Source organism: Neisseria sp. P0009.S008 (genome assembly GCF_051958615.1).
In the GTDB taxonomy this organism is placed as follows: domain Bacteria; phylum Pseudomonadota; class Gammaproteobacteria; order Burkholderiales; family Neisseriaceae; genus Neisseria; species Neisseria subflava.
The window spans coordinates 140,849-249,765 of record NZ_JBQCVG010000001.1 but is presented as its reverse complement, the minus strand read 5'-3'; the positions used below and the strand labels follow the sequence as shown (position 1 = coordinate 249,765).

Annotated in this window: 101 protein-coding genes, 1 tRNA gene, 2 pseudogenes and 1 CRISPR repeat array; of the genes and pseudogenes, 68 read left to right on the top strand and 36 right to left on the bottom strand. The window is 49.6% G+C overall.

The genetic code is table 11. From position 1 onward, the window contains the following. Position 1 precedes the first annotated feature (1 nt). The 4 genes from ACTHSQ_RS01190 to ACTHSQ_RS01175 all read right to left on the bottom strand — a co-directional run bounded on the left by ACTHSQ_RS01190 (position 2) and on the right by ACTHSQ_RS01175 (position 3,443). Positions 2-77 (bottom strand) — tRNA-Gln (locus tag ACTHSQ_RS01190). Positions 78-82: 5 nt separating this feature from the next. After that, the gene (gene ispE, locus ACTHSQ_RS01185; RefSeq protein WP_314058927.1) at positions 83-931 is read right to left on the bottom strand and encodes a 4-(cytidine 5'-diphospho)-2-C-methyl-D-erythritol kinase; all 849 of its coding nucleotides are present in this window, start codon (positions 929-931) and stop codon (positions 83-85) included. Between the two features lie 8 nt (positions 932-939). Beyond that, positions 940-1,524, bottom strand: coding sequence for a lipoprotein insertase outer membrane protein LolB (lolB, locus tag ACTHSQ_RS01180; protein WP_440370982.1), 585 nt, complete (start codon positions 1,522-1,524; stop codon positions 940-942). 56 nt (positions 1,525-1,580) lie between these two features. Next, the gene (locus tag ACTHSQ_RS01175; protein ID WP_440370981.1) at positions 1,581-3,443 is read right to left on the bottom strand and encodes a tetratricopeptide repeat protein; all 1,863 of its coding nucleotides are present in this window, start codon (positions 3,441-3,443) and stop codon (positions 1,581-1,583) included. A 175-nt stretch (positions 3,444-3,618) separates the two neighbouring features. Between ACTHSQ_RS01175 and ACTHSQ_RS01170 the strand changes: the two genes are divergently transcribed. The 3 genes from ACTHSQ_RS01170 (at position 3,619) to recA (ending at position 6,972) form a co-directional block, all read left to right on the top strand. Continuing rightward, positions 3,619-4,224 (top strand): CoA pyrophosphatase, encoded by a 606-nt coding sequence (locus ACTHSQ_RS01170; RefSeq protein WP_440370980.1) that lies wholly within the window; start codon positions 3,619-3,621, stop codon positions 4,222-4,224. Positions 4,225-4,485: 261 nt separating this feature from the next. Then, complete coding sequence (gene aroA, locus ACTHSQ_RS01165) at positions 4,486-5,778, top strand: 3-phosphoshikimate 1-carboxyvinyltransferase (protein WP_440370979.1); 1,293 nt, start codon at positions 4,486-4,488, stop codon at positions 5,776-5,778. 147 nt (positions 5,779-5,925) lie between these two features. Next, positions 5,926-6,972 carry a recombinase RecA gene (gene recA / locus ACTHSQ_RS01160; RefSeq protein WP_003680794.1) on the top strand — a complete coding sequence of 349 codons (1,047 nt, stop codon included), beginning with the start codon at positions 5,926-5,928 and terminating at the stop codon, positions 6,970-6,972. A gap of 94 nt (positions 6,973-7,066) precedes the next feature. Here the strand turns inward: recA and fghA (ACTHSQ_RS01155) are convergent, their stop codons facing one another. After that, entirely contained in the window at positions 7,067-7,915 is an 849-nt protein-coding gene (fghA, locus tag ACTHSQ_RS01155; protein WP_440370978.1) for an S-formylglutathione hydrolase, read from the bottom strand. A 500-nt stretch (positions 7,916-8,415) separates the two neighbouring features. Between fghA (ACTHSQ_RS01155) and ACTHSQ_RS01150 the strand changes: the two genes are divergently transcribed. Beyond that, positions 8,416-10,128: a proline--tRNA ligase gene (locus tag ACTHSQ_RS01150; RefSeq protein ID WP_036473039.1), complete on the top strand. Its 1,713-nt coding sequence runs from the start codon at positions 8,416-8,418 to the stop codon at positions 10,126-10,128. 66 nt (positions 10,129-10,194) lie between these two features. Here ACTHSQ_RS01150 and pflA read toward each other — a convergent pair whose 3' ends face one another. The 5 genes from pflA to ACTHSQ_RS01125 form a co-directional block, all read right to left on the bottom strand. Further along, entirely contained in the window at positions 10,195-11,001 is an 807-nt protein-coding gene (gene pflA, locus ACTHSQ_RS01145) for a pyruvate formate lyase 1-activating protein (protein WP_036472999.1), read from the bottom strand. Between the two features lie 138 nt (positions 11,002-11,139). Next, positions 11,140-13,425, bottom strand: a complete 2,286-nt coding sequence (pflB, locus tag ACTHSQ_RS01140; protein WP_440370977.1) for a formate C-acetyltransferase — start codon at positions 13,423-13,425, stop codon at positions 11,140-11,142. A 303-nt stretch (positions 13,426-13,728) separates the two neighbouring features. Then, complete coding sequence (locus ACTHSQ_RS01135) at positions 13,729-15,027, bottom strand: adenylosuccinate synthase (protein ID WP_440370976.1); 1,299 nt, start codon at positions 15,025-15,027, stop codon at positions 13,729-13,731. A gap of 43 nt (positions 15,028-15,070) precedes the next feature. After that, complete coding sequence (locus ACTHSQ_RS01130) at positions 15,071-16,228, bottom strand: ATP phosphoribosyltransferase regulatory subunit (RefSeq protein ID WP_003685526.1); 1,158 nt, start codon at positions 16,226-16,228, stop codon at positions 15,071-15,073. A 321-nt stretch (positions 16,229-16,549) separates the two neighbouring features. Beyond that, the gene (locus tag ACTHSQ_RS01125; protein ID WP_003685748.1) at positions 16,550-17,353 is read right to left on the bottom strand and encodes an outer membrane protein assembly factor BamD; all 804 of its coding nucleotides are present in this window, start codon (positions 17,351-17,353) and stop codon (positions 16,550-16,552) included. Between ACTHSQ_RS01125 and rluD the strand changes: the two genes are divergently transcribed. From rluD to ACTHSQ_RS01095, 6 genes are all read left to right on the top strand, one after another. Continuing rightward, positions 17,352-18,476, top strand: coding sequence for a 23S rRNA pseudouridine(1911/1915/1917) synthase RluD (gene rluD / locus ACTHSQ_RS01120; RefSeq protein WP_440370975.1), 1,125 nt, complete (start codon positions 17,352-17,354; stop codon positions 18,474-18,476). The two genes, ACTHSQ_RS01125 and rluD, sit on opposite strands and share 2 nt — an antisense overlap. An 80-nt stretch (positions 18,477-18,556) precedes the next feature. Continuing rightward, positions 18,557-19,327 carry a peptidoglycan editing factor PgeF gene (gene pgeF / locus ACTHSQ_RS01115; RefSeq protein ID WP_036473006.1) on the top strand — a complete coding sequence of 257 codons (771 nt, stop codon included), beginning with the start codon at positions 18,557-18,559 and terminating at the stop codon, positions 19,325-19,327. Between the two features lie 120 nt (positions 19,328-19,447). Continuing rightward, positions 19,448-19,927 (top strand): LPS-assembly lipoprotein LptE, encoded by a 480-nt coding sequence (locus tag ACTHSQ_RS01110; RefSeq protein WP_003685752.1) that lies wholly within the window; start codon positions 19,448-19,450, stop codon positions 19,925-19,927. After that, the gene (gene holA, locus ACTHSQ_RS01105; protein ID WP_440370974.1) at positions 19,927-20,928 is read left to right on the top strand and encodes a DNA polymerase III subunit delta; all 1,002 of its coding nucleotides are present in this window, start codon (positions 19,927-19,929) and stop codon (positions 20,926-20,928) included. Before ACTHSQ_RS01110 ends, holA begins: the two co-directional genes overlap by 1 nt. Before the next feature lie 146 nt (positions 20,929-21,074). Then, the gene (locus tag ACTHSQ_RS01100) at positions 21,075-21,494 is read left to right on the top strand and encodes a hypothetical protein (protein ID WP_003746427.1); all 420 of its coding nucleotides are present in this window, start codon (positions 21,075-21,077) and stop codon (positions 21,492-21,494) included. Positions 21,495-21,585: 91 nt separating this feature from the next. Then, the gene (locus tag ACTHSQ_RS01095) at positions 21,586-22,110 is read left to right on the top strand and encodes an RDD family protein (protein ID WP_440370973.1); all 525 of its coding nucleotides are present in this window, start codon (positions 21,586-21,588) and stop codon (positions 22,108-22,110) included. 94 nt (positions 22,111-22,204) lie between these two features. Here the strand turns inward: ACTHSQ_RS01095 and ACTHSQ_RS01090 are convergent, their stop codons facing one another. The 3 genes from ACTHSQ_RS01090 to ACTHSQ_RS01080 all read right to left on the bottom strand — a co-directional run bounded on the left by ACTHSQ_RS01090 (position 22,205) and on the right by ACTHSQ_RS01080 (position 24,716). Then, entirely contained in the window at positions 22,205-23,440 is a 1,236-nt protein-coding gene (locus ACTHSQ_RS01090; protein WP_440370972.1) for a beta-ketoacyl-ACP synthase, read from the bottom strand. Then, the gene (gene fabG / locus ACTHSQ_RS01085) at positions 23,434-24,162 is read right to left on the bottom strand and encodes a 3-oxoacyl-ACP reductase FabG (RefSeq protein WP_070633570.1); all 729 of its coding nucleotides are present in this window, start codon (positions 24,160-24,162) and stop codon (positions 23,434-23,436) included. The genes ACTHSQ_RS01090 and fabG overlap by 7 nt, the downstream gene beginning before the upstream one ends. Positions 24,163-24,227: 65 nt before the next feature. After that, the gene (locus ACTHSQ_RS01080) at positions 24,228-24,716 is read right to left on the bottom strand and encodes an ApeP family dehydratase (protein WP_440370971.1); all 489 of its coding nucleotides are present in this window, start codon (positions 24,714-24,716) and stop codon (positions 24,228-24,230) included. A 110-nt stretch (positions 24,717-24,826) separates the two neighbouring features. Between ACTHSQ_RS01080 and ACTHSQ_RS01075 the strand changes: the two genes are divergently transcribed. The 8 genes from ACTHSQ_RS01075 (at position 24,827) to ACTHSQ_RS01040 (ending at position 30,935) form a co-directional block, all read left to right on the top strand. Further along, on the top strand, positions 24,827-25,588 hold the full coding sequence (locus ACTHSQ_RS01075; protein WP_440370970.1) for a beta-ketoacyl synthase chain length factor: 762 nt from the start codon (positions 24,827-24,829) through the stop codon (positions 25,586-25,588). Then, complete coding sequence (locus ACTHSQ_RS01070; RefSeq protein ID WP_440370969.1) at positions 25,585-26,343, top strand: lysophospholipid acyltransferase family protein; 759 nt, start codon at positions 25,585-25,587, stop codon at positions 26,341-26,343. The genes ACTHSQ_RS01075 and ACTHSQ_RS01070 overlap by 4 nt, the downstream gene beginning before the upstream one ends. Beyond that, positions 26,340-26,600, top strand: coding sequence for a phosphopantetheine-binding protein (locus ACTHSQ_RS01065; protein ID WP_003685586.1), 261 nt, complete (start codon positions 26,340-26,342; stop codon positions 26,598-26,600). Before ACTHSQ_RS01070 ends, ACTHSQ_RS01065 begins: the two co-directional genes overlap by 4 nt. 12 nt (positions 26,601-26,612) lie before the next feature. After that, positions 26,613-26,864: an acyl carrier protein gene (locus ACTHSQ_RS01060; protein WP_003685738.1), complete on the top strand. Its 252-nt coding sequence runs from the start codon at positions 26,613-26,615 to the stop codon at positions 26,862-26,864. A gap of 72 nt (positions 26,865-26,936) precedes the next feature. Then, the gene (locus ACTHSQ_RS01055) at positions 26,937-27,476 is read left to right on the top strand and encodes a hypothetical protein (RefSeq protein WP_440370968.1); all 540 of its coding nucleotides are present in this window, start codon (positions 26,937-26,939) and stop codon (positions 27,474-27,476) included. A 312-nt stretch (positions 27,477-27,788) separates the two neighbouring features. Continuing rightward, entirely contained in the window at positions 27,789-28,094 is a 306-nt protein-coding gene (locus ACTHSQ_RS01050; RefSeq protein ID WP_440370967.1) for a hypothetical protein, read from the top strand. Between the two features lie 12 nt (positions 28,095-28,106). After that, on the top strand, positions 28,107-29,810 hold the full coding sequence (locus ACTHSQ_RS01045) for an AMP-binding protein (RefSeq protein ID WP_440370966.1): 1,704 nt from the start codon (positions 28,107-28,109) through the stop codon (positions 29,808-29,810). Between the two features lie 36 nt (positions 29,811-29,846). Continuing rightward, a complete protein-coding gene (locus ACTHSQ_RS01040) occupies positions 29,847-30,935 on the top strand; it encodes a methyltransferase (protein WP_440370965.1) in 1,089 nt (362 codons plus the stop codon). A gap of 91 nt (positions 30,936-31,026) precedes the next feature. Here the strand turns inward: ACTHSQ_RS01040 and ACTHSQ_RS01035 are convergent, their stop codons facing one another. Continuing rightward, complete coding sequence (locus ACTHSQ_RS01035) at positions 31,027-31,683, bottom strand: cytochrome b/b6 domain-containing protein (RefSeq protein ID WP_440370964.1); 657 nt, start codon at positions 31,681-31,683, stop codon at positions 31,027-31,029. 53 nt (positions 31,684-31,736) lie between these two features. Here ACTHSQ_RS01035 and ACTHSQ_RS01030 point away from each other — a divergent pair, with 53 nt between their 5' ends. Together ACTHSQ_RS01030 and ACTHSQ_RS01025 are read left to right on the top strand one after the other, a co-directional pair. Continuing rightward, complete coding sequence (locus tag ACTHSQ_RS01030) at positions 31,737-32,618, top strand: NAD(P)H-hydrate dehydratase (protein ID WP_440370963.1); 882 nt, start codon at positions 31,737-31,739, stop codon at positions 32,616-32,618. Positions 32,619-32,767: 149 nt separating this feature from the next. Next, positions 32,768-33,715, top strand: coding sequence for a bile acid:sodium symporter family protein (locus ACTHSQ_RS01025; protein ID WP_440370962.1), 948 nt, complete (start codon positions 32,768-32,770; stop codon positions 33,713-33,715). Between the two features lie 69 nt (positions 33,716-33,784). Here the strand turns inward: ACTHSQ_RS01025 and ACTHSQ_RS01020 are convergent, their stop codons facing one another. Next, positions 33,785-34,348 carry a YceI family protein gene (locus ACTHSQ_RS01020; RefSeq protein WP_440370961.1) on the bottom strand — a complete coding sequence of 188 codons (564 nt, stop codon included), beginning with the start codon at positions 34,346-34,348 and terminating at the stop codon, positions 33,785-33,787. Positions 34,349-34,626: 278 nt separating this feature from the next. On the opposite strand from ACTHSQ_RS01020, the gene ilvD reads away from it, so the two are divergent. The 7 genes from ilvD to ubiE all read left to right on the top strand — a co-directional run bounded on the left by ilvD (position 34,627) and on the right by ubiE (position 39,942). After that, entirely contained in the window at positions 34,627-36,486 is a 1,860-nt protein-coding gene (ilvD, locus tag ACTHSQ_RS01015) for a dihydroxy-acid dehydratase (RefSeq protein WP_440370960.1), read from the top strand. 68 nt (positions 36,487-36,554) lie between these two features. Next, positions 36,555-36,686, top strand: a complete 132-nt coding sequence (locus ACTHSQ_RS01010; RefSeq protein ID WP_256388404.1) for a hypothetical protein — start codon at positions 36,555-36,557, stop codon at positions 36,684-36,686. 68 nt (positions 36,687-36,754) lie between these two features. Further along, a complete protein-coding gene (locus tag ACTHSQ_RS01005; RefSeq protein WP_440370959.1) occupies positions 36,755-38,044 on the top strand; it encodes a CAP domain-containing protein in 1,290 nt (429 codons plus the stop codon). Between the two features lie 76 nt (positions 38,045-38,120). Further along, on the top strand, positions 38,121-38,354 hold the full coding sequence (locus ACTHSQ_RS01000) for a hypothetical protein (protein ID WP_003679719.1): 234 nt from the start codon (positions 38,121-38,123) through the stop codon (positions 38,352-38,354). A gap of 1 nt (position 38,355) precedes the next feature. Beyond that, positions 38,356-38,787, top strand: a complete 432-nt coding sequence (locus ACTHSQ_RS00995) for a gamma-butyrobetaine hydroxylase-like domain-containing protein (protein WP_440370958.1) — start codon at positions 38,356-38,358, stop codon at positions 38,785-38,787. 202 nt (positions 38,788-38,989) lie between these two features. Next, entirely contained in the window at positions 38,990-39,175 is a 186-nt protein-coding gene (locus tag ACTHSQ_RS00990) for a hypothetical protein (RefSeq protein WP_440370957.1), read from the top strand. Positions 39,176-39,204: 29 nt separating this feature from the next. Further along, on the top strand, positions 39,205-39,942 hold the full coding sequence (gene ubiE / locus ACTHSQ_RS00985) for a bifunctional demethylmenaquinone methyltransferase/2-methoxy-6-polyprenyl-1,4-benzoquinol methylase UbiE (protein ID WP_003746386.1): 738 nt from the start codon (positions 39,205-39,207) through the stop codon (positions 39,940-39,942). Positions 39,943-40,110: 168 nt separating this feature from the next. Here the strand turns inward: ubiE and ACTHSQ_RS00980 are convergent, their stop codons facing one another. After that, positions 40,111-41,238, bottom strand: a complete 1,128-nt coding sequence (locus ACTHSQ_RS00980) for a polyamine ABC transporter substrate-binding protein (RefSeq protein WP_107791830.1) — start codon at positions 41,236-41,238, stop codon at positions 40,111-40,113. Between the two features lie 251 nt (positions 41,239-41,489). On the opposite strand from ACTHSQ_RS00980, the gene alaS reads away from it, so the two are divergent. From alaS to ACTHSQ_RS00965, 3 genes are all read left to right on the top strand, one after another. Then, a complete protein-coding gene (gene alaS / locus ACTHSQ_RS00975; RefSeq protein ID WP_440370956.1) occupies positions 41,490-44,384 on the top strand; it encodes an alanine--tRNA ligase in 2,895 nt (964 codons plus the stop codon). Between the two features lie 67 nt (positions 44,385-44,451). Continuing rightward, on the top strand, positions 44,452-45,003 hold the full coding sequence (locus tag ACTHSQ_RS00970; RefSeq protein ID WP_440370955.1) for a hypothetical protein: 552 nt from the start codon (positions 44,452-44,454) through the stop codon (positions 45,001-45,003). A gap of 4 nt (positions 45,004-45,007) precedes the next feature. Continuing rightward, the gene (locus ACTHSQ_RS00965; RefSeq protein ID WP_440370954.1) at positions 45,008-45,613 is read left to right on the top strand and encodes a hypothetical protein; all 606 of its coding nucleotides are present in this window, start codon (positions 45,008-45,010) and stop codon (positions 45,611-45,613) included. A gap of 440 nt (positions 45,614-46,053) precedes the next feature. On the opposite strand, the gene ygfZ is transcribed toward ACTHSQ_RS00965, so the two are convergent. From ygfZ to ACTHSQ_RS00950, 3 genes are all read right to left on the bottom strand, one after another. Then, the gene (gene ygfZ, locus ACTHSQ_RS00960; RefSeq protein WP_440370953.1) at positions 46,054-46,911 is read right to left on the bottom strand and encodes a CAF17-like 4Fe-4S cluster assembly/insertion protein YgfZ; all 858 of its coding nucleotides are present in this window, start codon (positions 46,909-46,911) and stop codon (positions 46,054-46,056) included. Positions 46,912-47,033: 122 nt separating this feature from the next. Continuing rightward, the gene (locus ACTHSQ_RS00955) at positions 47,034-47,597 is read right to left on the bottom strand and encodes a peptidylprolyl isomerase (RefSeq protein WP_070629721.1); all 564 of its coding nucleotides are present in this window, start codon (positions 47,595-47,597) and stop codon (positions 47,034-47,036) included. A gap of 199 nt (positions 47,598-47,796) precedes the next feature. After that, positions 47,797-50,055 carry a TonB-dependent siderophore receptor gene (locus ACTHSQ_RS00950; RefSeq protein ID WP_440370952.1) on the bottom strand — a complete coding sequence of 753 codons (2,259 nt, stop codon included), beginning with the start codon at positions 50,053-50,055 and terminating at the stop codon, positions 47,797-47,799. 232 nt (positions 50,056-50,287) lie between these two features. Between ACTHSQ_RS00950 and ACTHSQ_RS00945 the strand changes: the two genes are divergently transcribed. The 12 genes from ACTHSQ_RS00945 to ACTHSQ_RS00890 all read left to right on the top strand — a co-directional run bounded on the left by ACTHSQ_RS00945 (position 50,288) and on the right by ACTHSQ_RS00890 (position 63,044). Further along, positions 50,288-52,054 (top strand): ABC transporter ATP-binding protein/permease, encoded by a 1,767-nt coding sequence (locus tag ACTHSQ_RS00945; protein WP_440370951.1) that lies wholly within the window; start codon positions 50,288-50,290, stop codon positions 52,052-52,054. 146 nt (positions 52,055-52,200) lie between these two features. After that, complete coding sequence (locus ACTHSQ_RS00940; protein ID WP_440370950.1) at positions 52,201-52,926, top strand: glycosyltransferase family 2 protein; 726 nt, start codon at positions 52,201-52,203, stop codon at positions 52,924-52,926. Positions 52,927-52,930: 4 nt separating this feature from the next. Continuing rightward, positions 52,931-53,860: an LpxL/LpxP family acyltransferase gene (locus ACTHSQ_RS00935; protein WP_440370949.1), complete on the top strand. Its 930-nt coding sequence runs from the start codon at positions 52,931-52,933 to the stop codon at positions 53,858-53,860. A gap of 26 nt (positions 53,861-53,886) precedes the next feature. Continuing rightward, positions 53,887-54,324 (top strand): acyl-CoA thioesterase, encoded by a 438-nt coding sequence (locus ACTHSQ_RS00930; protein ID WP_004519960.1) that lies wholly within the window; start codon positions 53,887-53,889, stop codon positions 54,322-54,324. 103 nt (positions 54,325-54,427) lie between these two features. Further along, positions 54,428-55,807 (top strand): MATE family efflux transporter, encoded by a 1,380-nt coding sequence (locus ACTHSQ_RS00925; RefSeq protein ID WP_440370948.1) that lies wholly within the window; start codon positions 54,428-54,430, stop codon positions 55,805-55,807. 70 nt (positions 55,808-55,877) lie between these two features. Continuing rightward, positions 55,878-56,918 (top strand): UDP-N-acetylmuramate dehydrogenase, encoded by a 1,041-nt coding sequence (gene murB / locus ACTHSQ_RS00920; protein ID WP_440370947.1) that lies wholly within the window; start codon positions 55,878-55,880, stop codon positions 56,916-56,918. A gap of 18 nt (positions 56,919-56,936) precedes the next feature. After that, a complete protein-coding gene (locus tag ACTHSQ_RS00915; RefSeq protein WP_036491149.1) occupies positions 56,937-57,578 on the top strand; it encodes a TetR/AcrR family transcriptional regulator in 642 nt (213 codons plus the stop codon). A gap of 89 nt (positions 57,579-57,667) precedes the next feature. After that, positions 57,668-58,441, top strand: coding sequence for an SDR family NAD(P)-dependent oxidoreductase (locus ACTHSQ_RS00910; protein WP_440370946.1), 774 nt, complete (start codon positions 57,668-57,670; stop codon positions 58,439-58,441). 50 nt (positions 58,442-58,491) lie between these two features. After that, positions 58,492-59,064 carry a ubiquinone biosynthesis accessory factor UbiJ gene (locus ACTHSQ_RS00905; RefSeq protein ID WP_440370945.1) on the top strand — a complete coding sequence of 191 codons (573 nt, stop codon included), beginning with the start codon at positions 58,492-58,494 and terminating at the stop codon, positions 59,062-59,064. Between the two features lie 27 nt (positions 59,065-59,091). Beyond that, on the top strand, positions 59,092-59,982 hold the full coding sequence (locus tag ACTHSQ_RS00900; RefSeq protein ID WP_440370944.1) for an NAD(+) kinase: 891 nt from the start codon (positions 59,092-59,094) through the stop codon (positions 59,980-59,982). 26 nt (positions 59,983-60,008) lie between these two features. Then, a complete protein-coding gene (locus ACTHSQ_RS00895; RefSeq protein ID WP_049332487.1) occupies positions 60,009-60,314 on the top strand; it encodes a hypothetical protein in 306 nt (101 codons plus the stop codon). A 285-nt stretch (positions 60,315-60,599) separates the two neighbouring features. Further along, the gene (locus ACTHSQ_RS00890; RefSeq protein ID WP_440375938.1) at positions 60,600-63,044 is read left to right on the top strand and encodes a TonB-dependent receptor; all 2,445 of its coding nucleotides are present in this window, start codon (positions 60,600-60,602) and stop codon (positions 63,042-63,044) included. Between the two features lie 172 nt (positions 63,045-63,216). On the opposite strand, the gene ACTHSQ_RS00885 is transcribed toward ACTHSQ_RS00890, so the two are convergent. Together ACTHSQ_RS00885 and ACTHSQ_RS00880 are read right to left on the bottom strand one after the other, a co-directional pair. Beyond that, on the bottom strand, positions 63,217-64,518 hold the full coding sequence (locus ACTHSQ_RS00885) for a hemolysin family protein (RefSeq protein WP_003679774.1): 1,302 nt from the start codon (positions 64,516-64,518) through the stop codon (positions 63,217-63,219). Between the two features lie 101 nt (positions 64,519-64,619). Then, a complete protein-coding gene (locus ACTHSQ_RS00880) occupies positions 64,620-65,927 on the bottom strand; it encodes a replication-associated recombination protein A (protein ID WP_440370942.1) in 1,308 nt (435 codons plus the stop codon). Between the two features lie 151 nt (positions 65,928-66,078). On the opposite strand from ACTHSQ_RS00880, the gene ACTHSQ_RS00875 reads away from it, so the two are divergent. The 12 genes and pseudogenes from ACTHSQ_RS00875 (at position 66,079) to ACTHSQ_RS00820 (ending at position 78,431) form a co-directional block, all read left to right on the top strand. Next, positions 66,079-66,453 carry a hypothetical protein gene (locus ACTHSQ_RS00875; RefSeq protein ID WP_440370941.1) on the top strand — a complete coding sequence of 125 codons (375 nt, stop codon included), beginning with the start codon at positions 66,079-66,081 and terminating at the stop codon, positions 66,451-66,453. A gap of 86 nt (positions 66,454-66,539) precedes the next feature. Continuing rightward, on the top strand, positions 66,540-67,949 hold the full coding sequence (gene thrC, locus ACTHSQ_RS00870) for a threonine synthase (protein WP_440370940.1): 1,410 nt from the start codon (positions 66,540-66,542) through the stop codon (positions 67,947-67,949). Between the two features lie 228 nt (positions 67,950-68,177). Then, positions 68,178-69,944 (top strand): lipid A export permease/ATP-binding protein MsbA, encoded by a 1,767-nt coding sequence (msbA, locus tag ACTHSQ_RS00865; RefSeq protein WP_003685634.1) that lies wholly within the window; start codon positions 68,178-68,180, stop codon positions 69,942-69,944. Positions 69,945-70,029: 85 nt separating this feature from the next. After that, positions 70,030-70,806 carry a ferredoxin--NADP reductase gene (locus ACTHSQ_RS00860; protein ID WP_003685780.1) on the top strand — a complete coding sequence of 259 codons (777 nt, stop codon included), beginning with the start codon at positions 70,030-70,032 and terminating at the stop codon, positions 70,804-70,806. A gap of 71 nt (positions 70,807-70,877) precedes the next feature. Further along, positions 70,878-71,620: pseudogene (locus ACTHSQ_RS00855) on the top strand (uroporphyrinogen-III synthase). Positions 71,621-71,729: 109 nt separating this feature from the next. Beyond that, positions 71,730-73,001, top strand: a complete 1,272-nt coding sequence (locus ACTHSQ_RS00850; protein WP_440371055.1) for a uroporphyrinogen-III C-methyltransferase — start codon at positions 71,730-71,732, stop codon at positions 72,999-73,001. Continuing rightward, the gene (locus ACTHSQ_RS00845) at positions 72,998-74,221 is read left to right on the top strand and encodes a heme biosynthesis protein HemY (protein WP_003685410.1); all 1,224 of its coding nucleotides are present in this window, start codon (positions 72,998-73,000) and stop codon (positions 74,219-74,221) included. Before ACTHSQ_RS00850 ends, ACTHSQ_RS00845 begins: the two co-directional genes overlap by 4 nt. 135 nt (positions 74,222-74,356) lie before the next feature. After that, entirely contained in the window at positions 74,357-75,418 is a 1,062-nt protein-coding gene (gene hemE / locus ACTHSQ_RS00840; RefSeq protein ID WP_440370939.1) for a uroporphyrinogen decarboxylase, read from the top strand. Positions 75,419-75,563: 145 nt separating this feature from the next. Next, positions 75,564-77,057, top strand: a complete 1,494-nt coding sequence (cls, locus tag ACTHSQ_RS00835; RefSeq protein WP_440370938.1) for a cardiolipin synthase — start codon at positions 75,564-75,566, stop codon at positions 77,055-77,057. A gap of 263 nt (positions 77,058-77,320) precedes the next feature. Further along, complete coding sequence (locus tag ACTHSQ_RS00830; RefSeq protein WP_003685761.1) at positions 77,321-77,515, top strand: YgaP family membrane protein; 195 nt, start codon at positions 77,321-77,323, stop codon at positions 77,513-77,515. Positions 77,516-77,527: 12 nt separating this feature from the next. Beyond that, complete coding sequence (locus tag ACTHSQ_RS00825; RefSeq protein WP_440370937.1) at positions 77,528-78,049, top strand: rhodanese-like domain-containing protein; 522 nt, start codon at positions 77,528-77,530, stop codon at positions 78,047-78,049. 79 nt (positions 78,050-78,128) lie between these two features. Then, entirely contained in the window at positions 78,129-78,431 is a 303-nt protein-coding gene (locus ACTHSQ_RS00820) for an ArsR/SmtB family transcription factor (RefSeq protein ID WP_440370936.1), read from the top strand. Positions 78,432-78,522: 91 nt separating this feature from the next. Here the strand turns inward: ACTHSQ_RS00820 and ACTHSQ_RS00815 are convergent, their stop codons facing one another. The 3 genes from ACTHSQ_RS00815 to ACTHSQ_RS00805 form a co-directional block, all read right to left on the bottom strand. Continuing rightward, the gene (locus tag ACTHSQ_RS00815) at positions 78,523-78,864 is read right to left on the bottom strand and encodes a hypothetical protein (RefSeq protein WP_154953430.1); all 342 of its coding nucleotides are present in this window, start codon (positions 78,862-78,864) and stop codon (positions 78,523-78,525) included. Positions 78,865-78,939: 75 nt separating this feature from the next. Beyond that, a complete protein-coding gene (gene mfd, locus ACTHSQ_RS00810; protein WP_440370935.1) occupies positions 78,940-82,344 on the bottom strand; it encodes a transcription-repair coupling factor in 3,405 nt (1,134 codons plus the stop codon). Between the two features lie 130 nt (positions 82,345-82,474). Continuing rightward, positions 82,475-83,167: a VIT1/CCC1 transporter family protein gene (locus tag ACTHSQ_RS00805; protein ID WP_049328983.1), complete on the bottom strand. Its 693-nt coding sequence runs from the start codon at positions 83,165-83,167 to the stop codon at positions 82,475-82,477. A 297-nt stretch (positions 83,168-83,464) separates the two neighbouring features. Here ACTHSQ_RS00805 and ACTHSQ_RS00800 point away from each other — a divergent pair, with 297 nt between their 5' ends. The 4 genes from ACTHSQ_RS00800 to ACTHSQ_RS00785 all read left to right on the top strand — a co-directional run bounded on the left by ACTHSQ_RS00800 (position 83,465) and on the right by ACTHSQ_RS00785 (position 86,398). Further along, on the top strand, positions 83,465-83,611 hold the full coding sequence (locus ACTHSQ_RS00800) for a hypothetical protein (protein ID WP_003685706.1): 147 nt from the start codon (positions 83,465-83,467) through the stop codon (positions 83,609-83,611). Between the two features lie 190 nt (positions 83,612-83,801). After that, positions 83,802-84,002 (top strand): hypothetical protein, encoded by a 201-nt coding sequence (locus tag ACTHSQ_RS00795; protein ID WP_003685538.1) that lies wholly within the window; start codon positions 83,802-83,804, stop codon positions 84,000-84,002. A gap of 89 nt (positions 84,003-84,091) precedes the next feature. Next, complete coding sequence (gene aspA / locus ACTHSQ_RS00790) at positions 84,092-85,489, top strand: aspartate ammonia-lyase (RefSeq protein WP_440370934.1); 1,398 nt, start codon at positions 84,092-84,094, stop codon at positions 85,487-85,489. Positions 85,490-85,735: 246 nt separating this feature from the next. Then, on the top strand, positions 85,736-86,398 hold the full coding sequence (locus ACTHSQ_RS00785) for an NAD(P)H-dependent oxidoreductase (protein WP_440370933.1): 663 nt from the start codon (positions 85,736-85,738) through the stop codon (positions 86,396-86,398). 179 nt (positions 86,399-86,577) lie between these two features. On the opposite strand, the gene ACTHSQ_RS00780 is transcribed toward ACTHSQ_RS00785, so the two are convergent. After that, positions 86,578-88,779, bottom strand: coding sequence for a FepA family TonB-dependent siderophore receptor (locus tag ACTHSQ_RS00780; protein ID WP_440370932.1), 2,202 nt, complete (start codon positions 88,777-88,779; stop codon positions 86,578-86,580). A gap of 232 nt (positions 88,780-89,011) precedes the next feature. Beyond that, positions 89,012-89,230 carry a YdcH family protein gene (locus ACTHSQ_RS00775; protein ID WP_003685475.1) on the bottom strand — a complete coding sequence of 73 codons (219 nt, stop codon included), beginning with the start codon at positions 89,228-89,230 and terminating at the stop codon, positions 89,012-89,014. Positions 89,231-89,453: 223 nt separating this feature from the next. Between ACTHSQ_RS00775 and ACTHSQ_RS00770 the strand changes: the two genes are divergently transcribed. From ACTHSQ_RS00770 to ACTHSQ_RS00760, 3 genes are all read left to right on the top strand, one after another. Then, entirely contained in the window at positions 89,454-89,825 is a 372-nt protein-coding gene (locus ACTHSQ_RS00770; RefSeq protein WP_036473017.1) for a hypothetical protein, read from the top strand. Between the two features lie 133 nt (positions 89,826-89,958). Next, on the top strand, positions 89,959-91,209 hold the full coding sequence (gene glyA / locus ACTHSQ_RS00765; protein ID WP_107768970.1) for a serine hydroxymethyltransferase: 1,251 nt from the start codon (positions 89,959-89,961) through the stop codon (positions 91,207-91,209). A gap of 112 nt (positions 91,210-91,321) precedes the next feature. Next, positions 91,322-91,456, top strand: coding sequence for a hypothetical protein (locus tag ACTHSQ_RS00760; RefSeq protein ID WP_283122182.1), 135 nt, complete (start codon positions 91,322-91,324; stop codon positions 91,454-91,456). A gap of 110 nt (positions 91,457-91,566) precedes the next feature. On the opposite strand, the gene yddG is transcribed toward ACTHSQ_RS00760, so the two are convergent. Then, positions 91,567-92,481: an aromatic amino acid DMT transporter YddG gene (gene yddG, locus ACTHSQ_RS00755; protein ID WP_440370931.1), complete on the bottom strand. Its 915-nt coding sequence runs from the start codon at positions 92,479-92,481 to the stop codon at positions 91,567-91,569. 183 nt (positions 92,482-92,664) lie between these two features. Here yddG and ACTHSQ_RS00750 point away from each other — a divergent pair, with 183 nt between their 5' ends. From ACTHSQ_RS00750 to ACTHSQ_RS00730, 5 genes are all read left to right on the top strand, one after another. Beyond that, complete coding sequence (locus tag ACTHSQ_RS00750) at positions 92,665-93,090, top strand: MarR family winged helix-turn-helix transcriptional regulator (protein WP_250590117.1); 426 nt, start codon at positions 92,665-92,667, stop codon at positions 93,088-93,090. 11 nt (positions 93,091-93,101) lie between these two features. After that, positions 93,102-93,971 (top strand): ABC transporter six-transmembrane domain-containing protein, encoded by an 870-nt coding sequence (locus tag ACTHSQ_RS00745; protein ID WP_440370930.1) that lies wholly within the window; start codon positions 93,102-93,104, stop codon positions 93,969-93,971. Positions 93,972-93,998: 27 nt separating this feature from the next. Beyond that, positions 93,999-94,322 carry a DMT family transporter gene (locus tag ACTHSQ_RS00740; protein WP_003685754.1) on the top strand — a complete coding sequence of 108 codons (324 nt, stop codon included), beginning with the start codon at positions 93,999-94,001 and terminating at the stop codon, positions 94,320-94,322. A gap of 525 nt (positions 94,323-94,847) precedes the next feature. Further along, positions 94,848-95,354: a hypothetical protein gene (locus tag ACTHSQ_RS00735; protein WP_003685697.1), complete on the top strand. Its 507-nt coding sequence runs from the start codon at positions 94,848-94,850 to the stop codon at positions 95,352-95,354. A 90-nt stretch (positions 95,355-95,444) separates the two neighbouring features. After that, positions 95,445-96,032: a hypothetical protein gene (locus ACTHSQ_RS00730; protein WP_003685740.1), complete on the top strand. Its 588-nt coding sequence runs from the start codon at positions 95,445-95,447 to the stop codon at positions 96,030-96,032. Between the two features lie 127 nt (positions 96,033-96,159). Here the strand turns inward: ACTHSQ_RS00730 and ACTHSQ_RS00725 are convergent. From ACTHSQ_RS00725 to ACTHSQ_RS00710, 4 genes and pseudogenes are all read right to left on the bottom strand, one after another. After that, positions 96,160-96,477, bottom strand: a pseudogene (locus tag ACTHSQ_RS00725) (sulfite reductase subunit beta); the annotation flags it as partial. A 77-nt stretch (positions 96,478-96,554) separates the two neighbouring features. Next, positions 96,555-97,088: an inorganic diphosphatase gene (locus ACTHSQ_RS00720; protein ID WP_003678634.1), complete on the bottom strand. Its 534-nt coding sequence runs from the start codon at positions 97,086-97,088 to the stop codon at positions 96,555-96,557. A gap of 84 nt (positions 97,089-97,172) precedes the next feature. Next, the gene (nudB, locus tag ACTHSQ_RS00715; protein ID WP_003685636.1) at positions 97,173-97,637 is read right to left on the bottom strand and encodes a dihydroneopterin triphosphate diphosphatase; all 465 of its coding nucleotides are present in this window, start codon (positions 97,635-97,637) and stop codon (positions 97,173-97,175) included. Positions 97,638-97,774: 137 nt separating this feature from the next. Next, positions 97,775-98,428, bottom strand: a complete 654-nt coding sequence (locus ACTHSQ_RS00710) for a hypothetical protein (RefSeq protein ID WP_003685565.1) — start codon at positions 98,426-98,428, stop codon at positions 97,775-97,777. A 119-nt stretch (positions 98,429-98,547) separates the two neighbouring features. Between ACTHSQ_RS00710 and ACTHSQ_RS00705 the strand changes: the two genes are divergently transcribed. Continuing rightward, positions 98,548-98,988 carry an RpiB/LacA/LacB family sugar-phosphate isomerase gene (locus tag ACTHSQ_RS00705; RefSeq protein ID WP_003685702.1) on the top strand — a complete coding sequence of 147 codons (441 nt, stop codon included), beginning with the start codon at positions 98,548-98,550 and terminating at the stop codon, positions 98,986-98,988. Between the two features lie 76 nt (positions 98,989-99,064). On the opposite strand, the gene ACTHSQ_RS00700 is transcribed toward ACTHSQ_RS00705, so the two are convergent. From ACTHSQ_RS00700 to ACTHSQ_RS00690, 3 genes are all read right to left on the bottom strand, one after another. Then, positions 99,065-99,712, bottom strand: coding sequence for a hypothetical protein (locus tag ACTHSQ_RS00700; RefSeq protein ID WP_003685626.1), 648 nt, complete (start codon positions 99,710-99,712; stop codon positions 99,065-99,067). Continuing rightward, a complete protein-coding gene (locus ACTHSQ_RS00695) occupies positions 99,709-101,187 on the bottom strand; it encodes an RNA ligase (protein WP_440370929.1) in 1,479 nt (492 codons plus the stop codon). The genes ACTHSQ_RS00700 and ACTHSQ_RS00695 overlap by 4 nt, the downstream gene beginning before the upstream one ends. A 90-nt stretch (positions 101,188-101,277) precedes the next feature. Further along, on the bottom strand, positions 101,278-102,852 hold the full coding sequence (locus ACTHSQ_RS00690; protein WP_440370928.1) for a vWA domain-containing protein: 1,575 nt from the start codon (positions 102,850-102,852) through the stop codon (positions 101,278-101,280). Positions 102,853-103,970: 1,118 nt separating this feature from the next. Here ACTHSQ_RS00690 and rtcR point away from each other — a divergent pair. Beyond that, a complete protein-coding gene (gene rtcR, locus ACTHSQ_RS00685) occupies positions 103,971-105,599 on the top strand; it encodes an RNA repair transcriptional activator RtcR (RefSeq protein ID WP_440370927.1) in 1,629 nt (542 codons plus the stop codon). 154 nt (positions 105,600-105,753) lie between these two features. Here the strand turns inward: rtcR and fghA (ACTHSQ_RS00680) are convergent, their stop codons facing one another. Further along, a complete protein-coding gene (gene fghA, locus ACTHSQ_RS00680; protein ID WP_440370926.1) occupies positions 105,754-106,581 on the bottom strand; it encodes an S-formylglutathione hydrolase in 828 nt (275 codons plus the stop codon). Positions 106,582-106,589: 8 nt separating this feature from the next. Continuing rightward, the gene (locus ACTHSQ_RS00675) at positions 106,590-107,726 is read right to left on the bottom strand and encodes an S-(hydroxymethyl)glutathione dehydrogenase/class III alcohol dehydrogenase (RefSeq protein ID WP_313971467.1); all 1,137 of its coding nucleotides are present in this window, start codon (positions 107,724-107,726) and stop codon (positions 106,590-106,592) included. 313 nt (positions 107,727-108,039) lie between these two features. Further along, positions 108,040-108,872: a CRISPR direct-repeat array (repeat unit 32 nt; unit sequence GTTTCAACACACAGCCGCCTGAAGGCGGCTGG). Positions 108,873-108,917 lie beyond the last annotated feature (45 nt).

The following is a 108,917-nucleotide window of genomic DNA, read 5'->3' as shown; positions in this document are numbered from 1 at the left end:
TTGGCTGGGGAGGAAGGATTCGAACCTTCGCATGCTGGAATCAAAATCCAGTGTCTTAACCGCTTGACGACTCCCCAACTTACTAAATCATATAAAACAGCGGATGAATATCTAATCCTTCCACACAATAAGCTTCATATGATTGAGAAACCTGTTGGTAAATTGTATTTGCTTCTTGATGAGATTCACATGCTATAAATAAGCATGCTCCGGAACCGGTCATTAATGCATGACCATATTGGGATAACTCAACATAAGCCTTCCAAACTTCAGGATATTCCTGAAATACAACCGCCTGCATATCATTTTGAAACGGCTGTAACGATTGGAAAGTCGGCATTATGCTGGGTTTGGAATCCCGTGTCAAGCCTTCATGTGCAAAAATTTTAGCGGTTGCCACATGGACGGGGGGTTTAACGATAACATACCATTGTTTAGGAACATCTATTTCAGCCAGTTTCTCGCCCACGCCTTTGGCAAAAGCACTTCTTCCAAAAATAAAAAAAGGAACATCCGCACCAAGGCTTACACCTAAATCAATCAGTTGCTGTCTGCTCAAGCCGCATTGCCACCATTGGTTTAAAACCATTAAAACTGTGGCTGCATCGGAGCTGCCGCCGCCTAAACCTCCACCGGTCGGAACCACTTTATCCAACCAAATTTCAATGCCGTGCGGCACGTTTGCATAGGGCAGTAATAATTTAGCCGCCCGATAAGTCAAGTCTTGCTCAGGCTCAAGCCCTTCAACCGGCGTATGCAGAATAATTTGCCCATCGGTACGCATTTTCAGATGAACGGTATCGTATAAGCCGATCAAACAGAAAATACTTTCCAAATTATGATAACCATCGCTCCTGCGACCGGTAATCCTCAAATCCAAATTTAATTTGGCCGGTGCAGGAAAGGCTTGGATTTCCGCTGAAACAAACATGTTATCCTCTATTTGCGTGCTGCGCATCGGGTTTGTCCATTTTTATCCAAAGAGTGGTTTACCGTATCGAACACCAAGCGGATATTAAACTTGGCATTTTCAAGTTGTAGCGTTTTGGGCTGTCCCGAACTATTTAAAGTGCGCGATATCGTCCAGTCAAACTGCTCCAGTCGGCTGTCAGGCAGGATTTTGTATGGCGCATTGGCAACGCGTTTGCCATCTGCCCAAATATGCAGATATTGAACCGGCAAAGCAAAACCCAAAAGCTGTCTGCTCAATTCTTCAGCCGTTTCCGCCTGATAAACCTTACCCTTACTGTCTACTGCCAATACGCCTTCACTGTCTTGACACAGCTGGCCAACGGTATTGCCCAATGGTGTATTCACATCAATGGTTTGAACCGCATTCTGATAAGTCCAGTCAAAATTGGCATAAGAGCCTTTTCCTTCCACTTTAACAGCCAATCGACCGTCTGCACTAAAATCCTGCACCTGCTCTGCTGCTTGCCAACTGTTTTGCTGAGGTAAGTTTGGCTGCGCACAAGCAGCTAAAAACAACAAGGCAGCAACCGATGATAATTGTTTTAAATTCATGGATATTCCTTCATAGGCCGTCTGAAATCAAACGCTTTTCAGACGGCCTTTTGGTTTTATTTGTGTTTTTGAGCATGCGGTTTACTGGACGTTATACCGAATTTGGACATTGTCTCTTTTAATACTCGGAGATTGCTTCCGTGCTTCAAACCGTCATTCCAGATTTCTTTGGCCTTGTCTTGGTCTCCAAGCGTCCATAGGACTTCGCCCAAATGCGCGGCGACTTCGGCTTCAGGTTCTTTTTCATAGGCATATTGGATATATGGAAGCGCCATTTGCGCATCGCCTTTAAGATAATACGCCCAGCCTACACTGTCATTAATTGCTGCGCTTTCCGGCTCCATTTGATAGGCCGTCTGAACCATTTTAAACGCTTCCTCCAAATCCTTGCCGTTGGACAGCAAGGTATAGCCCAAAGCATTCCAACCGTGTGGATTATCCGGATACAACTCAACAACTCGGCGCAAATCGGCAATCGCCTTGCCTGGCTGATTCAGCTTCTCATACACCATCGAACGCTGATACAGCACATTGGCAAACAGCTCGGGAGAAGCTTGGGTCTTCAAGGATTTTTCGGTAGAATTTACCAAGCTGTTCAAAGCGTTCAACGATTCTTGAAGATTGTTATTTTTAGACAATACAAACAAAGCCGTATTCAGCAAATCACTGGCTTCAAAATAACGTCCTCTTTGCTCGGGCATTTTTTGTGCGCGTTGCACCAAAGCCCAAGCCTCTTTATGGTTGCCCTGTTTGGCTTCGATGGAAGCAGCCAAAATGGTTTTATCAAACGTATAAGCCGTAGCCGTTACTTTGTCCAGCCATTGTTTGGCTTTCGCAAATTCTTCAGCATCATTATAAGAAACCGCACCAATCAATGCCGCACGGCTGCGCTGCTCTTCCGTACCGGCTTTATAAGCCTTTTCCAGATAGCTGTTTACCGCAGAAATATTTTCCGTCTTGCTGGCGGACAATAAGGCGGCCTGAATATACAAATCAGGGTTTGGATTTTCTTCCAACAAAGTCTGCAAACGCTTAAAGGCCTGATCATTTTGACCATGAGCGATCAAATTGGCGATGTCCAACTCCTGCCAAATCGGAGATAAGGTTTTGGTGTCTGTATCTTTGAAGAAGCCGTCCAGAATATCAGGATGCCGTTGCGCCATCAGTCGCAACGTAACAAAAGTCGGCGGCAAAATTTCGTTATCCAACTTGGCCAATCGCTGCAATGCCGCAATGGCGTGTTTCTTTTGACCGTCTTTTGCACTAAAAATTGCATCCGCAATCGCCGCTTCTGGAAAGTCTTTATAATTCAGTGCCGTTTTATGCACTTGTTTGACCGCATCGCTGGTCAGATTCGGCTGTTGTGCTGCGGTTTGTGCCAAAAGCAGGAACACGCGCTTTTGCTCGTCTTCACTACCGCCGACAATCACCTTGTCCAATCCGCTCAAATTCTTATCGGCTTTGCCCAGCAGCAAATTGCGCAACCAAGTCATACGCTTTTGTGTTTCACCAGGCTCCGGCTCGATTTCGCGCCATTTTTGGTAAATGGCTTCAGCCTGTTCAAAGGCATTTAAAGAAACTGCCATCTCCAAAGCGCGTTCGGCCACTTCGGGAGATTTGGTGCGATGCAACGTCAAAATATAAGTAAACAGAGCAGAAGCCGCATCACCCTTTTGCAGAGCCAGTTCTGAATTTAACAAAGTGAAAACCTGCGAGGTACGGTTTTGTATACCCAACAGACGTATCCGCTCCTGCTCGCGCTCTTCGGGAGAAAAACGGTCGGCACGGCTTTTCTTTTTAATAATCTTAGCCGATTCAAAAACTGCATTTGAATCGCCGGGCGCGGCAAAAGTTTGTGTAGCAAACAACATCATTACAGCCGCAGCTGCTACTCGAATACGGGATGGGAAAAACAACATAACTATCCTTTTTGAGAACCTGCCGACATTTTCAGACGGCCTAAGCACTTGCAAAACAGATGCAAAGCTTTATTTATCATTCAGGCATAACTGTAACACACGCACCCTATTTTGTTGACACGGTAACCGTAAACCTTGTGTAATCCTCATCTGCATAAAACGATCAGCGCCAAAAATGAATACCGACCACCTTATCCATTTCCTAACTCAAGCTTCACGCTTCAGCAGCCGTATGCAAGCAGAGCGCAATCAATTAGTTACCCCAAAAACGGTCAAAGAAGCAGCCGTTTTGGTCGGCATTGTCTTGCATGAAGGAGCGTGGCAAATTTTACTGACCAAAAGGGCCGAAACCTTAAGGCAGCACACCGGACAAATCGCCTTTGCCGGCGGCCGTAAAGATACCCAAGACGACAGCCTAACGGCAACGGCGTTAAGAGAAGCTTATGAAGAAACCGCCATTCCGATTACCACATGGCAGACTTTTGCGCCGCTACCCTTTTATGACACGCCTTCCGGCTACCGTGTTACGCCTGTTCCCGCAGTTTGCACCCATTCTGTCAACCCAAAAGCCAACCCCGACGAAGTAGCAGAAATTTTTTATCTGCCTTTGGATTTTGCCTTAAACCTGCAAAACTACACATTCCGTCAGCTTCATCACAACAATCAAACCCTCGCCATCCCTGCCCTGCCTTTCCGACACTACGACATTTGGGGGCTGACAGCAATCATCCTATATGGACTGGCAGAACGTTATCAGCAATATTGCCAAGCTTTAAAATAAGGCAAGGCCGTCTGAAAAAATAGGAAAGAATGGTTTCTGATTTTCTTATGGTGTTTGGTTATATACCTGCCACAACAAAATAAGTTATAGGGCAAACACAAAACAGAAGCAGAAAATTTCAAAATAAACAACTGGAAAATAGTGTAACGATATAAAAATTCATTTTTTCACAAATAAATTGTGCTCTCTTCATTTTTCAGACGGCCTTTGCCTGCGTATAATATCGGTCTGATTTACAATTCAAACGAGCTTAGCCCAGCCATGACCGAATCCATCCGCCTGCCCGCTTCTACACTCAAGCCTTCCACCGTTGCCCTGCCCGGTTCCAAAAGCATCAGCAACCGCACGCTGCTCTTAGCCGCACTCTCCGACAACGTTTGCGAAATCCATTCTTTGCTCAAATCCGACGATACCGACCGAATGCTTGAAGCACTCGACAAACTCGGCGTACACATTGAATCTTTACCTGAAGGCCGTCTGAAAGTTCATGGCACCGGCGGCCGCTTTCCCAACCAAACCGCCGATTTGTTTTTAGGCAACGCTGGTACGGCATTCCGCCCCTTGACTGCCGCGCTTGCCGTTTTGGGTGGCGACTATCATCTGCATGGCGTGCCGCGTATGCACGAACGCCCCATCGGCGATTTGGTGGATGCGCTGCGCATTGCAGGTGCGGACGTACAATATCTGGGCAATGAAAACTACCCTCCGCTTCAGATCGGTAAACGCCAAGACAACGGCGAGCGCGTTATTCCGATTAAAGGCAATGTTTCCAGCCAATTCCTGACCGCCCTGCTGATGGCTTTGCCCTTGACCGGACAAGCATTTGAAATCCACATGGTAGGCGAATTGATTTCCAAACCTTATATCGACATCACGCTCAAGCTGATGGCGCAGTTTGGTGTGGACATCATCAATGAAGACTATCGTGTATTTAAAATCCCGGCCGGTGCCAAATATCATGCGCCCGAACATTTATATGTAGAAGGCGATGCCTCCAGCGCGTCTTATTTCTTAGGCGCAGGCCTGATTGCGGGTACACCCATCCGCGTAACTGGTATCGGCGCACACAGCATCCAAGGCGACGTTGCCTTTGCGCGCGAATTGGAGAAAATCGGTGCAGATGTGATTTGGGGCGAAAATTTTGTTGAAATTTCCCGTCCTGCCGATCGCAAGATTCAGGCTTTTGATTTGGATGCCAACCATATTCCAGACGCGGCCATGACCTTGGCCATCGTCGCACTAGCTACTAAGCAACCATGCACCCTGCGCAATATCGGCTCATGGCGCGTTAAAGAAACCGACCGTATCGCCGCCATGGCAACCGAACTGCGCAAACTGGGTGCAGAAGTCATCGAAGAAGCCGAAGCCATCCATATCACGCCGCCCGAAACACTTACCCCTGATGCCGTCATCGATACTTATGACGACCACCGCATGGCCATGTGTTTCTCGCTGGCTTCGCTTTTGGGCATCCCCGTCATCATCAACGACCCGAAATGTACGCATAAAACTTTCCCCGACTATTTCCAAGTTTTTACATCATTGACCAACTGATTGATTATTCAAATTTTCAGACGGCCTGTTGCATACAAAAAACACAGGCCGTCTGAAAAATAAAAATAAAACTATACTTTTTCTTAATTTATGCGATAATAGCTAAATAAATTCTTAGCGATTCATATTTCCTTTCGGAGAGAAAACATGTCAGACGAAAAAAGCAAAGCCTTAGCCGCCGCCCTTGCCCAAATCGAAAAAAACTTCGGCAAAGGCTCCATCATGAAAATGGACGGCAGCCAACAGGAAGAAAACCTTGATGTTATTTCCACCGGCTCCCTCGGCGTAGACTTGGCACTCGGCGTTGGCGGTCTGCCCCGCGGCCGCGTGGTTGAAATTTTCGGCCCGGAATCCTCCGGTAAAACCACACTCTGTCTCGAAGCCATTGCTCAATGCCAAAAAAATGGCGGTATCTGCGCATTCATCGATGCCGAGCATGCTTTTGACCCGATTTACGCCCGTAAACTCGGTGTAAAAGTCGAAGAACTCTATCTCTCCCAACCGGATACCGGCGAGCAGGCATTGGAAATCTGCGATACATTGGTGCGCTCAGGCGGTATCGATATGGTCGTTGTCGACTCCGTAGCCGCACTTGTGCCTAAAGCCGAGATCGAAGGCGAAATGGGCGACAGCCACGTCGGCCTGCAAGCCCGCCTGATGAGCCAAGCCCTGCGCAAACTGACCGGCCACATCAAACGCACCAATACATTGGTTGTTTTCATCAACCAAATCCGTATGAAAATCGGCGTGATGTTCGGTAGCCCTGAAACCACGACCGGCGGTAACGCGCTTAAATTCTACGCCTCCGTCCGCCTCGACATCCGCCGTACAGGTCAGATTAAAAAAGGCGATGACGTTATTGGTAACGAAACCAAAGTCAAAGTCATCAAAAACAAAGTTGCGCCCCCATTCCGTCAAGCCGAATTCGATATTCTTTACGGCGAAGGCATCAGCTGGGAAGGCGAATTGATTGATTTGGGTGTCAAACATGACATCGTTGAGAAATCCGGTGCATGGTACAGCTACAACGGCGCAAAAATCGGCCAAGGTAAAGACAATGTACGTGTTTGGTTGAAAGAAAACCCTGATATCGCCAACGAAATCGATGCCAAAATCCGTGCAGCAGTCGGTATCAATGTCGATATTACCGAAGGCAAATTGGACGATACCGACGGCGAACGTCCTGAGGAATAAGTCTGTTTGAAATTAAAGGTTAAATAAGCCAAATAAAGGCCGTCTGAAATCCGACCATTAATCGGATTTCAGACGGCCTTTTATTCAATACTGCTTAAAGCCCCAATGCTTGGGCGTGAAACTCAATATGCGAATCGATAAAGCTGGCAATAAAGAAATAGTCATGCCCATAGCCCGGACGTACTTTATATTGGATATTGAAACCTTTTTCACGTGCGGAGCGGACAAACACTTCCGGTTGCAGGACTTCAGGATACAAAGCATCTTCACTGCCGACATCAATCAAAACAGGCAATTTATGCGAGGCCGTCTGAAGCAGCTCTGTACTGTCATAGCGCTTCCATGTTTCCACGTTTTGACCCAAATAAGCTGAAAACGCCTGCCTGCCGCCTTCCGTATCGATAGGATGACATAAAGGCGCAAAAGCGGAAACCGCGACATATCGGCCGGGATAGTTCAAAGCCAAATGCAGCGCACCATGCCCGCCCATGCTGAAACCTGCAATGCTGCGCTCTTTTGTTACCAGAAAATTATGCCCGATCAAATCAGGCAATTCTTGGCTGATATAGCTTTCCATTTGGTAATGCTGCGCCCAAGGTGCTTCAGTTGCGTTAACATAAAATCCGGCACCCTGTCCAAGATAATATTCCTCGCTGTCGGCAACATGCTGACAGCGTGGCGAGGTATCCGGAAAAACCACAATAATATTCCATTGCGCCGCAAAACGCTGGATTCCGCTTTGCCGAACCAATTCAGAACCATCACTATTTAAGCCGGAAAGAAAATATAAAACAGGCGCAGGATAACCTTTTAAGACTTGTGGCGGCAGATAGACATCAAATACCATGTCCGTCCGGCAGGTTTGAGAAAAATGGCGGTACCGTTCCTGATGCCCGTTAAACATCTTTCTGCGTTCCAGCAAATGCAATTCTGAATTTTTCATTTTATCCCTTGTAAGGAAACAACCAACAATAAGCAGAATGTTAGCGCAAAACCTGTCTATCGTGTTGTTGCCCCATCTTTCTAAAGCAACCAAATCTGCTTTAAACAAGGCTTGACAATCATGCGAAATCATTACGCCGACAGCATTTAAAATCTATACACAATCTCTGTGGATAAATCTGTTGATAAGCTTTGGGTAATCGTAAAATTTTCTTTAGGAACAAACCAAGTCTTAAATTGACTAAAATTTAATCAAATAAAACATAATAAAATCAAGTAGTTATGTTTATAGAATTTTACTATAATCATACAGTGAAAATTTATAGGTAAAACAAGGTTATGCGGTTTTGTGCATAAATTAGGGTTGACATCCCTAAAAATCGCTCCGAATCCAAAGCTCCGTGAAACAACGGCCGATTTCATCAGATGCCATTCAAAAGACGCGCGGCCACACATTTTGCGTTACAATACGCACTTATTTTTAAGAAAGAAAAATACGCCATGAAAGCCTCCCAGTTCTTCATTTCTACCCTTAAAGAAGCCCCTGCCGAAGCCGCACTTGCCAGCCACAAGCTGATGATTCGTGCCGGCTTGATCAAAGCCAACGCATCCGGTCTTTATACTTGGATGCCGATGGGCCTGCGCGTATTGCGCAAAGTTGAAAATATCGTGCGCGAAGAAATGGCCCGCGCAGGTAGCGTGGAGCTGCTGATGCCGGTGGTACAACCTGCCGAACTATGGCAAGAATCCGGTCGCTGGGAGTTTTACGGTAAAGAACTGCTGCGCCTGAAAGACCGTCATGACCGCGATTTCTGTATGGGTCCGACTTGTGAAGAAGTGATTGCCGACATCGTGCGCAAAGAAGTCAACAGCTACAAACAACTGCCGAAAAACTTTTACCACATCCAAACCAAATTCCGCGATGAAGTACGTCCGCGTTTTGGTGTGATGCGCGCGCGCGAGTTTGTCATGAAAGACGCTTATTCCTTCCATGCCGACTATGCCTCGCTTCAGACGACCTATCAAAATATGTATGACGCTTACTGCCGTATCTTCACCCGTTTGGGTTTGAAATTCCGTCCTGTTGCCGCAGATACCGGCAGCATCGGCGGTACCGGCTCTCACGAATTCCAAGTATTGGCTGAAAGCGGCGAAGACGTTATTGCATATAGCGACACTTCCGATTACGCCGCCAATATCGAATTGGCACCGACTTTGCCGCTTAAAGGCGAACGCGCTGCTGCTCAGGCCGAGTTGACCAAAGTACATACGCCAAATGTCAAAACCATTGAGTCTTTAGTTGAATTCCTCAATATTCCGGTTGAACAAACCCTCAAATCTATCGTGGTTGAAGGCGAAAACGAAGGCGAACTCATCCTGCTGCTGTTACGCGGCGACCATGAATTTAACGACATCAAGGCAGAAAAACTGGCTGGTGTGAAATCGCCACTGACCATGGCAAGCCCTGCCGCGATTGTTGAACAGTTCGGTGCAAACGGCGGCTCTCTCGGCCCTGTCAACTTCAAAGGTAAAGTCTATGCCGATTTCGCCACCGAAAAAGGCGCAGACTGGGTTATCGGCGCGAACGAAGACGACTACCACTATACCGGCTTCAACTTCGGCCGCGATGCTGCCGAGCCTGAATTTGTCGATTTGCGCAATGTCATCGAAGGCGACATCAGCCCCGACGAACAAGGTCGTCTGAAACTGGCGCGCGGTATTGAAGTCGGTCACGTTTTCCAACTACGCGACAAATATACCCAAGCCATGAATGTCAGCTTCTTGGACAATAACGGCAAATCCCAAATCATGGAAATGGGCTGCTACGGTATCGGTATTACCCGCGTCGTTGCTGCCGCCATCGAGCAAAACAACGACGAAAAAGGCATTGTTTGGACCAAAGCAATGGCGCCGTTTGAAGTCGTGATTGTACCGATGAACTACAAAAAATCTGAAGCCGTACGCGAAGCCGCTGACAAAATCTATGCCGAGCTTTTGGCTGCCGGTGCGGATGTATTGTTGGATGACCGCGACGAACGTGCGGGCGTATTGCTGAATGACTCCGAGCTGTTGGGTATTCCTCACCGCATCGTAATTGGCGATCGCGCATTGAAAGAAGGCAATGTCGAATATGCCGAACGCCGTGACAATCAGGCTCAAGCCGTTGCTGTATCAGAAGTTGTCGCCAAGGTTCTGACTGCATTGAACGCTTAAGTCTTTTTCAATCATGAAAAGGCCGTCTGAAACTGATTATCTCGTTTCAGACGGCCTTTTTCTATTTTAATAAATGATGTTCTTTCCGTAGCTCTCTAATATTTCTTTGATTTTCAAAATGGTTTCTTTGGGCGGCGGATGTACGCCTTTTAATTTGTATTCGTCGCCACACAAAGCCCATTTGTGTGCGCCCAATTCGTGATACGGCAAAAGCTCGACCATTTCGACATTATCCATATCACCGATAAACTCGCCCAATAAATGCGCTGAACGCTCATCATCGGTGTAGCCTGGAACAACCACATAACGCACACGCATCGGCTGATTGCGTTCGGCAAGATAGCGCGCGAATTTCAGCGTTTTGGTATTTGGGATACCGACAAGCACTTTATGGATTTCAGGATCGATTTGTTTTAAGTCGAGCATGACCAAATTGGTATGATCGAGCAAATCATCCAAAATCGAGTCATAGTGCAAAGCATAGCCATTGCTGTCGAGACAGGTATGGATATCGTGTTCCCGACAGGCCGTAAACCAATCGCGTACAAACTCATATTGCAATAACGGCTCGCCGCCGGTTGCCGTTACGCCTCCGCCTGTCGCACGCAGATAATGACGATAGGTCATAACCTGCTTCATCACGGTTGCCACATCCAATTCCTGCGCCTGCTCGGTATGGAGATCCCATGTGTCGCGATTATGGCAATACAGGCAGCGCATCAGACAACCTTGCAAAAAGAGCACGTAGCGCAAGCCCGGACCATCGACAGCACCGCAAGATTCAATCGAATGAATAATGCCTTTGCCGTTATAGTGACGGTGGCCAAGGTCTTTCAGTTCCGGCTCGGGGGTAATGGCAAAAGTCGTGGACATAGTGTTCGGCTCAAAATGTTTTTGCTTATATGGATTGTACGATAATAAAGGCCGTCTGAACATTTCAGACGGCCTTGGAGCTTTGTTTCAAAACAAACCAAATGCAAATTTAGCTTCTGGTTTGTTTCCCCACTCGGATTACATGGTTTCTGTGAACGTACGGGTAATCACGTCAAGCTGTTGTTCGCGGGTCAGCGAGTTGAAGCGAACCGCATAACCGGACACACGAATGGTCAACTGCGGATATTTCTCCGGATGGTGCATCGCATCTTCCAAAGTCTCGCGATTCAATACGTTGATGTTCAAGTGTTGACCGCCTTCCAAAATACCGTCTTCATGGTGGAAATAACCGTCCATCAGACCGGCAAGGTTACGTTCACGAGAATGCTCGTCTTTACCCAACGCGCCAGGAATAATGGAGAAGGTATAGGAAATACCGTCTTTGGCAAACTCAAATGGCAGTTTGGCTACGGAAGTCAATGAAGCGACTGCACCGTTGACGTCACGGCCGTGCATTGGGTTTGCACCCGGACCAAACGGAGCACCTGCACGGCGGCCGTCTGGAGTATTACCGGTTTTCTTACCGTACACGACGTTGGAGGTAATGGTCAGTACGGACTGAGTCGGAGTGGCGTTGCGGTAAGTTTTGTGGGTTGCCACTTTTTTCATGAAGCGTTCAACCAAATCGCAGGCGATATCGTCAACGCGGTCGTCGTTGTTACCAAATTGTGGGTATTCACCTTCGATTTCAAAGTCAACGGCAATGCCGTTTTCGTCGCGAATCGGTTTCACTTTGGCGTATTTAATGGCAGACAGAGAGTCGGCAGCCACAGACAGACCGGCAATACCGCAAGCCATCGTACGGATCACATCACGGTCATGCAATGCCATCAATGCAGCTTCGTAGCTGTATTTGTCATGCATGTAGTGAATAATGTTCAAGGCAGTAACGTATTGGGTTGCCAGCCAATCCATGAATTGGTCCATGCGCGCAAAGACAGTGTCGTAGTCCAAGACTTCGTCCATAATCGGTTCGGTTTTCGGACCAACTTGCTCTTTAGATTTCTCGTCCACACCGCCATTGATTGCGTACAGCAGGGTTTTTGCCAAGTTGGCACGGGCGCCGAAGAACTGCATTTGTTTGCCGACAATCATTGGGCTCACGCAGCAGGCAATAGCATAATCATCGCTATTGAAATCAGGACGCATCAAGTCGTCGTTTTCGTATTGGATAGACGAAGTGTCGATAGATACTTTGGCGCAGAATTCTTTAAAGCCTTGCGGCAGTTGTTCTGACCACAATACAGTGATGTTTGGCTCAGGAGACGGGCCCATGTTGTACAGGGTATGCAGCACGCGGAAATTGGTGCGGGTTACCAAGGTACGGCCATCCAAGCCCATGCCGCCGATAGATTCGGTTGCCCAAATCGGGTCGCCGGAGAAGAGTTGATCGTATTCCGGAGTGCGCAGGAAACGAACCATACGCAGTTTCATCACCAAGTGGTCAATAAATTCTTGCGCTTGGGTTTCGGTAATCACACCATTTTTCAGGTCGCGTTCGATATAAATATCCAAGAACGAAGACACACGGCCGAAGGACATCGCTGCGCCGTTTTGAGATTTAACGGCAGCAAGGTAGGCAAAGTAAGTCCATTGGATGGCTTCTTGTGCATTTTTTGCTGGGCCGGAAATGTCGTAGCCGTAAGAAGCCGCCATTTCTTTCATTTGACCCAAGGCTTTGTATTGTTCGTTGATTTCTTCACGACGGCGGATGACTTCTTCCAAGTCCACACCGTTTTCCAAATCGGCTTGCAGTGAGTTGAACTGGTTGAGTTTGTCTTTCATCAAGAAGTCGATACCGTACAATGCCACGCGGCGGTAGTCGCCGATAATACGGCCGCGGCCATAAGCATCCGGCAGGCCGGTAATCACACCTGATTTACGGCAGCGGCGGATGTCGGGCGTATAAACGTCAAATACGCCTTGGTTGTGGGTTTTGCGGTATTTGGTGAAAATTTCGCTGACTTCGGGATTCAATTCAACGTTGTACACTTTGCACGCGTCTTGCACCATTTTCAAACCGCCAAACGGCATGATGGAGCGTTTCAAAGGCTCGTCTGTTTGCAGGCCGACGATGGTTTCCAAATCTTTGTTGATGTAGCCTGGAGCGTGGCTGGTAATACCGGATATGATTTGCGCGTCGATTTTGTACGGCTCGTGCGTACGGTTTTCTACTTTAATACCTTCCAATACGTCCGCCCACAGTTTGGTTGTGGCTTCGGTTGCAGGTGCCAAGAAAGAGGCATCGCCTTCATAAGGCGTGTAGTTTTTCTGAATAAAATCGCGAACATCTACGTTGGTTTCCCAGTTGCCGCCAGTAAAACCTTCCCAAGCGGCTGGACGTTGCTGAACATCATTTGACATATCAAGCTCCTAATTTTATTGGAAATATAGACCGTAAATTTTCTGAAAGGATAGCACTAATACCCTTCCATTTACAGGAGTTTTCTTGAAATAAAATTACAGACTAGCCTTTTCTTGACTTACATCAATGAGAATAATTATTACTTGGCACTACATCTCGGTTTCCAAACACTCGCGTTTAAAAACGGCGTAGAATACGAAATTAAGCCCTGAAGACAGACATCCTTCAGGGCTGAATTTTTATTGCATTTCATATAAAAGGCCGTCTGAAACATTCAGACGGCCTTTTATTCACTTAATCAATTAAGCAAACGGGTGGTGCAAAACGATGGTTTCTTCACGGTCAGGACCAGTTGAAACAATGGCTACAGGTGCACCGCACACTTCTTCAATACGTTTCAGATAAGCTTTAGCGTTTTCAGGCAGCTTGTCATATTCTTTCACGCCGAAAGTCGACTCGCTCCAACCCCGCATGGTTTCGTAAATCGGTTTGCAGGTTTCTACCGCATCGGAGCCGCAAGGCAGAATGTCGGTTTTGCTGCCATCAGGCAATTCATAACCTACACAGATATTGATGTTCTCAATACCGTCCATCACGTCCAGCTTGGTAATGCACATGCCGGAAATGCCGTTAACTTGAATAGAGCGTTTCAGAGCAGCCGCGTCAAACCAGCCACAACGACGCGCACGACCGGTTACAGAGCCGAATTCATGGCCGCGTTCAGCCAAGCCTGCGCCCACTTCGTCAAACAATTCAGTCGGGAATGGGCCGGAACCCACGCGGGTAGTATAGGCTTTAACGATACCCAAAACGTAATCCAGCATTTGCGGACCTACACCTGCACCGGCAGAAGCGGCACCAGCCAAGCAGTTGGAGGAAGTCACAAACGGATAAGTACCGTAGTCGATGTCCAGCAACGTACCTTGTGCACCTTCAAACAACAGGCTTTCGCCTTTGCGGTTTTTCTCGTTCAAAACACGGGAAACATCGGTAATCATCGGCGTAATGCGCGGTGCAACTTTTTCAATGACCGCCATCACATCTTCAACTTTTACCGGCTCGGCATTGTGCAGGTGTTGCAACTGAACATTGTAATAAGCCAAAACAGCTTCCAGTTTCTCAACCAGTTTTTCAGGGTGCAACAAGTCCACCACGCGAATCGCGCGGCGGGCAACTTTATCTTCATAAGCGGGGCCGATGCCGCGACCGGTTGTACCAATTTTGCCTTTACCCCGGGAAGCTTCGCGAGCTTGATCAAGCGCGATGTGGTAAGGCAGAATCAATGGGCAGGTTGGCGCAATTTTCAGACGGCCTTCGACGTTTTTCACACCGGCAGCGTTCAATTCATCGATTTCGCCCAACAATGCTTCAGGAGAAACGACAACACCTGAGCCGATGAAGCAGTCCAAAGTCTCATGCAAAATGCCGCTTGGAATCAGGCGCAAAATGGTTTTTTTGCCACCGACGACCAAAGTATGGCCGGCATTGTGGCCGCCTTGGAAACGTACTACACCACTGGTTTCTTCCGCCAGCCAGTCAACAATCTTACCTTTGCCTTCATCACCCCATTGGGCACCGATTACGACAACATTTTTAGCCATAGCCATCTAACCTTATTTCAGATACAAAATTTCAAAATAAAACTCAATCGTTCAAAGCGATTACTTTCCAAACGCCGTCTACCTGTTTCAGACGGCCTGTAACCTCTTCCGAACCGTTATAGCCGATACCGTAATCGATAACGACACATTGTCCTTGTTCGCGCAAAGCATCTACCGCTTCTTGAGCCGCAGGCATGTCTTTTACATCGACAGCCACCACGGATTCCCGTCCGATAGCAGGAAGGCGGCCGATAAAGCTGCGCAAATCAAAACTGAATCCGGCCGCAGGGCGTGCGCGTCCGAAGTATCCGCCCAATCCGTCATAACGGCCGCCGCGTGCCACAGCATCATGACGGTTTGAACCATAAGCCGCGTAAAGCAAACCGGTATGGTAATTGTCAACGCGCAGTTCCGACAAATCGATATGCACTTTTTGATTTGGGAACGCATCGCATACTGCCTGCAATTCATCCAAAGCCACACTGACTGCAGACAATTCCGGTAATTTCTCTCTAGCCAAAGTCAGCACTTCACGACCGCCGTACAGTCGTGGTAACAATGAAAACGCTTTTGCCCACATACCGTCGAGTTTCCACTCTTTGACCAACTGGCTGACAGCCTCGGCATCTTTGTCCTGCATCGATGAAAGCAGGGTTGCCGATTGCTGCTCATTCAAATGCGCGGCATTTGCCAAAGCACGGAATACGCCGATATGGCCCAATGAAAGCAAGACCTCGCCCATGTCGGCGATTTTCATGCTTTTCAGCATCAAATCGATCAATTCAATATCCGCTTCAATGCCTTCCAAGCCGTACATTTCCGCACCCGCCTGCAAAGGCTCGCGCATATTGAGCAATCCGTCAGGCCGCGCATGAAGCACCGAACCGGCATAGCATAAACGGTTGATACCTTGATTGGCAGAAAGCAAGTGGGCATCAATACGTGCCACCTGCGGCGTAATATCCGCGCGGATACCGAGTTGACGGCCGCTGAGTTGATCGACGACCAAAATGGTTTTCAACGACAAACCGGCATCGATATGTGTCAATAAGGAATGGCTGTATTCCATCAATGGTGGTTGCACCAATTCATAACCATGCACGCGGAACAAAGCCAACAGCCGCTCACGGGCGCTTTCCAGTTGTCGGGCATTGGTCGGTAACACGTCGGCAACGTGTTCAGGAAGCTGCCAAGACTTCATGAGAATCTACCTCTGTTTTTTTGTAAACATAAAGGGCTGCTTAAATTTAAAACCAAACCAGCCTGACGACTGAAATTTTCCTGAATGCATCAACGACAAATCCGATGCGGCTTCAACAAAACTGATTTTAAATTTAAACAGCCCCTGAGTAACGGCTTCAAACCGTCGAGTTATTAAAATCAGACTTTACCATATTAAAACGAATTTTGCACCCTGTTTACAGAAAGCGTAAAAAACATTAAAAACAAAGGCCGTCTGAAAACCAAATGCATAGCTGCATCGTTTTCAGACGGCCTTATTCATGCCTGAACAACCCGACGATTAACGCCAGTAACGCCACCAAGGCATATCGTCAGATCGCCATTCGTGTTGCAAGAACGGGCTTTGCGGGAAGTTGGTTTCCAAAACACGGCGTGTATCGGCAGCCAGTTGCGGCTTATCCAGTTTTTTGTACGCCAATTCCATCATCGCCAAAGCTTCTTCAACGTAACGGGTATTTTGGTAACGGGCGACGATTTTTTGCGCGCGGTTGACCGCTGCGACATAAGCACCGCGTTTCATGTAATAACGCGCCACAGACATCTCGTTACCGCCCAAAGCGTCCACCAACTTAGCCATACGCTCGGTTGCATCGGCAGCGTATTTGCTGTTTGGATAACGTTGAACCAACTCTGCAAACGCCTGATAAGCATCGCGGTTGGCTTTCGGATCGCGGTCGGACCAGTCTTGGGAAGCCAGCTTGTTTAAGAAAGACTGGTCTTCGTTAAACAGGACCAAACCTTTCAAGTACAGCGCGTAGTCCATATTCGGATGTTGCGGATGATGGCGTTGGAAGCGCGCAATGGCAGCCAAGGCTTTTTCCGGCTCATCGTCTTTATAATAGGCATACGCCGTATCCAACTGGGACTGCTGTGCATAGCGGCCGTTTGGAAAACGGGACTCTAAAATTTCGTATAACTTGACAGCTCGCGTATAATTGTTGCTGTTCAATTCGTCTTGCGCTTCGGCATAAAGCTTTTCCACACTCCAATCTTGAGTAATTTGGGCGTCTTTATCGATTGTGCCTTTATTTGCGCAGGCACTCAGTGCCAAACCTAAAGAAACTACTAAAAGAATTTTTTTCATGCAGAATACTTCCTTTGATAACGAAGCAGATTATAGCGATGATTTAGACTTTCCGTCATCCCCTGAAACAGAAAGTTGTGTTAATTTGACCGTTCCGCTCGAAATGGCAGGCGGAAGGCTGGATGCCGTATTGGCCAAACTCATGCCCGACTACTCGCGCAGCCGCCTGAGTTCGTGGATTAAAGAGGGTGCAGTCATTGTAAACGATAAGCCCGCGCAACCCAAAGATAAAATGATAGGCGGTGAATTGATTGCCGTTACGGTACGTCCGAGCGAAGAAAACCTCGCGTTCACGCCCGAGCCGATGGATTTGGACATCATTTATGAAGACGATGCCGTCATCGTCATCAACAAACCGGCCGGACTGGTCGTCCACCCTGCCGCAGGCAACTGGAGCGGCACCCTGCTCAACGGCCTGTTGGCACACTGTCCTGAATTAAGCCAAGTGCCGCGTGCGGGCATCGTACACCGTTTGGACAAAGAAACCAGCGGTCTGATGGTGGTCGCCAAAACCTTGCCGGCGCAAAACTCACTGGTTCAACAGCTTCAAGAGCGCACAGTCAAACGCATTTACCGTGCAGTCGCCAACGGCATTGTTCCTTTCGACGGCAAAATCGAAACCCAAATCGGCCGCGATCCGCACAACCGCCTGAAAATGGCAGTCGTCAAATTCGGCGGCAAACCTGCCATTACCCATGTCAAAGTGTTGGAACGTTATCTGGCGCACAGCTACATCGAATGCTCGCTCGAAACCGGCCGCACACACCAAATCCGCGTTCATATGCGCGAAGCCAACCATCCGCTGGCCGCCGACCCTGTTTACGGCAACCTGCGCCATCCATGCAGCGACGCGGTTAAAGAAGCCATCAAAACCCTCGGCGCACGCCAAGCCCTGCATGCCTACCGTTTGAGCTTTGTGCACCCGAAAACCGGCGAAACCGTTTCCTTTGAAGCGCCTATGCCTGACGATATGTACCACCTGCTTTCCGTCCTGCGTCTGGAAGCCGGTTTAGATTCATCCCTAAGCAACGAGGAAGAATGGCAAGAGAAATTCGGCATGGACGATGACGACGATTGGAATGAAGACGACTACGATGTCGAAGTCGTTTATGTAAGGGATTAAACCCATTTTTCAGACGGCCTAAATATTATTTCAGGCCGTCTGAAATCAATCCGTTCCAATATTTCAGCGATTCTAAAATTATGAAAACCATCACAGATACCCTAAACCTCGCTCCCCAAGGCAAGAATTTTTTGACTGCCGACTGGCCTGCCCCTGCTAATATTAAAACGCTTATTACCACACGCAACGGCGGTGTCAGCGAAGGCGTGTACCGCAGCCTGAATGTCGGCTCACACGTCGGCGACAAGCTGGAAGCCGTGCTCCGCAACCGCGAAATCGTGCAGGAACAAGTCGGCCTGCCCGTTGCCTACCTCAATCAAATCCACAGCAGCATTGTTGTAAATGCCACCGAAGCATTAGGTAATACGCCTGATGCCGATGCCTCGGTTGATACGACGGGAACAGTCGCCTGCGCTTCAATGACTGCCGATTGCCTGCCTGTCTTGTTTTGCGACAAAGCGGGTACAGTCGTTGCAGCGGCTCATGCAGGCTGGCGCGGTTTGGCCGGCGGCGTTTTGCAAAACACCATTGCGGCAATGAATGTCGAGCCGTTGGAAATCATGGCCTATCTCGCGCCTGCCATCGGCCCTGATGCGTTTGAGGTGGGACAAGATGTATTTGATGCGTTTTGCACCCCCATGCCGGAAGCTGCCAATGCGTTTGAAGACATCGGCGGCGGCAAATACCTTGCCGACATTTACGCTTTGGCGCGCATGGTTCTGCATCGCGAAGGCGTGAACATGATTTATGGCGGCACCCATTGCACCGTCTTGGAACGCGATACTTTCTTCTCCTACCGCCGCGACGGGCAAACCGGCCGCATGGTCAGCCTGATTTGGTTGGAAAAATAAGATTTAAGCCATCAAAGACAAGGCCGTCTGAAATACTTTCCGTTTGCGGTTTCAGACGGCCTAAACATTATTCGTTATAATCCGACGATACCGTAACTGGTTTCAACGAAGGAATATCCAATGAAAAAAATCCTATTGCCTGCACTCGCCCTATTGCTTGCCTCTTGCGGTTTCCACCTGAAAGGCACAGGCGTGACTTCTCAGCCGCTGCCTTATCAAAACTGGCATGTAGAAGGCGGAGCCGTCATGCAAAAAGCGCTGGAAAATGCCTTACGCCGTGCCGACGGTCATCCGGTTAGCGAAGCCGAATCACAAATCACCCTGCGCGTTGTCGACTTTCAAAAACGCCGTGATATCTACACCATCACCCGCGCCGCCGCGATTAACGAATACCTACTGGCCATGACCGTCAAAGTCCAAGCCTTCCGTAACGGTGAGCCGGTTGGCGAACCGATAGAAGTTAAGGTTCACCGTACCATGGACTACGCCGACAGCGAAGTTTTGGGCAAACAGGAAGAGGAAGAAACCATTTGGTCTGAAATGCGCATCGACGCCGCAGATCAAATCGTCCGCCGCCTGACTTTCCTGAAGGCGCAATAATGGCTGCCGCGCCCATTGAGAGCCTGCGCCCCGATACGCTGCTCAAACCGTTGTATATCATCCACGGCGAAGAGGATTTGTTGCGCATCGAGGCTTTGGATACGCTGCGCACAGCCGCAAAAAAACAAGGTTATCTCAACCGCGAAGTTTATACCGCCGAAAACAATTTTGACTGGAACGAGCTGTTGCAAAGTGCCGGCAGCGCAGGTTTGTTTGCCGATTTGAAACTACTGGAAATCCATATTCCCAACGGCAAGCCCGGCAAAAACGGAGGCGATGCCCTGCAAACCTTCGCCGAACGCCTGCCCGAAGATACGGTTACGCTCATCCTCCTACCCAAGCTTGAAAAAGCGCAAATCCAGTCCAAATGGTTTTCCGCATTGGCAGGTAAAGGCATCGTCTTAGAAGCCAAAGCCGTTGCGCCATATGCTTTGCCGCAATGGATACAGGGTCGTCTGAAACAGCAGGGTTTGGATATCGAACCTGAAGCACTTGCCCTTTTTGCCGAGCGCGTCGAAGGCAATCTTTTGGCCGCCCGTCAGGAAATCGAAAAACTCGCCCTGCTCCATCCCCAAGGCCATTTGATCAATATTGCCGATGCAGAGGCCGCGATTGCCACCGTCGCCCGCTTCGACGTATTCCAACTGGCAGGCGCATGGATGAAAGGCGATGCCCTGCGCGTTTCCCGTTTGCTAGACGGCTTGGAAGAAGAAAGCGAAGAGCCGGTTTTGCTGTTGTGGGCGGTTGCAGAAGACATCCGCACCCTAATCCGCCTCACGGCCGCACTCAAGCAGGGACAAAACATCCAAAGCCTGCGCAACAGCCTGCGTTTATGGGGCGACAAGCAGACCCTTGCACCGATGGCGGCCAAACGCATTTCCATCAACCGCCTGCTTGACGCGCTCAAAACCTGCGCCCAAATCGACCGCATCATCAAAGGCGCGGAAGAAGGCGATGCATGGACTGAGTTCAAACAACTCGTTACCTCGCTGGCCGCTTGAAACCGTTGCCACGCGTCAAGAAACTTGCACGCAATACGCCCCAAAAACAGAAAATACTGTAAAATAGCGTAAACTCAAATTCAGGCCGTCTGAACCTCGTATTTCAGACGGCCTCTTCCAGCAAAAAACAAGGAAACACCAACCATATGGATAATAAAACCAAACTTCGCATCGGCGGTCTGGCCCTGCTGACCACTGCCGTATTAAGCCTCATCATCGTTCTGATCGTCGATTCATGGCCGCTGGCCATCCTGTTGGCCGTCATCATCGTGGCCGCTGCCGCAGGAGGTTTCGTTTGGACTTCACGCCGTCAGCAACGCCAATTCCTCGAGCGCCTGAAAAAATTCGACATCGATCCGGAAAAAGGCCGTATCAACGAAGCCAACCTGCGCCGTATGTACCACAGCGGCGGCCAACATCAAAAAGACGCGATTACCTTGGTTTGCCTGTCACAAAAATGTTCCGTTGACGAAGCGCACGCCATCTTCAAAAAACGTCCAACCCGTCAGGAAATGAACCAAATGGCTGCCCAACAGGCACGCGGTCAAAAACGTCCACATCGCTAATCCCGACAGTAACAGGCCGTCTGAACATCCTATCCCGTTTCAGACGGCCTGTTTTTATTTCCATCAAACCCATTTCCGTTTCCATCGCATTATGACCCGTCTTCCCACCGCCCCACTCAAACGCCGCCTCGCCGCACTGCTTTACGAGCTTCTACTGACCGGCGCCGTTACCAGCATTGCCGCTCTTGCAGCCGGTATTGTCGCCATCTTTCTCAATCCCGTTTCCACGCGCCTGTCCATGCTGACAACCTGTCTGATTCTGTTCTACGCATGGTGGCTCTACTTCCGCGCCAACTGGCACAAAAAAGGCCAAACCCTCGCCATGCAGACGTGGAAAATCGGTTTAGCCGATAAAAACGATACCCAGCCGCCCCTGCCGCAGCTTCGCCTACGCTTTATTTGGGCCAGTATTTTTATTGTTTTCATTCCCCTGTTTGCCTACGCCGGATTGCGTCATCTACTCAATATCCCGCCCAAAGGCGCATTCGGCGCCGCGCTCATTTGGCTCATCCTGCCATGGGGCTTCACCCTGTTCCATCCCGACCGCCAGTTCCTCTATGACTTCTTGGCCGGAACAAGGCTGGTGGATTTAAATCAGAAGAAAACAAACGAATAAAATCCAAAAGCGGCTCAAGCTCTAAATAAAATAAAGGCCGTCTGAAACTCAAGATAAGTTTCAGACGGCCTTTAATTATGAAATCAAGCAATGATTATTCTTGCCAACGTTTGAACACCAGCGAAGTATTGACGCCGCCAAAAGCAAAGTTATTGCTGACCACATAATCGGTTTGAATCTCACGTCCGCCCGTTTGAATGTAATCCACCTTGCCGCAACGCGGATCGATGTTCTCCAAATTGACAGTAGGTGCAAACCAGCCGTTATTCATCATTTCGATGGTAAACCAGGCTTCCAATGCCCCGCACGCGCCGAGTGTATGGCCGAGATAGCTTTTTTGCGAACTCATTGGCACAAAACCAAACACTGCCTCAGTCGCCAATGTTTCGGCAATATCGCCTTTTTCGGTCGCCGTACCGTGACCGCTGACATAGCCGACTTTATCAGGCGTAATACCGGCGTCTTTCAACGCAAGCTCCATACATTTTTGCATGGTCTCTTTTTGCGGTTGGGTAACGTGGCTGCCGTCGCTGTTGGCACCATAGCCGACAAGTTCGGCATAGATTTTCGCACCGCGCGCACGAGCGTGTTCCAATTCTTCCAATACGAATATGCCTGCGCCTTCGCCGATGACCAATCCGTCTCGAGCGTTGTCGTAAGGGCGCGGCGTCAGCTCAGGTTTGCCGTTGCGGCGGCTGGCGGCATAGAGTGAATCAAAAACATAAACTTCGGACGGACAAAATTCTTCGCCGCCGCCAGCCAGCATCATATCAATCAGGCCGTATTTAATCGCTTCGTAGGCATAACCAATGCCTTGGCTGCCCGAAGAACATGCGCTAGAAGTCGGGATAATGCGGCCTTTCAAGCCGAAGAAAATACCGATATTGGCGGCAGCCGTATGTGGCATCATGCGCACATAAGTATTGGCGTTGAAATTGCGCGATGTGCCGGTGAGCAAAAGTTCGCCCATATCGCCGATGTCTTTGGTACTGCCGACAGACGAACCGCACGCTACGCCCATACGGCCGTCTGTAATGCTTTCATCACCCAGCAAGCCCGCATCCGTCAAGGCTTGTTCCGCCGCATCGACACACAAATGCGACACGCGCCCCATGCTTCTGAGCTGCTTGCGCGTCCAATGTTCGGGAGGAGAATAGCCTTCAATCGGCGCACCCAGTTGCGCTTCCAATTCAGGAAAGCGTTCGCTCCAGTCCATGTGTTTGACTGCGTTTTTTTCGGCTTTAAAGGCCGTCTGAATACTTTGCCAATCACGGCCGAAAGCGGTAATACCGCCGATACCTGTTACTACGACTCTTCTGGTATTCAACACAAACCTCCGTTCACAGCAATCACTTGGCGCGTAATGTACGCCGCTTTTTCATCCATCAAAAAGCGCACCGCATGCGCTACTTCTTCCGGCAATCCCATACGCGCGGCAGGGACGGCCTTTAAGATTTCTTCGACAGGCACGTTCTCATCGATAATATCGGTATCGATAAGGCCAGGTGCCACGCAGTTGACGGTAATTTTGCGTTTAGCCAACTCAACCGCCAAGGCCTTTGCTGCGCCGATCAAGCCCGCTTTGGACGCGCTGTAATTGACCTGACCGCGGTTGCCCGTCAAACCGGACACCGACGCCATGCACACAATCCGTCCGGCTTTGCGGCGGCGGATCATCGGCATGGTCAAAGGGTGCAACACATTATAAAAACCGTCCAAATTGGTACGCAGCACCAAGTCCCAATCGTCATCAGTAAACGCAGGAAACGCATTGTCGCGCGTCAGGCCGGCATTCAACACCACGCCGTAATATGTGCCGTTTGCCTCAATGTCGGCAGTCAAAATTTCACGGCAGGCTTCTCGGTCGGACACGTCAAACTGCAACACGCGCGCATTTCTACCCAATATACGGATTTCTTCCGCGACGGCTTCCGCTTCATCGCGGCGGCTGCGGCAGTGGACGACAATATCAAAGCCATCCTGCGCCAAACCAAGCGCGACGGCTTTGCCGATACCGCGATTAGACCCTGTAATTAAAATAGTTTCACTCATACGTTTTCTCACTATATCGACAGGCCGTCTGAATCTTTGTCTTTTCAGACGGCCTTGTAAACGGTTTAAATGATTTGACCGTCTTTCGGACTGTACACATTTAAAGAAGCTTTTGCCAGCAAACCGTCCGGCGGCAACAGATGCTTCACTTCTTCCGGCGCATCCGTCCAGCGCAACTCGCAATCAAATACGCCCATACCGCCCAAATCCTGAATGGACACATACGCCCTGACTTCCAGCTCAGTACCGACAGGCACGGAATCAGCAAACAAATCCAGCTTGCGCGTTCCCAATAAAAAACCCAAGCGTACAGGCTCTCCGGCCTTTAAAGCCTCAATGCCTGCAAACGCGCCTATGCCCTGCGCCATCAATTCCATATAAGCCATAGACGGCAACACGCCGTCCTGCAGCAAAATATGCTTGTCGCCAACCGGCGCACGGCAAACTGTGTAGTCATCGCCAAATTCTTTCACACAATCGATTAGCACCATATGTCCGCTGTGCGGAAGCAGCGAAGCCACATCATAAATCGGAGCACTCGGTATTGAAGGCATAAAATGTCATCCGGGAATAAATTACGTTACAATATGCATTATAACAGAGCCTAGCTTTTACTAACCCATTTCATTACAATGTATGAAAATGTAAAACATTGAAAGACATCATGCCTCAAAACGTTTGCCGTTTCAGCTTCAATATCGCCGCATGGCAGGCCTCCTCCAGCAAAATCAGTACGCCGGAGCAATGGCGGGACTGGGCGCAGGGAAAACTCGATACCGCATCACTGCCGGAGTGCAAACCCGCGCTCTCCTTTTTGCCGCCTATGCAACGCCGCCGCTTGGGAAAAGCGGCGCGCTTGGTTTGTGATGCCGCATGGAATCTGGCCGACCAATATCCTGAAAGTGTACCGGTATACGTTTCGCACGACGGCGAAAGCAACCGCAGCTTTGAATTGTGGCAAGAGCTTTTGAACACGCATACCGTATCACCGACCTCATTCGGCCTGTCCGTTCACAACGCGACGATTGGACAATGGTCGATGTTGCGTAAAGACATGAGCGAGCATACCGCGTTAGCCGTTGCCGCTGATTCCTTTGAAACCGCGCTGACCGAGGCATTCGCGCTTTTACAAGACGGTGCGCCATCTGTTTTAGTGATTGTCGCCGATGATCCTCTGTCTGAAGACTATCCCGTCTTGGCTACACGTGCGCCGTTTGCCTATGCATTGGCACTGGTCATCACCAAAGGCGAAGACTATACCTTAAGCTTGGAAACCACATCCGAGAGGCCGTCTGAAAACCCTAACGATACAACAGTCGAGCCCTATTGGAGCAGCTTGGAGTGGGTACGCTTCCTGCTTTCAGACGGCCGACAACACACGCAACACTATGCCGGTAGAAACTGGCACTGGCAGAAAAACGCATGAAGACTTTAGACTATTTCCGTCGCTTTTTTGCCACACTCTTCGGCTTCATCCTCTTCGGTGTTGCAGGCGTATTGTTCAAAATCGCACTTTTGCCCTACACGCTCAAGTCCACCAAAGGCGACATCCCGCGCCAGCTTGCCGCCCGCCGCATGATAGGCCGCGTGTGGCGGTTTTTCGTCGGCTATCTGCAATGGTCGGGCGTATTGAGCGTCCGTTTCAACGGATTGGAAAAACTCGGCAGGCCCGGCCAGCTCATTCTTGCCAACCATCCCTCGCTTTTGGATATCGTCTTGCTGATCAGCCACTATTCCGAGCCGAACGTACTGGTCAAAAAAGACCTGTTGAACAACCCCAGCATGAAGAGTCAGATTATCGCTTCCGGCTACATCCCCAACGACGAAAGCATGGAAATGTTGGAAGAAATCGACGCCGTGTTCAAAAGCGGGCAAAGTATGCTGATTTTCCCCGAAGGCACGCGCACAGGCTGGGACGGACAGGTTAAAATGCACCGTGGCGCGGTATCGCTCGGTTTGCGCAGCGCATCGGTCATTACCCCCGTGTGCATCAAAATGACGCCGCCCAATTTCAAAAAAGGCCAGCCTTGGTACAAAATACCGCCGCACAAAATCCATTATGAAATCACCGTCGGCGACGACATCCTGCCCGAAGAATGGCTGTCGGAAAAACCCCTACCCATCGCCGCAAGGCGTTTAAACGAATACCTTCAAGACTATTTCACAAGGAAAACCACATGAATAACTTAGAAAACCAAATTAAAGAATTGATCATCGACAGCTTGGGGCTGGAAGACATCACCCCTGCCGACATCGGCAGCGAAGACCCGCTCTTCGGCGACGAAGGCTTGGGTCTGGACTCCGTCGACGCACTGGAACTCGGTTTGGCAGTGCAAAAAACCTTCGGTTTCCAACTCGACGGCGAAAACGACAACCTGCGCGACAACTTCGCCAACGTCAAAACACTGGCAGAATTCGTCAAAAGCCGTCAGGCATAAAGGAGAAGCGATATGACCGAACAAGAAGTACGCACCCTTCTGACCGATGCACTGGTCAACCTGTTTGAAATCGAACCCGAGCGCATCAAACCCGAAACCAACCTCTACGAAGATTTGGAAATCGACAGCATCGACGCCATCGACCTCATCGACCACATCAAACGCGAAACCGGCCGCAAACTGCAAGCCGAAGACTTCCGCAACGTGCGCACCGTAGAAGACGTGGTTCAGGCGGTTTTAAAAGTACAAGCACAAGATTCCTGATTCTGATTTAAACCGGCATATTTTCAGACGGCCTTGTCAATCGGCAAGGTCGTCTGAACATCAATAACAACCATGAAAATATTAGGAAAACTCCTGCTTACCCTCGCCAGCATCGCCTATCCGCTCCTATGGTATTACGGCAGGGAAAACGGCGCATTTTTCTGGCTTGCAGCGACCATGTGTGTGTTATGGCTGATACGCGCCGCCATGCCGCAAACCACAGCCCAGCGCATAACGGCGATTATCCTTGCCGCCTTTTTCGCCGCGGTACTGGTTTTCAGACGGCCCGACTCGATGTATTGGTATCCCGTCGCCGTCAACGCGCTGATGCTTGCCGTTTTTGGCGGTAGCCTGTTTGCCAAACAAACCGTCATCGAACGCCTCGCCCGACTGCAACACCCCGACCTGCCGCCCGAAGGCGTGCGCCACACCCGCCGCGTTACGCAAATCTGGTGCGGCTTCTTCATCCTCAACGGCGCAACCGCCGCCATTTTGGCAGGCTTGCAATATTACGATTGGTGGGCGGCTTATACCGGCATCGTGTCGTATGTGTTAATGGGGCTTTTATTTGCTGGAGAGTGGGTGTATCGGAAAGCCGTATTGAAGGTGTAGGTCGTCTGAAAACGCATCAATCATTACTCATTTCATATCAAAGGAAAATACAGCTTCAACAACGAGGGCATTCTCGAATCACAGCACGCGGAAGGTTTGGTATAACTTGGTATTGGAGAGAGTTTTCAGATTAGATTATCAACCTCGCAGGCTGTGGTTACCCTTTTTACCACCATTCCTGTACTGACCGGAATGACGGTAGTTAGATTTTGACAGACAACTGCAACATACCTTTGCTTCTTTACTTTTGGAATATTGTTTTTCCAACCCAACCTAAACTTACCTAAGATATTAATAAAAAGGAAACAATCAATGAAAATGATTTCTTACTGGAAAGGGATTGACGGTCAACCAGAACCCTTGGAGATTTATGAAGACAAAGAGGGGCTAGTCTTTATTATTGGTACATATAATCACAAAAACCAAAATAAAGCCGAAAAAGCATTGGGCATTCATTGGGGAGATTACCCTCAATCAAGAGGTATTTTGGCTCCTTGCGTCATACCTGCTGAAACACGTTCCGCAATCCTTGCAGGTTTACTGCATCAAGCTATTAATAAACAAGATATGGAAGCCATTAATCGCATTTCCGATGCAATTAATTTCTTTATTAATTAATAAATTATAATTATGCACCTAACCCAAATCCTATCCCCCGACCTGCCCCAACAAGACCTTATCGCCACTCATCCGAATTGGACGCGCGCTGATTTCAACCGTGCGGTTTTCCGGCTGTCAGGTCGTCTGAAAATGGCAAACGTGCAAACTGCCGCGTTGTGGTTTGACGATGCCGCGCTGTTTGCCTGCGCCGTGTTGGCAGTGTGGCATTCTGGCGGAAAGGTTTTATTGCTGCCCAATTTGGCGCAAGACAATGTGGCGTGGGGGAAAACGGCAGAAGCGTTTTTAACGGATTCAACAGATAAAAAGCTGTCTTCAGACGGCCTGAACATCTGGCACTTGCCTGATGTATTAGCTAAAACAGATTTGGAAGGGCTGAACACCCATCCTGAAAACTATCTGATTCCCGACCATGCCGAAGCATGGCTGAAAACATCGGGCTCCAGCGGCGAAGCGCAGATTATTGTGAAAACCGCCGCGCAAATGCAGGCAGAAGCCCTGACTTTGGCAAATACGTTGCCATTTGGACAACACGGTGAAACCGTGGTCGGCAGCGTGATTCCGCAACACCTTTACGGCTTCACTTTCCGCTTCGCACTCGCACTGACAATGGGTTGGACTATGGAACGACAGCAGGCGGTTTATCCGGAAAACCTGCTTTCCAGCACAGCCGCACATAATAAAGTGGTGTGGATTGCCAGCCCAGCCGTACTCAACCGCTTGGGCGAAAACCGCAACTGGCAGAGTATCGGCCATAAAATTGCAGGCATTGTCTCAGCCGGAGGCGCGCTTCCTTCAGCCACAGCGAATTTGCTGCAACAGGCTGCCGTCCGCCCGTTTGAAGTTTATGGCAGTACCGAAACCGGCGTGATTGCCTCACGTTGCGAACGCCAAGAATGGCAGCCTTTCAAAGGCGTGGAAATCGGGCAAAACGAAGAAGGCGCACTGTGGGCTTCTTCGCCTTGGTCGCCCGAACGCCGTCAAACAGCCGATTTGATTGAGCCACAAGATGACGGTTTTCTGTTACTTGGTCGCCAAGACCGCATTATTAAATTTGAGGACAAACGCGTGTCGCTGACCCAAATCGAACACGAACTTTTACAACACCCTTGGGTTGCCGACGCCCACTGCGGCCGCCATCCGCAGCATCAACGCATTGCCATATGGGCAGCATTAAATGCAAACGGTATTGCCGCCTTGCGCGAGAAAGGCCGTGCTGCGGTTGCCAATACGCTTAAACGCCATCTGGCCGCCACGCAGGACACCATCGCCCTGCCGCGCTACTGGCGTTTTACCGACAGCCTGCCGCGCAACGCCCAAGCCAAAATCGCCGCGGCAGATTTTCAGACGGCCTTTACCGTTGCCCAAACTTCGCCCGTTTGGTCGAAAACATCATCTGACGATGAAACCAATACCGAAACTTTTATCGGGCGCGTGCCTTTGGATTTGGTTTATTTCGGCGGCCATTTTTCCACCTTCCCGCTGGTTCCAGGCGTGGTCGAGCTGCAATGGGTGCGCAACCTGATCGCGTCCAAGCCATGGAGTAAACAGCGCGTTATCCGCATTGAAAATCTAAAATATCAGCAGTTTATCCGTCCTCACGATGAAGTGTCGGTAGAGCTGAAATATGATGAAGGTAAAAACAAACTGAGCTTTAAAATCAACAACGGAGAGCATCCGTGTGCATCAGGACGGATTGTGTTTGAGGCCGTCTGAATATACTTATTAACTTTTTAGTGGAAAACCAACAATATGCAACTCTTCCCTGCCCTAGAACAACGCTATTCCCACGAACACCAGTCCGCAGGCGAGGCTCAACGTCTAGCTCAAGAAATCGCTTTTGCACCGATTGTGTTCCAAGTTTCCCGCCTGATGGTGAAATTTGGCATTCTGGACCTGCTGAACGACCATCCAGACGGCCTCACTCAAGCCGAAATCGCCGAAAAAGCGAAAATCAGCAACTACGCGGCACAAGTCCTGCTGGAAGCCTCGCTGTCTATCGGCACTGTCTTGACTCGCGACAACCGCTATTTCATCAGCAAGGCCGGTTGGTTTGTCCTCAAAGACAAAATGGCCCGCGTCAATATGGATTTCACGCAGGAAATCTGCTACCAAGGCATGTTTGATCTGGAAAAAACCCTGCAAACCGGCAAGCCCGAAGGCCTGAAAGTATTCGGCGACTGGCCGACCATTTACGAAGGCTTGTCTTCATTGCCAAGCATCGCGCAGGAAAAATGGTTTGCATTCGACCATTATTATTCCGACAATTCCTTCGCCGAAGCACTGAATACCGTGTTCGCCAAACCGGTTAAAAAACTGCTCGATGTCGGAGGCAATACCGGCCGCTGGGCGGAGCAATGCGTCGGCTACAACGCCGAAGTCGAAGTTACCATCATGGATTTGCCGCAACAAATCGGCTTGATGCGCGAAGCGACCAAAGGCAAAAACGGCGCGGACCGTATCCACGCCCATCCGGCCAACCTGCTTGATCCTGAAATTCCGTTCCCAACCGGTTTTGACGCGATTTGGATGAGCCAATTCCTAGACTGTTTTACCGAAGAACAAGCCACCAGCATTCTTCAACGCGCCGCTGCATCCATGAGCGAAAACACCAGCCTCTACATCATGGAGCCTTTCTGGGACAGACAACGCTATGAAACCGCCGCCTACTGCCTGACCATGACCAGCCTGTATTTCACTGCCATGGCCAACGGCAACAGCAAAATCTTCCACTCCGAAGACCTGATCCGTTGCGTTGAAAAAGCCGGATTGAAAGTAGTGGAAATTTCAGACGGCATCGGCCGCGGCCACAGCATCTTGCGCTGCGTTAAGGCCGTCTGAACATCATCTTTTAAACCCTAAAAAGAAACCGACCCCAACAGCCATTTCAGCTATCGGGGTCGGTTTGTTTTTAGGTATCAGCATTAAAACATCAGCCGCGCAACATCCATACTGCGCACACTAAAGCAATCGCCACCAACAAAGCGGCAAACAGTTGTCCCATTCCGGCCAATTTAGGCTGCTTGGCATCGATGGTTTTAAAGCCGTTAATCATCGGCGTAATCAAATCCTGTTTTTTCACAAAGCGATACAGCAAAACAGCCGCGATATGTACGCCCGCCAAAACAGCTAAGACATTAAAGAAATTGACATGGATTTTTCGCGCCAGCGTACCGGCGTGTTCGCTGACCAAATGATTCAAAAAGCCGGAATTGGTAAACGTATTTTCATCGGCGGCAAATAAACCTGTGGCCGTCTGAAAAACCAAGGCGGCCAATAAAGCGATGACCATCTGCGCGCCCAAAGGATTGTGGCCGACCAATTCGTCTTCAGACATTTGGCCTTGCGTGTAGCGGCGGATTTCGGAAAACGGGCGCACAAATTGGCTGAATCTTGCCGTATTACTGCCCCAAATCCCCCAGCACAAGCGGAAAACCACCAAAGCCAGCATCAACAAGCCGCCGCGCAAGTGCCATACCAGCATATCGCCGCCTTGGGTTGCGCTGTACCACATGAATCCCATCATTAACACCAAGAGCCAATGGAACAGGCGCGTAGGTGCGTCCCAAACTTTTATTTTTTGCTTCATTACCTTTTACTTTCTGATTTAAAATTAAATTTCTTATCTTGGAAGGTTACGCCATGCAACCCATCTATACGCTTCCCGAATCGCTTCAAGCTTTTCAGACGGCCTTAGCATTTCCCGACGTATTCCGCCCCCGCACCCAAGAATCGCACAAAGGCACATACGGCACGCTTGCCATTATCGGCGGTGCAACGGGAATGAGCGGCGCGGTGGTTTTGGCAGCCACAGCCGCGATGTATCAAGGGTGCGGCAAGGTTTGGGCGGGCTTCAACCAAGCCACGCTACCTTTTGCCATTATTCCCGAACGTCCTGAAATTATGCTCGCCACTGCGACCCAACTGATGGAGCGCAACGATGTCGGCGCACGGGTAATCGGCTGCGGCTTTGGCTTGGACGGATTATCAGAGCAGCTGCTACCCCAAATCCTGTCTACACACCATAACCAGCCTTTATTGCTCGATGCAGATGCTTTGACACTGCTTGCCCGTTCTTCCGAATTAGCCGAACGCCTCAAATCGTACAAACATATCGTCCTGACACCTCATCCGGCCGAAGCCGCCCGCCTACTCGGCACCGATACCCAATCAGTTCAAGCCGACAGACAGAAAGCCGTAACCGAAATCAGCCGTAAATATGGCGCGACCGTCGTGTTGAAAGGCCATCATACATTGGTGGCCACGGCAGACGGCATAGTCTATACCAACACCAGCGGCAATGCCGGTTTGGCCACTGCAGGCAGCGGCGATGTTTTGAGCGGCATTATCGGCAGCCTGCTGGCACAAGGCATTCCGACATTCCAAGCCGCCTGCGCCGGCGTATGGCTGCATGGTGCGGCGGCCGATGTCATCAAACACAGTGTCCAAATCGAAACCGGTATGCTTGCCGGAGAAATCGCACCTGCCGCCCGATGGCTGCGCAATATTTTATCAAAAGAATAATGCCGTCTATATAGCAAATACAAATCACAGGCCGTCTGAAAATCAATTCTTATCTTCAGACGGCCTTATTTATTTTAATCCATTTTGCAAATTAAGGTTAAGGCGTGTATCCTTGGTTTCCCTTAAAAACAACTTCACAACATATCATCATGAATACCCTCAACAAAATCAGTGATTTTATCGGAAAGACCTTTTCCCTTTGGGCCGCGCTCTTTGCCGGCATCGCTTTTTTCGCACCCGACACCTTCAAATGGGTCGGCCCTTACATTCCTTGGCTACTGGGCGTCATCATGTTCGGCATGGGCTTGACCCTCAAACCCTCCGACTTTGACATTTTGTTCAAACACCCCAAAGCCGTCATTATCGGCGTGATTGCCCAATTCGCCATCATGCCTGCGACTGCCTATCTGCTGGCGAAACTGTTAAACCTGCCTACCGAAATCGCGGTCGGTGTGATTTTGGTCGGCTGCTGCCCGGGCGGTACGGCCTCCAATGTGATAACCTATTTAGCGCGCGGCAATGTGGCTTTGTCGGTTGCCGTTACATCGGTTTCTACCCTGATTTCCCCATTGCTGACTCCTGCCATCTTCCTGATGCTTGCCGGTGAAATGCTGGAAATCCAAGCGGGCGGCATGTTGATGTCCATCGTCAAAATGGTTTTGCTCCCCATCGTTTTGGGCTTGATTGTCCATAAGGTTTTGGGCAACAAAACTGAAAAACTGACCGATGCGCTGCCGCTGGTTTCCGTTGCCGCCATCGTGCTGATTATCGGCGCGGTAGTCGGCGCCAGCAAAGGCAAGATTATTGAAAGCGGCCTGCTGATTTTTTCAGTTGTCGTACTCCACAACGGTATCGGCTATCTGCTCGGCTTCTTTGCCGCCAAATGGACCGGCCTGCCTTATGATGCACAAAAAACGCTGGCCATCGAAGTCGGTATGCAAAACTCAGGCTTAGGCGCCGCCCTTGCCGCCGCACACTTTGCCGCCGCGCCGGTTGTTGCCGTTCCCAGCGCATTGTTCAGCGTGTGGCACAATATCTCCGGCTCGCTTCTGGCAACTTATTGGGCAGCCAAAGCCGACAAAAATCAACACTCCTAACTACGTATAATTATAAGGCCGTCTGAACAGATTCCGTTCAGACGGCCTTTATTTTAAAATCAAGCAGGATTATTGTTTGGCTGCTTCGATTTGGATATTGATGTTTACTTTTTTGCTCATACCGGCACTCACCAGATAATCCAAGCCCCATTTGGTACGGTCGATGGTGGTGCTGAAGTCGCCGCCGCACACTTCTGCTTTTAACATCGGGCTTTGGTAGCAGTTGAATTTGTCGGCTTTGAGTTTCACCGGCGCAGTTTTGCCGTTCATGGTCAGATTGCCGTCAACGGAAAGCAGTTTTTTGCCGTTGAAATTGAACTTGGTAGATACAAAACGGATTTCAGGGTATTTGTCTGCATTGAAAATATCGGCAGATTTCAAATGTTGGGTAAAGTGGTCAGAACCGGTTTGCAGTTTGGACAAAGGCAATACGATATCGATAGAGCCTTGGCGTTTGGCACGGTCAAATTCCAAATTGCCGGTCAAACCATAAATACCGCCGACGTTGGTGCTGGTGTTGAAATGGTCGATGGCAAAGCGGGCATTGGCATGGAATTCGTCCACTTTATAAACAGCGGCAGACACAGCAGAAGCCAACATGGCCGAACACAATGCAAACATGATTTTTTTCATCGTCTTATCCTTAAAAGTGTGAGAAGTTCCCTATCATATCACTTTTTGATGCCAATATCTTTTGCAACTGGGAAAGACAGCGTTTCATCTTAAGAAAACATCAGGCCGTCTGAACGAAAGGACAGCAAATTCAGGTGAAGCAAACACAGTTTAGTTTTATTACAAAATAGCGTGCTTCATTGCTCGTAATTGGTATAAAATACCGAGTTATTTCTACAACGGGCCGCCAAACTATCAGCCTATTTCAGACGGCCTCAGCATAAAACAAAGGAACAAAAATGCCTGAATACCGCTCCAAAACCTCTACCCACGGCCGCAATATGGCAGGCGCGCGCGCATTGTGGCGTGCGACCGGCGTAATGGAAACCGACTTCGGCAAACCGATTATCGCCATTGCCAACTCTTTCACCCAATTCGTCCCAGGCCATGTGCACCTGCATAATATGGGTCAACTGGTTGCCCGTGAAATCGAAAAAGCCGGCGGCATTGCCAAAGAATTCAACACCATCGCCATTGACGACGGTATCGCCATGGGCCACAGCGGTATGCTCTACTCCCTGCCCAGCCGCGACCTGATTGCCGACTCTATCGAATACATGGTCAACGCCCACTGTGCCGACGCGCTGGTGTGTATTTCCAACTGCGACAAAATCACCCCGGGCATGCTGATTGCCGCCATGCGCCTGAACATTCCGACCATCTTCGTTTCCGGCGGCCCGATGGAAGCCGGTAAGGTTATCGGCGTGGCCAATATTCAGCCTGAACGCCGTTTGGACTTGATTGACGCCATGATCGAATCGGCTGACGACAATATCACCGACAAACAAGTCGAAGAAGTCGAGCAAAACGCCTGCCCGACTTGCGGCTCCTGCTCCGGCATGTTTACCGCCAACTCCATGAACTGCCTGACCGAAGCGCTCGGCCTTTCCCTGCCGGGCAACGGTTCATACTTGGCGACCCACGCAGGCCGCAAAGAATTGTTCCTCGAAGCCGGCCGCATGATTGTCGAAATCACCAAACGCTATTACGAGCAAGACGACGAAACCGTGTTGCCGCGCAGCATCGCCACCAAAAAAGCGTTTGAAAACGCCATGACCATGGATATCGCCATGGGCGGTTCCACCAACACCATCCTCCATTTGCTCGCCGTCGCCAACGAAGCGGGTGTGGATTTCAAAATGGCCGACATCGACCGCCTGAGCCGCGTCGTACCCTGCATCTGCAAAACCGCGCCCAACAACCACGACTACTACATGGAAGACGTGCACCGCGCCGGCGGCATCTTCGCTATCCTGAAAGAATTGGACAAAGCGGGCAAACTGCACACCGACGTGTACACCATCCACGCGCCGACGCTGAAAGACGCGATTGAAAAATGGGACGTAACCAATCCCGAAAACACCCATGCCATCGAACGCTTCAAAGCCGCACCGGGCGGCGTGCGTACTACCCAAGCGTTCTCGCAAAACCGCATGTGGAAAACCCTCGACCTCGACCGCGAAAAAGGCTGTATCCGCGATGTAGAACATGCCTACTCGCAAGACGGCGGCTTGGCAGTATTGTTCGGCAATATCGCAGAACGCGGTTGCGTGGTAAAAACCGCAGGCGTGGACGAGAGCATCCTCAAATTTACCGGCCGCGCCCGCGTGTTTGAAAGCCAAGAAGCCGCCGTCGAAGGCATTTTGGGTAACCAAATCGTCGCCGGCGACATCGTCATCATCCGCTACGAAGGCCCGAAAGGCGGCCCGGGCATGCAGGAAATGCTGTATCCGACAAGCTACCTGAAATCCAAAGGCCTCGGCAAAGCCTGCGCCCTGCTGACCGACGGCCGCTTCTCCGGCGGTACTTCCGGCCTGTCCATCGGCCACGCCTCTCCTGAAGCGGCAGAAGGTGGCGCAATCGGTTTGGTACACGAAGGCGACACCATCGAAATCGACATTCCAAACCGCAGCATCCACCTTGTCATTTCCGATGAAGAGCTTGCCGCACGCCGTGCCGAAATGGAAGCGCGCGGCAGCAAAGCGTGGAAACCGGAAAACCGCGACCGCTACGTCTCCGCAGCCCTGCGTGCCTACGGCGCGATGGCGACTTCCGCCGACAAAGGCGCAGTACGCGACGTATCGCAAATCGAACGTTAATTAACCTGACTTAAGGCCGTCTGAACGCTTTCAAGTGTTTCAGACGGCCTTCATTCAAACGGACAAATATGGACAAATTCATTTTAGCGATGATCGGCATGGCCATTGCCCTGTTGATTATTATTGGCGGCGGATTTATCGCTGTTGAATATTTCAAATCCCATCCTGAAGCATTCCAAGTCAAGCCGCTATCAAAATAATCATTTAACGGCATGAGTTTCAAGAGGAAAGAGCCGTAGCTCAAGGCCGTCAGAACGCAGTACATATAATGAAACACATTCTTTACTGGTTGGGTGGTTTTGCCGTCGCACTCGGCATATTCCAATACTACGAAACCCATCGCTATTCCGAAGACCAGCTCATCTACGCCCAACCGCCGCAAAATCGTACTGCCGTTGCCGATTTTGATGCCTTGGCGTATTTAAACTTCCTCCGCTCCTCTGCCAATCTGCCCGCACTGGCGCACTCAGACACACTCGAACGTGCCGCGCGCAATCATGCCCGCTATCTACTGCAAAACCCTGATGACGGACATGACGAACACAATACGCGCAATCCCTTTTATACTGGCCCACGCCCATCAGACCGCACGCGCAAAGCCGGTTATGCCTATAAAGGCGTGCATGAAAACGTCAGTACCGGCCAGCATCCGCCAAACGAAAAAATCAACGACCATCTACCTGCCCAACATCAGCTGGACAATCTGATGACAGCGATTTACCACCGCCTCTCCTTGCTCGATCAAAATATCGACGAAGCCGGAGCGGCATTTGAATCGCAAGGTAAACAAATCGCGTTGAGCATCAATCAAAGCGACAGCAGATTCAACAGCCTCTGCCAAAAAAACCGCCCCCTATCCGACCTCAGCCGCTCGTTTTATCAAGATGCCTGTCATGGCCACGCCATTGTTTATGCAGATGAAATCTCCAACCGCAAACTCCGGCCTTACATCACCTATCCGCAAGGCAACTTTGCCTCGCCGGTTTTCCATGGCGAACGTCCCGACCCTATGCCGCATTATGAAATGACCGGCAATCCGGTCAGCATCGCGTTCTCAGAACAATCGCCTCCGGTCAAAATGCGTTCATTCAAACTGTATCGGGACACAAAAGAAATCAGAGACGTCAAAATCTTAGATAAAGATAATGACCCAAACCGCCTCCTGACCGAACGCCAATTTGCGCTGTTTCCTTTACAACCCTTGGAATACGACACCGACTACCGTGCCGTGTTCGAATACCGTCAAAACGGAAAAGACAAAACGGCCGAATGGACATTCAGCACGCAAAAACCTGATTATCCTTACTTCATCGTCAAAGGCGGGGAAACGCTGGCCATCGAATCCGGACAAAAATATTTTATCCATTGGCAGGATTTTTGGTGCTTGAAGCAATGCGAACGCTACAACTACCGCATGAACCACGACACCCAACTCGACATTATCGAGCGACAGGCCGGCGGTATCATTATCCGTGTCAACGGAAGCAAAGGCAGCAGCATCCGCTTAATGCCCGAAGGCGAAGACAGGCGCGCCATTACACTTTATTTATGGAAATAAAGCCGTTTTCAGACGGCATGAAGCACCAAAAAGCTGATAAAATACCGCCTCATCACCCTACAGCAAGCTATCCAACATGACCAAACATCCGCAAACAGCAGCCAATACCCGCTATGCCTTTGCCAGCATTGCCGCCATGTTGGCCGCGTTTTTACTGTTCGTTGCCGTGATGTTGCTGCCTTTGGGGCTGACGGCGGACACCCAAGTGAGCCTGATACGGTTTTCACTCTACGCAATCGTGCTGTTTGCCGTACTTGGCGGTATTTTTTCTGTACGCGTTGCCTATTTGCGTAAAAAGAACGGAGCATGACATGACCCAAGCCGATAAAATTCCACAAGAAATCCGCCTCCAGCAAGAGCGGCGCGTACTGACTTTGGTCTATGTTGACGGTGCCAAGAGCCTTCCTGCCGAATACCTGCGCGTGTATTCGCCCAGCGCGGAAGTGCGCGGACACGGTCCAGGTCAAGATGTTTTGCAAACAGGTAAAGCCGAAGTCAGCATTACCGATTTAGAACCTGTCGGCCAATACGCATTGAAAATTACTTTTTCAGACGGCCATGACAGCGGCCTTTACGATTGGGACTATCTCTACCAACTGGCGCACAATCAAGACGCGCTTTGGCAAGACTATCTCGACCGCCTCGAAAAAGCCGGCGCGTCCAGAACACCAAGTGCCGAAGATTTAAAACCCAAACACACACATTCCTGCGGCAGCGGCGGTTGCGGCGGAAAGGCCGTCTGAAAAAAGGCGAGGCCGTAACATTGGACGACGGCAGGATCATTGACGGCAAAACGTTCCTCTCCCCGCTCAAAAAAGGACGGGTAGCGGCCATCTTTGGCGATACCAAAGCCTGCCTTCAGGCAGTGCGCGCCGCACAAAACGCAGACGTTTTGGTGCATAAAGCAAGCTTTGCTGCAGGAGATGTGAAGAGACAGCGGAACGAGTGTTCCGTTCAACCGTATCCAATGCCGCCAAGCTGGCCTTGCAAGCCAATGTGAAACAACTTTACCTGACCCACATCAGCGCACGTTATACCGAAGAAGGGCAACGCCTAATGCTGAAGCAACAGGCACAAACTATATTTCCCGCGTCGAAAGTGGTTGGCGATTTCGACGTATTCGATATCTGAATCCGTGTTATTTTAAGAAGGCAGACACTATGAGCGACCACAAAACCCATTTCGGCTTCACTACCGTTGACGAAGACGAAAAAGCAGGCAAAGTTGCCGAAGTCTTCCACTCCGTGGCAAAAAACTACGACATTATGAATGACGTAATGTCCGGCGGTCTGCACCGCGTTTGGAAACATTTCACCATCAATACCGCCCGCCTGAAAAAAGGCGACAAAGTATTGGATATCGCCGGCGGTACAGGCGATTTGTCCCGAGGCTGGGCAAAACGTGTGGGCAAAGAAGGCGAAGTTTGGCTGACAGACATCAACTCCTCCATGCTGACCGTCGGCCGCGACCGCCTGCTCAACGAAGGCATGATTCTGCCCGTATCGTTGGCAGACGCTGAAAAATTGCCGTTCCCCGACAACTATTTCAATCTGGTTTCCGTCGCATTCGGCCTGCGCAACATGACGCACAAAGATGCCGCGCTGAAAGAAATGTACCGCGTATTGAAACCGGGCGGTACCCTGCTGGTGTTGGAATTCTCCAAAGTGTACAAACCTTTGGAAGGCGTGTACGACCTCTACTCTTTCAAACTGTTGCCGATTATGGGCAAACTGATTGCCAAAGATGCCGACAGCTACCAATACCTCGCCGAATCCATCCGTATGCACCCCGACCAAGAAACCTTGAAACAAATGATGCTGGATGCAGGCTTCGACAGCGTGGATTACCACAACATGAGCGCAGGCATCGTCGCCCTGCATAAAGGCGTGAAATTCTAAGGCCGTCTGAAACAAACACAAAGGGCGTGATTGATAGACACGCCCTTTGTTTTTTCAAACTTTATCCAAGCCAGTCTGACACAAACCAAAGGCCGTCTGAACAGCCGTAAAACGAAATCAAGGATTTCGGTTACACCATTCAGACGGCCTTAATACGTTTAAATCAGCTTATTTTCCTGCTTTCACGCTTTGCCATTGACGAACCATAAATTTCAACGCCGCCGGTTGGATAGGCACCATGATAAAGCTGTTTTTCAAATCCTCGTCAGTCGGAAAAATCGTATTGTCGTTTCTAAACTCTTCATCCATCAGCTCCTGAGCCGGTTTGCTGGATGGCGCATAAGTAACAAAATTGCCGTTTTTCGCTGCAACTTCAGGATCTAAGAAATCATTGATATATGCATGGGCATTGGCCACATGTTTGGCATCTTTCGGAATCACAAACGAATCCACCCAAATCCCTACGCCTTCTTTCGGCATCATCACACGGATTTTTTCCTTGCCGCCCGCTTCTTCGGCACGACGTTTGGCAATGTTCAAATCGCCGCCAAAACCAATCGTTACGCAAGTATCGCCGCGCGCCAAATCATCGATAAAACCGGACGAGGTAAAACGCTTGATGTACGGACGGTTTTTCTTCAAAACTTCCGTAGCCGCCTTAATATCCGCCGTCTCGCTGCTATTTGGATTTTTACCCATATAGTTCAATACCATAGGATAAATCTCCGCCGCACTGTCCAAATAGCTGATGCCGCATTGCTTGAGTTTGGACGTGTATTCGGGGTTAAACACCAAATCCCATTGATTGTCCGGCAGTTTGTCCGTACCCAAAGCCTTTTTCACACGCTCGGTATTGATGGCGAAAGTGTTAGTCCCCCAATAAAACGGAACGGCATATTCGTGATTCGGATCAACGCCTTCCATCAGCTTCATCAGTTGTGGATTGAGATTTTTATAGTTGGGAATCAGGGATTTGTCGATTTTCTGATACGCACCTGCCTTAATCTGCCTACCGACAAACGCATTGGAAGGACCCACGATGTCGTAACCCGACTTGCCGGTTAACACCTTGCTCTCCAGCGTTTCATCGCTGTCATATACATCATAAGTTACTGAGATACCGTGTTTTTTCTCAAACGCGGCAACCGTCTCGGGATCAACATATTCCGACCAGTTGTAAATGCTCAATACCTTTTGATTATCGGTTTGCGCCTTGTCGGCAGAGTTTTTGTCCGAGCCGCCGCAGCCGGCCAATGCCAGCGCAGTCAGTACGATGAGGGGCAGATGTTTGGCCATTATCATTCCTTGCGTATCCGGTTGAAAAGAGAAAGGCATTATAAAGCAGGCAAGCCGGGGCGGATAGGCTTCGTTGTTAAAAGATATCGACCTGCTTGAGGCCGTCTGAAAGACAGCTTGCCGCCAACTTAAAACCTTTCTGCCGATAGCTTGAAATATGGTTTTGCGGTAAGATAACGCCCATTCGTTTTTAATCTCAACGCGCCGTCCGGGCCGTCTGAAATCTTTGTACAAAATTTTATCGAGACATTATGAAAACCACCGAACTACGCCAAAAATTCCTGAAATTTTTCGAATCTAAAGGCCACACCATCGTCCGCTCTTCCTCGCTCGTGCCACACGACGACCCGACCCTGCTGTTTACCAACGCAGGCATGAACCAATTTAAAGACGTATTCCTCGGCTTTGACAAACGCCCCTACAACCGCGCCACTACCGCGCAAAAATGCGTACGCGCAGGCGGCAAACACAACGACTTGGAAAACGTCGGCTACACCGCCCGTCACCACACCTTCTTTGAAATGATGGGCAACTTCTCCTTCGGCGACTACTTCAAACGCGATGCCATCCACTTCGCTTGGGAATTCCTGACTTCTCCCGAATGGTTGAATATCCCTAAAGAAAAACTCTTGGCGACCGTTTACGCAGAAGACGACGAAGCCTACAACATTTGGTTGAACGAAATCGGCATGCCTGCCGAGCGCATCGTCCGTATCGGCGACAACAAAGGCGCGAAATACGCATCCGACAACTTCTGGCAAATGGGCGACACCGGCCCTTGCGGCCCTTGCTCCGAAATTTTCTACGACCACGGCGAAGAAATCTGGGGCGGCATTCCGGGCAGCCCTGAAGAAGACGGCGACCGCTGGATCGAAATTTGGAACTGCGTATTCATGCAGTTCAACCGCGACGAACAAGGCAATATGAATCCGCTGCCTAAGCCTTCCGTCGATACCGGCATGGGCTTGGAGCGTATGGCCGCCGTCATGCAGCATGTTCACAGCAACTACGAAATCGACTTGTTCCAAGACCTGCTCAAAGCCGTTGCCCGCGAAACCGGCGCGCCATTCAGCATGGAAGAACCCAGCCTGAAAGTCATCGCCGACCACATCCGCTCCTGCTCCTTCCTGATTGCAGACGGCGTATTGCCTTCCAACGAAGGCCGCGGCTACGTATTGCGCCGCATTATCCGCCGCGCCGTACGCCACGGTTACAAACTTGGTCAGAAACAGGCGTTTTTCTACAAACTCGTGCCCGATTTAGTCAAAGTAATGGGTGATGCGTATCCTGAGTTGAAAGAGAAACAGACACAGATTATGGAAGCCTTGCGCGCGGAAGAAAGCCGCTTCGGCGAAACGCTGGAAAAAGGCATGGGCTTGTTCAACCAAGTGCTCAACGGCATGAAATTCCTGAAACTGGAAAGCCTGCTGCCGCAAGACGGTGTGGGCAAACCACTGACATTGAAAACTGCAGATGGTGTGGAATTTACCGCCGCTTCCCGTGTTGCTCCGGGCAAAAAGCAAATCGTTATCCGTCCCCGAGTTTCAGGCAGCCTGAACGAAGGCATGTATATCGATTTGCAGGCTGCTTTGGAAACCGCCCATATTCCCGACGCGGAAAAACCGTTTGCCGAAGCCTTGAATACCTACTTGATGGACAACATCGCCAACAGCAAACTCGTTATCGGCGGCGAACACATCTTTAAACTCTACGACACCTACGGTTTCCCCTACGACCTAACCGCCGACATGGCGCGCGAACTGGGCATCGACTTGGACGAAGCAGGCTTCGAGCGTGAGATGGAAGCCCAACGCGCACGCGCACGCGCCGCACAAAGCTTCAAAGCCAACGCCCAACTGCCTTACGAAGGTCAGGACACCGAGTTTAAAGGTTATAGCGAACGCCAAACCGAATCCAAAGTCCTCGCCCTCTATAAAGACGGCGAGCAAGTCAACGAATTGAACGAAGGCGACGAAGGTGCCGTCGTTATCGACTTTACCCCGTTCTATGCAGAATCCGGCGGCCAAGTCGGCGACGTCGGCTATATCTTTGCAGGCGAAAACCGCTTCGAAGTACGCGATACCCAAAAAATCAAAGCGGCCGTATTCGGTCAATTCGGCGTACAAACTTCAGGCCGTCTGAAAGTCGGCGACAGCGTTACCGCCAAAGTGGATGACGAAATCCGCAATGCCAATATGCGCAACCACAGCGCCACCCACTTGATGCACAAAGCCCTGCGCGATGTATTGGGCGAACACGTTGAACAAAAAGGCTCTTTGGTTACCGCCGAATCCACCCGTTTCGACATTTCCCATCCTCAAGCAGTAACTGCCGAAGAAATCGCCGAAGTCGAACGCCGCGTCAACGAAGCCATTTTGGCCAACGTTGCCGTCAACGCAGCCATTATGAGCATGGAAGACGCCCAAAAAACCGGCGCCATGATGCTCTTCGGAGAAAAATACGGCGACGAAGTACGCGTATTGCAAATGGGCGGTTTCTCTACCGAATTGTGCGGCGGTACACACGTTTCACGCACCGGCGACATCGGCCTCTTCAAAATCATCAGCGAAGGCGGTATTGCCGCAGGCGTGCGCCGTATCGAAGCCATCACCGGCCTGAACGCACTCAAATGGGCGCAAGAACAAGAGCGTTTGGTTAAAGACATTATTGCCGAAACCAAAGCCCAAACCGAAAAAGACGTACTGGCGAAAATCCAAGCAGGCGCGGCACACGCCAAAGCATTGGAAAAAGAATTGGCACGCGCCAAAGCCGAACTCGCCGTCCACGCAGGCGCCAAACTCTTGGACAACGCAAAAGACTTGGGTTCAGCCAAACTCGTTGCCGCACAAATCGAAGCCGACGCAGCCGCCCTGCGCGAAATTGTGACCGACTTGACCGGCAAATCAGAACAAGCCATCGTATTGCTCGCCGCAGTCAACGACGGCAAAGTTTCCCTGTGCGCAGGCGTATCCAAACCGTTGACTGCCAAAGTCAAAGCAGGCGATCTGGTTAAATTTGCAGCCGAACAAGTCGGCGGCAAAGGCGGCGGCAGACCGGACTTGGCACAGGCCGGCGGCAGCGATGTCGAGAAACTGCCCGCGATGATTGAGAGCGTGAAAGATTGGGTCGGCGCGAAGCTGGCTTGATGTAAGAAAGGCAGCCTGAAAACTGAGATTAGGTTTTCAGGCTGCAATTGAAAATAAGGATTAAAAAATGGAAAACCAAAAAGTAAATCAGCCCTCTATCGGAAAGATAGATAGAGTAGAATCAATAGGGCAATTTCATAACGCAACAGGCGGAAAATGGCTTAATTTTTTTCAAGCAATCAACCCGTTAGGTATGATTGCAGAAGCTTACGCAAGAACATTAGCTTACAAAATTGAAATTAAGCGATTAGAGGTAGAAGAATTAAGAATTATAGAGCAAGCAAAGATTGCACATAATGTCATCAATTCAACTTTTCAATTAAAAATGGCTGAATTGGAAAACCGAAGAATGGAGCTAGTTGGTGTTTATGAAACAGTAAATCGTGAATTGGAGAGATTGCATATTGAGAGAAAAACTGTTTTAGAAATGGCAAAATTAGCACAACAAGCTAGTTTTGATCCAAATATCTCCATTGAAGAGAAAAAATTACATCAGGAAATGACAATTCAACTAACTAAAGAATTGCCTAATTTCGGGAATCAAGCAAGTATTTCTCTACAAAATTTAGTCCAATCATTACCAAAAATTGAAATTACTCAGAAATTATTAGAAGGATAACCACATGCTTTGGTTTCTAGGATTGGCTGCTGTTGGTGTGGGTGCTGTTGCTTGGGCATATAATTCAGTTACCGAAGAAGAAAAAGAAGCTCGAAGACGATGGGAAAGAAAACGCGAAGAAGTTGAAAAAACTTTGGAAGAACATCAAGCTAACATTCAAGAGCATATTAAACAAGCTCAAAGCAGCTATGATTTTCATCTTTTGACAAACTTGCATTATTCTTCTGTTAAAGTTGCTGATTCTGCATACAAACTTTTGGGAGATGCTAGAGATAGTATTCGTGGCATCAACACAATGCTGATGAATGCTAAAAAACATAAATTGGAGTTAGAGGCACAACTACAAATTGCTAAACAAAATAAAAATAAAGAAGAGTTTTCAAAAATTATTTCTGAGTTAAAGCAAGTAAATGAGATGAGACGTTCTTTATTTGAAGATAAGGAATTAGTTAGCAGTCAAAAGAAAAAGTTTTATATAGAAGTTAAAAGGCTAAACCAACAAACGAGTGAGCTGAAAAATTTTATTCGTTATCGTTGTGGAAACCGTGGTATCGAATGGTATCAACGTTTAGAGATGAGGAAAGCAGCTAATAATATGCGTAAACGGTAGTAGGCATTTTGTAAATACGATTTGTCGGGCATTTATGCCCGACTTACAAATTCAAATTTTTCAAACAGCCGTCAATATCTGAATCTTAAAAAGGCAGTCTGAGACCTTTGCAAAATTCCCCAAAACCCCCTAAATTCCCACCAAGACATTTAGCAAGCCGTAGCCCGCACCCCTGTCAACCGCGTGCGTGGCTACGCCACACACCCTACCTGTGGGCGACGCAAACCTTAAGATTAAGGTGTAGGGTGTGTGCGGTACGCACGCACGCGGTTTTTGTTGCTACCGAATGATTCCAAACCATGCCGTAATCCAGTCAGCAGCAAACGCAGCTTGGGTTATGTACCAACAAAACTCAATATCAAAGGCCGTCTGAATTTCAGACGGCCTTTCTGTTTTCATTTCAAGCTAATATTTAAGCTTTTTATTCAATCATCTAACAATCAATCTTTCTCAACCGTAAAAAACAGTTTTTCCTGTTTCAAAGCATTACCGTCTGCATCGGTCAATGCTGTTTCTGCTGCGGAAAACTTGATAACGGCTAGGCTGAGGCTGCCTTGTTCAGTCAGTGCTGTGTTGAGGATGACGCCTGCTTCTTCTTCGCCGACTTTGACGGCAATACCGGCGGCTTCTAAAGAATCGCCGCTTAATACGGCCAGACCGCGTTTGACTTGCCCTCGGTATTGGGCGCGGGCGATGATTTCTTGGCCGGGGTAGCAGCCTTTACGGAAATGGACTGCGCCGATGATGTGTTGGTTGAGCATTTGGGCAACAGCCGCTTCTTTGGTTGCGGCGCAAATCCACGGATAGCCGCTGCGGATTTCGTGCAGGTTCCACGCGTTTTCGGCTCCTGCTTGATATTCATCTGCATTTTCGGCTGCTGAAATTTTCAGACGGCCTGTGTGCGGCAAGGCAATTTCTACGGTGTTTTCTTGAATTTGGGCTGAAAAAGACAGTTGCGGTTCGGCAGCAGGATGAGGCTCTGCATTGTCTGCCAACTCGCCGCTGACTGCTAAATCAGGCATAATCTCGAAGACGACTTTTGCACGCAAGACAAACATTCTCAGGCGTTTGACGATGGCTTCGGTCAAATCTTGTGCCATGACCAACAGTAAATCTTCTCCGCGATTGACGACCAACATATTCGCCAACACACGGCCTTTAGGCGTATTGTATGTGGCGTAACATGCCTGACCGATAGCTAAATTATTAATATCATTGGATAATTGACCATGAAGAAATGAAGCTCTGTCTTCACCGCTGACACGGACAACGCCGAAAAAAGGCAGGCGGGTTTGCATAATCGACTCCTTAAATTGTGGATGCTGAATTATCGCCCAAATTGCCGCTTATTATCAAATAAATAAATTCAGGCCGTCTGAATGTTTCAGACGGCCTGTTGTTTGGGTTCAAACAATCAAAATTATTTGATGCTGACTTTGCGGATAATCACGGCTTCGGTTGGAACGTCTTGATGATAGCCGCGTGTCGCTGTTTTCACTTTGCTGATTTTACGGACAACGTCCATGCCGGAAGTAACTTTACCGAAAACGGCATAGCCGTAGCCTTGAGGGGTTTTGCTTTTGAAATTCAAAAAGTCATTGTCGGCTGTATTGATAAAGAACTGGCTGGTTGCGGAATTCGGATCGCCGGTGCGCGCCATGGCGATGGTGCCGACGTTATTTTTCAAGCCGTTGTCTGCTTCGTTGTTGATGGCTTTATCGGTGGACTTTTGAACCATTTTCTCGGTAAATCCGCCGCCTTGAATCATAAAATTGTCGATAACGCGGTGGAAAATCGTGTTGTCGTAAAACCCTTTTTTGGCGTAATTGACAAAGTTTGCCACGGTTTTCGGCGCTTTGACTTCATCTAGCTCCAGTTGGATGTTGCCCATATTGGTTTCAATCACGGCATGGGTAACCGCTTGCGCTTGCACGGAAAGTGAGAGTGCGAGGGCGCACAGGGTCAGTTTAATGGATTTTTTCATATGTCTTCTCGAATGATGTATTGTGAAAATGGAATATTAACCTTGTTTCGCGTGAAATCCATAAAAAACATGTAAGATTTTTCAAGCAAAAAACATAAGGCAATCAAATCAGGCCGTCTGAAAAGGGATAAAAAACAAATTTTTGCTTTTTATCATTCCCTTTCAGACGGCCTGCTATTACGGTCAAACCGAAATCAGATTAGAAATCCAATTCCGCTTTCAGCCAATAAGTGCGTGGCATACCGACGACGGCGAAGCTGCGGTCGTATTGGCCGCGCTGTACCTGCCAGTAGTTTTTGTTGAACAGGTTTTCTACCGAGCTGCTGACGGTCAAAGTATTTTTGCCGAGCTTGGTTTTGTAGCGCGCGCCTACGTCAACCAAGGTATAGGACGGGAAGGCGTATTGTTTTTGCGTGTCTTGGTAGGATTTACCGAAGTACGAAACGTTGCCGTTTAAAGTCAAGCCTTTGGCAAACGGGGTATCCCACTCCACGCCCGCTTTGGCAATCACGCGCGGATTGGCAACTTGTACGCCGCTAACCAACATATCGCGTGAATTTGGGTAGTCTTTCACGGTCGATTGCAGATACATCAGGCCCAAAGTCGGACGCAATGTATTGTTGAGCAAGTTCGCGTAGGTGTTGAACTCAATACCGCGGCTGCGCTCCATGCCTTGTTCATCTCCGGCTGCACCGCCCAAGGCTTTATACGTCGCGAAGTCTGTTTTGCTGGTGGTAGAACCGCGCCAGTAGCCCGGACGTTTGATTTGGAACGCGTTTAACGTGGTCACGAAATTGCCCCAGTTTTTACGCACGCCCACTTCAAACTGACGGCTGACACGCGGTTTGGACATGGTGGTATTGCCGTCATCGTCGGTTTTGATATCCGCAGGCTCTAAGTCTTCCATGTAGTTGCCGTAAACGACCAAATCAGGTTGCGGTACCCATGCAGCCATCAGCATCGGGCTGAAGCGTTTGGAATCCCCGCTTTTACCTTCTTTTTTATTGGTGTATTCAACCGCTTGGAAACGTCCGCCCAAAGTCAGACGGTATTTGTTGTCGGCAAAGCCCAGTGTGTCGGACAAGGCCAGGCTGTTGACTTTGATATTGGCATCCAAGTTTGCTGAGCTTTCCCAGCCTGTCGTGTAATTAGGAACAAAAGAAGCCAGTTGATTTTCAATATTGCCGTTTGCATCAACCTCAACGCGGCTTTTACCTGCAGCCGAACCACGGACAGTCGCACGCTGACGAATGATACGGTCAAAAGCAGTACTCCAGTTATGCGTTACCGGGCCGGTTTCAAATTCGCCGCGCGCGGATAAATTCATACTCAAAGTACGGAAATATTGGTCAGTCAGGCGCGCCGTGCCGGTGTGGTATTGGTTGGCACTTGAGCAGGTTGCGGTTTGACTGCTTGCACCATTTTTACCGCATATGGTCGGAGAAATCAGCGTGCCATAATAGCGCGCTTTGTTGTAGCCGATACCGCCTGTAATCTGTGCATTGTCAAACGCATCCCATTCAAAGGTCAGCATATTGGTTTGGCCGACGGTGTTTTGCCAGTTCCAACTTGGTAGCAAATTCACTTTGCCTTCAGGCGCATCAAACAAGCGGCCGTTGGCGTTTTGAATGTCCTGCATACGCGCGCGACCGCCGTTGGTTTTGCGTTTCGCGTAGATGGAATCGAACGCCACACGCACTTTTTCGCCGCGATAATCAGCATTCAATGCAAATTCTTTGTTGTCCTCGCTGTAACCGTGGCGCGGGGTGTCGCCATGGCGCAGTTTGCCGTTGGCGCGCACGCCAAATTCTTTGTTTTCGCCGAAGCGTTGACCCAAGTCGAACGTACCTTGGGCACGGTTGTTGCTGAACCAGCCCAAACCGATTTTGCGGTTGCCTTCATCGGCGGCTTTTTTGGTTTCGATATTGACGGAACCGGATACCGCGCCTTCAGGGTCCATACCGTTTACGGCAGTGGACGCGCCTTTAATCAGTTGCGCGGAGCCGACTTGTACGCTGGCCGTACCTTGCGTGCCGTACATGCCTGCCAAACCATTGACGCTGAATTGGCGCGCATCAAGCTGATAACCGCGGAAATACAGGCCGGTCAGCGTGTTGCTTTCGCCGCCGAACTGCCATACGGAAGCATCTTTTTTCGCTACGGCATCCACTAAAGTACGCGCTTCGGTGTTGTTGAGGGCTTGTTCGTCGTAGTTGACAACGGTAATCGGCGCGGTAAAGGCGTTGGCTTTGCCCAATACGCCCAAGTTCACGCGGTCGCGCAAGTCGCCGTCGCTGGCGATAGAATAAGAACGGGCGGCTTTGACGCGTTTGGCGTCAGCGCGGACATTGACTTCCTGCAACTGCTGTTGCACAGGGGTTTCGGGTGTCGCTTCATCGGCGGCATAAGAAAATGCGCTCATAATCAAAAGCGGCATCAGGGCTAATTTGCTGTTCATAAAATACCTTCTGGTTTGAAATATTAATAATTCTTATATCGAGTAAAAAATTACAAAGTAATTTGGTTTTGCGATTATATTTGATAAGATTTCCGCTTTCCACAAAAACAAATAAGAACCGTTTGTACATACAAAAAATACAACAGTTCAGAAAACTATTATTACAGTTACCATAGTCAAATAAATTTGCCGTCCTTTCAGACGGCCTTTACATCCTTTCAGAGAACACTCCATGCAAAAATGGCAAATCGAGCTTTATTCCACGCCGTCTTGGCTATTGCAGACCTTATTGATGGTCGCTGCAGCCTCGACGGTCATTCTGTTTTTTGCACGCAACACACGCTTCGGGCGCGAGTTTAGCTATATCCTGCGTCTTTGCCTGACGCCGAAAAGTACCGTCAAAGTTTTGCTGCTGATTACGGCGATGATTACGCTGCTGTTAACCGAAGTACGGCTGAATGTGTTGAGCACCTTTATGTCCAAAGGGCTTTACGATTCGATGCAGGATTTGAACGCCTCCGCGTTTTGGATGTTTGCAGCGATGAACGCAGGCGTGGTGTTGATACGGGCGTTTAACAACGTCGTCAACGACTTTCTCGATCAAGGCTTGGCGATTAAATGGTCGGAGCGGCTCAATGAAGTTTTAACTTCGCGCTGGCTTGCCGACAAAAACTACTACCGCCTGCAAATGCGCCGTCACGCGCCAGACAATATCGACCAACGTATCCAACAGGACGCGCAGGATTTCATCGCCTCGACCATCGAATTTGTACGCGGCATGGTCAATTCGGTCGTTACCTCGCTGGAATTTGCCGTTGTTTTGTGGGGTTTGGCGGGCATCCTGACCGTGTTCGGCTTCGATATTCCGCACGGCATCGTTTGGTTTGTCTATATGTTTGTGATTTTGGCGACCTTTATCGCCATGTGGATAGGCAACCCGTTGATTCGTTTTAATTATGAAAACGAAAAACTCAACGGCGACTACCGTTATTCCCTTATCCGCGTACGCGACCACGCCGAAAGCGTCGCGTTTTACAATGGCGAAAAACACGAACACGACCAGCTTGCCGACCGCTTCAAAGCCATCATCCGCAACCGTTGGCGCATTGCACGGCAAAGCGTCTGCCTGAGCGGCTTTAACGATATGTTTACCAACGGCATCAAGCTCTTTCCCATTATTTTGCAAGCCCCGCGCCTGTTTGCCGGACAAATCAAAATCGGCGACATCCAGCAGACCGTCCAAGCCTTCGCACGACTGCAAAACGCACTGTCTTTCTTCCGGATGTTCTACAACAAATTCACTGCCTACCGCGCCCGATTGGAGCGTCTGTACGGCTTTTTGCTGAGCACGGAAGAAAAACACGCCGCACAACAACCCGAGCTTACCGAAGTTTCAGACGGCCTGATCTTAGAAAACGTCGCCCTATACCGCCACAACGGCGAAGTTTTATTGGACAGCATCAACATCAACCTTAAAAGCGGCGATTCCCTGTTAATACGCGGCCCGAGCGGTTGCGGCAAAACCTCGCTGTTGCGCGCGCTGGCAGGCCTTTGGCCGTTTGGCAGCAGCGGTAAAGTCAGCCATCCGCCGCAACAAGACATCCTTTTCCTGCCGCAACGCCCATACACGGCGCAAGGCAGCCTGCGCGATGCGATTTGTTACCCCGATATTGACCATCATCACCCCGAGTTAGCCGAAGCCATGAAAACCTGCCGCTTGGACTACCTGGTGGACAAATTGGATAAAACCGACGACTGGCAGCACAAACTCTCGCCGGGCGAGCTGCAACGCATCGCCTTCGTCCGCGCCCTGCTCTCCAAGCCCAAAATCATCCTGCTCGACGAAGCCACCGCCGCCTTGGACGAACCGACCGAAGCCATGCTTTACCGCGCTTTGAAACGCAAACTGCCGCAAAGCATCATCATCAGCATCGGACACCGCAGCACGCTCAACGAGTTCCATGATTTATGCCTTGATGTCGGTTATGTACAATGCTGAATTAAGGGCATACCAAAGGCCGTCTGAAACAGTGAAAAACGAAATCAAATGATTTTGTCAGCGCCGTTTCAGACGGCCTTTTCAAACGCTATGGCATGTTTATTTGCTATACTCTACATTGTGTTAACGTCGCCTAAAGAATATTGATGAAAACCCTGGCCCTCATTCCACATTACAACCACCCGACCACCATCAGCCACGTTGCCGAAACCATGCGCAGCTTTGGTTTAAACGTTTTAATTGTGGACGACGGTTCACGCGAAGAATGCAAACCTGTATTGCAGGCTTTGGTTTCAGACGGCATCGATGTCCTTTACCGCCCCATCAACGGCGGCAAAGGCGCAGCGGTCAAAACCGGCTTGGAATACGCTCAAGAACATGGCTATACCCATGTCTTGCAGGTTGATGCTGACGGCCAACACTGCTTAAACGACACACCCAAACTCCTTGCCGCTGCGGAACAAAATCCCGAAGCCGTTGTCTGCGGTTGGCCGCAATACGGCGACGACGCGCCCAAAGCACGGCTTTACGGACGCAAAATTACCGACTTCTGGAATATGCTGCACACTTGGTCATGCGACATCAAAGACGGCATGTGCGGCTTCCGCCTCTATCCGCTTGCACCCGCGCTATCCGTCGTCCGCGAAGAAACCGTAGGTGACCGCATGGACTTCGACACGGAAATCCTTATCCGCCTGTACTGGCGCAACGTCAAACCGGTTTGGATTAAAACGCCCGTCCAATATGCCGCCGACGGCGTGTCTCACTTTGATGCCTTTGCCGACAATGTCCGCATCAGCAAAATGCACACACGGCTGTTTTTCGGTATGTTGAAACACAGATTGGGTAAAGTTTTCGGAAAGGCCGTCTGAAACCATGACCGACAATAAACAAACCCATTGGGCGGCGCAGCCCGAACGCGGCAGCCGCCTGTTTCTTGCTCTGACCACACTGATGGTGCGCTATCTGCCGGCTTTTTTCATGAGGCCGTGCATTTGGTTTGTGGTGCTTTATTTTTATGCAACCGCGCCTAAACCGCGCCGTCATGTCTTACGCTATCAAATCCGTCTTCAGACGGCCTTTCCCCATACCGTCCTGCCGAAACACAGCGTATTCAAACAATTCGTCGCATTTGGCGAAGCGGTTTGCGACCGTTTTGCCGTGTGGCAACGCAAAATCCGTTATGAAGATTTGGTGATTGAAGATCCGGACGACATCTATTCGCAAATCAAGCGCAACGAACGCGGCCAGATTTTTGCCTGTTCGCACTTGGGCAATACCGAAGTTTGCCGTGCGCTGGTGTCGCACCATAAAGATTTCAGACTCAACGTATTGGTGCACAGCAAACACGCGCAGGCATTTAACGAGGCATTGCAAAAAGCCGGTGCAGATCATATCCGTCTGATTCAAGTAACAGATTTGGACACCACCCTGATGATGGAATTGAACAGCCGTATCGAAAACGGCGAATGGATTGCCATCGCGGCCGACCGCGTGCCTGTACGCGGCGAGAAAACCGCCGACATTAATTTCTTAGGCCATACCGCCCCTATGCCGCAAGGCGCGTGGCTGTTGGCTTCGCTTTTAAAAACGCAGGTAAACACGCTGTTTTGCGTCAAACAAAACGGCCGCTATCATTTGAAACTCCGCCGCTTTACCGATACTTCCAGCTGGAAACGCGGCAACCGCGAGGCTGCCGTTAAGGACGTGATGCAGGGTTTTGCCGACATTCTGGCGCAAGAATGTGCACAAAATCCGCTACAATGGTTCAATTTTTATGATTTTTGGGGCGAAGACGCCGTCTGAAACCATCACACTTACTCTTTTAAACCATGAAAAAACACATCTACTGCCAACACAGCTTTGAAACCGAAGTTCCTTTTTTTGACGTAGATGCCATGCACATCGTGTGGCACGGCAACTATGTCAAATACCTTGAAACCGCACGTTGTGCTTTTCTGTCTTCCATCGGTTACGACTACAACGAAATGGGACGGCAAGGGTACAGCTGGCCGATTGTGCAGATGAACCTCAAATACATCCGCCCTGCCCGTTTCGGCCAAAAAATCCGCGTTGATATGGACATTGTCGAAATCGAAAGCTGCCTGCGTATCGATTACACCATTTACGATGCCGAAACCAATGAAAAACTGACCCGCGCTTCGACTACCCAAGCCGCGGTGTCGCTTTCAGACGGCCTGATGCAGTTTCAAACGCCGGACAGCTGGTTGGAAGCAGTAAAAAGACATCCGACATTTAAGGCCGTCTGAAAAATTTAGCGATTAAACAACATATTGCCTGCTTATCAGCATTACCCTTTATAATTTTAAGTTTCCGTTTCAGACGGCCTTTATCCTCAATCCACACACAATTATGCTACTGAACCTCAACCGCTTTGCCTTTCCTGTTTTCTTAAAAGAAACCCGCCTGCTTACTGCCCTCGCCCTGCCTATGCTGTTGGCGCAAGTGGCGCAAGTGGGTATTGGTTTTGTCGATACGGTGATGGCCGGTGGCGCAGGTAAGGAAGATTTGGCCGCGGTGGCTTTGGGCAGCAGCGCGTTTTCCACGATTTACATTACCTTTATGGGCGTGATGGCGGCGTTGAACCCGATGATTGCCCAGCTGTACGGCGCAAGTAAAACCGAAGAAGTCGGCAAAACAGGAATGCAGGGCATTTGGTTTGGCTCGTGTTTGGGCGTATTCGGCATGCTGTTGATGTGGGCAATGATTATGCCTTTCCGTCATTGGCTGACATTGCACGATTATGTCGAAGACACGATGGCGCAATATATGTTCTTTACCAGCTTGGCAATGCCGGCCGCCATGATACACCGCGCCCTGCACGCCTATGCCTCAAGCTTGAACCGTCCGCGCGTGATTATGTTGGTCAGCTTCGCGGCATTTGTGTTAAATGTACCGCTGAACTATGTGTTCGTTTACGGCAAATTCGGTATGCCTGCTTTAGGCGGCGCAGGTTGCGGCGTGGCAACGGCAGTGGTATTTTGGTTCAGCGCATTGGCTTTGTGGCTTTATATCGCCAAAGAAAAATTCTTCCGTCCGTTTGGTTTGACGGCAAAAATCGGCAAACCCGATTTGACGGCTTTCAAACAGATTTGGAAAATCGGCGCACCCATCGGCTTGTCTTATTTCTTAGAAGCCAGCGCGTTTTCGTTTATCGTCTTTTTGGTGGCGCCATTCGGCGAGGATTATGTCGCCGCGCAACAAGTCGTCATCAGCCTGTCGGGCATTTTGTATATGGTTCCGCAAAGCGTCGGCTCAGCAAGCACGGTACGCGTTGGCTTTTCGCTCGGACGGCGCGATTTTTTGCGGGCGCGTTATATTTCAGGCGTGTCGCTGGTGTTGGGCTGGGTACTTGCCACCTGCACCGCGCTGCTCTTGGTCATCTTTCGCTTTCAGTTAGCCAGTATGTACACCAACGATGCGGCAGTATTAGGCATTGCCGCGACCGTTTTATTTTTCGCCTCCCTATTCCAACTGGCAGACGCCACCCAATGTATCGCTTCATATGCGCTGCGCGGCTATAAAGTGACCAAAATGCCGATGTTCATCCATGCTGCCGCTTTCTGGGGCTGCGGCCTGCTGCCCGGCTACCTGCTTGCCTATCATGTCGATATGGGCATTTACGGCTTCTGGACCGCGCTGACCGTTTCACTGACGATTGCCGCCATCGCATTGGTATGGTGCCTGGAGCTTTGCAGTAAAGAGATGGTCAAATCGCATAAGGCCGTCTGAAAAATACAAGCAGTCTTTCTCCAATGATTACGCTATTTAATCAACGAATTCCTATTTTAAAGTTAAGCCCATGCAACCCATCCAATACCAAACCGACCTTACCCCTTACAACACTTTCGGCCTGAAAGCCCAAGCCCAAGCCTTTATCGCGCTCAAACATGCCGATGAATTGCGCGACATCATCCGGCTGCCCGAGTTCAACCGAGATACTGTTTTATGGCTCGGCGGCGGTAGCAATATCCTTTTGATGGAAGACTACGCCGGTCTGGTTGTGCATATGGAAAACAAGGGAATTCGTGAAATTGAGCGTTCAGACGGCCTGGTTTATATCGAAGCGCAAGCCGGGGAAATTTGGCATGATTTTGTTTTGCATACGATTGGATTGGGTTTAAGCGGCCTGGAAAACCTCAGCCTGATTCCGGGCACGGTCGGCGCGTCTCCGGTACAAAATATCGGTGCATATGGTGTTGAAGCGAAAGATGTTATCCATAGCGTGCGCTGTTTTGATTTGGATACGGAAACCTTTGTCGAGCTTTCCAATGCCGACTGTGACTTTGCCTATCGTGAAAGCCTGTTCAAACAGGAAGGCAAAGGCCGTTATGTGATTGTTTCGGTTGTATTTGCATTGAAAGAGCATTTTGTGCCGAACTTGGGCTATGGCGATTTGGCGGCAGCGGTTGCCGAACTGAGCCAAGGCCGTGAGGCAACGGCCAAAGATGTTTCCGACGCAGTGTGTGCAATCCGCAACAGTAAACTGCCTAATCCTAACGTACTTGGTAATGTCGGAAGTTTCTTTAAAAACCCTGTTGTCAGAGCTGAAAAAGCGGCCGATTTGTTGCAGCAATACCCCAATATGCCACGCTATCCGCAGCCTGACGGTTCGGTCAAACTCGCGGCCGGCTGGCTGATTGACCAATGCCGTCTGAAAGGCCATCAGATCGGCGGTGCGGCAGTGCATGACAAACAGGCTTTGGTTTTGGTGAATAAAAACAATGCATCCGCGCAAGATGTCCACCAGCTGGCACAATATGTTTGTAATACAGTATTTACTCAATTTCAGGTAGAATTACACGCAGAACCCAACTGGCTGCCGACTTCATACAGCCTATAAAACAAAGGAGTGTATCCCATGCCGCGCATTGCTAAAGTCAACACTTACACACGAATCATCAATGCCAGCCTCGCCTTGTTCAACGAAGAAGGCGAGCGCAATATCAGCACCAACCATATTGCCGCCCACTTAGGCATCAGCCCGGGCAACCTCTACTACCATTTCCGCAACAAAGACGAAATCATCGTCCAATTGTTTAAGCGTTACAGCGAAGCCCTGCTTGCCTATCTTAACGAAGCCGTATTACCGTCTAATGTGGAAGACTCCATCAACTACATGGCCGGTATTTATGATGTGATGTGGGAATATCGTTTCCTCTTCAGCGATGTGAACACCCTGCTTGCCCGCAGTGCCGAATTATTGGGCGAACACAATACCTTTACCCAAGCCAAAGTGTCCCCGCTGTTGGTCAACCTGCTGACCCAGCTCAACGGCCTGAACATCATCAGCGCAGACCAAACCGCCATGAACGACCTTGCCGTCAATATGTGGATGGTGACAAAATACTGGTTCGACTTCGACAGCTCCCTGCGCGGCCGCGCCAAGTTGACCGAAGATTCCAAAGTACGGGGCATCAGCCGCACACTCAGCCTGTTGCGCCCTTACCTGCTGCCGGAACACCGTGCCGAATTCGACCAAAAAATCGGCAGCAACCATTAATTTTTCCATACAAAGGCCGTCTGAAAACGTGGCTTTAACCAAGTTAAAGCGATTTTCAGACGGCCTGTTAATTTTCGGATGCTTTATTTATGCACCTTCCCGATATTTCCATTCTCGGCTTAGGCTATCTCGGCCTGCCGCTGGCACAGAAATTTTATGAGCAAGGCAGTCAGGTAGCCGCCATCAAACGCAACCTGACCTCCGACGACATCAATCTGCCGATTGAGCTCAACATCATCGATTTGAATCAAGACGATATTTTTCACAGTTCGACCTTGTGGCAAAACCATATCAACAAGCCGACATGGTTTTGCCTGCTTCCGCCTTCGTCATTAAACCATTACGCCGATACCCTGAAAAAATGGATTCAACTTGCCGAGCAGTCCAAGGTACAACACATCATCTTCACCAGCAGCACCAGCGTGTATGGCGACCAAGCACGCATATGCGATGAAACCACGTCTCCCGATCCGCAAACCGAATCCGCCCGTCAAATCCTCGCAGTCGAGCAAGCTTTGTTTGAAAGCACCTTCCCCCATATCGACATACTGAGACTGGGCGGACTTTATTCTGCCGACCGTCATCCCGTTACCAAGCTGGTTCAAAAAACACGCATTCAAGGCGGCAATCAACCCGTCAATATTCTTCATAAAGACCTTGCCGTCCAAGTTCTCTTTCAGACGGCCTGCCAAGCTGACGGCAAGCGTATCCGCAATATTGTCGAACCCCGCCACCCAAGCCGGGCCGAATTTTATACTGCCGAAGCGGCCAAACTCGGACTGCCGGCTCCTGATTTCATCGTTGATGACAAAAGCAACGGCAAAATTGTAAATACCGTTTGCGCAGACGGTCTAAGCCTGTAAAATTGCGACTCAATCCATTAATCCGTTTCAGACGGCATTTAGAGTAAACCATGTCCGCCCTATTTCCCCTTATCAACCACCTGATACAGCAAAATCCAGAGCAACAGCGTGAGCTGTCTGAATTTGCAGGCAGCATCATCTGCATCAGCCTGACCGGTTTCCGACTGACCGGACGCATCAGCGAACAAGGTTTTCTTGAAACCACAAACGAAACCGCCGACACCAACATCACATTCCACAACAGCGCCATCCAAAAAATCCTCCAAGGCGGCCAGCCCGGCGTGGGCGACATCAGCCTCGAAGGCGACTTGGTATTGGGTATGTCCGTCCTTCCTATTTTGGGTGGTCTGCGCTATTATCCGAGCGAAGATTTAGCGCGTGTATTCGGTCATGTAGCCGCAGAAAGCATCAGCTCGCGCGCCGGCGATATCGGCCGCACCATGAAAAAAATCGGCAAAAGCATTGCCGAGCAAATCAGCGACTTTTCACGCGAACCCGAATCCCCTGTTATCGACCAAGCCACACTTGCCGCATGGTTGGAAGAAGTGGACAAACTGCGTGACGATGTTTCCCGCCTAAACGAACGCCTCGACCGGCTCGAGCGCGATATCTGGATAGATTAGACACTTAATTTCAGACGGCCTACTACCATGAAAAGCCCATTTAAAAACATCGGTATCGTTACACGTCCCAATACGCCCGAAATTCAAGATACCGTCCACACATTGGTTTCTTTTCTGCGCGAAAACGGCTTCACCATCTATCTGGATGAATTGAGCGTAGAAGAACACTGCGTCTATATCCAAGATTCCGCCTACTGCGAAATCGTAAACAAAGCCCAGCTGGGCAAATATTGCGACCTCGTCATTGTACTCGGTGGCGACGGCACCTTCCTCTCCGCCGCCCGCGAAGTCGCCCCCCGCGCCGTCCCCATCATCGGCATCAATCAAGGCCACTTAGGCTTTCTTACCCAAATCTCACGCGACACCATGGTTGAGGGCATCCGCCCCGTACTGGAAGGCAAATATCTGCCCGAAGAACGCATCCTCATTGAAGCCAGTATCATTCGTGACAGCGAAACCATCGAACGCGCCCTCGCCCTCAACGACACCGTACTGTCTCGTGGCGGTGCAGGACAAATGATTGAATTTGAAGTATTTATCAATCAAGAATTTGTCTATACCCAACGTTCGGACGGCCTGATTATTTCCACACCGACAGGTTCGACCGCATACGCGCTTGCCGCCGGCGGCCCCATCATGCAGGCCGGTCTGCACGCCTTCACGCTCGTGCCCATCTGCCCGCAATCCATGACCAACCGCCCGATTGCCATCTCCGACACCAGCGTGATCGAAATCCTCATTACCAAAAGCGGCGACGCACGCGCACATTTTGACGGACAATCCCATATCGACGTGCAAAACTTCGACCGCATCATCATCCGCCGCTATCACAACCCCTTGCGCGTCCTCCATCCCACCGATTACCAATACTTCAAAACCCTGCGCCAAAAGCTGCATTGGGGCGAACAATTGATTTAAACACCACTTCAATAAATAGGCTTACCATGAAAACCATTTCCCAAACCTTAATCATCGCGCTGTGCGCCCTTTCCTCCCTATCCGTCTCCGCGCACGGCATGCACAAAAGCAAACCCTTGTCCTTTGAAGAATTGCCGAAAATCTGCCAGCAATACTTTACCCGCGCGGATGCGTGTTACCAAAAAGCAGGCGATAAAGCATCGTTCCAACGCGACAACACAAAATACCTGCGCCAAATCTTGCCCGCCGCCGACGTAGGCCAACGTGAACGCATGTGCCAAATTGCCATGGATACATTCGCTGAAAAAACAAAAAACTTGAGTTGCGAATAAAGGTCTCAGTCTTAGCTCTAGCAATTTTTGATTTTATAAAAAGGCCGTCTGAAACATTGGATTGTTTCAGACGGCCTTTTTAAAATTTTATAACTAATTATTAATAATTAGTAAATACTAAATTATACCAATATTTATAATTATTGATAATAATCAAAAATAATTAAAATATAAATGTTTATTCATGATAATTACCGTAGAAAAGATATATCATGACGCCTTTCGTAATGTGATATCAATAAAGGATAAGCGGTGAAACAACAATTTTTATGTAACAAAAATAAAATGTTATGCGCCATTTTGGCTGTTTTCTCAGGCCAGTCATTTGCAGAAGAACTTCCTCAAGTAGATATACCTGAAGTCAAAGTTGTCGGTAATGCGCCTTCAAGTAACTGGCGTTTGCAGCCTGGCGCAAAAGACTATCTAAGAGATGGAGAAGTTTTAACTACAAACGATTTAAAAACAAAACGCGCCGTATCGCTCGGACAGACTGTGGAACAAGTCTCCGGCGTTCAAAATAATGCTTACGGCCCTAATACCGGCGTACCGCAAATCCGCAGCTTGAGCGGCTCGCGCGTATATGTTAGTGAAAATGGTTTGGGTATTTCGGATGCTGCTTCAATCAGCCCCGATTTGCCGCTGATGGTCAATCCGTTCATGGCGGAAAAGATTACCGTTTTAAAATCATCGGCAGCAGTCTTGTATGGCGGCAACGCGATTGGCGGCGCAGTTGACGTCGATACCGGCGTGATTGCCACAGCACTGCCTGAAAAAGATTTAAACGGCAAAGTCGAAGTTAGCGGCGGCTACAATACGCCGCGTGTCGCAGCGTTCAAATTAAACGGCAAGGTCGGCAATTTGGCTTGGCATTTGTCGGGGGCAGACACTCATGCCAATGATTACCGTATCCCCGGCGATTCCAAACCGGCCGCCTGTTACGATCATGCCAATATTTATAGCTCTCGCCTGATGTGGGCATGTCAGGTTACGCCCGACATTACCGAAACCTTAAACAAAGGCTATTACCGTTATGTCGCGAAAGACATTCCGGCTTTCATTGAACAATGGAAACGTTATAACGACGGCTCGGAACCTGATGAATCTGAATTGTACAAATTAAACAAACCATCCTGGGGCGATTGGGTAGAAAATCCACTTTATGACGGCAGCCCAAACTTTAGAAATAAAGTCATCAATGCCATGAAAGACGATATGCCTGTTGAAAAAGGCCGTCTGAAAAACAGCCATTTGAGCAATCAAAACTTTGCTTTTGGCCTGAGCCATATCGGTGAACGCAGCTATGCCGGCGTATCCGTCAGCCGCTTCTTGAGCAAATCCGGTATTGCAGGCTTTGGCTATTACAATTTTTCCGAATCAGGCCACCACCACAGCGGTACCCGCAAAGCACCGGTACGCGAATACGCTTCCGTACACGCCCAACAAACCCGTTGGCAGGCAGAAGCCATGTACCGTCCATTGACGCCATGGATTGAAAACATCAAATTCCAAGCCGCCTATACGCAAAACCCAACATCCGAATACTTGGGCGACACCAAAATGCAAACTTTGGACAGCAAAACTTTCCAAAGCCGTTTAGAGTTCAATCACAAAGCAGGTTCTTGGTTGAAAGGTACATTGGGCGCAGATTGGAAACAGCGCAGCACCGAATCTTCAGGCATCAACGGCAAACGCACCGGAAACTATGCCTACCTGCCCGATACCGACAGCAAAGAATACGGCATTTTCGCTTTGGAAAACTTCAAGTGGAAAAACTGGAATGCATCTTTGGGTTGGCGACATGGCGAAGTCCGCCACTCGGTCGACATCGGTGATTACAAACCTGGACGCAATAGCTCGACCGTTAAAGGATTGGAAGAGAGAGGCCGTCTGAAATACAGCTTGAACCACTATCATACAGGCTTAGGCGTAGATTTGTTTGACTTCTTAAAACTAGGCGCACGATACAGCCGTTCACAACGCGCCCCTGAAGTCAACGAGTTGTATGCAGGTGGCGATCACTATGCCCTGATGGCTTCCGAATCACACTGGGGAGCCGATGTCCTGCGTCCGGAAACAGCAGGCACTTGGGAGGTAAACGGAGAAATCGGTTGGAAAGACGGCCGCTTCCGTGCAAGCTGGTATAAAACCCAATTTAAAGACTATACCTTCCTAGTAGATGCCGCACATGACGGCGGCCAACGCCTGCCAACCAAATACTGGCGCTCCGGCGACACCCAGCTTCACGGCGTGGAATTGGAGGTAAACCAATGGTTTGACCTGAATAAATACGGCACATTGGAAGCCCGCCTGTTTGGCGACTTCGTACACAACCACGCCGATTTGGACGACGAGCGTAACAGCACATTAGGCAATGGCAACCGTGTCCGCAACAACGGCTATTACATGCCCAATATGCCCGTATCCCGCTACGGCGCGAGCCTGACATGGAATAAAGGCAACTGGCAACTGGGCACCAGCCTGACACGCTACCGCCCTGCCAAACATACAGGCCACATGGCTGCCAACTACAAAGAGCCTGTTTTGGGCGGCTATACCATGTGGGATATGTACATGAGCCATACCACCAAACATGGAAAATCGACAGCCGAATGGTTCTTCGATGCACGCAACCTTGCCAACCGTACCGCAAGACCGCAAAACTCCATGCTCAAATATATCGCACCATTGCCGGGCCGCTCCGTCCGCGCCGGTGTAAGGCTGACGTTCTAAGTTGAAAATAAAACAAACCGGATTTCCAGTTGATGGAAATCCGGTTTTCTTTTTTGATTATTTGATTTTCAGACGGCCTTTTATACAACTTAAGAAAAGACATAAATCATAAGCAACTTATTTCAAGATGGCCCGTTTTCATCTGATACTACAAATATTCCTTTAAAGCCTATTACATTTTCCCCACCATATTTCCTTGTTTGGAAACCAAAAGCTGGTCGATTTTCAAATTTTCGGTATCGATGATTTCAAATTTATAACCGGCATAAACCAGAAAATCCGTACGCTTCGGGATTTTTCGCAGGGAATACATCATAAAGCCGGCGATGGTTTCGTAGTTTTCCGAATTGGGAAACTCTTCAATATCCAGTGCGCGCATAACATCGGTAAGCGGCGTGGCACCATCCACCAACCATGTGTCTTCTGTACGGCGGATAATTTGCGGCTCTTCTTCGGTATTGACCAGCTCGCCCATAACGATGCTCATTACGTCTTTCAGCGTTACCACACCGACCACCAGCGCGTATTCGTTCACCACTACGGCAAAGTCTTCGCCGGAAGTCTTGAAGGTCTCCAATACATCATAAAGCGACAGCGTGTCGGGGATAAACAAGGCTTTACGCAACACGCGCTTGTCGGTCAGGCGGACGTCTTTTTCTTTTAAAAACAAGGTCAGCAGCGTATGCGATTCGATATAGCCGATGACACGTTCCAAGTCGCCGTCGCATACGAGAAATTTATTGTGCGGTTTGTCGGACATCATTTCCAACACGGTATCGCTGTCGTCGTGTTTATCAAAATAGGCGATATATTCGCGCGTACTCATGGTGGAAGTGACCGTACGCTCCTGCATATCAAAAATGTTTTCAATCAGATAGTGTTCTTGTTCTTTCAATACACCAGCCTGCGCACCGGCATCAACGACGGCATAAATATCTTCCGAGGTCAGCTGCTCCTGACGGACGGTTGAGATTTTGAAGAGTTTGAATATTGCGTTTGCCAACCCGTCAAAAACCCAGACAAGGGGCTTTAAGATAAAAATCAAAAACATCATCGGACGGACAATGCGTACCGCCACCGCTTCGGGATGGGTCATTGCCATACGCTTGGGCATCAGGTCGGCAATTAAAATAAAGCTGCCTGTAACCAGCGAGAAAGTCAGCAAAGAGGCAACTGTGCTGCCCCAACTGCCTGCATTCTCCAACAGCTTGCCAAAATACGGACGTATTGCCGCCTCGCCGACGATACCGGCAAGAATGGCGACGGCGTTCAATCCGATTTGGACAACGGTAATAAAACTGCCCGGCTGCTGCTGCATATTGATTACATCAAGCGCACGCGTATCGCCGCCGTCTTTCGCCATGACCTGCAATTTGATTTTGCGTGCCGAAGCAAGCGCGAGTTCGGAACAGGACACAAACGCACTAATAACAATCAGCAGGCACAATAATAGTAAGGCTTCAAAAATATTCATGAAAATTTGTGTGTATGGTATAGGTTAAAAATATTCAAACAGCAAAGGCCGTCTGAAAAACTCAATTTGATCTTAGATTTGTATTATGTTCATTTACTGTTTTAATCATCCAGCGCATCTTCATCCAAGGATTTCAGCCATTTCAGCTTTTCGCCAATTTTGATTTCCAATCCACGCGGGACGGGTTGGTAGAAATCGGGTTCGTCCAAGCCATCGGGCATATAGCTCTCACCGGCAGCGTAGGCATTCGGCTCGTCGTGGGCATAGCGGTATTCACGTCCGTAACCCAACTCTTTCATCAACTTGGTCGGCGCATTGCGTAGGTGGACAGGCACTTCGTCGCTGGCATTTTCTTTGACGAAGCGGCGCATTTGGTTGTATGCCTTATAGCCCGCGTTGGATTTCGCGGCGGCGGCAAGGTACAACACGGCTTGAGCCAAAGCGAGTTCCCCTTCTGGCGAGCCTAAGCGCTCATAAGTAGCGGCGGCATCATTGGCAATCGTTAAGGCACGCGGATCGGCCAAGCCGATGTCTTCCCATGCCATACGGACAATGCGGCGGGCGAGATAACGCGGATCGGTACCACCGTCGAGCATACGGCAGAACCAATACAATGCCGCATTAGGATGCGAACCGCGCACAGATTTGTGCAACGCGGAGATTTGGTTGTAGAAACTCTCGCCACCCTTATCAAAACGGCGGATTTGCGCACCCAAACTGTCTGCCAGAAATTCGGCGGTTAGGGTTTTCAGACGGCGTGTATCGGCAGCGCGTAAAAGTTGCTCGATCAAGTTCAACAATCTGCGCGCATCGCCATCGGCGGTATTCACGAGCAATTCTTGCGCATCCACATCAATCGTAAAATCTTGGTATTCGGGCAAAGCCAATACTTTGGCAATCAACTTTTTCAGGTCGTCTGAAGACAAGGATTGCAAAACATACACCTGCGCTCTGCTGAGCAATGCCGGATTGACTTCAAATGACGGGTTTTCCGTGGTGGCGCCGATAAAGGTTAATAGGCCACTTTCGACATAAGGCAAAAATGCGTCCTGTTGCGCTTTGTTGAAGCGGTGTACCTCGTCAACAAATAAAATCGTCGCGCGCCCTTGTTGCAAGGCAATTTCAGCTTTCTCGATTGCCTCGCGTATGTCTTTCACGCCGGAAAATACGGCAGAAACCGGCAGAAATTGGGCATTAAAGCTTTGCGCCAAAATCCGCGCCAGCGTGGTTTTGCCTACCCCCGGCGGCCCCCACAGCAACATAGAATGCGGCTTTCCTCCCTCGACTGCCACACGCAAAGGTTTACCTTCGCCGATTAAGTGCTGCTGCCCAATGACATCGTCTAAAGAATGCGGGCGCAGGCGTTCGGCTAAAGGGGCATCGGGTTGTCGGGCGAAAAGGTCGGACATAGCGGCTTTCGTGCTGGCTGATTGAAAAGAAAACTCGCTAGCATTATACGGCAGTTTCGCAAACACACATATCTGGCCGCATTACGGTATAATACATGCTATTTTGAGAACTCTTCGGGCGTTTCAGACGGCCTTGCTTACAGGAAACATCATGACTTCAAAAACTCTTTTGGCAGCTATTACATCAGTTTTTTTATTAGGTGCATGCGCTACCGGCGGCGAATCTTTCGGCGGTTTGGGCAGCGGCACAGGTATCGGCAGCAGCGTAGTGAAAATGGCGGTAGACAGCCAATGCCGTACCGAATTAAACAAACGTAACGAATGGCGCGTCATTGCTTTGGCCATGAGCGCGGAAAAACAAGCCGAATGGGAAAATAAAATCTGCGGCTGCGCCAGCGAGGAAGCGCCAAATCAATTGACCGCAACCGAAATGATGCAGGTATTGAGCCCGGCAACCCGTGAGCAGGCCATTGCTTCCGTCACCACGAAAACGGTTACCGCCTGCTTCAAACGACTCTACAAATAATCGTTCAGACGGCCTTTTTTAATATCGAGGCCGTCTGAATTCGTTTTGACTTTCTATTTGAATTTTAAATATATAGAGAAGAAACCATGAAATACATCAGCACCCGCGGTGCAACCGCACGCAAGCAATTCAGCGAAGTTTTATTGATGGGTTTGGCTCCTGACGGCGGTTTGATGCTGCCTGAGCAATACCCTCAAATCGACCGTGCTACCTTAGACCAATGGCGCACACTCAGCTATCCTGAGCTGGCGTTTGAAGTCATGAGCCTGTTTGCCACCGACATCCCTGCTGATGATTTACGCGACATCATCAACCGCACCTACACCGAAGAAGTATTCGGTACCAAAGCCATTACTCCGGTGCGCACACTTTCAGACGGCATCAAAATCCAAGCCCTGTCCAATGGCCCGACTTTGGCATTCAAAGACATGGCTATGCAATTCTTGGGCAATGCGTTTGAATATGTATTGAACAAAGAAGGCAAAGAACTCAATATTTTAGGCGCCACCAGCGGCGACACCGGCTCTGCCGCCGAATACGCCCTGCGCGGTAAAAAAGGCATCAATGTCTTCATGCTGTCACCGGAAGGCAAAATGAGCGCATTCCAACGTGCGCAAATGTTCAGCCTGCAAGATGCTAATATCCACAACATCGCCGTTGAAGGCATGTTTGACGACTGCCAAGACATCGTCAAAGCCGTACAAAACGATGCCGAATTCAAAGCCAAATACCACATCGGTACAGTCAACTCCATCAACTGGGGACGCATCATCGCCCAAGTCGTGTACTACTTTGCCGGTTATTTCAATGCCACTTCGAGTAATGATGAAAAAGTCAGCTTCTGCGTGCCAAGCGGCAACTTCGGCAATGTCTGCGCCGGCCATATCGCACGCCAAATGGGTCTGCCTATCCACCGCTTGATTGTTGCCACCAATGAAAACGACGTATTGGACGAATTTTTCAAAACCGGCGCATACCGCCCGCGCAACAGCAAACACACTCACGTTACTTCCAGCCCGTCTATGGACATTTCCAAAGCCTCCAACTTCGAACGTTTTGTGTTTGACCTGATGGACCGCGATGCAGACGAAATCAAAACCTTATGGGCTGAAGTAAGCTCCGGCAAAGGTTTCAATTTGGAATTTGTCTTAAACAAAGTACATCAACAATATGGCTTTGTTTCCGGCAAATCGACCCATGCCAACCGCCTTGCCACCATCAAACAGGTTTACGAACAAGACCGTGAATTGATTGATCCGCATACAGCCGATGGCATCAAAGTAGCGCGTGAAGTACGCGAAGTCGGCGAAACCATTGTCTGCCTCGAAACCGCGTTGGCTGCTAAATTTGAAGCCACCATCCATGAAGCGGTCGGCGAAGTTTCCATTCCCCGCCCGGCTGCATTGGAAGGCTTGGAAAACCTGCCGCAACGTGTCCGTGTTGTCCCTAATAACGCAACGACAGTAAAAGACATCATTAAGGAAGCTTTGGCTTAACCGGCTGTCTTTGACGACTGAAGAGGCCGTCTGAAACTTTTTCAGACGGCCGCAACTGGTGTTTGAGAAGTGGGCAGCGTTATTAACGACCCCACCGCATCACAGTCGTTCTCATTATAAAATCAAGGCGTTAAAATAATACCAACTCCTTTTGACTTTCAATTGCAAACATTGTAATGACAGATATTTTCGTTTAGAATTGCATGTTTGCTCTAAATCTGGATTGATATGCAGACAACACAAGCCACATCCAACTGGGAGCTGTACAAGCGTTTGCTTGGATATTTAAAAAGCTATTGGAAGATGTTTATCGTCTCCGTAGTAGCCATGCTGATTGTCGCCGGTACGATGCCGGCTTTCGGTTACTTGCTCAAACCTTTGATTAATGAAGGTTTTGTCGATAAAAACATGAAAAGCATGTCATGGTTGCCGCTGGCAATTGTGGCGCTGTTTTTCGTTCGCGGCCTGTTCAACTTCATTAACGAATATTGCACGACTTATCTGTCCAGCCACTTGGTGCAGCGTTTGCGCGGTGAAATGTTCAATAAAATGATGCACCTGCCGACTTCGTATTTCAGCAGCAATACCGGCGGCCGTCTGATGTCGCGCATTTTAAACGACGTCAACCAAATTACCGATGCAGGATTTAACGTCATTACCGTGATCGCCAAAGACGGCGTGAGCGTGGTCGGTCTGTTGGGCTTGTTGACTTATCTAAACTGGCGTTTGACCCTGATTACTTTTATTATTTTGCCGGTCGTTGCCGTATGTATCCAAACGGTCAGCAAACGCTTGCGCAAACTGTCTGCCAACAATCAAATTTACATCGGTCAGCTGATGCAGGTTTTGGGAGAAAGCATCAATGGTGAACGTGTTGTGAAAATCTATGGCGGTCAAGATTATGAAAATCGCCGCTTCAACCGTATTGCCGACGATGTGCGCCGCAACCTGCTCAAACAGGTTTCCGCCAGCTCTGCCGGTACCGGCATTACGCAATTAATGGCTTCGGTTGCACTGGCTGCGATTATTTACGCAGCGGCACGCCAAGCAGGGCTTTCAGGATTTAGTGCAGGCGATTTTATGTCGTTTTTGTCCAGCATGATCATGATGTTTGACCCCATCAAACGTATGACCGGCGTGATGCAATCCCTGCAACGCGGTTTGGCGGCGGCAGAAAGTGTCTTTACCTTTTTGGATCAACCCGAAGAGAGCAACGAAGGCAAACAAATCCTCAGCCCAAACCCTGGAGATATTGAATTTTGCGATGTTGTACACCGCTATCCTGAAGCCGAACGCAACAGCTTGAACCACATCAACCTGCTTGTACCGCAAGGCAAAGTGACTGCATTGGTCGGCGCATCAGGCTGCGGTAAAACCACTCTGGCCAATATGTTGCCGCGCTTCCTCAATCCGGATGAAGGCAAGGTTTTGATTGGCGGCATCAACATCAAGGAATATACACTCGAAAGCCTGCGCAGCCGCATGGCATTTGTCGGCCAAAACGTTATCCTGTTTAATGGTACGATTGCTGAAAACATTGCCTATGCTCAAGCTGACAAATTCAGTGAAGAAGAAATTATCAATGCTGCAAAAGCCGCGAATGCTTGGGAATTTATCCAAAAAATGCCGCAAGGTTTGCACACTGAAGTTGGCGAAAACGGTTTAAAACTGTCCGGCGGTCAACGTCAACGCCTCGCCATTGCGCGTGCGCTTTTGAAAAATGCGCCGATTTTGATTTTGGACGAAGCCACCAGCGCATTAGATAATGAATCCGAACGTTTGGTACAAACCGCATTGGAAAACCTGATGCAAAACCGTACCACATTGGTGATTGCCCACCGACTTTCAACCATCGAAAAAGCCGACAATATCGTTGTGATGCACGAAGGCAATGTAGTCGAACAAGGCACTCATCATGAATTGATCAACGCAGGCGGACGCTATTCCAACCTGCACAGCCTCAGCGAAAAATCAGCCAAACCGGCAAGCAAGTAGCTGAACACCATATTCCATTCTTTTTATTAACCTCGGCCGCCCCTACCTATTCTTTTCAGACGGCCTTATCCGACAGGAAATATCAATGGCAGCATTCAACACCCAGAAAGTCTTGTCCGTACACCACTGGACCGACGCTTACTTCACTTTCACCTGTACCCGTGACGAGTCTTTGCGCTTTGAAAACGGCCAATTCGTCATGGTCGGCCTGATGGTAGACGGCAAACCGCTGATGCGCGCATACAGCGTGGCTTCTGCCAACTGGGAAGAGCATCTGGAATTTTTCAGTATCAAAGTACAAGACGGCCCATTGACCAGCCGCCTGCAACACCTTAAAGTCGGCGACGATGTCCTCATCAGTAAAAAACCGACCGGTACACTGGTTGCCGGCGACCTGAATCCGGGCAAACATCTCTACCTCTTGAGCACCGGTACCGGTATCGCCCCTTTCTTGAGCATTACCAAAGACCCTGATGTTTATGAGCAATTCGAAAAAATTATCTTGGTTCACGGCGTACGCTACAAAAAAGACTTGGCATACTACGACCGCTTCACCAAAGAATTGCCCGAACACGAATACTTGGGCGACTTGGTTAAAGAAAAACTGATTTACTACCCGATCGTTTCACGCGAAGAATATGTACATCAAGGCCGTCTGACCGATTTAATGCGCAGCGGCAAACTCTTTGAAGACATCGGCCTGCCTAAAATTAATCCGCAAAACGACCGCGCTATGCTGTGCGGCAGCCCAGCCATGTTGAAAGACACCTGCAACGTTTTGGACGAATTCGGACTGACCGTTTCTCCGAAAACCGGCGTTCGCGGCGACTACCTGATTGAGCGCGCATTCGTCGATCAATAACGTACGTTAGCAACAGGCCGTCTGAAACCCTTCTTTCAGACGGCCTAAACCTTAATAATTTATCCCACATTATGCCTACTCTACTCATCATCCGTCCGTCCAACCGTCCACAGCAAGATATCCAAACCTGCCATACAGCCGGTTGGCAGGCTCAGGTATTGAGTCCGATTGAAATAGAGGTGGATCGTTCGGCGCAAAAAAAACTCCCCGAACAATTCAAGCAAGCCGACGTCGTGTTTTGGGTCAGCCCGACCGCTATTGAAACCGCAGCGCCGCATCTGAACTTTTCAGACGGCCACAAAGCACACATTACCGTCGGCCAAACCAGCCAACATACTTTGACGCAATTCTCCCCCTATCCCGTATTCTCTCCCGAAGACGGCAACGACAGCGAAGCCGTCTTGAGAATGCCTATTTGGAAAAACCTGCCACCCAACGCCCGAGTTCTAATCATTCGAGGTCATGGCGGCCGTGATTTTTTAGCAGACAAACTGACCGAACTGGGTTTCCAAATCGACATCGCCGAAATCTATTTCAGACGGCCACACGCCATCGATTGGCAGAACTTTAAAACTGAAGACATCGCTGCCGCCTACGTTACATCCGGCGAGCTCGCGCGCGAATTTTTCCATCAGATTCCGCCGCAATTTTCCCGATTCTTCGAATCCTTGCTATACTTTACCCACCATCCGCGTATTGCCGATGCACTTCGCATCGTCGGCGCCAAACATGTAGAAACCGTCACTTCTTTATCCGCTGCACTTTCATCCATGCCACAAAGGAGCCAAGCAGTGAACCCAGTCGAAGACAATAAAGATACCCAACAAGTTGCCAATACGGCAGCTCCGGTGCCTGAACGTTCTGAAAACACAAGGCCGTCTGAACAAATCAAACCTACCCAACCTCAGCGAGTGGAGGCGAGCATGCCCGAGTCCAACAATCTCCCACAAAACAACGCCCCTGTTATCATCAAACAATCTGGCGGCAAAGCCTTGGCCGCAGGTGCAACCGTCTTGGCACTGCTTGGCTTGGGCGCGAGCGGATTCCTGTTTGTACAGGGCCAAAATGTTTTAAAAAACCAAGAGCTCGAATTCAACCAAAAAATCGACAAAGCTGCATTGGGCGAATCTGAAAATGCTAGCCTTCTAAAAGACAACCTCAACCGCCAAACCGCTATTCAAGCCGAGTTAGACCGCCTGAACAACGGTCAAAAAAACAATAGCGATCAAATCCTGCAATTGCAGAAAGCTTATCAAGAGTTATTCAAAGGCCGTATCAACTGGCTGGTCGACGAAGCCGAATCGATGTTGAACACTGCTTCGCAACAATTGATGCTGTCAGGCAACCTCCAAGGCGCAGTCAGCGTATTGGAACACATCGACAGCCGCTTAAGCCGTTTTGAACAACCTGAACTTATCCCCATCAAACAAGCCATCAGCAATGATTTGGCCGCGCTGAAAAACCGTCCTTATGTCGATATTTCCGCTACTGCCTTGCGTCTCGACCGTTTGGAAAGCGGTATTTCAGGCCTGCCTTTGGTTTTGGACGGCGTATTAAAACCAGGTGCTGCGCCTGTCGAAGCCGCCAATTCAGGAACTTGGTGGGAAAACACATGGGAAAAATCCCTCAATGCCCTCAAAGGCTTGGTTGAAGTCCGTCATCTGGACAGCAACGACGCCATGTTGATTTCGCCCGATCAAACCTACTTCATCCGTGAAAACCTGCGCCTGCGCCTTTTGGATGCGCGCATTGCCCTGTTGCAACACAACGGCGAAGTGTATCAAAGCGATTTGAACAACGTTGAAGCAACCGTGAAGCAATACTTCGACAGCAAATCCCCTGCTACCCAGTCATGGCTGAAAGAGTTGGCCGAACTCAAAGCCCTTGATGTCCGTATGATTTCAGACGACAGCCTGAAAGCCAGCTTGAGCGCCGTTCGCGCTTTTCAAGAAGGTTCGCGTATACAAATGACGACCGAAGAAGCTGCACAAACCCAAGCTGCCGAGAAAACCGCTTCCGCTCTGGCTGCAACTATCGAGCAAACCACAACTTCCGCACCGGCAGCCGCTTCCGCTCCTCAGTCTTTAGAAGCACCTGCATTGCCGTCTGAAAACAAAAAAGAACCGGCCGCCGAAGCTGCCAAACCACAAAACCAAACCAAGCCTGCTGCCAAAATTAAAGGAGAGCAAGCATGAAAACCGTCGTTTGGATTGTCATTCTGTTTGCCGCCGCCGTCGGTTTAGCGTTGGCTTCCGGCATTTATACCGGCAACGTGTATGTCGTGGTTGAGCAAACCATGCTGCGTATCAATCTGCATGCCTTTGTTTTAGGCCTGCTGTTGAGCGTATTCGTCTTGTATTTCCTGATTAAATTCGTGTTCGGCCTCTTGAACATTCCGGCGCGTATGCAACGCTTCGGCATTGCCCGCAAAGGCCGCCAGGCTTCTGCCTCTTTGAACAGCGCGGGTCTGGCATATTTTGAAGGCCGTTTTGAAAAAGCCGAACAAGAAGCCACCAAAGTCTTGCAAAACAAAGAAGCAGGCGACAACCGCACCCTGGCTTTGATGTTGGGCGCGCATGCGGCCGACCAAATGGAAAACTTCGAATTGCGCGACCGCTACCTGCATGAAATCGAACACCTGCCACAAAAACAACAGCTTTCCCGTCATCTTTTGCTGGCCGAATCTGCACTGAGCCGCCGCGATTATCCGACTGCCGCACAAAACCTTGAAGCCGCAGCAAAAATCAATAGCAACTTAAGCCGCCTGGTCCGCCTGCAATTGCGTTATGCCTTTGATCATGGCGATGCTGCAGATGTCTTGGCAAAAGCGGAAAAACTGGTTAAAGCCGGCGCCATCAACGATTACGAAGCCGAACAGTATCAAAATTGGGCATATCGCCGCCTCTTAAGCGAAGCAACTGATGCAGGCAGTCTGAAAGCTTGTTTGAAACACATTCCTGAAAGCATAAAATCAGGCGAATTGTGTGTTGCGATTGCCGAAAAATACGAGCGTTTGGGTTTGTATGCCGATGCGGTCAAATGGGTTAAAACCTATTATCCGCAAACCCGTCAGCCTGAGCTCTTGGAAGCATTTGTCGAATCCGTGCGTTTCCTAAGCGAGCGCGAGCAACAAAAAGCCATCGACTTGGCAGACTCTTGGCTTCAAGAACAACCCGACAATGCACCGCTGTTGATGTATCTTGGTCAACTGGCTTACGGACGAAAACTTTGGGGCAAAGCCCAAGGCTACCTCGAAGCCAGTATCGCCCTGCAACCCAGCGTATCCGCACATTTGGTCTTGGCCCGCGTGTTTGATGAAACAGACCAACCACAAAAAGCGCAAGAACAACGCAATCTGGTTTTGGAAAGCGTGGCCGAAGAAGAACATCCGGCAGCCCTTCCTCAACCAAATTGATGTGCTGATTTCGCATTAAGCAACAATATGAAATCTACAACAAAACCAACCATTTAATCATTTCAGACGGCCTCAATATATATCTAAGGCCGTCTGAACTTTGTCCAACACACCAAATCAGAAAGCCTCTCTACCATGACTGCTCTGAAAAACGACACTTTCCTCCGCGCCCTGCTCAAACAGCCTGTCGAATACACTCCTATCTGGATGATGCGCCAAGCCGGACGCTATCTGCCTGAATACAAAGCCACGCGTGCACGCGCAGGCAGCTTTCTCGATTTGTGCAAAAACACCGAGTTGGCAACCGAAGTTACCATCCAGCCTTTAGAACGTTTTGATCTAGACGCGGCAATTCTGTTTTCCGATATTCTGACCGTTCCCGATGCCATGGGTTTGGGCCTGTATTTTGCCGAAGGCGAAGGCCCGAAATTTGAACGCACCTTGCAACACGAAGTCGACATTGCAAAACTGCAAGTTCCTGACATGGAAAAACTGCAATACGTCTTTGATGCCGTAACTTCCATCCGTAAAGCACTAGACGGCCGAGTTCCGCTGATCGGCTTCTCAGGCAGCCCATTCACACTTGCCTGCTACATGGTTGAAGGCGGCAGCAGCAAAGAATTCCGCACCATCAAAACCATGATGTATTCACGCCCTGATTTGCTGCATAAAATCCTCGACACCAATGCTCAAGCCGTTACCGCCTACCTCAACGCCCAAATCGATGCCGGCGCACAAGCCGTACAAATTTTCGATACTTGGGGCGGCGTGTTGAGCGATGCCGCATTTAAAGAATTCAGCCTGAAGTACATCCGACAAATCGTTGCCGGACTCAAACGCGAAAGCGAAGGTCGCCGCGTGCCTGTTATCGTATTTGCCAAAGGCGGCGGCTTATGGCTGGAAAGCATGGCAGAAATCGGCGCAGACGCATTGGGCCTGGACTGGACATGCAACATCGGCGAAGCCCGCCGTCGCGTCGGCGAACAAGTTGCCCTACAAGGCAACTTCGACCCGTTTGCCCTCTTCGGCACACCGGAGTCTATCCGCGCCGAAGTCGCACGCATCCTCGCCGACTACGGCAACGGCAGCGGCCATGTATTCAACCTCGGCCACGGCATCAACCAACACGCCGATCCAGAACACGCCAAAATCTTGGTCGATACCGTACACGAATTATCCCGTCAGTATCACCGTTAATTAAAACAACTCAAAGGCCGTCTGAAAACAGAAACACGATTATCGTGTAAATTTTTTTTCAGACGGTTTTTCTATATACTTAATATCTGAAGCTTATCAGCTGACACCTTCAAACTTAAAAACACATCCACTCCCGCTACCGAATATGAATTTTTTTAAAGACATCACCTGGACCGAAATTTTCATCTTCGCCCACACCTGCGCCGCACTCGTCTGTATGCTGCGCGTGTTGTACAAACAAAAAAACATCGGCTCAACCTTTGCCTGGCTGATTATCCTATTCCTTTTCCCCATATTCGGAACCATCGCCTACATCCTTATTGGAGAGCCTCGTCTAGGCACCGCTCGCGCCAAACGTACCGGCGAAATGAACCGCTTCTACCGCAACTTTGCCGCCACCCATCTAGCCGATATCTATCTCGACATTGCCGACCAAGTCAAATCACGATACCACGGCATCAGTAAAGTTGCCGAAAAAGGAACGGGGCTGGGTGCAACCAAAGGCAACGCCATGAGCCTGCTCTCTACCACAGATGCCATCATCGACAGCATGCTTGCGGACATACGCGCCGCAACCCATTCTTGCCTGCTGGCCTTTTACATTATCGAACCCAAAGGCCGCATTGAAGAAATTTTAAATGAAATTCTTGCCGCCGCAGATCGAGGCGTTGACTGCGCCATTCTGGCCGATGCCGTCGGCAGCAGGAGTTTTTTTGAAAGCGATTGGGTAGAGATACTGCGCCAAGCAGGCATTGAAGTACATACCTCATTGCCTGTCGGCATTTGGCGTACATTATTTACGCGTACCGACCTGCGCAACCACCGCAAAATCCTCGTTATCGACAGCAAAATCGGTTACACCGGCAGCTTCAACCTCGTCGACCCGCGCTATTTCAAACAAAACTCCGGCGTCGGAGAATGGGTCGATGTCATGATGCGCTGCACAGGGCCTATGGTTTTGGAACTGTCTGCCGTCTTCTTCGCCGACCTTGCCGTCGAAACCGATGAAAACCTCCAAAACGTACAAACATACCTCAACCAAGCCCAAAGCCTGCTGCCCCAAATCCTTCCTGAAAAAATGCAGCAAGGCGATATCGTTGCCCAAATCATTCCATCCGCCCCCGAGCAAGGCAGCTTCGTTATTTACGAAACCATCATCAGCGCCATCTATGCCGCCACCAAACAAATCACGATTACCACCCCCTACTTTGTCCCCGACGAGCCGCTTCTCATGGCATTAACCGTTGCCGCCAAACGCGGCGTCAAAGTGACCCTGATACTGCCTGCCAAAGTCGATTCACTGATGGTTCGCTACGCCTCACGCGCCTACTACCCTATGTTGCTGGAAGCCGGCGTCAAAATCGCCATGTTTGAAGGCGGTCTTCTACATGCCAAAACCATGACTATTGACGAAGACTACTCCCTCTTCGGTACGGTCAACATGGACATGCGCAGTTTCTTCCTCAACCTAGAAATCAGCCTCGCCATCTACGATCGTGATACCACCAAACAAATCTGCAACCTCCAACGCAGCTACCTTAAAAACAGCAGCTACATTGCCATCAAATCATGGCAACAACGCTCCAAACTCCGCGACCTCGTGGAAAATGTCGTCCGCCTGATGAGTCCTTTACTGTAAAACATAAATATTTAAGCCGTCTGAAAAATACTTTTCAGACGGCCTTTTTTATATATAAAAATTATATCGTTCTTTTATTTTAAATCAGATGCTTAAGCGATCATTTACACCAACCAAACAAACCAATACCTATCCCTATTCCAAACTGCATGGTTACAAATAATTTGACAAAATCATTTTTAGGGATATAATATTTCTCATATATAATTTTTGTTATATATGTTTATTTATAGACAATCCATTCTGAAACAAGGAGCAATAAAATGAAACGAAACTTGGGTACTTTGGATCGCGTAATCCGTATTGTTATCGGTGTCGCACTGATTGCTGCAGCCGCTACCGGACAAATTGGCTGGTGGGGTTGGCTGGGCATCATCCCCCTGGGTACAGCACTGATTGGCAACTGCGCGCTGTACAGCTTATTGGGCATCAACACCTGCCGCATCAACAAAAAATAAAGAAGGCAAAACATGAGTACGGTCGGACAACTCCCGCAAATCAAGCCTTCCGAAGCAATGGCAAAAATCCGTGAGGGCGCGTTGGCAGTGGACATCCGAAGCCAAGTCGAATATCGGGGCGGGCATATTGTCGGTGCATTATCCCTTCCGCTTGAACAGCAGCGAGACAAACTGCCCGATGATACAGCCCCATGCCTGATTTTTTATTGCCTGAGCGGTAAACGTACAACACGGGCAGAAACAATATTGTCAACGCTTGGCCAAGGTCGCGAATGTTATATTCTAGAAGGCGGCTTACTGGCATGGAAAGCTGCAGGGCTTCCTATTGTTGCCGACCGTGCCGCACCGGATATCATGCGGCAGGTGCAAACCATTGCGGGCAGTTTGATTCTGTTGGGCGTGCTGGCAGGTTGGCTGGTATCGCCTTGGTTTTATCTGATAGACGTGATGGTCGGCGCAGGCCTATTAACGGCTGGACTAACCGGATTCTGCGGCATGGCACGACTACTGGCCAAAATGCCATGGAATCATTAAGCAAAGGCCGTCTGAAAGTTGCTGCTGCGGCAGTTATGACTGATAATGCGACCTTCACATTTGCCGAAAAGGGCAAACCATGACCACTGCCGACAATCAACCGCCCTACGAAGAAGCCACCGATTTTCTCAAACTACTGGCCAATCCCAACCGTCTCGCCGTATTGTGCAAACTACATGAAAGGCCGCACAATGTAACCGAGTTGGCTGAATCATCCGGACTGCCGCAAGCAGCAATGTCCAGTCAATTAGCCCTACTGCGTGAAGCCGGCTTGGTATCGTTTGAAGTAAACCATCGGGAACGGCAATATTACATTGCCGACCCGAGGGTAACCGAGATGATACAGTTGCTGTATTCCTTTTTCTGCGCAGATAAACCTTGAAATGTTGCCGAAATAGGATAGCCCCAAAATCTATCTATTTATAATTTTAAAGGCCGTCTGAATCTTTTTCAGACGGCCTTTACTATAATTTTTAGTCTTGCCATATCATCTCGTGTTTAGAACCATAAGTAATCTTCTTGATATTGCTTTCAAGAGCAATTTCTTTATCTAATGTTCCTGAGTATTCCGAACCTGCTAATTTTTGAAATAAAGTAATATTCAGCTCATCGTTGCGGCTAGTTATTTTGATATCTGAAATACCCATTGCACTATTGCCTAATAAGCCTGTCAAATGCACCTGCCTATTCCCCTTAGCTTCATTGACAGTAATTTTAAAATTCCAAATATCTTCCAACTTAATTTCATCATTAGAGAAAAAGCAGCCGGATAAAATCAAGCCTGTTACTCCCAGCATCATTACCCTCATTTTCATAATAATTCCCTGTTCGATTTAGTAATCTCAAAACTGACAGTTTCAGTATTTTCAGACGGCCTTTTCCTAACCTTTCTACTTAACCATCACCCTTTCTTTCAAAGTCTTCAATACGTTCTTCACCGTATTAATCCGTACTTCGATATTTTCCATCTCTGCGGTAAATCGCAGCTTATCCGCGCCGGCAAGGCGATATTTTTTGTCGTTCTGAATCAGCAGGATGATTTCGGTTGGATCGACATTGTTGTTTTTGCCAAAGGTTATCGTTACCGCTTCGCTGGTCGCATCAATGGCGTCTATACCCAATTCTTTTGCGGCAAGCCGCAGGTGGTGGCTTTCGATGAGGGTTTTGACAGGTTGTTCGGGCAGGCCGAAGCGGTCGACGAGTTCTTCGTGTATGGCGTTGATTTGTTGTACGGTTTCGCAAACGGCGAGGCGTTTGTAGAGGACGAGCCGTTCGTGGATGTCGGGGCAGTAGCTTTCGGGCAGCAGGGCGGGGCTGTGCAGTTTGATTTCGGTGGTGATACCCAACGGTGCGTCGAGGTCGGGCTGGCGGCCTTTTTTGAGGTCGCGCACGGCTTGTTTGAGCATTTCGGTGTAGAGCGTGAAGCCGACCTGTATCATTTCGCCGGATTGCCCTTCGCCGAGGATTTCGCCTGCGCCGCGGATTTCTAAATCCTGCATGGCGAGGGTGAAGCCTGCGCCGAGTTCGTCTGCCGCCGCGATGGCGTCGAGGCGTTTTTCTGCGTCTTTGGTGATGTATTCGGGCGTGAGCAGGTAGGCGTAGGCTTGGTGGTGGCTGCGGCCGACGCGCCCGCGAAGCTGGTGCAGCTGCGCCAGTCCGAATTTGTCGGCGCGGTTGATGATGATGGTGTTGGCGTTGGGGATGTCGATGCCGGTTTCGATGATGGTGGAACAGAGCAACACGTTGAATCTTTGCTGCAAAAAGTCGCGCATGACTTGTTCCAGCTCGCGCTCGCGCAGTTGTCCGTGCGCTACGCCGATGCGGGCTTCGGGCAGCAGGGTTTCCAGCCGCTCGCGCATATTTTCAATCGTATCCACTTCATTGTGCAGGAAAAATACCTGCCCGCCACGTTTGAGTTCGCGCAACACGGCTTCGCGCACGCTGCCTTCGCTGAACGGTTTGACAAAGGTTTTGACGGCGAGGCGGCGGCTGGGTGCGGTGGTAATCAGCGAGAAGTCGCGCAGACCTTCGAGCGCCATGCTGAGGGTGCGCGGAATCGGCGTGGCGGTCATGGTGAGGATATCGACATTGGCGCGCAGGCGTTTGAGCTGCTCTTTCTGGCGCACGCCGAAGCGGTGTTCTTCATCAATAATCACTAAACCTAAGTTTTTGAATTTTATGTCGTCCTGCACCAATTTGTGCGTGCCGATAACGATATCGACCGTGCCGTCCGCCATGCCTTCCAGCGCGGCTTTGGTGGCTTTACTGTTGTTGAAACGCGAAAGGCTGGCGACTTTCACGGGGAAATCGGCGAAACGGTCGGCGAAGTTTTGCGCGTGCTGCTCGACCAAAAGCGTGGTCGGCGCGAGTACGGCGACCTGTTTGCCGCCCATCACCGCCACAAACGCGGCGCGCAGCGCGACTTCGGTTTTGCCGAAGCCGACATCGCCGCACACAAGGCGATCCATCGGCTTCGCCTGCGTCAAATCTTTAATCACGGCGGCGATGGCGGCGGCTTGGTCTTCGGTTTCCTCGTAGCCGAAGCCGTCGGCAAACGCCTGATAGTCCAACTCGTTGATTTCAAACTTGTGTCCCGATTGGGCGGCGCGCTGGGCGTAGAGATTGAGCAACTCGGCTGCGGTGTCGCGCGCTTTCTCAGCGGCTTTGCGTTTCGCCTTGTTCCACGCGCCGCTGCCAAGTTTGTGCAGGGCGACGTTTTCATGCGCCTGACCGGAGTAACGACTGATTAAATGCAATTGCGAAACAGGCACATAAAGCTGCGCTTCGCCCGCGTATTCGAGCAACATCATTTCGTTGGTTTCGCCGCCCAAGTCCATTGTGACCAAGCCCATATATCGGCCGATGCCGTGTTCTTCGTGTACAACAGGATCGCCGATATTGATTTCGGCAAGGTCGCGTAACAGGCCGTCTGAAACAGCAGCGTGCTTCTTGCGATGATGTTTGCGCGAGCGGGCAACATATTGATAAAGATCGGATTCGGTAATAACCGCGATGTTTTGATCTTCTAATTTAAACCCGTAAGCCAACGGCGCCACTGTAATCATCAGCGGCTCATGCGCCGACAAAAAGCCCTGCCAGTCGGACACAGGTTTGGCTTTCAAACCGTTTTGCTGCAAGAAGCCGAGCATGGTTTCGCGCCGTCCCAGACTTTCGGCGCACAGCAAAATCCGTCCTTCAAAGGTCGTCTGAAAATCCTTCAATGCCTGCAACGGCTCGTCGGATTGGCGGTTGACGGCAAGGTCGGGCAGGGTGTGTTCCTTGCCGGAAACATCGGGCAGCACCTGTCCGTAGTTTTTCAGACGGCCTGCAAATACATCGGTAGAGAGATACAAATACTGTGGAAGCAAAGGCGGATAGGTTTCGTCGCCCTGCGCCATCGCGTAACGCGATTTGACGTCGCTCCAAAAGCGGTTTGCCTCGGCGTGAACGTCGCCCAAAGAGACAAACAGCGCATCTTCGCCGATATAGTCAAACAGCGTTTCCAGCTCGTTTTCAAAAAACAGCGGCAGATAATATTCCACGCCCGCGCCGAAATGGCCGTTGCTGACGGCTTTGTACACGGCGGCATCGTTCGGATTGCCATCGACTTCCTCGCGGAAGCGGCTGCGGAAGATTTTTTGCGCCTCGCTGTCGGTGGGGAACTCGTGCGCCGGCAGCAGGCGGATTTCGGAAACGGGGGAGATGGTGCGCTGCGTTTCTGTATCAAAGGTTTTGATGCTGTCGATTTCATCGTCGAACAAATCGATGCGGTAAGGCATTTCGCTGCCCATCGGGAACAAATCGACAATGCCGCCGCGCACGGCAAATTCGCCCGCCGCGACAACATGGGAAACATGGTTGTAGCCCGCATCCACCAAATCGGTTTTCAGACGACCTATATCCAAAGTCTGACCCGTTTTCAGCCAAAACGTGCGCCCCGCCAGAAACGGCACGGGCGGCAGCTTCTGCATCGCCGTGGCAACCGGCACGAACAACACGTCCGCCGCGCCGCTCTTAATCTGCCACAACGCCGACAGCCGCTCCGACACCAAGTCCTGATGCGGCGAAAAACGCTCGTAAGGCAGCGTTTCCCAGTCCGGCAGGAACACCGCCGTGTCGTGCGGACGGAAAAACCGCCATGCCGTCTGAAGGCGCAACGCCTGTTCCGCATCTTGGGTCAAGACAACCTTGAGCTGCTTATGCGGCAGATAACGCGCCAAAGCCAAGGGCAGCGAGCCTTGAGACAGATTGAGCCAACGGGATTTTTCACGGTGTTTGGGAATCGGATAAGTCATGACAAAACAGTTTGTAATAAGTAAATACAAGCACCATAGGCCGTCTGAAAAATTTTCAGACGGCCTTTAGCGATCAAATAGATTTTCAATTTTACTGGATACAGGTTTAAAAGAATATAAGGCCTTACATTCAGACAGCCACGCCTGCCAGTTTTCCAATAAATCCGGTTATCACCAATGCCGCAACGCCCCATAAGCACACGCGCAAAACGGCAGGAACGACAGGCGCGCCACCAAGTTTGGCGGAGACATAACCCAGTCCGGCCAGTCCGCATAAAGTGGAAACTGCCAAGGCCGGAACAATGGCGGTAGAAGCCGTCAACGCGACCAGTAAAGGCAAAATCGCGCCGGCACAAAATGAAGCGGCAGAAGCCAGCGCGGCCTGCATGGGTTGGGCGGCAGAGGTTTCGGTAATGCCGATTTCATCACGAGCGTGGGCGGCGAGCGCATCGTGTTCCATCAATGCTTTGGCCACCTCTGCGGCGAGCGGGTCGGACAAACCGCGACGGCGGTAAATTTCAGTCAGCTCTTCCAACTCCGCATCAGGATTATTTGCCAATTCGTAGCGTTCTTTGTGCAAATCGGCTTTTTCCGTATCCGATTGACTGGACACAGAAACATACTCCCCCGCCGCCATTGACACCGCGCCCCCGATAAGCGCCGAAACGCCCGTCAACAGCAGGGTTTGGAAATCTGGCGCGGCTGCGGCTACGCCCGTTAACAGTGAGGCAGTGGAAATCAGGCCGTCATTGGCACCCAATACGCTTGCCCGAAGCCAGTTGTTGCGGTCGCTGAAATGGCGTTCGCTGTGGTATGAATACATATATACTCCGATAAATTGGCTGTTTCCAGATGATGATAACATTGTATTGTTTTTTGAAATCAATGTCAGTTTATCCCTTCAGATCAAGCATTCTTAAATCTTTCTGCTGCCATTTCAAACCATAAAAACCAACACTCCTCTTTGGAATTTTCAGACGGCCTGAACGCTTTTACAAGCAAATTTATTGTTCCAAGTCATGGCATTATCACAAGGCAGTTTTGTGCTGCTTGGTTTATCCGCTTAAAGATGCTATCTTTATGAATCTTTCCACTCCTCAATCCATTGAAAGGATGTATCATGGCCGAAGAAAACAAAATCAAAGTAAACGATTTGCCTGAAGATAAAAAAGAGCAAACCGAAGAAACCGAACTGCCCGTTATCAATAACGAAGAAAAACGCGGCGGTCACAGCGAAGGCGGTTGCTGCGGCGCATGCGGCGGCTAATCTTCTCGACAAAGCCTCAAGGCCGTCTGAAAAGTCTTACTTTTCAGACGGCCTTTTCCTTTCTAAACACTTACAGGTAAATCAATGAAAGGATGCAGGAGAAGAATTTAAACCCAACCGCGTTTGTGCTACATTCACATCTTTACAAACCACAACAATCTGCACACGCAGACACACAAGGAAGAAAAAAATGTTTTGGTATATCGTCGGCTTTTTCGCCATTATCGTTTCCCTACTCGCCCTCTGGGTCAACGCCAGCGCGTTCGGTATGCAAGAGGACGGCACGCCGCAATCCGAATACGAAAAAATGTTGGGCCTGGGCGCAAAGCTGAAAGACAAAGATACAGTTGCCAAGGAACGCGAAGCGGCGCGCTTTCATCCTGACGATTAAGCCTTATTAACTGGACAATCTTGCCGAACTGGGCTAATGTTCCAAACGCATAATGCACACCAACACAACTATACGAGAAGGTAAGAGAAATGACTGTACGAATCGAACACGATTTACTGGGCGACCGCGAGATCCCTGCTGAAGTATATTGGGGCATCCATACTTTGCGTGCCATTGAAAACTTTAAAATTTCCACACAAAAAATTTCCGACGTACCGCAATTTGTCCGCAGCATGGTCATGGTTAAAAAAGCCACTGCGCAAGCCAACGGCGCATTGGGTGCCATCAAGCCGGAAATCGCGGCCGCCATCGAAAAAGCCTGCGATGAAGTATTGGTCAAAGGCCGCTGCCTCGACCAATTCCCATCCGACGTTTATCAAGGCGGCGCAGGTACTTCGGTCAACATGAATACCAACGAAGTCATTGCCAACCTCGCATTGGAAGTCTTGGGACACGAAAAAGGCCACTACGACATCGTCAATCCGATGGATCATGTCAACGCCAGCCAATCCACCAACGACGCCTACCCTACCGGCTTCCGCCTTGCCGTATATTACAGCATCGGCGAATTGCTCGACAAACTAGCCGTCCTGAAAAACGCCTTTGCCGCCAAAGCCGAAGAATTTAAAGACGTTTTGAAAATGGGCCGCACCCAGCTTCAAGATGCCGTACCAATGACTGCCGGCCAAGAGTTTCAATCTTTCCAAGTATTGTTGGAAGAAGAAATCCTCAACCTCGACCGCACCCGCTCCCTGCTGCTTGAAGTCAACCTCGGCGCCACTGCCATCGGTACGGGCGTGAATACGCCTAAAGGCTATGCGGCTTTGGTCGTTGAGAAACTTTCCGAAGTCAGCGGTCTGCCTTGCAAACTGACTGAAAACCTCATCGAAGCGACCTCCGACTGCGGCGCATATGTGATGGTACACGGCGCATTGAAACGCACAGCCGTCAAACTGTCCAAAATCTGTAACGACTTGCGCCTGCTCTCTTCCGGTCCGCGCGCCGGTTTGAAAGAAATCAACCTGCCTGAATTGCAGGCCGGTTCTTCCATCATGCCCGCCAAAGTCAATCCCGTGATTCCTGAAGTCGTCAACCAAGTTTGCTTCAAAGTCATCGGCAACGACACCACCATCACTTTCGCAGCCGAAGCAGGTCAGTTGCAGCTGAACGTTATGGAACCGGTAATCGCCCAATGTATGTTTGAAACCATTTCCCTCTTGGGCAACGCTGCTGTCAACCTGTTCGACAAATGCGTCAAAGGTATTACGGTCAACCGCGAAATCTGCGAACACTACGTCTTCAATTCCATCGGTTTGGTCACTTATCTGAACCCATACATCGGCCACCGCAATGGCGACTTGGTCGGCAAAATCTGCGCCCAAACCGGCAAAGGCGTACGCGAAGTCGTACTGGAGCGCGGTCTGTTGAGCGAAGAAGAACTCAACCGCATCCTCTCCCCGGAAAACCTGATGAACCCTCATCTGTAATCAGGATTTGAAATCAAAGGCCGTCTGAAACTTTAAACGTTTAAAGTTTCAGATGGCCTTTTCGTATTGATATTGATATTTATCGAATTTTTTTTGCGAAATTCAGAATTTAAAGATAGCCTGACCGTCAGGTTTGATTTAACATGGTGTTGCCCCAGCCTGTTTCCTCCTTAAGGTTATGCCGGTAATGATGCCTCAAAAGGAACCGGATATTGGAATAACATCTTCATTTATTAGGAAAACCAGATGAATCAAATTACACGCGAACAAATGCTGCAAGTATTCGAAAATCGCTGCTCCACCCGTTGTTACGATCCCAACAAAAAAATCAGCCAAGAAGATTTTGCAGCGATTTTAGAATTTGCCCGCCTCTCCCCAAGCTCTGTCGGCTCTGAGCCATGGAAATTCTTGGTGATTCAAAACAAAGCCCTGCGTGAGAAAATCAAGCCTTTCAGCTGGGGGATGCAATTCCAACTGGACGACTGCAGCCATCTGGTGATTATCCTTGCCAAGAAAAATGCCCGTTACGATACCCCGTTCTTCCGCAGTGTTGCCGAACGCAGGGGCCTGCAAGGAGAGCAACTGGAAAAAGCGTTGGCAAGATACAAAAGCTTCCAAGAAACCGACATTAAAATTGCCGACGACCAACGCGCACTCTTCGACTGGAGCGGCAAGCAGACCTATATTGCTTTAGCGAATATGCTCACAGGCGCAGCAGCCATCGGCATTGATTCCTGCCCAATAGAAGGCTTCAACTACGACAAAATGAACGAAGTATTGGCAGCAGAAGGCCTGTTTGATGCCAACGAATGGAGCGTATCCGTAGCGGCAACATTCGGCTATCGCGCCAAAGAAATCACCAAAAAATCGCGCAAACCGATTGAAGAAATGGTGACTTGGATCGAATAAGCAGTTTGCATTCTCAGGGCGGCGAATGTCGCCCTTTTACCTTTCTAAAAAGTGAAGCAAATTCCGTAACAACAAATGCTTCTAAATTTAAAATCAAAAAGGCCGTCTGAAACCCTGTGTCAGAAATCCTAGATTTCATTTCACAGCGTTTCAGACGGCCTGATTTAATACGCTTCTACTTAAAACGATACTTTCAAACTGCCGTAGAAGGCACGGCCATGCTCGTTGTAAGTTTGTGCGCCGGCAGTTGTACGATACAGTTTTTTGTCAAACAGATTGCTGATACCGCCACGGACGGCCACGCGTTTGTTCCAGTTGTAGCCTGCATTGATGCCCCAAATGCCGTAAGAGCCGACTTGGGTTTGGCTGTGTTCGGAAGACAACGCTGCCACGCCTGCACGAGGATTGCCGTCTCGTTCCAATCTATTAATCGCCACGCCACGCGGCTTAGTGCGACCATAGTGGGTAAAGGTCAGGTTGGCATCGAAGCGTTCGTTCGGCGTCCAAGACAATGTGCTGTTGATGGTGTGTTTCGGCACCAAAGACAATGGATTGCCTTGATAATCTTCGGATTTGTGCATGTAAGTGAAATTGTTGCTCCACTTGAGTGTGTCATGCAACGGAATCACCAAGTTGCCTTCGATACCCGAAATAGTCGCTTTCGGCGTATTTTCCCATTGCAGGAGCCAGTTGCCGATATTGCTGGTGGCAATAAGCTGGTCGCCGATCACGATTTTATTGCGGTACGCATTATGGAAATAAGTCGCGGAAGCCTGCCAGCCGTTTTTGTTGAACTCAAGACCAATCTCTTTATTGATGCTGGTTTCAGGTTTCAAATTGCTGTTGCCCATGTAGTAGCAGCGGACACTGTTCGGCGCATTGAGCGGACAACCCTGACCGCGTGTGTACAGGATAAAGTCAGGATTGGTTTGATACAAATTTGGCGCTTTGTACGCACGGGCAACACCGCCTTTGACCAACCAATTTTCGCCGATTTGATGCGAGAAGTTCAAAGCCGGACTCCAGTTGCTACCGCTGTCGCTGTTGTGGTCAAAACGGATAGCCGGAATCAGATGGGTTTTGTCGGTCAATGAAATATTGTCTTCAACGTAGGCTGCCCAGTTACGTTGCGAAGCCTTGCCGCCGCGCGTTGCGGAGATACCGTTAAACGCATCGGTTTTACCTTGGTCTTTAAATCCCTGACTATTGGAAGCAGGATCATCCAACTTACTGTCAGTAAATTCTGCACCGACCGTCAACACATTATCGACACCAAGTTTAAACGGAATATTCGCTTCGCTGCTGAAGCGCAGGTTTTTCAGACGGCTTTGAACAAAATCTAAGCCTGTATAGCTACCTTCCGGACCGCCGGCCAAACCTTCAGGCAAGTGGCTGTTGACTGTGCGCTCATAACTGATCACGTTTTTGGTATCGCCCCATTCCCATGCGCCATCATGCGTTAAAGAATAAGCAGAACGGTATAAGCGGGCAGTTTCGGCTTTGCCGTCGGCCAGAGAATTAACCAAAGCAGAACGCGGATTGCTGTTTTGCGTATCGCCGTTGTAGATATTGCCCTGACGGCTGTAACTGCTGTCCAAAATCAGCGTTTGCGCTGGGCTGATTTTCCATTGCAGACGGCCTGCAATGTCTTTATTGCGTACGCCTTCGACACCGGCCGCGCTATCATTGCCGTGTCCGGCATTAATATCGGCAGCATCTGCATCCGTTTTATTCAGGTTGCCGTAAATGCGGAAGCCCAAAGTATCTTGGATAATCGGTCCGCTCAAATTAAAGCCGATACGGCGGGTTGCGCCCTCTTTGCTGTTTTGCGGCTGATTGGCGTAAAGATTGACTTGGCCTTTAAATTCTTTAGACACTTTTTTGGTGACGATATTGACCACGCCGCCCATCGCGCCCGAGCCATAACGTGTTGCCGCCGGACCGCGCAAAACAGTAATGGATTCAATTTCCTCAACCGGCACCCAGTTGCTGTCGCCGCGCGTATTGCGTTCACCGCGCATACTGATACGCTCGGACTGGCGCGAATTAACCGGCTTGCCGTCAATCAAAATCAAAGTGTTTTCAGGACCCATACCGCGCAAGTCGATTTGGCGTTTGTTGCCACGCTGACCTGTTGCTGTATTGCCGGTCAGGTTGACACCCGGCATGGTGCGGACAAATTCGGAAATATCGTTGACGGCCGGACGCTTGTCGATATCGTCTTTAGAAATACGCGATACGCCAAGCGACTGTTGCAACTGCTTCTCAGCAGTAACGTAAACGGTATCGACTTCAGCCTGTTCAACAGCTTTCTCTTCAGCTGCGTGTGAGAATGCACTAATTAACGCCAAAGGCAAAATGGCGAGTGTGAATGTTTTCATTGCATCGTTTCTCTTTAACTTTGTTTGTTAAAAATCAAAATAAAAATTATTCGAGATTTTAAATAAACTTAACAGAGTTTTCAATGCAATTAAGAGTGATTTACAATTAAAAGTTAAATTGTGCTAATAGAAATAACAAAATACCAAACAACTAAAAAGGCCGTCTGAACCAGTATGAAACGAAATCCGAGATTCCTATCATACCGTTCAGACGGCCTTATTCAATTTTTAATTATTTGCCTGCTGCTTTTTGCAGAAGGGCATACAATTCGTCTTTGAGTTTGAGTTTGGCTTTTTTCAGCTCTTCAATCTCTTCGGCACCGCTGGTAACAGGATTGTTAACCAAACCAGTGATTTTATCGTCCAGCTCATTGTGCTCGTCAAACAAACGGGCAAAGTGTGCATCTTCTTGTTTCAGTTTAGAAATCAAATCGCGATATTCTGGAAACATTTTGTTTTCCTCTCTTGTTAATTAAATAAAAAAGTACTGCTGTCAAAAACTAGGACGAATCAATCTTTAGCTTCATTATAACAAACACGGGCGTTTTATCCAGTCTTTTTTAAGTCGAAACTGTTTTACATCAAAAATTAATAATATCAACATAAGTTAGCGCCAAAAATAGAAAGAAACGGCTTTATAGACGGCTTGCCGACTTGGGCATACAATCGGGTTTATGCGTTTACACAATGGCCGAACCACCCTATTCCGTCATATCAACGGCATGGACGGACAATTTATCCTGCTTGAGAACCATCCTTCATGGATGCCGGTCAATGATGCCGATTTCAACCATGCCGCACCCCTGCCCGACGGTTTGGCCGTGCATGAAGAATCGTTTTATCCATTTGAAAAAATAAATGCCGAATCGGCAGACAATATCAAAATCTTCAGCGAAGAAGCCCTACGGCTGGAGAAAGAACGATTAAATGCGGTAGCCTTGGTAGAACTGGCAAAAAATCTTAAAGCTGCCCAAGCAGAAGCCGATTTAGCCACGCTTCTGGAAAAAATGGATTTTCATTTAAAACAAGATGATATTTTCAAATAAACCCTTCAATCTCAGGCCGTCTGAAGCCAAACACCCGACACAATTGTTGACAATGCAAGAAAAATAGTTCATCTTGAACCAATCCGCAGCACTCCATCCTATATTTTCAGCCCATCACAAAGGAATCGAGAACATGTTTTCAAAAAGCGTTACCCTCGCACAATATGACCCCGATTTGGCAGCAGCCATCGCCCAAGAAGACAAGCGCCAGCAAGACCACGTCGAGCTGATCGCCTCTGAAAACTACGTCAGCTGTGCCGTTATGGAAGCCCAAGGTTCGCAATTGACCAACAAATACGCAGAAGGCTATCCTGGCAAACGCTACTACGGTGGCTGTGAATACGTTGATATTGTTGAACAATTAGCGATTGACCGCGTAAAAGAACTGTTTGGCGCCGCCTATGCCAACGTTCAACCACACTCCGGCTCTCAAGCCAACCAAGCCGTGTACGCTTCTGTTTTGAAACCGGGCGACACCATTTTGGGTATGTCTCTGGCACACGGCGGCCACTTGACCCACGGCGCAAGCGTTAACATCTCCGGCAAACTCTACAACGCCATTACTTATGGTTTGGATGAAAACGAAGTTCTCGATTATGCCGAAGTAGAACGCTTGGCTCTTGAACACAAACCCAAAATGATTGTGGCCGGTGCATCTGCCTATGCGTTGCAAATCGACTGGGCAAAATTCCGCGAAATCGCCGATAAAGTCGGCGCATACCTCTTTGTCGACATGGCGCACTATGCCGGCTTGATTGCCGGCGGTGAATATCCTAACCCAGTGCCATTCTGCGACTTCGTCACCACCACCACCCACAAAACCCTGCGCGGCCCTCGCGGCGGTGTGATTTTGTGCCGTGACAATACCCACGAAAAAGCGCTGAACTCTGCCATCTTCCCAAGCCTGCAAGGCGGTCCGCTGATGCACGTTATCGCCGCCAAAGCCGTAGCGTTTAAAGAAGCGTTGCAACCTGAGTTCAAAGAATACGCAAAACAAGTGAAAATCAATGCTGCCGCCATGGCGGAAGAGTTGGTTAAACGCGGTTTGCGCATCGTTTCCGGCCGTACCGAAAGCCACGTTTTCCTCGTTGACCTGCAACCGATGAAAATCACCGGTAAAGCCGCCGAAGCCGCTTTGGGCAAAGCACACATCACCGTCAACAAAAACGCTATTCCGAATGATCCGGAAAAACCATTCGTGACTTCCGGTATCCGCATCGGCTCCGCCGCCATGACCACACGCGGCTTTAACGAAGCCGACGCGCGCGTATTGGCGAACTTGGTTGCCGACGTATTGGCCAATCCCGAAGACGAAGCCAACCTCGCAAAAGTCCGTGAACAAGTAACTGCTTTGTGCAATAAATATCCGGTTTACGGCGCATAAGCATTTTCGACTTGAATAAAATATCAGGCCGTCTGAATGTTCAGACGGCCTTTTTTTATTTCAACTTTTCTTTTAAATTTCAAAACTGTTTGCTTCGCTGACTTTGCATACCATGCCTGCCGCGATAGTATGGTTGGTGGCTTCGTATGCGGCAGCGGCGAGTTTTGAAACTGATACTACCGATGTCGTTGAGCTTGAGCGTTTCGGCGGATTCGGCAGCGCGGTTAAGTTTGTCTACTTCTCGTGATTTCTCAAACTGAGTGCTACTTTAAACAGGCCGTCTGAAAAAAATGGGAAAGAATGTTTGGTTGTTAAAAAAGCTGTTTTCGTTATATCGCAAAGCTATAGGATATTGCCTCACGCCATCCGTTTTTTCCGGGTCGCCAACCAACACACAATCGACCCTAAGCACACCATTCCTGCCCCCTGCCAAAACGTCATGGACAAAGGCGCGCTAATCAAAAACGATGACACTACCGCAGACAATACGGGAATGAAATAGGATGCGCCGGCCAATACGGTCAGGTTGCCGCGCGAAATACCGATATTCCACACCGCATAGCCCAAACCCATACAAGCTGCAGCGGCAACGGCATAGCCGATCGATACAGTATCAAAATTCAACGTATTCGCGCCGCTGAGAAAGTATTCGATCCACAACAATATCGACACCAGCGCAAAGAAGAAGCCAACGCTGCTGCCCTCTGCTTTCACCCTTGCCGTAAGCGTGCAATACGCCGCCCAAAGCACGGCATCTACAAATGCCATGATATAGCCGCCGGGATTGGTGCGGACATTGTGGTAGATGCCGGAAACCGACAAGCCGACATCGCCCCCCAGTACAGTGGCGATTCCAAAAAACGACAGTACAAAGCCGATGACTATCCACCATTTTGACGGCTGTTTGTTGAAATATACCGCCCCGACGATGGTAAACGTCGGCCACAAATAATTGACCATGCCGATTTCCACCGCCTGTCTTGCGTTTTGCGCGAAACCGACCGACAGCGACAAACACAATTCGCAGCCGACAAAAAACACGCTCGCCCAAAACAAATAGCTGCGGTTGTAATTGCGCAAATACGGCCGGCCGAAAATCAGCCAAATCAATACGGTGGACAGGGTGTACATCATTGCCGCGCCGCCCACTGCCCCCATATGCAGGCTCAAAGAGCGTATCAGTGAAATAACAAAGCTCCACAAAGCAACGGCAAGCAGCCCGATGGCAGTGGCTTGTTTAGATGAAATATTTTGAGATAAGAAATGAATCATGGCGTATGTGCTGAAGATGGTTTTATTAGGTTTATCGTAGTTTGAATATATCGTTTCTACATTAATTATTTTAACGTTTTCAAGGCCGTCTGAAAATGATTGTTTCAGACGGCCTTCTATTTGCAATTAGTCCTAAATATGACTATAATCCGCATCCAATTAGTCAAATTTGAGACCAATTTCATGAACCAGCTTGATCAACTCGGTATGCGCATCAGCCACATAGACAGCGCATTCGACCAATGGATTAAACAGCAAAATACCAACTACAACACCTTAGCCGTTCTCTACACTTTGGCTACCGAAGGCAGCCGCACTCAAAAATACATAGGCGAAGAATGGAGCCTGCCCAAGCAAACCGTTTCCGGCACATGCAAAACGCTGGCAGAACAAGGCTTGCTGACATTTCACGAAAGCGAACAAGACAAACGCGAACGCTTATTGTCGCTGACCGAGCAAGGCAAGAAATCTGCCGCACCATTGGTGCAAAACATGCAGGAGTTCAGCAAACGAATTTTTACCGCCTTCGGTGAAAAACGTGCAGCCCGGCTGTTTGCCGATTTGGACGCGTTGGCCGAATTAATGGCGCAAACCCTCAATACTAAATAAGGAGGGCAACCATGTGGAAAATGTTGAAACACATCGGTCAAACACACCGCCGCAAACTCATCACAACCTTCTCTCTCGTCGGCTTGGATAATCTGCTCTTGCTGGTATATCCCGTGTTTGGCGGCTGGGCGATTAATGCCGTTATGGAAGGCAACGTCTGGCAGGCAATGTTGTATGGTGTGGTGGTTTTATTAATGTGGCTGGTCGGCGCCGCCCGCCGAGCAGCCGATACGCGTACGTTTACCAAAATCTATACCGAAATCGCCGTCCCGGTCGTTTTGGAACAGCGCAAACGAGAAGTACCGCATTCCGCCATTACCGCACGCGTTGCCCTATCGCGCGAGTTTGTCAGTTTTTTTGAAGAACACCTGCCCATCGCTGCTACTTCGCTGGTCTCCATCTTCGGTGCATGTATGATGCTGCTGATATTGGAATTTTGGGTGGGCGTATTGGCTGTCGCGCTACTTGCCCTGTTTTTATGGTTGCTGTCGCGTTTTGCCGCCATCAGCGAAAATCTATATTTCCGTTTAAACAACCGGCTTGAACGCGATAACCACCTTATCCGCGACGGCAACAAGCATCAGTTCTACCGCCACTATGGCTGGGCTGCCAAACTACGCGTGCTGATTTCCAACCGCGAAGCCTTAGGCTATCTCAGTATCGGCATAGCGATGAGCGTATTGTTCGGCTTCGCCTTTATACACATGACGCTTAAAGGCTATGGCAGCGCCGGCCATATCTATTCCGTCAGCACTTATTTATGGATGTTTGCAATGAGTTTGGACGATGTACCGCGCTTGGTCGAACAATACTCCAATCCAAAAGATATCGGGCAACGCGTTGAACTCTCAGAAGAAAACAATCTTTCCAAGGCCGTCTGAAACCTTAACACACTATCAGGACATATTATGAGTTGGTTTTATTTAATCTTAGCCGGTATGATGGAAATCGGCTGGCCATTGGGCTTAAAGCTGGCACAACAGGAAGGCTACCGCTGGCATGGCTTTGCCGCCGCGCTTGCCTGCATCGTCGGCAGCGGATACCTCCTTTACCTTGCCCAAAAAAGTATTCCGATGGGTACAGCCTACGCCGTCTGGACAGGCATAGGCGCGGCAGGGGCATTTTTGGTAGGCGTTGTATTTTTCAACGATGCCGCCAACTTCGGCCGCTGGCTCGGCGCATTTCTCATCATCTCCGGCGTCGTAGTGATGAAACTCTCCAGCGGAAACTGAAAATCTCGTTTCTATTAAATCTAAGGCCGTCTGAACGAGCATGTTCAGACGGCCTAATACCTTCCCGAATATAACGAAATCATCTTAAATTAAAACCAAGCATTCTTTCCTTTTTTCAGACGGTCTGTTTAAAGAGCCTGCTCGGATTGTTATCAATTCACCCGGTTTTGCATTATAATTGTGCAAATTTGACTCACTCGAAAGAAAATAAATTGGAAGGATTACAACAACTTGTAGATTTATTAGTGGGTTTTGTCGATTGGATATTGAAATTACTGGCATTCTTGTTTTAAACTACGTTCCATTCTTTTATAGATTAAAGACGTATTTTCATCATGCAAACCGCGCAACGCTCTGCTACTTTCTTCTATTGGTACCACACAAACGTGCGGTACTTTTTTGCGCTTGTCTGAAACAGACCAAGTTGAAAATACGCAAATTAGAGCCGCCTCATTTGAGCGGCTTTTTTTATACCCATCATGGCCGCTTAAATCCACCCATTTTTAAGAAATAAGGAATACAGCCATGACTGCCTCAACTAAAATCCACAGCCAAACCCAAATGTTACACACCTGCCGCATGGTCGTTGACAGCAACAGCCACCACAGTATGCTCAACATGCACACTTTGCCTGATTCGCCTGACAGCCTCATCAGCGAAGCCCTGATTCCGCAAGTGCGCACCATCGCGACTTTGATTGCCGCAGAGCGCCACGACTTCAATCAAAGCAGCCCCAACGTTTTTACTGATGAAGCGGATTTCTTCGCAGCACGTATTTTGGTTCTAGGCGTACGCCGTTTCCATTTGGATATTACCCTGCTGCCTATGCTCAAAACCGCCAACAAACGCGCCGAAGCTTTCGCCAAACGCCATCACATGCCCTTCTCTCCCGCTGAAATGCAAATGTCCCTGCACACCCGCCGCCCTGCCAACCTGCTGATTATCGAAACCGAACACGAAATGCCTGCACTGGGCAATTTGGCTGCCAACAGCCGTGCATTTGCAGCGCAACTGTCCAATATTATTTTGTAAAACCACTTGAAAAACAGGGAAATGGTTTAATATTAGGCAAACACACTCCGCCGAAATCTCGGCAAAGACAAACCTCTCTCAGGAAAAACAATGAAAAAACTGATTGCCTTAGCCGCCCTTTCCACTTTTGCCCTCGCTGCCTGCAAAGACAATACCCAAGCACAGCTTGAGCAACAACAAAAACAAATCGAAGCATTGCAACAACAGTTGGCACAACAAAACGGCCAACAAGAAGACAATACGGTTTACCAGCTCACGCCTAAAGCCGTGAAAGACACCATTCCTGCCGAAGCACAAGCCAACGGCAACAACGGCCAACCGGTAACCGGTACAGACGGCCAACAATACATCTATGACCAATCCACCGGCAGCTGGCTGCTGCAAAGCTTGGTGGGCGCGGCAGCCGGTGCATTTATCGGCAACGCATTGGCGAACAAATTCACACAGGCACGCAATCAAAACAGCCCGATTGCCCGTCAAGCCCGTGCCAACTATTATCAAACCGCACGTCCAAACGGACGCACCAGCCAACAACTGAATACGCGCACCCTGCGTGCCCAACAGCAAAATGCGCAACAACAAAACGCTCAACAGCAACAGCGTTACCGCGAAACCGCGCGCCAGCCTTCCAACTACCGCCGACCAAGCATGGGGCGGGGCTTTGGCCGCCGTCGCTGATTCGGTTTATATTCCATCTTTGATATAAACGCTCCCAATATAAAAGGCCGTCTGAAAATCAGATTTTCAGACGGCCTTTAGTTTTCTCTATTTTCTCATTGCAGACTTGTGGGTCTGTCTGTATGAGTTATGCCCAAAAGTCTCGCGGAGCGTCCAATACGGGTTTGACGATACCTGTACGGATGGCAAAATCGCCAAAACCTTCATCATCCAAACGGTTTTGAGACCAATCTGCCACCCAGCCTTCGACAATTTCAAGGATTTCAGGTTCGGTAATGTTTTCTTTAAACAGGCGCGGAATGCGCGTGCCTTCGCGGTTGCCGCCTGCGTAAAGGTTGTAGAGGCCGATGGCTTTGCCGACCAAACCGATTTACGCCAGCATGGCGCGACCGCAACCGTTGGGGCAACCGGTTACGCGCAAAACGATGTATTCGTCTTCCAAGCCTGTCCTTCGGTTGATATATAAAAAGGCCGTCTGAACTTTACTTTCAGACGGCCTTGATATTGAACAGGACAAACCGATTAGGCTTGTTTGTTCCAACGTTCGATAGATTCTTTGATGACTTGTTTCGCTTCTTCTACATCACCCCAAGATTCAACTTTAGTGGTACCTGCTTTTTTCAGGTCCTTGTAGTGGTTGAAGTGAAACTCGATTTGTTTGATCAGTTGTTGGGGCAAATCGGCCAAAGTTTTGTAGGCGTTGCCGTTGTTGCGGTCGTCGGCTGGAACGCAAACGATTTTGTCGTCCACTTCGCCGTCGTCAACGAATTTCATCACGCCGATAACGCGTGCTTCCAAGAAAATACCGGTTGCCAAAGGCTGCTCGGTAACCAGCAATACGTCCAATTCGTCGCCGTCTTCGTCCAAAGTTTGCGGAATGAAGCCGTAGTTGGTCGGTTTGGCGAAAATTGCCGGTTCAACGCGGTCGAGTTGGAACGCGGCTAATTTGCGGTTCCATTCGATTTTGTGGTTGCTGCCCGCTGGGATTTCGTTGACAACGTTGATGATGCCGCCGTCCACATCGCCCGGAGTCAGGATTTTGTTGAAGTCTGCCATGATGGTTTCCTTTGATTTTAAAGAGAGTCAAACGGCGAAAGTATAGCAAACCCAAGGCCGTCTGAAAATGTGAAACTGTCGTATTCAGACGGCCTTTTTGGCATTCAGCCTTTTGACCAGTTCTAAAATTGCGCGTTTATTGGAAGGGGAAAACACTTTTTCCGCCGCTTCTTCCGCACTAAACCAACCGTAGGCAACGTGTTCGTCCGGTTGCAGCATGATGGGCGTATCACGCGGAATTTGGGCGGAGAAGATGTGTTCGCGGTTTTCAAAAACGCCTTTTGGATAGCGATGGCGCCAGTGATGATAGATTTCATAAACGGTGCTGTCGTGCCAGTTTTCCAGCTGGCCGTCTGCAAGGCGGATACCGGTTTCTTCCCACACTTCGCGCCATGCGGTTTCTTCGATACGCTCGCCCTCTTCCAAGCTGCCGGTAACCGACTGCCAAAAACCTTGCGGCGCCGTGCGTTCAATCAGCAGGATATTGCCGTCTTTATCATGCAAAACAACCAAAGCGGATACAGGATACTTCAAAGGCTTACCGCTCATGACTTGTCCTTGCCGGATTGATTGGGGAGGCTGATTTTTTGTAGTAAGTAAGCCAAAAGGTTTTCCATGTATCACTCAAAAATGGGAAATTGATATTCAGACGGCCTTTGCCGGAAATCCGCAAAGGCCGTCTGAAATTATACCTGATTTAACTGCGCCAGTTTCCAAGACACCAGCTCTGCTGCTTCTTCCGGCGAGTTGGCCTTCAACCCTACTTCGCCAAAATACGAAATTTTAGGCAAATCACACAAAAACTTATCGACGTCTTGCGCCGTCAAAAAACGGCCGTGCAAATCAAATCCGACATTTAAAGCACGCCCTTTGATTGCCGCCACCCTGTCATGCAAATGGCCGTACAGGTGATACCAGCCTCTGTGGCAGCCGTCCCATTCGTTAATCGGGTAGTGGAACAAAATCAGCGTGTTGTCTATCTCGTCCAATTCCAGTTTTCGGTAGGTTCGGGCGGATGATAGCAGCGGATGACCGTCGTGTTTGACGGTTTCAAACAGGTATTTGTTGTGGCGGCGGATGATGTCGTCGTGGTTGCCGTAAATCAGGTGGTGCTTGCCGTTGAGGCGCGATAGGACGGCGGCGATTTTTTTGATGTCGTGGGCGAAAGACAAATCGCCCAAGTTGTATACGTCGTCGTCGGGGGAAACAGTGTTGTTCCATGTTTCGATTAGGTATTCGTCCATGTCGGCGATGTTGTCGAACGGGCGGAACTGCGGGCAGAATTTGGCGATGTTTTTATGCGAAAAATGTAGGTCGGATGTGAAAAAGATTTTGCTCATGTTGCGTTTCCTGTGATTTTTCGATGCGGTTTATGGTGCGGTAGTGTTGCCATTGGGCTTGAAGCGTATTGCAAGCGGGCGTATGCTGGTTATGTTTATTATGTGGTTAAGGAGTATGTATGCGTTTGGTTATTGCTGCGCCGGCCAACGGCGCGATATTAAAAGACGCGCTCAAAGCGCATTTGCAAAACGACCCGCGTGTCGGCAGCTTGGTTGATTTGTCTTCGCCCAAAGGCACTTATCCGCAGCTTTCGTTTGCGGCGGCGCAGGAAGTGGCGGCGGGGCGTGCCGACCGCGCGCTGCTGATTTGCGGCACGGGCGTGGGTACGGCGATTGCCGCCAATAAGGTGCGCGGCATACGGGCGGCGACGGCGCACGATTTACTCACCGTACGCGGTTCGGTGGAAAATTACGACGCGCAGGTGTTGTGCATGGGGCAGAACGTTATTGCCGCGCCTGCCGCTTGGGCGTTGGTGGATATTTGGTTGGATTTGCGCCACGACACAAGCAGCGGTTATGCGCCTAAGGTCGGGGAAATCGAGGCGTTTGAACGCGGCTGACGGGTGCGTTATCGTTTTTGTTTCAGACGGCCTTTCCGGCAAAACACGGCAAGGCCGTCTGAAAATGTTTCAACCTTTATTTGCCGCTTTTGCCGCAGGGGTGTTTCGCACTGTTGTCACAGACGGCCAAGTCGCGCAGATGTCCCATGGCGTTGCCTACTTCGGCCTTATTCGGCGCGTAGCGGAAGGCGTATTGTTTGACGTAGAAGGCATTTTCGCCCTGCACGGCTTTCATCCAGGTGTATTCGGGTTTGCCGGTTTGGGGGTTGCTTTCGCAAATCAGCTGCCATAGGGCAAACGGGTAGCCGTTTTCCTCGCCTTCCCTGACGGTAAGGGTGCTGCTTTTCGGACAGGCGTTTTGCCAGCCGGCAAAGACGGCGTTGCGGAAATCGGCTATGCCCGGATTTGCACCCTGCATGGTTTGCAACGTTACCATCTGAGTCCAGTTATCCACGGTTTGCTTTTGCGGTACGAGTTCTATCATCATCATGCCGTTTTGTTCGGTCTGATATCCGACTTTGAAGCCTTTGGGCGGTTTGCCGAATGATGACAGTTCGGTATTTTGTGCCGCCTGGGCTGTCAGCGGGAGCAGTGCGGCCATCAGCATCAGGCTTTTGACGATATTTGTTTTTTTCATGATATTTCTTCCGGTTTGGTAATTTGGGGAAACGGCAGGCTTTGCCATGCCGTTATGGATGTAACGGTGTTTTTCAGACGGCCTCACAACTGCCGCAAAAACGCCTGAACAAACTCGATTTTATCCAATTCCGGCATGGCGTTGAACGCTTCGCGATGGTCGTGGATATGGTCGATTAAGGGGTAAAACTCTTCATCGACGTGGCGTTTGTCGAGCTTGCGTCCGATGTTGCCTTCGTTGCTTCGTCCCAGAAACTTGGAAATCAGGTAATACGGCGATTTGAGTTTGAACAGCATTTCGCCGTTTTGCGCATCAAATACCATAAAGCCTTCGTGTTCCACGTTTTTCAGACGGCCTTTCAGCTCCCTGAACGTGATGTTTTTCAACGTTTCGGGACGGCGGACGCCGTATTGTTTGCCGATTTCGTCCAATTCGGCTTCGGTAAACTGACGGCCTGTCGCCACGTCGATGCAGCCGATTAGGGTTTCGCCCAATTCTTCGCGGATGATGTGCACGTCTTTTGCGTCTGTGATTTCAAACAAAAAAGTGTGATTCGGATAAGCGCGGAACAGGGTTTCGTATTGCGCGCAGTGTGCGACGGTCATGTCCGCAAACGCGCTATCAAGCGAACCGGTAGTCGAATACAGCACTTTGCCGTCAAACGCCGCGCCGTGGGACGGATGGTCGTCTGAAAGCGAGACGAAAGTGCAGCAGCCGAGGAAGCCGTTCACTTTTACCACTGCATCCACCAATCTTTCGTCGCCGACGCGGATCGGGTAACGGCTGCCTTTGGCAATACGCTCCGAATAATTGAACACTTTTTTAAACGGGCGCACGATGATGCGGTTGTGCGCGTCGATAATCAAGCCGCGCATTTCCAGCAGCGCATCGTCGAAGCGGTTATCGTAGAACACGCTGCGGGCGTATTTCAACACGCGCAATTCGGGATAATGCTTGGATGCTTTGGCGGTAAAGTTGCGGCTGCCGTGTTGCAGATAATTTTCGGTGACGAAGGTTTGCTGCGCTTCGTCAAACGACAAGGGTTGCTGCTCGAAAGCCTGCATTTGCTTGATTTTTTCCAGTTGTTCCGCGTTGGCGGGCTGAATGGCATCGACGTGTATTTCGTTTGCCACGCGGTTTTGGTTCAGCTTGATATACGCCGCCAACACGTCATGCTCTTTCACGCCGTGCAGGTTGGGATAGAAATTGTGCAGTCTGTAGACTTCTGTTTCAAAACCGCTTTTCTCCGCCTGATCCAATAAATGACGGCAACGCGAAGCTTTTTGGTTGGTATTGGAATTAATGATCAAAATATTTCGATTCGGATTTTGACGTCCAAGTCTCAAGGTTTCAGTCATCAAGGCATTACCGCGTTTTTGCGCCTTATCCACCGCTTCGCCCGACCAACGATATTCGCCGTATTCATCGGTAATGAACAAATCGTTTTCAATACGGACAACTTCTGCATCCGGATACTGCGCTTTAAATTCGGCGGCTTTTTGTTCGGCGAAAGTCGATTTTCCCGAACCTTGATGACCGCGGATTAAAATAAATTTTTGCATTTTGTTTCCTTATTCTTTTTTCTCAGCTTGTCCTGAATAAATAGGCCGTCTGAAAAATATTTCTACCCTATTTTCAGACGGCCTTTAGCTTCAGTTCACCGCCGCCAGCGCGGTTTTCTCAATCTCTTCCACCCAGAAATCCGCGCCCATACCTTGCTCGGCGAACGAGCCGATGAGTGTGAACACTTGGTCGGAGAAGCCGCCGATGTTCAAGATGTCGCGGCGGTTTTGCGCTTGTGCGGTGGTGTAGGGCTGGATGTCCAAGCAGACGAGTTTGGCTTCGGGACAGCGTTGTTTCAAGATGTACCACTCTTTCATCAGGCTGGTTTTGCCGCTCCAATGTTGTCCGCAGTCTGCCCAGCTTTCGTTGTCAGATACGATGACGACCAAGTCCACATCAGCTTTTTCGCGGTTCAGCATGGCAAGCGGTGCGCTGCAAGCCGTTCCGCCGCCGCCGATATTGGCGAGTTTTTGGGCGTTGGTCATGATGCTGTCGCGCGGGTTGAGCTGCACGTTTACCGTGATTTGTTCAAACGGTATTACGCGGGCTTGCGGATTGGTACGCAACATGGCGGCAGACACGAGTGCGGCGATGTCGATGCAGCGGGTTCTGCTGGTCGCGCTGCCGCGATAGCCGGTAGCCGGGCTGTGCATGGAGCCGGAGACGTCCGGGCAAACCACGACTTTGCCTCGGATGGCCGGTACGTTTTGTACGGCGGTTTCCATCGCATCTTGCAGTGCTTCGCGGATTTCAGACGGCATCTGTTCGGATGTCGCCTGATATGCGGTCAGCAATTGGTAAGGCAGGACGCGGGCGCGGCGGATGGCGGTTTTGTCGCGTAGTTTTTCTGCCACCATTTTGATGTTTTTGCTTTTGGCAAACACATCGTGGCGCAGGAATGTGTTCAGGTTTTGGCGAACCTGCTGCCATGAGCCGTTGCGGGCGATTTGCGTCCAGTCGCCGCTGTTCAATTCCAAGGCAGTGAGCATTTGGAACGGAACGTCGGGCAATGCGCCTTGGCGGCTTTGTTTGTAGTCTTCAAAGGCGCGGGTGATGGGCGGCAATGCTTCGCGGTCGTACGGTTTGCCGATAAGCCACGCAAACCAGGCGGCACGCCATGCTTCACGCGGTTTGGGATGCACCATTTTGACCACGTCCGCCAGCGACGGAGCATTGCCGATAGCGGCGTTCAACAGTTGTTTTTCGGTAGCGGTCAAAAGCCAGGTCTGCATCAGTTTTTTCGGACGGTTGCCGAAGGACTTTCTGCCGACTGCGCCGCTGCGGATGATTTGCGCGAAGTTGCGCAACATTTTACCGTTGTCCGCCACTTGGTCGAACACGCGGGCAAGCATGTTCACGTCTTTTTGCGCCAATACGGCAAGCAACAGCGCGGGCATGTCTTTCATGAAGCCTTTTTGACGGGCGTACACGGCGGTTTTGGCGATAAACTCGGCATCCAGGCTTTCTGCCAATTTCAACACTTGGTCAAGCTGGCTTTGGGCATCGGCATAGTAGGTATTGTTCAGACAACCGGTAGCGGCAAGCTGGGCCAGCTGTTGTTTAGGTGTCAGCGTGTAGGCGATGCCGCCGGCTTCATTATGGGTATCGGTTTTAGTAAAACGGTTTTTAATCGATTGAAACAAGGTAGTATTAGCCATTTTCATTTTCTTTCATATTGTTGGTTTGAGGCCGTCTGAACTTGTTTTAGCTTTGTTTTTCAGACGGCCTTGAAAGGGTGGCAGTGTGGCGGCTAAAAATGAAGAGAAGCGTTTTTAACTGAAAGCTAATGTATTCTCTTCCGGGCATCCGCCTACTACCGTAGGGCGACCAGTTTAATTAGGATCATTCGGGTTTGTAGCAAGAAAGGAATGTAATCCTAATGGCATTCGCCCATAAGGGGTGGTACATTGGGCAACAAAGAGTGGAGAAATTTTTACGCGCTCTATCCACTGAGCTACTCTGCCATAGTTGGCGGCAGAGACGGGACTCGAACCCGCGACCTCGCGCTTAGCAGGCTGTAATTCCTCCGGCATTTGCCGTCTGTACCGAAAACAGTTTTTATATCGGTCCGCCTGAATATTTCAGACGGCCTTGCATGGGTGGCAGCGTAGCGGCTAAAAGTGAAGAGAAACGGTTTTAACGTGATAAGTTAATGTACTCTCTTCAAGTATCCGCCTGCTGCCGTAAAAATAATATGGCATGCAACAAGTTTTTAAGGGAAACATGCCTTGGCTCTACCAACTGAGCTACTCTGCTATTTTGGATAACAGAGACAGGACTCGAACCTGCGACATAAGGATATCCATGTTGTAGTTTCCCTAGGCATTTGCCTGCCATATTGAAAAAGGGTGGGCGACTAAATAAACAAGACGTTCAACGTCTATCAGACGAGACAGGATTCGAACCTGTTAATCCAAATGTAGTCTTGTTGGCATTCTCCCTGTAACCACACAGCAACTAAATTTACGGAAAATTTTTCTCCGGTAACTGTATTTCCCGAAGCATCTGCTGTATCGTTACATTCACAACATAGCCAACAACGTGCCAAGAATAAAATTTTTATAAAAATAATTTTTAATTAATTGAATATAAAGAAAATATATTTTAAAGTAGCTTTTATCGGCAAAAAGCATAGAATACTAAAAAATATATTTATAGATAGTTATATAGAAAATAAAATATACAAGGATATATGATGCGATTCGATGATTTGGACAAACGCCTGCGGTTAAGTAAACGGCAAATTTGTATTGGAAAAAATAATTTAAAGGCCGTCTGAAACATGAATACCACCCCTAAAAAACAAGTCGCCATCAGCTTTCTCGGTACAGTGCTGGATAAAGGTTTCGGTCAAGGGCGTTGGTTAAAATGGCGGCCGAACGTCGCCATGAATCAGCGTCAGGATTTTCATCTTGACCGTATGGAGCTGTTTTATGCGGAAAAATACCGCGAACTGGCGGATCATGTAAAAGCCGATATTCAGCAGGTATCGCCGCACACAGTCGTTAATCTCGTGCCTATGGAGCTGGCAAACCCGTGGGACTTCTCCGAGGTTTATACCAAGCTGCACGATTGGGCAGCAAGCTATCCATTTGATACAGAAGAAGAAACCTATCTCACCCACATCACCACGGGTACGCACGTTGCCCAAATCTGCCTGTTTTTATTGGTGGAATCGCGTCAAATCCCCGGCGTACTGTTACAAACCGCTCCACCCAAAAACCAAAGACGCAGTATGGAGGACGGCAATGTCGGCAGTTATGAAATCATAGATTTGGACTTGGCTCGTTACGACGTACTGGCAGAACGCCTTGCCGCCGTACGCGACGATGCTGTGCGCTACCTGAAAAGCGGCATCTCCACCCAAAACGCCGCCTTCAACCGCATGATTGCCGAAATCGAGCAAGTCGCGCTCAACTCTCCGTCCCCCATTCTGCTTTCCGGCCCGACAGGCGCAGGTAAATCTATGCTGGCACGCAGAATTTTTGAATTGAAAAAAGCGCGCCATTTGATTAAAGGCACATTTGTCGATGTAAACTGCGCCACCCTTCGCGGCGACGGCGCAGCATCTGCCCTGTTCGGCCACAAAAAAGGCGCCTTTACCGGCGCCGCAGAAAAACGTGAAGGCTATCTAAAAACTGCCGACGGTGGCGTATTGTTTTTAGATGAAATCGGAGAATTGGGCTTAGACGAGCAAGCCATGTTACTCAAAGCCATTGAAGAAAAACACTTTTATCCCGTCGGCAGCGACAGCGAAGTCAAAAGCGACTTCCAACTCATCGCCGGCACCAACCGCGACCTACGCCACGAAATCCGCGCCGGACGCTTCCGCGAAGACCTGTTCGCCCGCATCAACATCTGGAATTACCCACTGCCCGCACTCGCCAACCGCCGCGAAGACATCGAGCCCAACGTCGAACACCAGCTTGCCCTAGCCTCGCAAGAACTCGGCCGAACCACCCGCTTCAACAAAGAAGCCCTGGCCGCCTACCTCGACTTCGCCCACTCAGACCAAGCACCATGGCGCGGCAACTTCCGCGACCTCGCCGCCAGCATCATGCGCCTGGCCACACTCGCGCCGCAAGGCAGGATACAGGTAGAACAAGTCCAAGCTGAAATCGAACGCCTCAAATGGTTATGGTCGGAAGAACCCTTTTCAGACGGCCTCCTACATAAAAGGCCGTCTGAAAAAGCACAAGACTACCCCGATAAAGTCGATTGGGACACATTGGATTTATTCGACAAACTACAACTGCAACACGTTATCAACGAATGCCGCAAACATCCCAACATGGCCGCTGCCGGCCGTGCATTGTTTAACGTCTCCCGAACAGAAAGAGCAAAAGTCAATGACAGCGACCGATTAAGGAAATATTTACAGCGATTTGGATTGGAATGGGGAGATATTTAAATTGAGAGTGGGCAAGCTAGCTCATTTTAATCGCATTATTTTTTCATCATTTATAAAAAACAAAAGGCATCAATTCGATGCCTTTTATTTTCGTTAACATGAAAAATTAACGTTCATACCAACGTTTGGTCGATTCACGAATCACTTCTTTGGCCTACTTCAAAAATGCCGCATGATAGGCAATATGCTCACTAATAAAACTGGCGATGAAGTAATAGCTATGATCATAACCTTGGTGGAAGCGCACATCGGCCGGTTGATTTGCCGCACGACAGGTTTCGATAAAATCTTCGGTACGCAATTGTGTTGGCAAAAACTCATCTTCCAAGCCCTGATCAATGCGCATACCTTGCACTTTATAGCCTTGTTGGATGAGCGAGTTCGCATCATATTGCTGCCATTTTTCGCGATCTTTTCCTAAATAGGCAGAAAAGGCTTTTTCTCCCCAAGGCACGAGACTTGGCGACAAAATAGGCGAAAAAGCAGAAACACTTTGATAACGTTCCCTGTTTCGCAGCGCCAATACCAATGCGCCGTGTCCGCCCATTGAATGCCCCATAATGGAACGTTTACCATTGGTAGGAAATTTTTCCTCAATCAGACCAGGCAACTCATTCAAAATATAATCATACATTTGATAATTCGTCGCCCAAGGCTGCTCGGTCGCATTAAGATAAAAGCCCGCACCCTGCCCTAAATCGTAAGCATCATCGTTCGGCACTTGCTCTCCGCGAGGACTGGTATCGGGGGCAACCACAATCACTTGATGTTCTGCCGCATAACGCTGAAAGCCTGATTTGGTAATGAAATTTTGTTCAGTGCAAGTCAAGCCAGAAAGCCAATAAATCACACCAAGCGGTCGATTCTCCTGATTATCCGGCAAATAGACGGCAAATTTCATTTCGCATTGAAGCGTTTGGGCATGGTGTGCCCAAACTTGTTGCGAACCACCAAAAATTTGATGTTGTTCAATCAGTTTCATCGCGTACCTTAGTAATGAATAACAGCGCGGATCGATTTACCTTCATGCATTAACTCAAAGGCTTCATTGATTTGATCAAGTGTCATTGTGTGGGTCACAAACGGTTCTAACTCGATGTCGCCTTTCATTGAATCTTCCACCATTTTCGGAAGTTCAGAGCGGCCTTTAACGCCACCAAACGCCGTACCTTTCCAAACACGACCTGTGACCAACTGGAACGGACGAGTTGAAATTTCTTGGCCTGCACCCGCTACGCCGATGATAATAGATTGTCCCCAGCCACGGTGCGCACTTTCTAATGCCTGGCGCATTACGTTTACGTTGCCGATACATTCAAAGGTATGGTCAATGCCCCATTTATTGATGTCTAACAACACATCTTTGATCGGTTTATCGTAATCGTTCGGGTTCAAACAGTCAGTTGCACCAAACTGTTTCGCCAGCTCGAATTTTGAAGGATTGGTATCAATGGCAATAATGCGGCCCGCTTTGGCTTGACGCGCACCTTGCACCACAGCCAAACCAATCGCTCCCAAGCCAAACACGGCAACAGAGTCGCCTTCTTGTACTTTTGCCGTATTATGTACCGCACCAATACCTGTGGTAACGCCGCAGCCAAGCAAACATACTTGTTCATGGTTGGCTTCAGGATTGATTTTCGCCAGTGAAACTTCGGCAACAACTGAGTATTCACTGAAAGTCGAACAGCCCATATAGTGATAGATCGGCTGACCTTGATAAGAAAAACGCGTCGTGCCGTCCGGCATTAAGCCTTTACCTTGCGTCTCACGTACCGCAACGCATAAGTTGGTTTTGCCTGAACGGCAAAACTCACATTCGCCACATTCAGCGGTGTAAAGAGGAATGACGTGATCACCCGGTTTTACGCTTGACACACCTTCGCCCACAGCAACAACCACACCCGCACCTTCATGCCCAAGCACCACAGGAAATACGCCTTCAGGATCGCTTCCTGATAACGTAAATGCATCTGTATGACACACGCCCGTGTGCGTGTTACGAATTAACACCTCGCCTTTGCGTGGCATTTCTACATCGATTTCCACAATTTGTAAGGGTTGATTTGGTGCAAATGCCACCGCCGCACGAGATTTGATGGTTGAATTGGTTTGTTTATTTTCCATTATTTTTTCCTTTTAATTCATTAATTAAAGTTATCTAGCCTAAGTAAGATAACAACAGGTTATACTTTGACCTCCACTCTAACGCAAGCGTTTTTGCAATTTTCGCTCCGGCGGTAGCATGATCGACTGATGGGCCACCATACAATCGGCGGTTAAAGGCTTCCGAATGTTTCCCTAAGTCATGAAGCTGTCCCGTTTGGCAGGCAATTTCCTGCGCACCGAAGAAGAGTAGCCTGCTTGGACGATATTTGAACATACAGCCACCCAAAGGCGGCTGACGGAATAGGTCGTCATAGAGTTCGTAGTTACTAGAGTTTCAGCACACAGCCGCCCGAAGGCGGCTGGCACCGCCTGCTGCGCTGATGGTCGCGCCGGTACGCCCGTTTCAACACACAGCCGCCCGAAGGCGGCTAGGCCATATGCGTGCTGACCTGCGCCTATTTTGTATATGTTTCAACACACAGCCGCCCGAAGGCGGCTGGTTCGACTGGCACACTTGAGACATACAGCATCAGGTTTCAACACACAGCCGCCCGAAGGCGGCTGGCTCGACCGGCACACTTGAGACATACAGCATCAGGTTTCAACACACAGCCGCCCGAAGGCGGCTGGGGCGAAGCGTTGGAATTATTTGGCCGCGATGTGATGGTTTCAACACACAGCCGCCTGAAGGCGGCTGGGATACCGTGAAAACCCTTGCCCCGGGCTTGATGAAGTTTCAACACACAGCCGCCTGAAGGCGGCTGGGGGTTTTCGGTTTGCCGATGATGTCGGCGATTGATGTTTCAACACACAGCCGCCTGAAGGCGGCTGGCCAGTCAGGTTGCGCAAAACTGGTACAGCCTAAAGTTTCAACACACAGCCGCCTGAAGGCGGCTGGGGTTATTTACCGCCCATAAAGCTGGTAACGAGGCGGTTTCAACACACAGCCGCCTGAAGGCGGCTGGGGAACAAAGTAAATCACTTTATTCGACAAGCACTGAGTTTCAACACACAGCCGCCTGAAGGCGGCTGCACGGTATCCGGCAATAAATGTTCAACTTTTTCGTTTCAACACACAGCCGCCCGAAGGCGGCTGGTGCGTGAGTTTGTCTTTATCCCGCGATACAGCGTGGTTTCAACACACAGCCGCCCGAAGGCGGCTGGTGCGTGAGTTTGTCTTTATCCCGCGATACAGCGTGGTTTCAACAC

What these genes read in the sequence shown, in the direction of transcription:
- ispE (WP_314058927.1), bottom strand. Translation starts at nt 931, where the DNA reads ATGTTTGTTTCAGCGGAAATCCAAGCCTTTCCTGCACCGGCCAAATTA.
- lolB (WP_440370982.1), bottom strand. Translation starts at nt 1,524, where the DNA reads ATGAATTTAAAACAATTATCATCGGTTGCTGCCTTGTTGTTTTTAGCT.
- ACTHSQ_RS01175 (WP_440370981.1), bottom strand. Translation starts at nt 3,443, where the DNA reads ATGTTGTTTTTCCCATCCCGTATTCGAGTAGCAGCTGCGGCTGTAATG.
- ACTHSQ_RS01170 (WP_440370980.1), top strand. Translation starts at nt 3,619, where the DNA reads ATGAATACCGACCACCTTATCCATTTCCTAACTCAAGCTTCACGCTTC.
- aroA (WP_440370979.1), top strand. Translation starts at nt 4,486, where the DNA reads ATGACCGAATCCATCCGCCTGCCCGCTTCTACACTCAAGCCTTCCACC.
- recA (WP_003680794.1), top strand. Translation starts at nt 5,926, where the DNA reads ATGTCAGACGAAAAAAGCAAAGCCTTAGCCGCCGCCCTTGCCCAAATC.
- fghA (WP_440370978.1), bottom strand. Translation starts at nt 7,915, where the DNA reads ATGAAAAATTCAGAATTGCATTTGCTGGAACGCAGAAAGATGTTTAAC.
- ACTHSQ_RS01150 (WP_036473039.1), top strand. Translation starts at nt 8,416, where the DNA reads ATGAAAGCCTCCCAGTTCTTCATTTCTACCCTTAAAGAAGCCCCTGCC.
- pflA (WP_036472999.1), bottom strand. Translation starts at nt 11,001, where the DNA reads ATGTCCACGACTTTTGCCATTACCCCCGAGCCGGAACTGAAAGACCTT.
- pflB (WP_440370977.1), bottom strand. Translation starts at nt 13,425, where the DNA reads ATGTCAAATGATGTTCAGCAACGTCCAGCCGCTTGGGAAGGTTTTACT.
- ACTHSQ_RS01135 (WP_440370976.1), bottom strand. Translation starts at nt 15,027, where the DNA reads ATGGCTAAAAATGTTGTCGTAATCGGTGCCCAATGGGGTGATGAAGGC.
- ACTHSQ_RS01130 (WP_003685526.1), bottom strand. Translation starts at nt 16,228, where the DNA reads ATGAAGTCTTGGCAGCTTCCTGAACACGTTGCCGACGTGTTACCGACC.
- rluD (WP_440370975.1), top strand. Translation starts at nt 17,352, where the DNA reads ATGCAGAATACTTCCTTTGATAACGAAGCAGATTATAGCGATGATTTA.
- ACTHSQ_RS01125 (WP_003685748.1), bottom strand. Translation starts at nt 17,353, where the DNA reads ATGAAAAAAATTCTTTTAGTAGTTTCTTTAGGTTTGGCACTGAGTGCC.
- pgeF (WP_036473006.1), top strand. Translation starts at nt 18,557, where the DNA reads ATGAAAACCATCACAGATACCCTAAACCTCGCTCCCCAAGGCAAGAAT.
- ACTHSQ_RS01110 (WP_003685752.1), top strand. Translation starts at nt 19,448, where the DNA reads ATGAAAAAAATCCTATTGCCTGCACTCGCCCTATTGCTTGCCTCTTGC.
- holA (WP_440370974.1), top strand. Translation starts at nt 19,927, where the DNA reads ATGGCTGCCGCGCCCATTGAGAGCCTGCGCCCCGATACGCTGCTCAAA.
- ACTHSQ_RS01100 (WP_003746427.1), top strand. Translation starts at nt 21,075, where the DNA reads ATGGATAATAAAACCAAACTTCGCATCGGCGGTCTGGCCCTGCTGACC.
- ACTHSQ_RS01095 (WP_440370973.1), top strand. Translation starts at nt 21,586, where the DNA reads ATGACCCGTCTTCCCACCGCCCCACTCAAACGCCGCCTCGCCGCACTG.
- fabG (WP_070633570.1), bottom strand. Translation starts at nt 24,162, where the DNA reads ATGAGTGAAACTATTTTAATTACAGGGTCTAATCGCGGTATCGGCAAA.
- ACTHSQ_RS01080 (WP_440370971.1), bottom strand. Translation starts at nt 24,716, where the DNA reads ATGCCTTCAATACCGAGTGCTCCGATTTATGATGTGGCTTCGCTGCTT.
- ACTHSQ_RS01075 (WP_440370970.1), top strand. Translation starts at nt 24,827, where the DNA reads ATGCCTCAAAACGTTTGCCGTTTCAGCTTCAATATCGCCGCATGGCAG.
- ACTHSQ_RS01070 (WP_440370969.1), top strand. Translation starts at nt 25,585, where the DNA reads ATGAAGACTTTAGACTATTTCCGTCGCTTTTTTGCCACACTCTTCGGC.
- ACTHSQ_RS01065 (WP_003685586.1), top strand. Translation starts at nt 26,340, where the DNA reads ATGAATAACTTAGAAAACCAAATTAAAGAATTGATCATCGACAGCTTG.
- ACTHSQ_RS01060 (WP_003685738.1), top strand. Translation starts at nt 26,613, where the DNA reads ATGACCGAACAAGAAGTACGCACCCTTCTGACCGATGCACTGGTCAAC.
- ACTHSQ_RS01055 (WP_440370968.1), top strand. Translation starts at nt 26,937, where the DNA reads ATGAAAATATTAGGAAAACTCCTGCTTACCCTCGCCAGCATCGCCTAT.
- ACTHSQ_RS01050 (WP_440370967.1), top strand. Translation starts at nt 27,789, where the DNA reads ATGAAAATGATTTCTTACTGGAAAGGGATTGACGGTCAACCAGAACCC.
- ACTHSQ_RS01045 (WP_440370966.1), top strand. Translation starts at nt 28,107, where the DNA reads ATGCACCTAACCCAAATCCTATCCCCCGACCTGCCCCAACAAGACCTT.
- ACTHSQ_RS01040 (WP_440370965.1), top strand. Translation starts at nt 29,847, where the DNA reads ATGCAACTCTTCCCTGCCCTAGAACAACGCTATTCCCACGAACACCAG.
- ACTHSQ_RS01035 (WP_440370964.1), bottom strand. Translation starts at nt 31,683, where the DNA reads ATGAAGCAAAAAATAAAAGTTTGGGACGCACCTACGCGCCTGTTCCAT.
- ACTHSQ_RS01030 (WP_440370963.1), top strand. Translation starts at nt 31,737, where the DNA reads ATGCAACCCATCTATACGCTTCCCGAATCGCTTCAAGCTTTTCAGACG.
- ACTHSQ_RS01025 (WP_440370962.1), top strand. Translation starts at nt 32,768, where the DNA reads ATGAATACCCTCAACAAAATCAGTGATTTTATCGGAAAGACCTTTTCC.
- ACTHSQ_RS01020 (WP_440370961.1), bottom strand. Translation starts at nt 34,348, where the DNA reads ATGAAAAAAATCATGTTTGCATTGTGTTCGGCCATGTTGGCTTCTGCT.
- ilvD (WP_440370960.1), top strand. Translation starts at nt 34,627, where the DNA reads ATGCCTGAATACCGCTCCAAAACCTCTACCCACGGCCGCAATATGGCA.
- ACTHSQ_RS01010 (WP_256388404.1), top strand. Translation starts at nt 36,555, where the DNA reads ATGGACAAATTCATTTTAGCGATGATCGGCATGGCCATTGCCCTGTTG.
- ACTHSQ_RS01005 (WP_440370959.1), top strand. Translation starts at nt 36,755, where the DNA reads ATGAAACACATTCTTTACTGGTTGGGTGGTTTTGCCGTCGCACTCGGC.
- ACTHSQ_RS01000 (WP_003679719.1), top strand. Translation starts at nt 38,121, where the DNA reads ATGACCAAACATCCGCAAACAGCAGCCAATACCCGCTATGCCTTTGCC.
- ACTHSQ_RS00995 (WP_440370958.1), top strand. Translation starts at nt 38,356, where the DNA reads ATGACCCAAGCCGATAAAATTCCACAAGAAATCCGCCTCCAGCAAGAG.
- ubiE (WP_003746386.1), top strand. Translation starts at nt 39,205, where the DNA reads ATGAGCGACCACAAAACCCATTTCGGCTTCACTACCGTTGACGAAGAC.
- ACTHSQ_RS00980 (WP_107791830.1), bottom strand. Translation starts at nt 41,238, where the DNA reads ATGGCCAAACATCTGCCCCTCATCGTACTGACTGCGCTGGCATTGGCC.
- alaS (WP_440370956.1), top strand. Translation starts at nt 41,490, where the DNA reads ATGAAAACCACCGAACTACGCCAAAAATTCCTGAAATTTTTCGAATCT.
- ACTHSQ_RS00970 (WP_440370955.1), top strand. Translation starts at nt 44,452, where the DNA reads ATGGAAAACCAAAAAGTAAATCAGCCCTCTATCGGAAAGATAGATAGA.
- ACTHSQ_RS00965 (WP_440370954.1), top strand. Translation starts at nt 45,008, where the DNA reads ATGCTTTGGTTTCTAGGATTGGCTGCTGTTGGTGTGGGTGCTGTTGCT.
- ygfZ (WP_440370953.1), bottom strand. Translation starts at nt 46,911, where the DNA reads ATGCAAACCCGCCTGCCTTTTTTCGGCGTTGTCCGTGTCAGCGGTGAA.
- ACTHSQ_RS00955 (WP_070629721.1), bottom strand. Translation starts at nt 47,597, where the DNA reads ATGAAAAAATCCATTAAACTGACCCTGTGCGCCCTCGCACTCTCACTT.
- ACTHSQ_RS00950 (WP_440370952.1), bottom strand. Translation starts at nt 50,055, where the DNA reads ATGAACAGCAAATTAGCCCTGATGCCGCTTTTGATTATGAGCGCATTT.
- ACTHSQ_RS00945 (WP_440370951.1), top strand. Translation starts at nt 50,288, where the DNA reads ATGCAAAAATGGCAAATCGAGCTTTATTCCACGCCGTCTTGGCTATTG.
- ACTHSQ_RS00940 (WP_440370950.1), top strand. Translation starts at nt 52,201, where the DNA reads ATGAAAACCCTGGCCCTCATTCCACATTACAACCACCCGACCACCATC.
- ACTHSQ_RS00935 (WP_440370949.1), top strand. Translation starts at nt 52,931, where the DNA reads ATGACCGACAATAAACAAACCCATTGGGCGGCGCAGCCCGAACGCGGC.
- ACTHSQ_RS00930 (WP_004519960.1), top strand. Translation starts at nt 53,887, where the DNA reads ATGAAAAAACACATCTACTGCCAACACAGCTTTGAAACCGAAGTTCCT.
- ACTHSQ_RS00925 (WP_440370948.1), top strand. Translation starts at nt 54,428, where the DNA reads ATGCTACTGAACCTCAACCGCTTTGCCTTTCCTGTTTTCTTAAAAGAA.
- murB (WP_440370947.1), top strand. Translation starts at nt 55,878, where the DNA reads ATGCAACCCATCCAATACCAAACCGACCTTACCCCTTACAACACTTTC.
- ACTHSQ_RS00915 (WP_036491149.1), top strand. Translation starts at nt 56,937, where the DNA reads ATGCCGCGCATTGCTAAAGTCAACACTTACACACGAATCATCAATGCC.
- ACTHSQ_RS00910 (WP_440370946.1), top strand. Translation starts at nt 57,668, where the DNA reads ATGCACCTTCCCGATATTTCCATTCTCGGCTTAGGCTATCTCGGCCTG.
- ACTHSQ_RS00905 (WP_440370945.1), top strand. Translation starts at nt 58,492, where the DNA reads ATGTCCGCCCTATTTCCCCTTATCAACCACCTGATACAGCAAAATCCA.
- ACTHSQ_RS00900 (WP_440370944.1), top strand. Translation starts at nt 59,092, where the DNA reads ATGAAAAGCCCATTTAAAAACATCGGTATCGTTACACGTCCCAATACG.
- ACTHSQ_RS00895 (WP_049332487.1), top strand. Translation starts at nt 60,009, where the DNA reads ATGAAAACCATTTCCCAAACCTTAATCATCGCGCTGTGCGCCCTTTCC.
- ACTHSQ_RS00890 (WP_440375938.1), top strand. Translation starts at nt 60,600, where the DNA reads ATGTTATGCGCCATTTTGGCTGTTTTCTCAGGCCAGTCATTTGCAGAA.
- ACTHSQ_RS00885 (WP_003679774.1), bottom strand. Translation starts at nt 64,518, where the DNA reads ATGAATATTTTTGAAGCCTTACTATTATTGTGCCTGCTGATTGTTATT.
- ACTHSQ_RS00880 (WP_440370942.1), bottom strand. Translation starts at nt 65,927, where the DNA reads ATGTCCGACCTTTTCGCCCGACAACCCGATGCCCCTTTAGCCGAACGC.
- ACTHSQ_RS00875 (WP_440370941.1), top strand. Translation starts at nt 66,079, where the DNA reads ATGACTTCAAAAACTCTTTTGGCAGCTATTACATCAGTTTTTTTATTA.
- thrC (WP_440370940.1), top strand. Translation starts at nt 66,540, where the DNA reads ATGAAATACATCAGCACCCGCGGTGCAACCGCACGCAAGCAATTCAGC.
- msbA (WP_003685634.1), top strand. Translation starts at nt 68,178, where the DNA reads ATGCAGACAACACAAGCCACATCCAACTGGGAGCTGTACAAGCGTTTG.
- ACTHSQ_RS00860 (WP_003685780.1), top strand. Translation starts at nt 70,030, where the DNA reads ATGGCAGCATTCAACACCCAGAAAGTCTTGTCCGTACACCACTGGACC.
- ACTHSQ_RS00850 (WP_440371055.1), top strand. Translation starts at nt 71,730, where the DNA reads ATGCCCGAGTCCAACAATCTCCCACAAAACAACGCCCCTGTTATCATC.
- ACTHSQ_RS00845 (WP_003685410.1), top strand. Translation starts at nt 72,998, where the DNA reads ATGAAAACCGTCGTTTGGATTGTCATTCTGTTTGCCGCCGCCGTCGGT.
- hemE (WP_440370939.1), top strand. Translation starts at nt 74,357, where the DNA reads ATGACTGCTCTGAAAAACGACACTTTCCTCCGCGCCCTGCTCAAACAG.
- cls (WP_440370938.1), top strand. Translation starts at nt 75,564, where the DNA reads ATGAATTTTTTTAAAGACATCACCTGGACCGAAATTTTCATCTTCGCC.
- ACTHSQ_RS00830 (WP_003685761.1), top strand. Translation starts at nt 77,321, where the DNA reads ATGAAACGAAACTTGGGTACTTTGGATCGCGTAATCCGTATTGTTATC.
- ACTHSQ_RS00825 (WP_440370937.1), top strand. Translation starts at nt 77,528, where the DNA reads ATGAGTACGGTCGGACAACTCCCGCAAATCAAGCCTTCCGAAGCAATG.
- ACTHSQ_RS00820 (WP_440370936.1), top strand. Translation starts at nt 78,129, where the DNA reads ATGACCACTGCCGACAATCAACCGCCCTACGAAGAAGCCACCGATTTT.
- ACTHSQ_RS00815 (WP_154953430.1), bottom strand. Translation starts at nt 78,864, where the DNA reads ATGAAAATGAGGGTAATGATGCTGGGAGTAACAGGCTTGATTTTATCC.
- mfd (WP_440370935.1), bottom strand. Translation starts at nt 82,344, where the DNA reads ATGACTTATCCGATTCCCAAACACCGTGAAAAATCCCGTTGGCTCAAT.
- ACTHSQ_RS00805 (WP_049328983.1), bottom strand. Translation starts at nt 83,167, where the DNA reads ATGTATTCATACCACAGCGAACGCCATTTCAGCGACCGCAACAACTGG.
- ACTHSQ_RS00800 (WP_003685706.1), top strand. Translation starts at nt 83,465, where the DNA reads ATGGCCGAAGAAAACAAAATCAAAGTAAACGATTTGCCTGAAGATAAA.
- ACTHSQ_RS00795 (WP_003685538.1), top strand. Translation starts at nt 83,802, where the DNA reads ATGTTTTGGTATATCGTCGGCTTTTTCGCCATTATCGTTTCCCTACTC.
- aspA (WP_440370934.1), top strand. Translation starts at nt 84,092, where the DNA reads ATGACTGTACGAATCGAACACGATTTACTGGGCGACCGCGAGATCCCT.
- ACTHSQ_RS00785 (WP_440370933.1), top strand. Translation starts at nt 85,736, where the DNA reads ATGAATCAAATTACACGCGAACAAATGCTGCAAGTATTCGAAAATCGC.
- ACTHSQ_RS00780 (WP_440370932.1), bottom strand. Translation starts at nt 88,779, where the DNA reads ATGAAAACATTCACACTCGCCATTTTGCCTTTGGCGTTAATTAGTGCA.
- ACTHSQ_RS00775 (WP_003685475.1), bottom strand. Translation starts at nt 89,230, where the DNA reads ATGTTTCCAGAATATCGCGATTTGATTTCTAAACTGAAACAAGAAGAT.
- ACTHSQ_RS00770 (WP_036473017.1), top strand. Translation starts at nt 89,454, where the DNA reads ATGCGTTTACACAATGGCCGAACCACCCTATTCCGTCATATCAACGGC.
- glyA (WP_107768970.1), top strand. Translation starts at nt 89,959, where the DNA reads ATGTTTTCAAAAAGCGTTACCCTCGCACAATATGACCCCGATTTGGCA.
- ACTHSQ_RS00760 (WP_283122182.1), top strand. Translation starts at nt 91,322, where the DNA reads ATGCCTGCCGCGATAGTATGGTTGGTGGCTTCGTATGCGGCAGCGGCG.
- yddG (WP_440370931.1), bottom strand. Translation starts at nt 92,481, where the DNA reads ATGATTCATTTCTTATCTCAAAATATTTCATCTAAACAAGCCACTGCC.
- ACTHSQ_RS00750 (WP_250590117.1), top strand. Translation starts at nt 92,665, where the DNA reads ATGAACCAGCTTGATCAACTCGGTATGCGCATCAGCCACATAGACAGC.
- ACTHSQ_RS00745 (WP_440370930.1), top strand. Translation starts at nt 93,102, where the DNA reads ATGTGGAAAATGTTGAAACACATCGGTCAAACACACCGCCGCAAACTC.
- ACTHSQ_RS00740 (WP_003685754.1), top strand. Translation starts at nt 93,999, where the DNA reads ATGAGTTGGTTTTATTTAATCTTAGCCGGTATGATGGAAATCGGCTGG.
- ACTHSQ_RS00735 (WP_003685697.1), top strand. Translation starts at nt 94,848, where the DNA reads ATGACTGCCTCAACTAAAATCCACAGCCAAACCCAAATGTTACACACC.
- ACTHSQ_RS00730 (WP_003685740.1), top strand. Translation starts at nt 95,445, where the DNA reads ATGAAAAAACTGATTGCCTTAGCCGCCCTTTCCACTTTTGCCCTCGCT.
- ACTHSQ_RS00720 (WP_003678634.1), bottom strand. Translation starts at nt 97,088, where the DNA reads ATGGCAGACTTCAACAAAATCCTGACTCCGGGCGATGTGGACGGCGGC.
- nudB (WP_003685636.1), bottom strand. Translation starts at nt 97,637, where the DNA reads ATGAGCGGTAAGCCTTTGAAGTATCCTGTATCCGCTTTGGTTGTTTTG.
- ACTHSQ_RS00710 (WP_003685565.1), bottom strand. Translation starts at nt 98,428, where the DNA reads ATGAGCAAAATCTTTTTCACATCCGACCTACATTTTTCGCATAAAAAC.
- ACTHSQ_RS00705 (WP_003685702.1), top strand. Translation starts at nt 98,548, where the DNA reads ATGCGTTTGGTTATTGCTGCGCCGGCCAACGGCGCGATATTAAAAGAC.
- ACTHSQ_RS00695 (WP_440370929.1), bottom strand. Translation starts at nt 101,187, where the DNA reads ATGCAAAAATTTATTTTAATCCGCGGTCATCAAGGTTCGGGAAAATCG.
- ACTHSQ_RS00690 (WP_440370928.1), bottom strand. Translation starts at nt 102,852, where the DNA reads ATGAAAATGGCTAATACTACCTTGTTTCAATCGATTAAAAACCGTTTT.
- rtcR (WP_440370927.1), top strand. Translation starts at nt 103,971, where the DNA reads ATGAATACCACCCCTAAAAAACAAGTCGCCATCAGCTTTCTCGGTACA.
- fghA (WP_440370926.1), bottom strand. Translation starts at nt 106,581, where the DNA reads ATGAAACTGATTGAACAACATCAAATTTTTGGTGGTTCGCAACAAGTT.
- ACTHSQ_RS00675 (WP_313971467.1), bottom strand. Translation starts at nt 107,726, where the DNA reads ATGGAAAATAAACAAACCAATTCAACCATCAAATCTCGTGCGGCGGTG.